Source organism: Pantoea sp. EKM20T, from assembly GCF_011800485.1.
Classification (GTDB): Bacteria; Pseudomonadota; Gammaproteobacteria; order Enterobacterales; family Enterobacteriaceae; genus Pantoea; species Pantoea agglomerans.
Window position 1 is genome coordinate 1 of record NZ_JAALFW010000016.1, and the last position, 84,818, is coordinate 84,818.

Consider the following 84,818-nt stretch of genomic DNA (forward strand, 5'->3'; position numbering starts at 1 on the left):
GAAAGGCGGGGCGGCACAGGATGTGCCATCCCCGGCGGTCCGTCAGGCAGAGGAATGACGTGAAGGAACCGCGTAGCGGCGCGAGGACCGCCAGCCCCTGAGCGGCACCAGACTGCGTTATCACCTGTCGCTTAACTGACTGGCATTACTGCGTAAAGGGAATAACCAGTTCGCCAGGTTTCACTTCCAGTCCTTTGGCAAATTTCTTCGCCAGCGACTCGCCTTTGCTGCGGTCGGCGCTGAGCACGTAAGCCGGCTTTTGATCAAAGTAGTTTTTCAGCGACTGATTCAGATAAGGCGTCAGCGTTTTCATAATGGAGGCCATTTTTTCCGGAGCAACCTGCGCATCAACAATTTCCAGATCGCGCAGATAGATTGCACCCTGCTGCTGGTCATAGACCGGCTGAGCACGCATCTTCAGTTGCATATCGGCCTGCTGGGGACCAAACAGTGACGTCACATTGATTTTAGCATTGCCAGAGAGCGTCACTTTACCTGGCTCTTCACGGCCAATCTGACTGGTCAGGTTGTTCAGGACGATGTGCGCATTAACCAGCCCGGAAACGCCAATATCTTTCTCATAGTTGTTGTGCTTCTGCAGCGCCTGGTTTACTTCCTGTTCGCTGATGGTGTATTGCGTCAGTTGATTACAGCCGCTCACCAGCAGCGCGATCAACAGGGCAGTCAGCCCGAAAAAAGCCTTTTTCATCGATCTTTATCCTGAATATCAGAGCCAATAAACAGGCCATAGCCTGCCTGAATGCGTAGCGGGTGTCATCAGGAAAGAGATGAGAAACGCCGCAGCGTCTCTCATCGGGAGGGGTTAGTGAGCTATCGAGGAGAGCAGATTCACCTGGGTCTGTTTAGCCATGTTATCGCGGTAGTCAGCGACCCGGCTCGGCCAGTCGATTCCGGCCACCAGCGTCAGAGAGCGCAGCAGCGGGAAGAGATTAAAATCATCTTCGGACAGCTCGCCATTCACCGCATTGGGCTGGACGATTAATTTGTCCAGCTTGCGCAGATCGTCGCTGACGTTCTTAATCAGGCCGGCAGAATGACTTTTCAGCGTGTCGAAATCACCGATGCTCGCCTGCTTTTTGTTGCGGAAATAGTCACGCGCCTCCGGCGTCGCGAATTCGGCAAACGCCGCCTCTGCAATACGCGGCAGCAGCAGTTTATTGACATAGCTGTTCATGTGACGCAGCCAGTCGCCGATCGCCGGATTCAGCGCGCCGATGATCAGCGGTTCGCCATCCTGCTGATCGACATAGTGTACGATCTCCATACTCTCAGGCATCGCGCTGCCATCCTGCTTCTGCAGAATGGGCGCCATTTTCTGTCCGATCAGTCGTTTCGGCGTCTCTTCATCGTCGTTGAGCATTACCACCAGCTCAACCGGTTTGTTTTTCAGGCCAAAAATCATTCGCGCTTTAACGCAGAAAGGGCAGTGGTCGTAGATATAGAGCTTCATCCTGATCTCCCGGATTTTACAGGTTTAGTGTTTAACAGAGTGAATCAATTCATCCTGCTTTCGGGCTCGTAAAAAGTATGGAAGAGATTACCCCACAGGGCAAACCTGCCTGTCAGGCACGCTGCAGGATCCGCTGCTGATGCCGCCTGCAGCAGGGGTTATCCGCGGTGCGACCCGAGCAAAATCAGCCTCTTTATCGCTAAACCGCTGTAACGTTTTACCGGAGCCCAGGCGGCGGTTATAGTGAAAGCCGGGTAATGACGGCTCATCTCTATCAGCCATTGATTTCAGGAGTCAGGATGTTTGGCTATCGTTCTGCCGCGCCCAGGGTGCGATTAACCACCGATCGGCTGGTGGTCCGTCTGGTTCACGAGCGTGATGCCTGGCGAATGGCAGATTACTACGCGGAAAACCGCCTGTTTTTAAAACCGTGGGAGCCGGTGCGTGATGACAGCCACTGCTACCCCTCGGGCTGGCAGGCGCGGCTTGGGCTGATTTCCGACATGCATAAGCAGGGTTCGGCCTTCTATTTCATTTTAATGGACAGCGATGAAACCGAAGTGAGGGGAGTGGCGAACTTCAGCAATGTGTTGCGCGGATCCTTTCATGCCTGTTATCTCGGCTATTCACTGGGTGAAAAGTGGCAGGGGCAGGGGTTCATGTTCGAAGCGTTGCAGGTGGCAATCCGCTATATGCAGCGCCAGCAGCATATTCACCGCATCATGGCTAATTACATGCCGCACAACCAGCGCAGCGGCGATCTGCTGGCGCGACTCGGTTTTGAGAAAGAGGGTTACGCGAAAGATTATCTGCTGATCGACGGACGCTGGCAGGATCACGTACTGACAGCCTTAACCCTGCGGGAATGGACGCCTGACCGGCGTGGATAATAATGAGGATGCGAGCATGAAGATGACTTTATCGGCGCAGGCGATGCGCGTGCTGGGCTGCCTGCTGGAGAAGCAGGTCACCACGCCGGAACAGTATCCGCTGTCGCTGAATGGCGTGGTGGTGGCCTGTAACCAGAAATCGAACCGCGAGCCGGTGATGGAGCTGAGCGAAAGTGAGGTGCAGGATCAGCTCGATCAGCTGGAAAAACGGCATCTGATTACCGCCAGCAGCGCCGCCGGGCAGCGGGTCGTGAAATATGAGCAGCGTTTCTGCAACTCCGCGTTTGGCACGCTAAAGCTTAATAGTGCAGAAGTCGCTCTGCTGACGCTGCTGTTACTGCGCGGGCCCCAGACGCCAGGCGAACTGCGTACCCGCAGCGGCCGTCTGCACGAGTTCAGTGATGTCAGCGAAGTTGAGCAAACGCTGGAAGGATTGATGCAGCGCGACGACAGTGCTCAGGTGATCCGTCTGTCGCGTGAACCTGGCAAGCGCGAAAGCCGCTTTATGCATCTGCTGGGCGATGAGCCTGACCAGCCGCAGGCCGCAGACGCGTCAGAAGAGCAGGGCGATCTGGCGGCGCGCGTCGCAACGCTGGAACAGCAGGTTGCAGCGCTTCAGGCACAACTCACCCAACTGCTGCAACCGGAGAGCTGAGATGACCTTACGTATTGGCGTAGTGGGATTAGGCGGTATCGCGCAGAAAGCCTGGCTGCCGGTGCTGTCGGCGGCGACGGACTGGACTCTGGCTGGAGCGTTTTCCCCGAACCAGGCCAAAGCCCGGCCGGTCTGTGACAGCTATCGCATGCCATGTTTTGGTTCGCTGAATGAATTAGCCGCTGCCTGCGACGCGGTCTTTGTCCACAGCAGCACCGCCACGCACTATGAAGTGGTCAGGGCGCTGCTGCTGGCAGGAAAGGATGTCTGCGTCGATAAGCCGCTGGCTGAAACCCTGGAACAGGCTGAGGCGCTGGTGGCGCTGGCGGAAAAACGGCAGCGTAAACTGATGGTGGCGTTTAACCGGCGGTTCGCCCCGCGCTATCAGCAGCTGCGGGCGGAGATGGCGGACGCCGCTTCTCTGCGGATTGAAAAGCACCGTAGCGACAGCGTCGGGCCACAGGATCTCCGCTTTACCCTGCTCGATGACTATCTGCATGTGGTGGACACCGCCCTCTGGCTGGGCGGGAAACCCTTTCGCCAGGTTCAGGGACGCATCGACACCAACGAACAGGGGCAGATGCTCTATGCTGAGCACCATTTCGCTGTTGAGGGCTTGTCGATTACCACCAGCATGCACCGGCGCGCAGGCAGTCAGCGCGAGCGGGTCAGCGCAGTATGTGACGGTAAGTGCATCGACATCAGTGAGATGCGCGACTGGCAGGAAGAACGGCGTGACGGGCTGCTGATTACGCCACCGCCCGCCTGGCAGAGTCATCTGACCCAGCGCGGTTTCAGCGGTGCGGCTCGCCATTTCATCGACTGCGTACAAAATCAGACGAAGCCTGAAACCAGCGGTGAGCAGGCGCTGATGGCGCAGCGTGTGGTGGAAAAATTGTGGCGTGAGGCGACGCAGGAATAACGCCTTGTAACACTCCGTGCTGGTCATTTCCCTCCGTGGCAGTAGACTGTCGCCGGGCATCTTCTGGGTGCCCGCGCTAATTCTCCTTTTTTGCCGATTCTTTTCAGGATGCGCCGTCAATTATGAATTTGTTGAAATCGCTGGCAGCGGTCAGTTCTATGACCCTGTTTTCCCGCGTACTGGGCTTTGCCCGTGATGCCATCGTGGCGCGGGTGTTTGGCGCCGGAATGGCGACTGATGCGTTCTTTGTTGCGTTTAAACTTCCCAATCTGCTGCGGCGTATTTTTGCTGAAGGCGCATTTTCTCAGGCCTTCGTGCCGATACTGGCTGAATATAAAAGCAAGCAGGGCGAAGAGGCGACCAAACTCTTCCTGGCTTACGTCTCCGGACTGCTGACGCTGGCGCTGGCGCTGGTCACCGTGGCGGGCATGATCGCTGCGCCCTGGGTCATCATGATCACGGCTCCCGGCTTTGCCGACAGTCCCGACAAGTTCGCGCTGACCAGCTCGCTGCTGCGGGTGACCTTCCCCTACATTATGCTGATTTCGCTGGCGTCGCTGGCGGGGGCGGTGCTGAACACCTGGAACCGCTTCTCGGTACCGGCCTTTGCACCGACCCTGCTGAACGTCAGCATGATTGGCTTTGCGCTGTTTGCCGCGCCGCACTTCCACCCACCGGTAATGGCGCTGGCCTGGGCCGTCGTGGCTGGCGGCGTGCTGCAACTCGGCTATCAGCTGCCACACCTGAAGAAACTCGGGATGCTGGTGCTGCCACGCCTGAATCTGCGTGATGCGGGCGTCTGGCGGGTCATGCGTCAGATGGGACCTGCCATTCTGGGCGTTTCTGTCAGTCAGATCTCGCTGATCATCAACACCATCTTCGCCTCGTTTCTGGTCTCAGGTTCGGTCTCCTGGATGTACTACGCGGACCGCCTGATGGAGTTCCCCTCGGGTGTGCTGGGCGTGGCGCTGGGCACCATTCTGCTGCCGTCGCTGGCCAAAAGTTTTGCCAGCGGCAACCATGATGAATATTCCCGGCTGATGGACTGGGGTCTGCGCCTCTGTTTCCTGCTGGCGCTTCCCAGCGCGGTGGCACTGGGCATGCTCTCCGGCCCGCTGACCGTGGCGCTGTTCCAGTACGGCAAATTCACTGCCTTTGATGCACTGATGACGCAGCGCGCTCTGATCGCCTACTCCGTCGGACTGATGGGGCTGATCGTGGTCAAGGTGCTGGCTCCGGGCTTCTATTCCCGTCAGGACATCAAAACGCCGGTTAAAATTGCGATTATCACGCTGATCATGACGCAGGTAATGAACCTGGCGTTTATTGGTCCGCTGAAACACGCCGGTCTGTCACTGTCGATTGGGCTGGCAGCCTGTCTGAATGCGTCGCTGCTCTACTGGCAGCTGCGTAAGAAGAATATCTTTATGCCGCAGCCGGGCTGGAGCAGCTTCCTGATCCGCCTGCTGATAGCTGTAGTGGTGATGGCAGGCGCGCTGTTTGCCATGCTGCAGTGGATGCCAGCCTGGGAGCAGGGATCGATGCTGTGGCGGCTGCTGCGTCTGGCCGCGGTCTGTGGTGTGGGCGGCGGGGCCTATTTCCTGGCGCTGGGGCTGCTGGGCTTCCGGCTTCGCGACTATGCGCGTCGCACCGCTGTGTAAAGCTTGCCGCAATAAATAAATTCAACGCGCAGGGAACAGGGGCAGAGGAGGAAAGCGTCCCGCGCCATGGACAAAAACGCCGGGAGCGTTTTTGAACAACGCAACGCGTTGGCCCGGCAACGGGCGCACCTCAGGGATGAGGTGCGTAATCGCGCGGGCCGAGCGGCCAGGGATTGGCTTTAGCGTCTTTCCGATCTGCCCCTGTTCCCTGTGCAGGCTCAATTTTAAAGCTCATCATGGTGAAGGAAAAAACGCACCAATAAAAAATCCCGCACCAGGCGGGATTTTTTTTCGCTACTTTCCGGTTCAGGCTTTGCGACTTAACGTCGCCTGGCCTTTACCCATCCCATCCGGGCCGTAAAAGGCCTGGGTCTGATGCGGCTTCAGCACGTCAAGCGCATCCTGGGTGTAGCGGATCTGGTGTTGCAGCAGCAGGCCGTTATGAACATTGGCATCCTGCAGACGACGGGAATGCTGCTGGATAGTGTCCCAGCGGCGCGCCATGTCGTTCTGACCACGATAAGGAGCCGAGGTCGCCTGGCTCTGTTCAGCGGTGCGGCGCATCTCGTCCAGATAGTTCAGCGTACTGAGCAGCGCGCTTTTATCTTCGGTGATACGCTGCAGCAGATTGCTGTTAATGTTTCCGGCTGCCAGCTGCTGCTGCTCTTCTTCCAGCACGGCTGACAGCGACGCCAGCACATCCTGCATCTTATCTAAGGTGGTCTGCAAATTACTCATGGGAATTAATTACCCTCTAAATACGCCTTGGTGTCGGCAATCAGCGCATCGGCGATTTTGCCGGTATCCATCTTCAGTTCGCCATTACGAATGGCGGTTTTCAGTTGTTCAACGCGCTCGACGTTAATATCTTTGCTGCTCGGCTGCATCAGCTGCGACTGCGCGCTGCTCAGTTTTACCTGGGCTGCAGCAGGGGTCGTGGCTGCTGCCACCGGGCTGGCGCTCTGGCGCACTTTGCTGTTACCGGACTCACTGCTATCGCGGCTCTGTACGGTGCTGGCGGGTTTCAGAGGTTGCGTTCTGTCAATGCTCATGTTCGGGCTCCTGTACGGTCAGGGGAAGTCTGCCACCTGAATCAGAATAGCGTTATCGCTTAGTTGATTCTTCTATCGGCAGCACTACTGGCTTCTTTAACACTTTACAGCGTTATAAGAATATTCCCATCCTCTCGTACCTTACCGCTGACAACCTGACCATTTCCCATCCTGACCCGGACCGACTGCGATCGGGCGGCGTTATTCAGTGCCTTGCCCTCACCGCTGGCATCAAATCCGTCGCCGCTGGCAATCACCATCACATTCTGACCCGCCTTGACCCGCCACGGCTGACGCAGTGTGGATGGGTTAATCGGCTGTCCTGGCGGGATATCGCGCAATACCACGGCATCTGCGACCGAGTCCGCATTCAGCAGGGCGCGGGCGGGCAGGGTATCCAGGCGACCAGTCTGCAGCGTGAAATCACTCTCGCTCACGCTACTGCCCTGGCTCAGCAGCCGGTTCGCCACCAGATAGGAACCGGTGACCTGCACCTGAACCTGAATATAACGGCGGTTCTCGCCACAGTTTGCCGCCACGCTCATATTGCCCCACAACCGGCTGTTGCCGGGCAGGGTGAACTGTGGCGCCTCACAGACTGGCCACTGTTCCTGTGGCGTGCGTACCACCACGACCATGCCATCAGCATGCTGGGCGTCACGCGCTTTAAAAAATTGATTCAGTTGTGCATTGAGATCCCCGGCGGAAACCGGCAGGGCGATCGCGACCAGCAGGCTGGTCAGCAGGGTCAGATATCGACGCATTGTGCATTTCCTCACTGATGATGGCGACGAGTGTAACCCTTAAGAAAAATCCTTAATTGTCAAAATAGCGGTCATTTGAGGCCTTATTCAGACGATGACCCCTTGCGTTTTCAAATTAAGCTGCGAGCTCGAAATTCTCATACGCGGAGGAAACATGCTCGACAAACTGGATGCGGCGCTGAAATTTGGTACGGAGGCCCTCAACCTGCGTGCTCAACGTCAGGAGATCCTGGCGTCAAATATTGCCAACGCCGATACCCCTGGTTATCAGGCCCGGGATATCGACTTTGCCAGCGAGCTGAGTCGGGTGATGTCCAATGGTCGTGCGGAAGGCAGCAGCATGGCGTTAAAAGTCACGTCAGCTCGCCACATTGAAGCACAGACAAACGGCGTGCCATCGATGGATATGCTTTATCGCATTCCTGACCAGCCTTCTGCCGACGGCAACACCGTAGATATGGACCGTGAGCGTACGCAGTTCGCGGATAACAGCCTGAAATATCAAACCGACCTCACCCTCATCAGTAGCCAGATCAAAGGCATGATGAGCGTGTTACAAGGACAATAATTATGGCCTTGCTGAATATTTTTGACATTGCCGGTTCAGCGATGACCGCGCAATCACAGCGATTAAACGTCAGTGCCAGTAACCTGGCGAACGCCGACAGCGTCACCGGCCCCGATGGAAAGCCTTACGTGGCAAAGCAGGTGGTTTTCCAGACCGATGCGGCGCCAGGCTCAGCCACCGGCGGCGTGAAAGTGGCAAGAGTCGTGGATGACCCTACACCTGCCAAGCTGGTCTATGACCCGGGCAATCCGATGGCAGATGCCAAAGGCTACGTGAAGATGCCGAACGTGGATGTGGTCTCTGAAAGCGTCAACACCATGTCGGCGTCACGCAGCTACCAGGCCAACGTCGAAGTGCTCAACACCGTGAAGTCGATGATGATGAAAACCCTGACGATCGGGCAATAACGGAGAAAAATTATGGCTATCGCGGTAGGCGTTAACGAAAGACTGGACCCCACGGTCCTTAGCTCCTCTAACACCAGTGGCACCGGCAACAATGCGCAGGATCTGCAGAATCAGTTCCTGACCATGCTGGTGACGCAGTTAAAGAACCAGGATCCCACCAATCCAATGGATAACAGCCAGCTCACCACGCAGCTGGCACAGATCAATACCCTGAGCGGCATTGAAAAACTGAATACCACGCTGGGATCGATCTCCGGCCAGATCAGCACCAGCCAGTCGCTGCAGAGCTCCACGCTGATTGGGCATGGCGTAATGGTCAATGGCGGACAGGTTCTGGTCGGCAAAGGCACCACAACACCATTTGGCGTTGAACTGGCCTCTGCCTCAACCGGCGCATCGGCCACGATTAAAGATGCCAGTGGCAACGTGATCGATACCGTCGATCTGGGCGCGCTCAGTGCTGGCGTGCACACCTTCTCGTGGGACGGCAAGCTGACCGATGGCTCTGAAGCACCGGATGGTAAATACAGCGTTGCGATTGCCGCAAGCAATGGCAACACACAACTGGTGGCACAACCGCTTAACTACGCCTACGTCAATGGGGTGAGTACTGCGAACAACACCACAAAACTGGATCTCGGCACCATGGGCTCCGCCACCCTTGACGACGTACGTCAGATTCTCTGATTAACCTGTAGACAGGAAACCTATAAATGTCATTTTCCCAAGCGGTCAGCGGCCTTGGTGCTGCTTCAAGTAACCTTGATGTCATCGGTAACAACATTGCTAACTCCGCAACAGCGGGCTTTAAATCGAGCACCATCGCGTTTGCCGATATGTTTGCCGGTTCTAACGTCGGTCTCGGCACCAAAGTCGCGGCGGTGATTCAGAACTTTAACGACGGTGCGACCACCACCACCAGCCGTGGCCTGGACGTTGCGCTGAGCGGTAACGGTTTCTTCCGTATGACCGACAGCAGCGGCGGCGTCTTCTATTCACGTAATGGCCAGTTAACGCTGGATGCTAACCGTAACCTGGTCAACACCCAGGGTCTGAACGTGACCGGCTATCCGGCCAGCGGTTCACCGGCCACCATTCAGGCCGGTGCTAACCCGGTAGCGTTGCGTATTCCTACCGAGCAGATGTCAGCCCGCGCCACCACCACCGCCGGTCTGGTTGCCAACCTGAACTCAACGGATACCACGCCATCCGTGCCTACCTTCTCGACGGCGAACGCAGACAGCTACAACAAGAAAACCACGGCAACCGTGTTCGACTCGCAGGGTAATGACCACGCGCTCGACATGTATTTCTCGAAAGACACCACCAGCAACAGCTGGACCGTGCGTACCATTGATGGCACCACCGGCACCTCCGCGGGTGACTTCCGAATGGCGTTTGACACCAGCGGTAAGCTGACCAGCGTTTCTAAGCTGGATGCCAGCGGCGCGGTTGTCAGCACCACGACGGATGGCACCGTCGGCCTGACGCTGAACGTGGGCGGCGCCAATGGCGCAGTAGCCAATCAGCCCATCAACCTGAGCATGCTGGGCAGCCTGCAGCAGAACACCGGCGCCACCAACTTTGGCAGCCCGACCCAGGATGGTTATGCACCTGGCGATCTGACCAGCTACGCGATCAATAATGACGGCACCATCACTGGCAGCTACTCAAACCAGAAAACCCAGCTGCTGGGTCAGATTGTCCTGTCGAGCTTCTCTAACCCGGAAGGCCTGCAGTCTAAAGGCGACAACGTCTGGCAGGCTTCGAGCGCATCCGGTCAGGCAGCAACTGGTCTGGCTAACACCGGTACCTTTGGTTCACTGACCGCCGGCGCACTGGAATCGTCCAACGTCGACATGAGTAAAGAGCTGGTGAATATGATCGTCGCGCAGCGTAACTATCAGGCGAATGCGCAGACCATCAAAACTCAGGACCAGATTCTCAACACGCTGGTTAACTTACGTTAATTCGCTAACAGGATTGCCATATGGATCACGCGATATATACCGCGATGGGCGCGGCCAGCCAGACGCTGGATCAGCAGGCGGTTACCGCCAGCAACCTCGCCAACGCCTCTACACCCGGTTTTCGTGCACAGCTGAATGCGCTGCGCGCAGTGCCGGTGAGTGGCTGGTCACTGCCAACCCGCACGCTGGTCGCCGCCTCAACACCGGGCGCCGACATGAGTCAGGGCGCGATGGATTACACCGAGCGTCCACTCGATGTGGCGGTGCAGCAGGATGGCTGGCTGGCGGTACGTACCGCTGACGGCAGCGAAGCCTATACCCGCAACGGCAATATGCAAATCAGTCCGACCGGTACGCTGACGGTTCAGGGCAATCCTGTGATGGGCGATGGCGGTCCGATTGTGATTCCGCAGGGCACGCAAATCACCATTGCAGCCGACGGCTCGATCACCGGGCTGAATGCCGGTGATTCACCGAATGCCACGGTTCAGCTGGGCAAGCTGAAGCTGGTCAGGGCAACAGGGCAGGAGCTGCAGCGCAGTGATGACGGCATGTTCCGTCCGACTGCGTCGACGCAGACAACCCGCGGTGCCGCGCTGCAGGCCGATCCCACCATGCAGGTGATGCCTGGCGTGCTGGAAGGCAGCAACGTCAAACCGGTAGAAACCATGGTCGATATGATCGCCAACGCCCGACGTTTTGAGATGCAGATGAAAGTCATCACCAACGTCGACGAAAATGAACAAAAAGCCAACCAGCTCCTGAGCATGGGCTAAGGCACGAGGATAACAACATGATTCGTTCTTTATGGATCGCTAAGACCGGTCTTGATGCGCAGCAGATGAACATGGACGTCATTGCCAACAACCTGGCAAACGTCAGCACCAACGGCTTTAAGCGTTCACGTGCCGTGTTCGAAGATCTGATGTACCAGACCATGCGCCAGCCGGGCACACAGTCATCAGAGCAGACAACGCTGCCATCCGGTTTGCAGATCGGTACCGGTGTTCGTCCGGTGACCACTGAGCGTCTGCATACGCAGGGCAACCTGTCGCAGACCAGTAACTCAAAAGATATCGCCATTAACGGCCAGGGCTATTTTCAGATTCAGATGCCGGATGGCACCTCTGCTTATACCCGTGACGGCGCGTTTCAGGTTGATCAGAACGGCCAGCTGGTGACCAACTCCGGTTTCCCGGTGCAGCCAGGCATCACCATTCCGGCCAACGCCACCAGCATTACCGTGTCGCGTGACGGTGTGGTCAGCGTGACGCAGCAGGGTCAGGCTCAGGCCGCGCAGGTGGGGCAGTTAACCCTGAGCACCTTTATGAATGACGCCGGTCTCGATAGCGTGGGTGAAAACCTCTACAAGGAAACTCAGGCATCGGGCGCACCGACAGACAGCACGCCAGGCCAGAACGGCGCAGGTCTGCTCTATCAGGGCTACACCGAAACCTCGAACGTTAACGTGGCGGAAGAGCTGGTCACCATGATCCAGACGCAGCGCGCCTACGAAATCAACAGCAAGGCGATCAGCACCTCTGATCAGATGCTGGCGAAATTAACACAGCTTTAATCCCGAACAGGGCCAGCCCGTGCTGGCCTGAATGACAGACATTAATAAGGTCGTGACGCCGTGGCGAAGCAACAGATTCTCAAGCCTGGACATTGGTTAGTTGCCTCGTTGCTGCTAACTCTTAACGGATGTGCCCTGGTCCCGCGTACCCCGCTGGTCGAAGGTGCAACCACAGCGCAACCCATGCCGTCTGCGCCACCGGTGGTCAACGGCTCTATATTCCAGGGCGTCGCGCCGCTTAACTACGGCTATCAGCCGCTGTTTGAAGATCGTCGTCCACGCAACATTGGCGATACCCTGACCATTACGCTGCAGGAAAACGTCAGCGCCAGCAAAAGCTCCTCAGCCAATGCCAGCCGCGATGGCAGCAGCAGCTTTGGCGTGAGCGCGGTGCCGACCGGACTGGCAGGCCTGGTGGGTGCAGGTGGTGAAAAAGCCAATATCGACGCGACAGGCAAAAACGATTTCGCAGGTAAAGGTGGCGCATCCGCCAATAACACCTTTACCGGCACCATTACCGTCACCGTGGATCAGGTGTTGTCAAACGGCAACCTGCACGTGGTCGGTGAAAAACAGATTGCCATTAATCAGGGCACGGAGTTCATTCGCTTCTCGGGCGTGGTCAACCCACGCACCATTAGCGCCAGCAACGCCGTGTTATCTACTGCTGTCGCCGATGCACGTATTGAGTACGTCGGAAATGGTTACATCAATGAGGCGCAGACCATGGGTTGGTTCCAGCGTTTCTTCCTGAACATCTCGCCGATGTAAGAGGTTTCAATGAAAAAGTTAACGCTGTTACGCGCCGGGCTGGCGCTGCTGCTGGGCGTCAGCCTGCTGGCAAAAGCCGATTTGATTCGTGATTTAACCACGGTACAGGGCGTACGTGATAACCAGCTGCTGGGCTACGGCCTGGTGGTGGGTCTGGATGGCACCGGTGACCAGACTACCCAGACGCCATTTACTACCCAGACAGTGAGCAACATGCTGTCACAGCTTGGTATTACCGTTCCCACCGGAACCAACATGCAGCTGAAGAACGTGGCGGCCGTCATGGTCACCGCTAAACTGCCCTCGTTTGCCCGTCAGGGACAGAACCTGGATGTGGTGGTCTCGTCGCTGGGTAACGCCAAAAGCCTGCGCGGCGGCACGCTGTTAATGACGCCGATGAAAGGGGTCGATAACCAGGTTTATGCGCTGGCGCAGGGTAATATCCTGGTCGGTGGCGCGGGTGCGTCAGCGGGCGGCAGCAGTGTTCAGGTTAACCAGCTGAACGGTGGCCGTATCACCGGCGGTGCAACCGTTGAGCGTGAACTGCAGAGCAACTTTGGTACGCAGAACACCATTAACCTGCAGCTTAACAGCGAAGATTTCTCAATGGCGCAGCGAATTGCTGATGCCATTAACGCCCGTGGCGGCTACGGCGCAGCGCAGCCGCTGGATGCCCGTACCGTGCAGATCCGCGTATCGCCTAATAATGGTGCGCAGGTGCGTCTGCTGGCTGAGATCCAGAACATTAATGTGTCTATCCCGGTTGAAGATGCCAAAGTCATCATCAACTCCCGTACCGGTTCGGTGGTAATGAACCGTGAAGTGACGCTGAATCAGTGTGCGGTCGCGCAGGGCAATCTGTCGGTGACGGTTAACCAGCAGCAGAACGTCAGTCAGCCTGATACTCCACTGGCCGGTGGTCAGACGGTGGCGACGACGCAGACTCAGATCGATCTGCGCCAGACCGGCGGTGCGCTGCAACGCGTCAACGCCAGCGCCAACCTGAACAACGTGGTGCGTGCGCTGAATGCGCTGGGTGCGTCACCTATCGAACTGATGTCAATTCTGCAGTCGATGCAAAGTGCCGGCTGTCTGCGTGCCAAACTGGAAATTATCTGATGGCTGATATGCAATCTCTGACGAGTTCGGCTTTCGACAGCCGTTCCCTGAATGAACTGAAACGCCAGGCCAGCAACGATCCGAAAGGACAAGCGTTGCAGGTGGCCCGTCAGGTCGAAGGGATGTTTGTACAGATGATGCTGAAGAGTATGCGCGAGGCGTTGCCGCAGGACGGCATTATGGGCAACGAGCAGACCAAACTCTTTACCTCTATGTATGACCAGCAGATTGCACAGGAGATGGGGAAACGTGGCCTCGGCCTGGCGGAAACCATCGTCAAACAGATGCAGCCCGCCACCGCGCCGGATGAAAAAGCCGGTACGGTGCCGATGAAGCTGGATAACAGCTTTATTCTCAGCACCAGCGGGGCAACACCACTGCCGGCGCAGCAGCTGGAGCAGATTGTGCGTAAGGCAATGCCGCGTCTGCCGCCGGTCGCTTCACCGACGGGTCTGCCCAGTGACAGCCGCGAGTTTATCGCCCAGCTGACGCAACCGGCGCAGGCTGCCAGCCAGCAGAGTGGCATTCCTCATCACCTGATTCTGGCGCAGGCTGCGCTGGAGTCGGGCTGGGGCCAGCGTCAGATCCTGACCCGCGACGGCAAACCGAGCTACAACGTGTTCGGGATTAAAGCCAGCGGCGACTGGAAAGGTGACACCACCGATATCATGACCACCGAATATGAGCAGGGCGAAGCGAAGAAAGTGCGTGCCAGCTTCCGCGTCTATAACTCCTATTTCGAGGCGCTGACCGACTACGTCAAACTCCTGACCAAAAACCCACGCTATGCGGCGGTGACGAACGCCTCAAGCGCAGAGCAGGGTGCGCAGGCCTTACAGGCGGCCGGTTATGCCACCGATCCAAAATATGCGCAAAAGCTGGTGGGAATGATTCAGCAATTCAAAAGTATGGGCGACAAAGTCGTCAAAGCTTACAGTCAGGATATGGGCGACCTGTTCTGATCATTGCGCCTCAAGTTTCACTTTAGCAAGCCGATAACATCCCTATAGCCAGAAGCGTTTTCGCCTGCTGGCGCCCACTTTGATGTCTGCCAGCCCGGTTGACGGGGAACGTAAGGAACCGAGATGTCCAGCATAATTAACTCCGCGATGAGCGGATTGAGTGCCGCGCAGGCCGCTCTGAGCACCACGAGTAACAACATTTCCAATTACACCGTGGCGGGCTATTCACGTCAGACCACGGTACTGGCGCAGGCGAACAGTACCCTGCAGGGCAATAGCTATTATGGTAACGGCGTGAATATCACCGGTGTACAACGTGAATATGATGCGTTTATTGCTACGCAGCTGCGCGGTTCCAGCGCGAACTACAGCGCGGTAAGCACCCAGCACAGCCAGATTTCTAACATTGACGATCTGCTGTCGACTTCGACTACCAGCCTGTCGACCTCGCTGCAGGGCTTCTTTACTAACCTGCAGAACGTGGTCAGCAACGCCAACGATCCGTCGGCGCGTCAGTCGATGCTCAGCAATGCGCAGGGGCTGGTCAGCCAGTTCCAGACATCAGCGCAATACCTGAACAATATGCAGAACAGCGTCAATGCCGATGTCGATTCCAGCATCAAGCAGGTCAATACCCTCACCAGCCAGATTGCCGATCTGAACAAACAGATTGGCAAACTGAGCACGGCAAACGGTGCCGCACCTAACGATCTGCTCGATAAGCGCGATCAGCTGGTGAATACCCTGAATAACGTGGTTGGTGTGACGGTATCGCAGCAGGATGGCGGCTACACGGTCGCGATGGCCAATGGCCTGACGCTGGTGAACGGCGACAAATCTCACGATCTGGTGGCGATGCCTTCCAGCAGCGATCCGACACGCACCACCATCGGCTATGTCGATAAGCAGGCGGGCAACGTCGAGATCCCGGAGAAGCTGATCACCACCGGTTCGCTGGGCGGTCTGCTGGCGTTCCGTACTCAGGATCTGGATCTGGCACAGAACCAGCTGGGTCAGTTAGCGGCGGCGTTTACCACCAGTTTCAACGATGTTCACAAGCAGGGCTTCGATAGCAAAGGCAATCAGGGCGTCGATTTCTTTAATATCGGCAGCCCGATCGTGGTGGGCAACAGTAAAAACAGCACCGCCGCGTCCGTCACCGCTGAGTGGACCGATACCAGTGCACTGAAAGCATCCAATTACACCGTGAGTTATGACGGCAATAACTGGACCGCAACCCGCGCCTCAGACAGTACGACCGTTACCATCACGCCAGGTACTGATGCCAGTGGCAACACCACGCTGAGCTTTGACGGTCTGAAACTGACCGTCGCCGGCACGCCTGCACCTGCTGCCAAAGACAGTTTCCTGGTGAAGCCGGTCCAGAACGCCATCAACGATATGTCAGTCGCGATCACCAGTGAATCGCAGGTGGCCGCCGCGGGTGCAGTAGGCGGTGAAAGTGATAACCGTAATGCGCAAAAACTGCTGAATCTGCAGGATGTGAAACTGGTCGGCGGCAATGCCACGCTGTCTCAGGCCTACGCCACCATCGTCAGTAGTGTGGGAAACAAAACCAGTTCACTGGAAACCACCAGCACCACTCAGAAAAGCGTGGTCAGTCAGCTGACCCAGCGCCAGCAATCGGTCTCTGGGGTAAACCTCGATGAGGAGTACGCCAACCTGACCAAATATCAGCAATATTACATGGCCAATGCGCAGGTGCTGCAGACTGCCAGCACCGTGTTTAATGCATTGATCAATATTCGCTAAGGGCAGGAGATAACATGCGAATCAGTACAAATATGATTTTTGAGCAGCAGGTGCGTGGCATCACTGACTCACAGGCCTCCTGGCTGAAATCAGGCCAGGAGCTCTCCAGCGGCCGCCGTGTGAATAATCCTTCGGACGATCCGATTGCCGCGTCTCGTGCTGTCGTGTTGTCACAAACCCAGCAGCAGGGCAAGCAGTATGCGCTGGCGCGTACCTTTGCCGAGCAGGGTCTGTCACTGGAAGAGAATACGCTGAAAGGCGTTACCGATGGGATCATTGCTGCGCAAGGGCTGATCGTCAACGGTTCAACCGGTACGCTGAGCGACGATGACCGTGGTTCGATTGCTACCCAGCTGGAGGGTATCCGTGCCCAGTTGCTGAACCAGGCAAACAGCCAGGATGCCAATGGCCGCTATATTTTTGCCGGTTATAAAACTGACAGTGCGCCATTTGTGGATGCGGCAGGCACCGGCGTCGGCTACGCAGGCGGCACCGAGGCGATCACTCAGAAGGTCGATACCAGCCGTACCATGACTGTGGGCCATACCGGTGACAATATCTTTATGGCGATCTCTGGCAATGCCACCAAAGAGCCGGATGGCAGCGCCAGCGAAACGAATGTGTTTAAGATGCTGGATAGCGCCATTGCTGCGCTGAAAGTGCCGCAGGATGATGCTGACGCCGCAACCAAACAGACCTTCCAGGCGGCGATGGATAAAACCAACCGTGGCCTGGGTAACTCGCTGAATAATGTCTTAACCGTGCGTTCTGAGATTGGTACCCAGCTTTCAGAGATCGACACGCTGAATGCCCAGGGCGATGACCGTAGTGTGATTTACAGCTCGCAGATGAGTGACCTGGTTAACGTGGATTTAACCGAAGCAGCTTCAAACTACACCATGCAGCAGACCGCATTACAGGCGTCCTATAAGACCTTTACGGACATGTCTAAGATGTCGCTGTTCCAGATGAACTCGTAGTCTGACCTGAAATTTTGAGCGTACTTTAACCGGATGCGCTTACTTTTTCCCACCCTCCCGCTAAAGGAGGGTGGGATTTTTTTGCCTGCGATTCAGCCGGTGGCGGGAACCATAGAAATTAAACCGGGTTGATTTACAGCGACAGTCAGCTCGCATGTCAGTCTTGCTTTCACGCTTTCACGCTTTCACGCTTTCACGCTTTCACGCTTTCACGCACACACGCACTTTCCTGATTCCTGATAAACGAGGAGGGGAGGTTAATTATCCTCTGTCCGCTGGCGGGCAGAATCGCAGGCATAAAAAAACCCCGGCTTGCAGGCCGGGGTTTAGTTCACAACAGCTTATGCGTTACGGCTTGGTCGCCGGGGCAGTGGCATGATGTGTGGCGCTATGACCACCCGCAGAACCGCGACCGTCGAACTCATACGGTGCACGCACCCAGTCACTGTGCGGTGCCGGTTCTGACTGCCAGACTGGCGCAGGCGCTTTAGTCATCGGCGCAGAGGCAAAATGCTTCCAGCGCGTACCATCATTTGGCACTGATGCCGTTGCAGGCTCGGATGCCGTTGCAGGTACTGATGCAACAGGTTCGGCCGCAGTCACCGGTGCTGCAGGGGCGACATCGCGTGCGGCCACCGGAGCATGAGGTTCACGAACTGGCGCTGTTTCAGCTTCAGCAGCGACCGGCGCATTCAGAACTTCTTCAACTTCTGCTGCGATCGCTTCACTGACGTCGGTAGCCGATTGCTCAGCAACCTCTGAAGGCTGTGCTTCTTCTGCAACCGCTGCAGGCTGTGCAGTCTCAACCGCAGGTGTCACAACCGGCGCTTCGGTGACAGGCTCAGCAGGCACGGCTTCGGCTGCTACCGCTTCCGCTTTTGCTTCATCTGCCGCCGGAACAACGGAAGGCTGCTCGTTAACCGGCGCGTCGATAGCACGGGTATCGTCAGTGTTCACGACCGGCACTGGCGTTTCTGCCTGCGGCTCGGCCTGTTGCACTGGCGCTTCCTGAGCAACAGATTCAACTGCGGCAGCAACGGGCAGCGCACTGGCGGCGTCTGCTGTCTCTTCGCGGTTGTACGCTGGCGTCTCGTGAGTCACATTCTGAACCTGCTCTTCGCTGGCCTGGCTCACCGGGTAACGGATCCAGACTTTACCGGATGCCATCTCTGGTGATGCAGCTGCAGCGGCCAGCGGCATTGCTGACTGAGTCGGATAACGCTCATCACGGTAACGACGACGACGCTGTCCGCTGACGCGCAGATGACGAGGCGAACGACGTGAACGACGCGGCATATTGGCGTTATCACGGTTGTCGTTGTCATCCTGCTCTTCACCCTGCGGTGCCTGGAACTCAGGCTGCGGCTGAGCCACGTCTGTCTGCTGAGGCTGACGCACTTCAGCCGGCTGGGCAAAGTCGCTGGCTTCGGCTGGCATAGGTGGACGGTTATCATCAACACGCACCTTCTGGTTCAGCTGACGCGGCTTGCGACGCGGCATAACCTGTACGCGCTCATCATCCTGCGGCTCGGTCACGTCCGGAACGTCGGCTACCACTACCGGCTGCTCAGCCACTTTGGCGGCTTCTTCACCGGCACGTTTCTCTTCCTGACGACGACGCTGACGCTCAGCACGCTGTTCACGGCGCTGTTGCTGCTGCTCATCACGCTGCTGGCGCGCTTCTTCGCTCAGTGCCGGACGCTCTTCACGCACTTCACCAGCCTGGGACTGACGCTTGTTACGGCGATTATCGTTACCCTCGCGTGGCTCGCGATTTTCACGTGGCTCGCGACTTTCGCGCGGTTCACGACTTTCACGAGGTTCGCGGTTTTCACGAGGCTCACGGTTTTCGCGTGGTTCACGGCCTTCACGCGACTGCGCGTTATCTCCGTTACGCGGCGTACGCTCACGACGATTATTGTTACGACGGTTGTTATTATTGCTCCGGCGCTCGCCACGGCCGTTGCCGTTTTCCTGCTCGCTTTCAGGCGCTTTCTGCGGTTCTGCAACCTCAGTGGCCACGGGTGCGGCGGCAGGGGCTTCTTCGCCTGCGAACATTTTTTTCAGGCCACCAAGCAGACGGCCAAAGAAGCCGGTGCTGACGGTAGCAGGCACAGCCACAGCAGGTGCTGATTTTGCGGCTGGCTGGGCTTCAGCGCGTTGCGCTTCTGGCTCAACTTCTACCGGTGCCGGAGGCGCATCAGGCATTACAAACGCGGCCAGAGCAGGCTGCTCAGGACGACGACGTTCAGCATGTTCCTCTTCCGACGGCATCGCCATTTCGGCTTCATGCAGCTTCGGCAGATGATAGCTCAGGGTCTGCGTCTCTTCGCCTTTGCGCACGCGCAGCACGGAGTAGTGTGGGGTCTGCATCTTGTCATCAGGAACGATGATAGCCCGCACGCCACCCTGGCGTGTTTCAATAGCGTTAACCGCTTCACGTTTTTCATTCAGCAGGTAAGAGGCCACCTGAACCGGAACAATGGCGTGAACTTCTTTGGTGTTGTCTTTCAGCGCTTCTTCTTCAATCAGACGCAGGATCGACAGCGCCAGTGACTCGTTATCACGGATGGTGCCGGTGCCGCTACAGCGTGGGCAGACGTGATGACTGGATTCACCTAATGACGGGCTCAGACGCTGACGGGACATCTCCAGCAGGCCGAAACGTGAAATGTGGCTGATCTGAATGCGGGCGCGGTCCTGACGGACAGCTTCACGCAGACGATTCTCAACCGCGCGCTGATGGCGTACTGGCGTCATATCGATGTAATCGATAACGATCAGGCCGCCCAGGTCACGCAGACGCAGCTGACGAGCAATCTCATCGGCCGCTTCAAGGTTGGTGTTGAACGCCGTCTCTTCGATGTCACCGCCGCGCGTTGCACGTGCTGAGTTGATATCGATAGCGGTCAGCGCTTCGGTACTGTCGATCACAATCGAGCCACCGGAAGGCAGGCGGACTTCACGCTGGAAAGCGGATTCGATTTGCGATTCGATCTGATAGTGGCTGAACAGCGGGATTTCACCGGTGTAGAGCTTAATTTTGCTGCTGAAGTCCGGACGGCCCAGCGCAGCGATATGCTGACGCGCCAGTTCCAGTACTTTCGGGTTATCGATAAGGATCTCACCGATGTCCTGACGCAGATAGTCGCGGAAGGCACGCACAATCACGTTACTTTCCTGATGGATCAGGAACGGAGCAGGGCGGTTTTCAGCGGCTTTCTTGATCGCTTCCCAGTGTTTTAGACGGAAGCTTAAATCCCACTGCAGCGATTCGGCTGATTTACCGACGCCCGCAGTACGGACAATCAGGCCCATGCCTTCCGGCAGTTCCAGCGCCGACAGGGCTTCTTTCAGCTCGGTACGATCGTCACCTTCGATACGGCGAGAGATACCGCCTGCACGTGGGTTGTTCGGCATCAGTACCAGATAGCTGCCCGCCAGAGAGATAAAGGTGGTCAGCGCAGCGCCTTTATTGCCGCGTTCTTCTTTATCGATCTGAACAATGACTTCCTGACCTTCACGCAGCACGTCTTTAATATTCGGACGACCATGCGCGTTATAGCTGGAGGGGAAGTATTCGCGGGAGATTTCTTTTAACGGGAGGAAACCGTGACGCTCTGCGCCGTAATCGACAAACGCAGCTTCAAGGCTGGGTTCAATGCGAGTGATTTTACCTTTGTAAATGTTGGCTTTTTTCTGCTCGTGTCCAGGACTTTCAATATCCAGATCGTACAGACGCTGACCGTCAACCAGGGCAACGCGCAACTCCTCCTGCTGAGTTGCGTTTATTAACATTCTTTTCATCGTGACTTACTCGTTATTCTTTCATGAGTGATTACAGCTGCGGGCATAGTTACCCTGGACGAGTATCAACCGATGGCCCCGTGACTTAGTGCAATGTCGTCAACCTCACGGCTGTCGACCGCGCGAGGGGCGCAAATAACGTCGGTGGCCTGTTTTTCATAAGGGAAAACAGCACCAGATAGTGGAAATGCCTGAGAGAATAAAGAAAACCCGTGCATCCCATACTGTTGTCCAGGCCGCAACCCGCAGCCCGCTAAGTGCCTGATTTCGCATTACGTCTTACGCCATTGCTGCGTGTCTGCTCAATCCGGCAAAATGACAATTTCGCTCTTTTTCTGCCCTGAAATGGTTCAGGTAAGAAACTCAAGCATTATTCCATTGCTAACCTTCATATAGCAAGGCGACTTTAGCCAGCTTGTGAAGTTTCTTTACATTTAAATCGCTAATGTGTCGGACAAAACAGCGCTTTGCTGAAAAAGCCAGCAGAGAGGCGACCTGCCGTCACATCAACTCCAGAGTTAAGCACAGAAAAAGGGGTGGCGCTATCAGGGGACACTATTTAGAATCGCCGCCATGAAAACAGAGAATCCCGGCGTACATTTTGTCGCCATCACGGCTGAAAATGCCGGACAACGCATTGATAACTTTTTGCGCACCCAGCTCAAGGGTGTGCCCAAAAGCATGATTTATCGCATCGTTCGCAAAGGCGAGGTGCGGGTGAATAAAAAGCGCGTCAAGCCAGAATATAAGCTGGAGGAGGGCGATGAGGTGCGCATTCCGCCGGTTCGGGTAGCGGAACGCGATGAAGATGCCGTTTCCCCCAAACTGGCGAAAGTGGCTTCACTGGCCGATGCCATCCTGTTTGAGGATGAGTCGCTGCTGGTGATGAATAAGCCTTCCGGCACAGCCGTGCATGGCGGTAGCGGACTCAGCTTCGGGGTGATTGAAGGGTTACGTGCCCTGCGACCGGAAGCGCGCTTTCTGGAGCTGGTGCATCGCCTGGATCGTGACACCTCCGGCATTCTGCTGGTCGCTAAAAAGCGTTCGGCGCTGCGTTCCCTCCATGAGCAACTGCGCGAAAAGGGGATGCAGAAAGACTATCTGGCCCTGGTGCGCGGCAACTGGCCGTCACACCTGAAGGTGGTTCAGGCGCCGCTGCTGAAAAACATCCTGCAAAGCGGTGAGCGCGTGGTGCGCGTCAGCAGCGAAGGCAAAGCCTCGGAAACCCGCTTTAAAGTAGAAGAGCGGTTCGAGTTTGCCACGCTGGTGAAAGCGAGCCCGGTCACCGGTCGTACCCATCAGATTCGCGTCCATACGCTGCATGCCGGGCATCCCATTGCCTTCGACGATCGCTACGGAGAACGTGAGTTTGACAGTCAGCTGGCGGCAACCGGTTTAAAACGCCTTTTCCTGCATGCTGCGGCGCTGACCTTTACGCATCCCGGCACTGGCGAAGTGATGCGGGTCGAAGCGCCACTGGATGATGGCCTGAAGCAATGCCTGCTTAAGCTGCGTCAGCGGAAAGCGTAATCTCTCCGGCATCAGTTCGTTAAAGGATTGATGCCGGCCTGCTGCAACATCTCATTGAGCGCGATCAACGGCAGCCCGACCAGCGTATTGGGATCGCGTCCCTCCAGCCGATCAAACAGACAAATCCCCAGACCTTCACTTTTAAAACTGCCCGCACACTGAAGCGGCTGCTCCTTTTCCACATAGCCGCTGATTTCAGCGTCAGTCAACGTGCGGAAATGAACCACAAAGGGCTCACAGCAGTGCAGCAGCGTGCCACTGACCGGATGAAATAGCGCCAGACCGGTATAAAAGGTAATGGCTTTTCCGCTGGCGGCACGCAGTTGCGCCCGCGCATTCTCAGCCGTGTGAGGCTTACCGGCGATAGCGCCATCCAGCACGCAAACCTGGTCGGAGCCGATTATCCAGTGGCTGGGATACGTTTTTGCCAGTGCCTGCGCTTTAGCCACGGCAAGACGGGTTACCAGCGCTTCAGCGGTTTCATCGGGCTGGGGTGACTCATCAACCTCAGGCGCGGCGGTAATAAAAGGCAGGCCGAGTTTATGCAGTAATGCCTGCCGAAAGGGCGAGGTTGAAGCTAAAAGAATCGATGGCGTCATTTTTTTTCAATAGTGATAGCGAATTGGTGACAGTCATTTTAAACTGTGCGCCGCACTGGATGCGAATAGTGGTTGAAAGATGCTGTTTAACGGCCTTTTTCTTTGACTCTATGACATTACAAAGTTAATATGCGCGCCCTATGCAAAAGGTAAAATTACCCCTAACGCTGGACCCTGTCCGCACTGCTCAGAAGCGCCTTGATTATCAGGGTGTCTACACATCTGTACAGGTGGAGCGTGTGGCCGAGTCGGTCGTTAGTGTGGACAGTGATGTGGATTGTGCCATGTCGTTTGCGGTTGATAACCAACGTCTGGCAGTACTGACGGGTACTGCTGAAGTACAAGTGACGTTGCGTTGCCAGCGCTGCAACCAGACCTTTCCTCATCACGTAAAAGTGAGTTACTGCTTCAGCCCTGTCTCTTCTGAAGAGCAGGCCGAGGCATTGCCGGAAGCGTACGAGCCGGTCGATGTCAACGAGTTTGGTGAGATCGATCTGCTGGCGGTTGTCGAGGATGAAATTATTCTCGCGCTGCCGGTCGTTCCGGTGCACGATTCTGAACACTGTGAAGTGTCCGAGGCGGACATGGTCTTTGGTAAACTGCCTGCAGAGGTGGAGAAACCAAATCCATTTGCCGTATTAGCCAGTTTAAAGCGTAAGTAATAGGAGTAAGGTCCATGGCCGTACAACAGAATAAACCCACCCGTTCTAAGCGTGGTATGCGTCGTTCGCACGATGCGCTGACCACTGCTGCTCTGTCAGTAGATAAAGTTTCTGGCGAAACTCATCTGCGTCACCACATCACTGCGGACGGTTACTACCGCGGTCGCAAGGTTATCGTTAAGTAAGTTTCTTGCTTAGCAAGGCGATACCTTGACACGTTTGACCCTGGCGATTGATGCCATGGGCGGGGACTTCGGTCCCTGCGTGACAGTGCCTGCAGCATTGCAGGCACTGGCCTCTCATTCGGAACTATTCCTTCTTCTGGTCGGACATCCCGACACCCTCATGCCATTGCTTGCCAAAGCGGATTCCTCCCTGATGGGGCGTTTGCAGGTCATCCCTGCCGAATCGGTTATTGCAAGTGATGCGCGGCCCGCTCAGGCCATCCGCAACAGTCGCGGCAGCTCAATGCGTGTGGCACTGGAGATGGTTAAAGAGGGACGTGCGCAGGCCTGCATCAGCGCCGGGAATACCGGTGCGCTGATGGGGCTGTCGACGCTCTTATTAAAACCGCTGGATGGCATTAAACGTCCGGCGCTGATGTCCGTTTTACCGCACCAGCAACAGGGTAAAACCGTGGTGCTGGATCTGGGCGCAAATGTGGGCTCAGACAGTGCGATGCTGGTGCAGTTTGCTGTAATGGGGTCGGTAATGGCTGAGCATGTGCTTGGTATTGCACGGCCCCGTGTCGCGTTGCTCAATATTGGTCATGAAGAGACCAAAGGGCTGGAAACGATCCGCGACGCCGCGGCAGTGCTGCGAGAATCACCGCAAATCAACTATATTGGTTACCTTGAAGGTAACGAACTGCTCACCGGTAAAACGGATGTGATGGTCTGTGACGGTTTTGTCGGAAACGTCACGCTGAAGACTATGGAAGGCGTGGTAAGAATGTTTCTTTCTCTGCTGAAGTCATCAGGGGAAGGTAAAAAACGGTCATGGTGGCTTCAGTTGCTGGGGCGCTGGATTCAGAAACGTCTGACGAAGCGCTTCGGGCATCTCCACCCTGACCAGTACAATGGCGCTTGTCTGTTAGGATTGCGCGGAACAGTGATCAAGAGTCACGGTGCGGCAAATCAACACGCCTTCGCTGTGGCGATAGAACAGGCAGAGCAGGCGGTGAGGCAGCAAATTCCCGAGCGAATTGCTGCGCGCCTTGATGCTGTATTAGCCAGGAGTGACAAAGCCTAGATGTATACCAAAATTATCGGTACGGGCAGTTATCTGCCAAGCCAGATCCGCACCAATGCCGATCTGGAAAAAATGGTGGAGACGTCGGACGAGTGGATTGTTACCCGTACCGGCATCCGCGAGCGTCGTATTGCTGCGCCTGACGAAACCGTCGCCACCATGGGATTCAGCGCGGCGCAACGCGCCCTTGAAATGGCAGGCATTGAAGCGAACGATGTTGGGCTGATTATTGTCGCCACAACCTCTTCCAGCCATGCCTTCCCCAGCTCTGCCTGCATGATCCAGCAAATGCTGGAAATCAAAGACTGCGCGGCGTTTGACCTCGCTGCCGCCTGTGCAGGTTTCACCTATGCACTGAGCGTGGCCGATCAATACATCAAAAATGGCGCGGTGAAACATGCGCTGGTGATTGGTGCTGATGTCCTGGCACGCGCACTTGATCCGGAAGATCGCGGCACCATCATCCTGTTTGGCGATGGTGCAGGCGCGGTCGTGCTGGGTCAGAGCGAAGAGCAGGGGATCATCTCTACCCATCTTCATGCTGATGGTCGCTATTCACAGCTGCTGACGCTGCCTTATCAGGATCGTGCGCATCAGGATCAGCCCGCTTATGTCACCATGTCAGGCAACGAAGTCTTCAAGGTTGCCGTCACCGAGCTGGCTCACATCGTTGATGAAACGCTGCAGGCCAATAATCTCGATCGTGAAATGCTGGACTGGCTGGTGCCGCATCAGGCGAACCTGCGCATTATCAGTGCCACCGCGAAAAAACTCGGCATGACCATGGATAAAGTGGTCGTCACACTGGATCGTCATGGCAATACCTCTGCCGCATCGGTGCCAAGCGCACTGGATGAAGCGGTCCGTGATGGCCGCATCAAACCCGGACACCTTATTCTGCTGGAAGCCTTTGGTGGTGGATTCACCTGGGGTTCTGCGCTGGTTCGCTTTTGATTGACAGGAACGAAAAATGACGCAATTTGCATTTGTTTTCCCCGGTCAGGGTTCACAGACCGTGGGCATGCTGACTGAATTAGCGGCAACGTATCCGCTGGTAGAAGAGACTTTCCGTGAAGCCTCTGACGTGCTGGGATATGATCTGTGGCAATTAGTGAGTCAGGGTCCGGCTGAAGAGCTGAACAAAACCTGGCAGACTCAGCCTGCACTGTTAGCCGCCTCCGTGGCAATCTACCGTGTCTGGCAGCAGCAGGGCGGTGAACAGCCAGCCCTGATGGCTGGTCACAGCCTGGGTGAATATTCAGCGCTGGTTTGCGCGGGTGTGCTTAACTTTGCGGATGCAGTGAAGCTGGTTGAACTGCGCGGCAAACTGATGCAGGAAGCGGTGCCTGAAGGCACTGGCGCGATGCAGGCGATTATTGGCCTGGATGACGCGGCTATCCGCAAAGCCTGTGAAGAGAGCGCGCAGGGTCAGGTCGTCTCACCGGTTAACTTTAACTCGCCGGGCCAGGTGGTTATTGCGGGTAACAAAGAAGCCGTTGAACGTGCGGGTGCCGCCTGTAAAGCAGCGGGCGCTAAGCGTGCCTTGCCACTGCCGGTCAGCGTTCCTTCTCACTGCGCACTGATGAAGCCTGCGGCCGATAAACTGGCGGTGGCGCTGGAGAGCATCACCTTTAACGCGCCTGCGGTACCGGTGATCAACAACGTTGATGTGAAAGCTGAAACCGACGCTGCGGCCATCCGCCATGCGCTGGTCCGTCAGCTCTACAGCCCGGTTCGCTGGACCGAGAGCGTGGAAGCGATGGCAGCACAGGGCGTGACGCAGCTCCTGGAGATGGGGCCAGGTAAAGTCCTGACCGGACTGACGAAACGTATTGCCGATAGCCTGACAGCGGCTGCCGTTAACGATACTGCATCCCTGACGGCTGCACTCGGTAAGGAATAAGAGGAATATCATGAGCTTTGAAGGTAAAGTTGCGCTGGTTACCGGCGCGAGTCGCGGCATTGGTCGTGCGATTGCAGAAACACTGGCGGCACGCGGTGCTAAAGTGGTAGGAACTGCAACCAGCCAGAGTGGCGCCGACGCCATCAGTGCTTACCTTGGCGACAAGGGCAAAGGCCTGTTACTGAATGTGACTGACGCTGACTCAATCAGCACTGTTTTAGAGAATATTCGTGCTGAATTTGGCGAAGTGGATATTTTAGTCAATAATGCAGGCATTACGCGTGATAATCTTCTCATGCGCATGAAGGACGATGAGTGGGAGGATATCCTGGATACCAACCTCACATCGGTATTCCGCCTTTCCAAGGCGGTCCTGCGTGCCATGATGAAAAAGCGCGTGGGCCGTATCATCACCATTGGTTCCGTTGTTGGAACCATGGGTAATGCGGGCCAGGCAAACTATGCGGCAGCAAAAGCGGGTTTGATTGGCTTTAGCAAATCACTGGCGCGCGAAATCGCGTCACGTGGCATTACCGTCAACGTCGTGGCTCCAGGCTTTATTGAGACTGACATGACGCGGGCACTGAACGAAGATCAACGTTCCGGTATTTTGGCGGAAGTTCCTGCGGGTCGCTTAGGCGAAGCTCAGGAAATCGCCAATGCTGTGGCATTTTTAGCCTCTGACGAAGCAGCCTACATCACAGGTGAAACGCTGCACGTCAACGGCGGAATGTACATGGTCTGATAAATCACGAAATGATTTGCTTTATTTGCGGTTAGAACCGCAAAATAACGCAAAATCGTGGTTCGACCAGCCGGGATTTTGTTGCATCTTTTTCACCATTTTATACACTACGAAAACCATCGCGAAAGCGAGTTTTGATAGGAAATTAAATAGTATGAGCGATATCGAACAACGCGTTAAGAAAATCATCAGTGAGCAGCTGGGTGTGAAAGAGGAAGAAGTCACCAACTCTGCATCTTTCGTAGAAGACCTGGGTGCCGATTCTCTTGATACCGTTGAGCTGGTGATGGCTCTGGAAGAAGAGTTTGATACTGAGATTCCAGACGAAGAAGCTGAGAAAATCACTACCGTTCAGGCAGCGATCGACTATATCAATAGCCATAAAGGCTAATGAATATCTTCAGGCGGTCGCTCGACCGCCTGATTTTTTTGTTTGTCCCACATAGTTCCCTATTTCCCCTCCCTGGAGGACGAACGTGTCTAAGCGTCGTGTAGTTGTGACTGGTCTTGGCATGTTGTCTCCTGTCGGCAATACCGTAGAGTCTACCTGGAGTGCTCTCCTTGCCGGTCAGAGCGGCATTACCCTGATCGACCATTTTGATACCAGTGCTTATGCAACACGTTTTGCAGGTCTGGTAAGAGATTTTAATTGTGATGACTACATCTCGCGCAAAGATCAGCGCAAGATGGATGCCTTCATCCAGTACGGCATTGTGGCCGGTATGCAGGCCATGCAGGACAGTGGTCTGGTTGTTACCGACGAAAATGCAAGCCGTATGGGCGCAGCAATTGGCTCCGGCATCGGTGGTTTAGGTCTGATTGAAGAGAATCATACTTCACTGGTCAACGGCGGCCCGCGCAAAATCAGCCCATTTTTTGTGCCTTCAACCATCGTTAACATGGTGGCGGGTCATCTCAGCATCATGTATGGCCTGAAAGGTCCAAGCATCTCTATCGCGACAGCCTGTACCTCTGGTGTGCATAACATCGGTCATGCCGCACGCATCATCGCCTATAACGATGCTGATGTGATGCTGGCGGGTGGCACAGAGAAAGCCAGTACGCCATTAGGCGTCGGTGGCTTTGGTGCAGCACGTGCTCTCTCAACCCGTAATGAAAACCCGCAAGCGGCCAGCCGCCCGTGGGATAAAGATCGTGACGGTTTTGTGCTGGGTGACGGCGCTGGCATTGTGGTACTCGAAGAGTATGAACATGCGAAGAAACGTGGTGCGAAAATCTACGCGGAAATCGTAGGTTTTGGTATGAGCAGCGATGCCTACCACATGACTTCACCACCAGAAGATGGATCAGGCGCCGCCGCGGCAATGATCAACGCATTGCGCGATGCTCAGCTTACGCCAGAGCAGATCGGCTATGTCAACGCGCACGGCACCTCCACGCCAGCGGGTGATAAAGCGGAAGCGCGGGCGGTGAAATCGGTCTTTGGGGCAGCAGCCAGCAGCGTGATGGTGAGCTCGACCAAATCAATGACCGGACACTTACTGGGTGCGGCAGGCGCGGTTGAATCGATCTACTCGATTCTGGCGCTGCGCGACCAGGCCGTTCCACCGACCATTAACCTCGACAATCCGGATGAGGGCTGCGATCTCGACTTCGTGCCCCACACCGCGCGTCAGGTTCCCGGTCTGGAGTACACCCTGTGTAACTCCTTCGGTTTCGGCGGAACCAACGGTTCGTTGATCTTCCGTAAAGTGTAATCGTTGTTGATTGCTAAAAAGGCCCGCGATGCGGGCCTTTTTTTATCCTGCAGAATGCGCTGAAATCACGAGTCACGCTCAGGAGAGAACCATGTGGATTAACGGGTTAAAACAATCGATGCTGGCCGCCAGCGACCGCGGCCTGCAGTTTGGGGATGGCTGTTTTACTACCGCCGCGGTGCGTCAGGGTAAAATCGTGCTGCTGGAGAGCCACATTCAGCGCCTTAAAGAGGGCTGTGAGCGGTTATGGATTGATGGCGTCGACTGGCTTCAGCTTGAGACTGAAATGCAACAGGCCGCGCAGCAACAAACCCAGGCGGTGCTGAAAGTGATTATCAGTGCCGGCAGCGGCGGACGGGGCTACAGCCGGTGCGGCTGTGGTGAATCCACGCGAATCGTCTCGCTGGCGCCCTGGCCGCAACACTACGCCGATTTACAGCACCGTGGCGCGTCACTCCGGCTCAGCCCGGTCCGTCTGGCACGTAATCCACAGTTTGCCGGTATCAAGCACCTTAATCGTCTGGAGCAGGTGATGATCAGAGCTCATCTTGACCAGACAGACGCCGACGAGGCACTGGTGCTTGACACTGAAGGTTGGGTGGTGGAATGCTGTGCGGCCAATTTATTCTGGCGTCAGGGCTCGCAAATTTTTACGCCTGATCTGTCAGCGTCGGGCGTGGATGGCATTATGCGGCGAAGTCTGATGGCGCAACTTGCGGCCGAAGGCCAGGCTTGCCAGGTAATAAAAAGCGAACCGGCGCAGTTGCTGGCCGCCGATGAAGTGGTGATATGTAACGCGCTGATGCCGGTCCTGCCGGTCCGACAGATAGAAGCGGTAGAGTTTACTGAGCGTTCGCTGTTTAATCAGTTGCGCGCAAGCTGTGAAAAGATAATGGATGCATCATGATTCGAAGCAAAAAAATCGTCGTCAGCCTGCTGGCGATCGTGGGTCTCGCGGCTGTGCTGAGTTACTGGCAGGTTAAGCGGTTTGCGGCCACCCCGTTAACCCTGCAGCAGGAAACGATCTACACGCTGCCTGCCGGCACGGGCCGGGTCGCACTTGAAGCGCAGCTGGAAGAGCAGAAGATTATTCCGCACAGTATCTGGTTTGGCGCGCTGCTGCGTCTGGAACCTGAACTGGCGACCTTCAAGGCGGGTACCTATCGCCTTGAGCCGACCATGACGGTGCGTTCGCTGTTACAGCTGCTGGCCAGCGGTAAAGAGGCGCAGTTCCCGGTGCGGTTCGTGGAAGGCCAGCGGCTGAAAGAGTGGCTGAGTGAGCTGCGCAAAGCGCCTTATATCCGGCATACCCTGAAAGATGATCAGTTCGCCACCCTTGCCAGCGCACTAAAAGTGGAGCCTGAGCAGCTGGAGGGCAACTTCTTCCCGGATACCTGGCTCTACACGGCTAATACCACCGATATGGCGCTGCTGCAGCGCGCTCATGAGCGGATGAAAAAAACCATTGCTGAGGTGTGGCAGGGACGGGCGGATAATCTGCCCTATAAAACCCCGCAGGATCTGGTGACCATGGCCTCAATCATTGAGAAAGAGACCGGCGTCAGCGAAGAGCGCGCGCGCGTAGCCTCGGTGTTTATCAATCGCCTGCGCACCGGTATGCGGTTACAGACCGATCCCACCGTCATCTATGGCATGGGCGACAGCTATAACGGGACGCTGACCCGCAAAGATCTTGAGACGGCCAGCGCTTACAATACCTATATCATTAACGGTCTGCCGCCGGGTCCGATCGCCATGCCGGGTAAAGCCTCTCTGCAGGCAGCGGCCCATCCCGAGAAAACCAACTATCTCTACTTTGTTGCGGACGGCAAGGGCGGCCATACCTTTACGACTAATCTTGCCAGCCATAACAAGGCGGTGCAGGTTTACCGGCAGACGCTAAAGGAAAAAAATGAACAGTAAGTTTATCGTCATTGAAGGCCTGGAAGGCGCCGGTAAAACCACCGCGCGTGACGCCATCGTCGCCACGCTGCGTGCCCGTGGCATTCACGATCTGGTCTTTACCCGTGAGCCAGGCGGTACGCCGCTGGCAGAACAGCTGCGGGTGCTGGTTAAGCAGGGTATTGAGGGCGAGCAGGTTACAGATAAAGCGGAACTGCTGATGCTCTATGCGGCGCGGGTTCAGCTGGTGGAAACGGTCATTAAACCGGCGCTGGCGCGCGGTGCCTGGGTGATCGGCGACCGTCATGATCTCTCTTCTCAGGCTTATCAGGGGGGCGGACGTGGACTTGACGCCGATCTGATGCAGACACTGCGTGATACCGTGTTAGGTGATTTCCGCCCCGATCTCACGCTCTATCTTGATGTGACACCCGATATCGGTCTGCAGCGCGCCCGTGCGCGCGGTGAGCTGGATCGCATTGAGCAGGAGTCATTGCGCTTCTTTGAACGCACCCGCGCGCGCTATCTGGCGCTGGCAGCGGAGGACCCCACCATCATCACCATCGATGCGACACAATCACTGGGTGATGTGACAGCGTCACTTCAGGCGGCGCTGGATGGCTGGCTGGCGGAGCAGGCGTGATGAACTGGTATCCGTGGCTGAATCAGCCTTATCGCCAGGTGATTGGCCAGCATCAGGAGAATCGCGCTCACCATGCGTTGTTGATCCAGGCGATGGCAGGTATGGGCGATGAGGCGCTGGTCTGGGGGATGAGCCGCTGGCTGATGTGCCAGCAGCGGGATGGCCTGAAAAGTTGCGGGCAGTGTCACGGTTGCCAGCTGATGCAGGCCAATACCCATCCTGACTGGTATCGGCTTGAGGCGGAGAAGGGCAAAAGTACCCTGGGCATCGACGCGGTGCGGCAGGTAACGGAAAAAATGTACCACTTTGGTCAGCAGGGCGGCGCGAAAGTGGTCTGGCTGCCGGATGCCGCGCAGCTTTCGGAAGCGGCGGCCAACGCCTTGCTGAAAACGCTGGAAGAGCCGCCAGCCAACAGCTGGTTCTTCCTCAGCAGCCGCGATCCCTCGCGCCTGCTGGCCACGCTGCGCAGCCGCTGCATGGCGCTGCATCTGACGCCGCCGGACGAAGGACAAAGCCTGCTCTGGCTGAAGAAGCACGCTGCGCACGACGAACAGATGCTGCTGGCGGCTCTGCGTCTGAGCGCAGGTGCACCCGGTGCGGCGCTGAGCCTGCTGGAAAACGGACCGTGGCAGGCCCGGCAGAAGCTCTGCGATGCGCTGTCCGCTGCGTTGCAGCAGGACATCCTGCAACTGCTGCCTGCGCTGAACGCCGACGACGCGGCAGCGCGTATCGGCTGGCTGCTCTCTTTGCTGCTGGATGCAATGAAGTGGCAGCAACATGCGGGTCAGTGGCTGAGTAATATCGATCGTCAGGATGTGGTGCAGTTGCTGGCCGGATACTTTTCAGCCAGCGCGCTCAACAGCAGCCTCCAGGAGTGGATGCGCTGTCGCGAGCAGCTACTGCATGTGGCATCGGTGAATCGCGAATTATTGCTGACCGATCAGCTTCTGAGCTGGGCGGACAAACAGAAGCCCGCGCTTGTCGGCTAAACCTATCTGAGAGTAATTATGTTTATTGTGGATTCCCATTGCCATCTTGATGGCCTGGACTATGAAAAAAACCATCGTGACCTGGATGATGTGATCGCCAAAGCGGCGGCGCGTGATGTGAAATTTATGCTGGCAATCGCCACTACGCTGCCGGGTTTTCATACCCTTAAAAGTCTGGTCGGCGAACGGAAAAATATAGCGCTCTCCTGCGGTGTGCATCCGCTGAATCAGGAAGAGGCCTATGATGTTGAGGAGTTTCGTCGGCTCTCTGCCGATCCTCAGGTGGTGGCCCTGGGTGAAACCGGGCTGGATTATCACTATCAGCCAGAAACGAAAGATCAGCAGCAGCGTTCGTTCCGGGAACATATCCGTACCGGTATTGCGCTGAACAAACCGATCATTGTTCACACCCGTGATGCCCGCGAAGATACACTGGCGATTCTGCGTGAAGAGCAGGTTGAACGTTGCGGCGGCGTGCTGCACTGCTTCACTGAGGATCAGCCCACCGCAGCAAAACTGCTGGATATGGGCTTCTACATCTCTTTTTCCGGCATCGTCACATTCCGCAATGCCGAGCAGTTACGTGAAGCCGCACGCTATGTGCCGCTGGATCGGATGCTGGTGGAAACGGATTCGCCTTATCTGGCCCCGGTGCCTTTGCGTGGTAAAGAGAATCAGCCCGCTTATACGCGCGATGTTGCCGAATATCTGGCTGTACTAAAAGGGGTGGATTTAGAAACGCTGGCAGCCACAACAACCCAAAACTTCTCAACGCTGTTTCATATCCCGATGAGCCAGCTGGGCGCCTGATCAGCTATTATTTCAGCCTCTGTAATTAATCTGTAACCTGCGTATATGACCCTGTTTTTTCAGACAGGGTCAGCTTTTTATCGCCGATTACTGGTGCGAATCAGTAAGAAATTTCGTAAAGTGCGCCCTTGTGATTGTCGAAACGTGATACCCGTCAAAGTAACAAATCGGGAATTATTTTACCCTTCGTAATAAATCAAAAGGCGGTCACCGCCAGCCCGGCAAAGAATCCTCCCTCTTTGCCACGCGCACTGCGCAAATATGCACTCTTACTCAGGAGCTTCACGCTATGTTCAAAAATGCTTTTGCCAACCTTCAAAAGGTCGGTAAATCGCTGATGCTGCCGGTATCGGTTCTGCCGATTGCCGGTATTTTGTTAGGGGTCGGTTCAGCCAATTTCAGCTGGTTACCTGCAGTGGTTTCGCATGTGATGGCAGAAGCGGGTGGATCGGTGTTCGCCAACATGCCGCTGATTTTCGCTATTGGTGTGGCGCTGGGCTTTACCAATAATGACGGCGTTTCGGCGCTGGCAGCGGTTGTTGCCTATGGCATCATGGTGAAAACCATGGCGGTGGTTGCCCCGCTGGTGCTGCATCTGCCTGCGGCGGAGATCGAGGCTAAACACCTCGCCGACACCGGGGTACTGGGCGGTATTATCGCCGGCTCTATTGCCGCGTACATGTTTAATCGCTTCTACCGCATCAAGCTGCCAGAATATCTGGGCTTCTTTGCCGGTAAGCGTTTTGTGCCGATTATTTCCGGTCTGGCAGCTATCATTCTCGGCGTACTGCTCTCCTTTATCTGGCCACCGATAGGTTCCGCGATTCAGAAGTTCTCACAGTGGGCTGCCTATCAAAACCCGGTTGTCGCCTTTGGTATTTATGGCGTAATTGAACGCGCGTTGGTGCCATTTGGTCTGCATCACATCTGGAACGTTCCTTTCCAGATGCAGATCGGTGAATACACCAATGCGGCAGGTCAGGTGTTCCACGGTGATATCCCGCGCTATATGGCGGGTGACCCGACCGCAGGTAAACTCTCTGGCGGCTTCCTGTTCAAAATGTACGGTCTGCCAGCGGCAGCGATTGCTATCTGGCATTCAGCGAAGCCTGAAAATCGCGCCAAAGTGGGCGGTATCATGATCTCCGCCGCGCTGACCGCATTCCTGACCGGTATCACCGAACCGATTGAATTCTCATTCATGTTCGTGGCACCAATCCTGTATGTGATCCATGCGCTGCTGGCGGGTCTGGCATTCCCAATCTGTATCCTGCTTGGGATGCGTGATGGCACCAGCTTCTCTCACGGTCTGATCGACTTTATCGTCCTGAGCGGCAACAGCAGTAAAATCTGGCTGTTCCCGATTGTTGGTATCATCTATGGTCTGGTTTACTACACCATATTCCGTGTACTGATCGCGAAGCTGGATCTGAAAACACCTGGCCGTGAAGAGAGCAGCAGCAGCGAGCAATCTACCGCGACCGGTACAGAGATGGCGGGCAAACTGGTGGCGGCGTTTGGTGGTAAAGAGAACATCACCAACCTGGATGCCTGTATCACCCGTTTACGTGTCAGCGTCGCCGATGTGGCGAAAGTGGATCAGACTGAACTGAAAAACCTCGGCGCCCGTGGCGTGGTGGTTGCCGGTTCCGGTGTGCAGGCGATTTTCGGGACTAAATCCGATAACCTGAAAACCGATATGGATGATTACATCCGCAGCATGTAATGATTTACAGCGATGAAAAAGCCCCGCTTAGCGGGGCTTTTTTTTGGCCGGGATTCAGAGGTAAACGCGCAGATACTCTGTCAGGCAGAGCAGGGCCATCGCCTGGCCGTAGGGCATAGAGGTCAGAGGAACCGTGCGGTAGTAATCCAGATCCTTGCCCATTGCGGTACCAAAGGAGACCTGTTTTAACTCGCCATCGTCATCAATATTGGCAATCACGCCGCGCAACGCTTTTTCTGCCACCTCGAGATATTCCGCGGGCAGATAACGCTTGCGAACCCCTTTCAGAATGCCATAGGCAAACCCGGCGGTGGCGGAGGCTTCCGGGTAGCTGTGCGGATCATCAAGCAGGGTGTGCCACAATCCGCTGCTGTGCTGACACTCCCTGAGCGCTTTAACCTGGGTCTCCAGCACCTGCTGCAGAAAACGGCGGGTAGCGTGATGCTCAGGCCAGTTCATCATCTCCAGGAAGTCGGGAATAACAATCGTCACCCAGCTGTTACCGCGCGCCCAGCGTGCATCAGCAAAGTTATGGCGACCGTCAAAGTTCCAGCCGTGGAACCATAAGCCGGTTTTGCGATCCATCAGATACTGGGTGTGCAGCAGGAACTGATAACTCGCTTCTTCAATCCACTCATCGCGCTTCAGCAACTGGCCAATTTTCGCCAGCGCCATTACGCTCATCATCAGCGTATCGTCCCAGAGCTGCTGCGGGTTTTCGTTGTTATAGACAATGTGCTGCAGGCCGCCCTGTTCGGTACGCGGCATCTCATACATGACCCATTCTGCCCAGCGCTCCAGCACCGGCACCCAGGCCGGGTTCCCGGTCTCTTCGTAACGGTAGGCCAGCGTCAGAAAAGGACAAACGGTATTCACATTTTTGGTCGGCGTGCCTTCCGCCAGACGCTGCGTAAACCACTCATCAATGATCGCCAGCGTCTGCTGGTCACCGGTCTGCTGATAGTAGTGCAGCATGCCATACAGACCGATGCCGTGTGTCCATTCCCAACCCGCCCAGCCTTTGGTATCAATCACCCGGCCATCGTCCAGCCGTAATAAAAATTCGCCTGTCTCATCGGTGATGTTAACCAGATTCTGTGTCAGCTTTTGAATCAGCTGTACCAGTTCGCTGCGTGGCAACAGATGTTCGGGCTGGCACAATAATTTGCTGTGTTTAACGGGAAATACAGTCATGGTTTATTCCTGTCGTTTTAAGGTCGGGTTTAAAGAAGGGTTTAAAGTGGGATGTGCGGACAATTTTTCCGGCGCTGGCTTATTACGATTAAGGAAGCCAATGTTGTTGTTGCCCCAAAGATTTTCGTAAGGCATGCCAGCCAGCGTTTCTACAATTCCGCGTGCTTCCGGCGTGATGCTTTCCGGCACGATGCGGCCCGCGTCGCGCATCTTCAGCGTCTCCTGGCGCAGCACAGTGTGGGTCTGCAGATTAAGCTTAAAGCGCAGTGACACGATAAAGCCGCAGGCCAGCACGGCCACAGTGCCTATGCTGAGAATCGCCAGGATAGTGTGGCTGACGCCGGGTACCTGGGTCGCCTGTCCAGAGACAAAGCCGGAGAGCTGCAGCACGATGCCGACCAGCATGACTGCGCCAGCCTGCGACGCTTTACGCGTCAGGGTCATGATGCCGGCAAAAATTCCTTCACGGCGCTGTCCGGTGATCACCTCATCCACATCGGCGATATAGGTATAGGTGTTCCACGGCACATAGTTGATGCCGCCACGTCCCAGGCCTGCCAGGGCAGAGATCACCAACAGCAGCGACATGTTGTCGTTCATTCCGGCATACCACAATCCAGCGTAAGAGAGCGCCGCCAGGCCAAACAGCACAGCCACCAGACGGTAGGCGGGCGCGGGTCCCATGCGGATGCAGAGCGGAATCATCGCCATCACGGCAATAAACTGCAGCACCGCCATGGTGCCCATCAGGCTGGAGGCGACCTGAGCGCTCTGCATCAGCACAAATACCACATACCAGGTAAAGACGGCGTTAAACACATCCTGGGCGATATAGCCGCCGAGGTACATGCCAAGGTGCTGGCGGAAGATGCGGATGCGTAAGGTTGAAGCCAGCTCGACATAGAGCCGTTTGAGATTCTGCATCAGCGTCAGCTGCTGCTTTTCCTGTTCTGCACGGCGTGACTCGGCGGAAAAGTCATCGGGGTGACGCTCCCAGGTAAAACACCACACCAGCGTCAGCACCAGCGCGCAGATTACCGAAAACACCAGGCTGGCGTAGAAGAAGGAGAGAGGATTATCTTTGCCCAGCATACCCAGCAAAATACCGGGTAAAAAGGCAGCCAGAATGGCCGACAGCTGTGCCAGGCCGATGCGGGCACCGGAGAAGCGGGTTTTCTGTTTGAAATCGTCGGTCATTTCCGGCACCAGCGTTTCATACGGCACCAGGATCATGGTGTAGACGATATCAAACAACAGATACGTGCAGAGATACCACCAGAAACTCATGTCGCTGAGCCACATCAGGCTATAACTGAATACACAGGGTATGCCGAGCAGGATAAAGAATTTGCGGCGGCCAAAGCGTTTGCCCAGCCAGGTCGAACCGAAGTTATCGGTCAGAAAGCCCATCAGCGGACTGACTATCGCATCCAGCACGCGGGCAGCGGCAAAGATCAGCGTGGCCTGAATCGGGGTTAACCCACAAAAGGTGGTGTAAAAATAGAGCAACCAGGCGGCGGTCAGCGCCGTGGTGCCTGCTCCAAGAAAATCTCCGGAACCGTAGGCCAGATAGTGGCCAAGACCAATTTTACGTGAGCGCATGTCTGATGCTCCTTGATGTTTATGGCGGTTTATCCCTGGTGACGCCGGTCATCTCACCCGGACTGGTTAGCAAAGTAGAACTGACGGGTCGGCTAAACCTTCGCAATTTGGCAAGTGCTGGCTCTGAAGTGGCAGTCATACAAAGAAAAGGGTGGCGAAATTCTAATTTATAAAACAGCGTTTCATTTTCTGGTGTGGCAGGGGCGTTGTTAGCATTCTGAACAGCGTGCGAGTCACGGAGAGAGGGTGCTGCTGCAAAGGCAGGCGAACAATGCAAGAAAAGTGGTCCTGAGGTTGAAAGAAAACAAATTTCTCCCGCATACTGATTGATTAAGACTCAGGCTAAAGCTAAAGGAATTGCACCATGGCAGAAGAAACCATTTTTAGTAAAATTATCCGCCGCGAAATCCCCGCTGATGTGGTTTATCAGGATGAGCTGGTCACTGCCTTCCGCGACATTTCGCCCAAAGCGCCGACCCATATTTTAATCGTGCCGAATGTGCTGATCCCAACGGTCAACGAGGCGGAAGCGGCGCATGAGCATGCGCTGGGACGTATGTTTACTACCGCGGCGAAAATCGCCCGTCAGGAAGGTATCGATCAAAATGGTTATCGTCTGATTGTGAACTGCAATCAACATGGTGGTCAGGAGGTTTATCACATTCATATGCATCTGCTGGGCGGTGAACCGCTGGGACCGATGCTCTCTAACTGACCTGATAACGGAAGCGTGCTATGCGATCCTGGCTGACTGGCCTGCCGATCCTGCTCTGCCTGACGGCCTGCAGCAGTGATAAACCGATGATCAATACGTCACAGTCGCTGGTGATGGAGTCCTCTGTGTTGTCGGCAGGGATCATTACCGATGAACCGACGCTGGATGAGAACGATGGACTGAAGCGTGCCACCAGCGTGCTCTATAATCAGCGCGAAACACCGGTTGTTGTGCACTATCGTTACTACTGGTATGACGACAAAGGGCTGGAAATCACCCCGCAGGAACCGGCGCAGACCGTTACCGTTCCGGCGCAGGGCAGCATTATCGCCACTTCGCAACTGGGTAACCTGACGGCCAGCAAGGTTCGTCTTTATCTCTATCTTTAAGGATTTTCTACGTGATACGCAGTGTTAATCGTACCGGAGCGCTACTGATGGCGCTCATTCTGACCGGCTGTGTCGTGAAACAGCAGCAGCCTGCACCGGTTGAACCGACCCAGCCTGTGGAGCCGGTGCAGCCCGTTCCACAACCTGAACCGGTGCCGCAACCGCAGCCTGTGCCGCAGCCACCGAAACTGGTTACTATCAACTGGGATGCCAGCGTTCAGCCGCTGGTGGCGCAGATGTTACAGGCCGCCAGCGCCGAGCCGGGCAGCGTGTTGCTGGTGGATCGGGTTAAAAACAGCACCAACGGTGCGCTGCAAAGCGAGAAAGCGACGGCAGCTATCCAGAATGCGCTGAATAACAACGGCAAATTCACCCTGGTTTCTGCTGACCAACTGGCGCAGGCCAAGCAGACGCTGGGATTATCGCCGGATGACAGCCTGAACTCGCGCAGTAAAGCGATTGGCCTGGCGCGTAACGTTAATGCTCAGTATGTGCTCTACAGCAACGCGCGTGGCGATGTCAAAGCGCCGACGCTGCAAATGCAACTAATGCTGGTCCAGACCGGCGAGATCATCTGGTCCGGCAACGGCATTGCACAGAATTAATCCCGCTTTCCAGCGGATGATTCAGCAGGTCACCGGCGAACCAGAAAAGACATCCTTTATCCCGCTTGCCGGTCTGACCGGGCACAGCCAGAAGATTGTCAGCCCGCGCGGAACTTTTATCGCGCGGGCGGCACCGCAACCGGTTATTCCGTTTGTGGATCGGCAGCGTGAATTCCGTCTGTTACGCAAACTGCAAGCCAGCGGAGTGGCACCGCAGCCCGTGGCGGGCCATCATCAGGGGATTATCCTGACCTGGTGCGCAGGCGAAGCGCTGGATGAACACCGTTTCAGCCAGCAGCGTCCACAGATCGTGGCACTGCTACAGCAGCTGCATCAGCAGCCGCTGACCGGCTATCGTGTGCAGTTGTTGCCGCTGTTATGGCGCTACTGGCAGCTCACTCCACAGCGGCATCACCGCTGGTTGCGGGCGCTCAGGCGTCTGACGCAGCAGGGTGAACCTCACCCGCTGAGGCTGGCTCCGCTGCACATGGATCTGCATGCCGGAAATGTCATACAAGGTCCCGAAGGTCTGCGTCTGATCGACTGGGAGTATGCCGCCGATGGCGACGTGGCGCTGGAGCTGGCGGCTGTCTGTGCCAGCGATCCGCAGCACCAGGCCGAGTGGCTGGCTGAGTATGCCGCGGCGATGCAGTTGCCGCTTACCGCGCTGGTGCAGCAGGTCAGACGCTGGCAGCCCTGGCTGCAGTTGCTGATGGCCAGCTGGTATCAGCTCCGTGCCAGTCAGCGTGATGACGACACATTACAACAGCTGGCTCGACAGAGCTGGGAACAGATTTAATCGCGTTACGCAGGTGCGTTTCGCTACAGGATTCATGATATGAGATCAGATTTACCCGGCCCCCTGATGCTTGACGTCGAGGGTTATGAACTGGATGGCGAAGAGCGCGACATCCTGCAGCATCCGCTGGTGGGCGGTTTAATTTTATTTGCCCGAAATTATCATGATCCCGCACAGCTGGCTGAGCTGGTGCGGCAGATCCGCGCCGCCTCTCACACCCGGCTGGTAGTGGCGGTGGATCAGGAGGGCGGTCGCGTGCAGCGTTTCCGTGACGGCTTCACCCAACTGCCTGCCATGCAATCTTTTGCTGCGTTGCACGACCTGGATACCGCCGGTGAACTGGCGCAACAGGCGGGATGGCAAATGGCGACCGAGATGATCGCCATGGATATTGATATCAGCTTTGCGCCGGTACTCGATATTGGTCATATCAGCGCCGCGATTGGCGACCGTTCTTTCCATGCCGATCCGGCCATCGCCCTTGACGTCGCCCGCCGCTTTATTGCCGGGATGCACGAGGCGGGCATGAAGACTACGGGCAAACATTTTCCGGGTCACGGTGCGGTGAGTGCGGATTCGCATAAAGAGACCCCACGCGATCCGCGGGACGAAAAGACGCTGCGTGAGCATGACATGGCAATCTTCAGCAAGCTGATTACCGAACAGGCACTGGACGCCATCATGCCCGCACACGTCATCTACTCCGAAGTTGATCCGCTGCCCGCCAGTGGTTCGCCATACTGGCTTAAAACCGTGCTGCGTAAGCAACTGGGCTTTGACGGTATTATTTTCTCCGACGATCTGTCGATGGAGGGCGCAGCGGTGATGGGCAGCTATCCTGAGCGGGCGCAGCAGTCCCTTTCCGCGGGCTGTGACATGATTCTGGTCTGCAATCAGCGTCAGGGCGCCATCAGTGTACTGGATAACCTGATCCCGGTCGGGTCAGAGCGGGTTACACAGCTGTATCATCAGGGCAGGTTTACCCGCGATGAACTGCGGGGAACGCATCGCTGGAAAAATAATGCTCAGCAACTGAGTGCGCTTCAGGAACGCTGGCTGGCTCATAAGGCGTCGTGGTAAGCAGTGACTGCCCGGCGCTATCACTACCTTGAGGATTATCATGATCATCTATCTGCACGGTTTTGATTCCAACAGTCCGGGCAATCACGAAAAAGTGCTGCAACTGCAATTTATCGATCCTGATGTCAGGTTGATCAGTTACAGCACCCGCCATCCCAAACATGACATGCAGTTTCTGCTAAAAGAGACCGATAAGATGCTGACGCTTTCTGACGACGACCGGCCGCTGATTTGCGGCGTCGGACTGGGCGGCTTCTGGTCAGAGCGCATTGGATTTCTGTGCGGCATCCGGCAGGTGATTTTTAATCCCAACCTCTCGCCGCAGGCGAACATGGAAGGGAAGATCGACCGGCCGGAGGAGTATCAGGATATCGCAACGAAGTGCGTCAGCGATTTTCGCGAGCGTAATCGTGACCGCTGCCTGGCCATTCTCTCCCGTCACGATGAGGCGCTCGACAGCCAGCACATTGCTGACCAGCTGCATCCGTTTTATGAAATTGTCTGGGATGAGACGGAAGGGCACAAATTCAAAAATATATCCCCACATCTTAAGCGGATAAAAGCTTTTAAAACATTAGGTTAAGCAGCAAAGGCACCGCAAGGTGCCTGTTTTTATTACGTAATTATCTGAGTTTTATTTTCCCGCTTTGATGTATATCAATATTCTTATGTTCTCCTCTTCCCGCCATGCTATTCTCCCAGCAGATTGCGATTTTAACTTCGCCAACCCTATGTTTCTTAAGGTTTAATTTAACCTTTGGTTAACTTTTGGTTCACAATTTGAGGGGGTCTTTGTTGACTACGTCTGTTAAGAAAATTGTTATTGTCGGAGGGGGAGCGGGCGGCCTGGAAATGGCCACGCAGCTGGGCCATAAACTGGGTCGTAAAAAGAAGGCCGAGATTATCCTGGTTGATCGTAACCACAGTCACTTGTGGAAGCCGCTGCTGCACGAAGTGGCGACCGGCTCAATGGACGAAGGCATTGATGCATTGAGCTATCTGGCTCATGCCCGCAATCACGGTTTTGAGTTCCAGCTGGGTTCGCTTACCGATATCGATCGCACCCGAAAAGTGATCCGCCTGGCCGAAGTGCTGAATGCGCAGGGCGAAGTGCTGGTGCCACAGCGTGAAGTGGCCTACGACCAGCTGGTGATGGCGCTGGGCAGCACCTCGAATGATTTCGGTACGCCGGGCGTCAAAGATCACTGCATCTTCCTGGATAATCCGCATCAGGCGCGTCGTTTCCATAACGAAATGCTCAACCTGTTCCTGAAATTCTCCGCCAGCGAAGGCCGGGTCGAGAAAGTTAACATCGCCATCGTGGGCGGCGGGGCAACAGGCGTTGAGCTGTCAGCTGAATTGCATAACGCGGTGAAACAGCTGCACAGCTACGGCTTCAAAGGCCTGGGGCGCGAAGCGCTGAATGTGACGCTGGTGGAAGCGGGTGAACGTATCCTGCCTGCACTGCCACCACGCATCTCTGCTGCGGCACATCAGGAGCTGACCAAGCTGGGCGTGCGCGTGCTGACGCAGACCATGGTCACCAGCGCCGAGCGTAATGGCCTGAATACCAAAGGCGGTGAGTTTATCGAAGCCGATCTGATGGTCTGGGCGGCTGGGATTAAAGCACCCGACTTCCTGAAAGAGATTGGCGGACTGGAAACCAACCGCATCAATCAGCTGGTGGTCAAAGAGACGCTGCAAACCACGCTGGACGATGACATCTACGCGATTGGCGACTGCGCCTCCTGCGCCTTGCCGGGCGGCGGTTTTGTACCACCGCGCGCCCAGTCAGCGCATCAGATGGCCTCACGCGCCATGGACAACATTCTGGCGCAGCGTGACGGTAAACCGCTAAAAGCCTATGTCTATAAAGATCATGGCTCGCTGGTATCGCTCTCCCGCTTCAGTACGGTCGGCAGCCTGATGGGCAACCTGATGCGCGGCTCAATGATGGTGGAAGGGCGCATCGCGCGCTTTGTCTACATCTCGCTCTATCGTATGCACCAGATCGCGCTGCACGGCTACTTTAAAACCGGTCTGATGATGCTGGTCGGCAGTATTAACCGGGTTATTCGTCCCCGGCTGAAGCTGCACTAAGCAACAGCAATAACGCTGGCTAAATAATGGTAAGCCTCCTCGGTTCTGAGGGGGCTTTTTTATGCCCTGGAGAAGCCCCTGAAACAGACGCTGGCGCAGGAGAGTGCGATATCGACTAAAGCAAAATGCATTCATAATTTTGACTAAAGTAAAATTTTATGAACATGGCAGGGTAGTATGTTGGTGATGCCTGAAATGCGTACCATTAATAACAAGAGAGTAACCGTAAGAATATTTGCTATAGCCAGAAAACTTTTCAGGTAACGAGTTGGGCTACTTCAGTTCCGTCGTTAGCCCTGCTACAAAGCTGGTCTCTGACGCGCTGAACGAATTGCTAATCCCTTGTTATTCATTGGCTAAAAATATCCGTCTCTGAGCCTTTAGCTAATCCCGGCGATTCGCCAGACTCAGCAATCCCTGAGTTACGGGTAATTACTGGTACTTTTTTAAATGGCCTGTCTCACTAACTTTTGTAAGTTTAGTGTAAGTTTTTCTGCAATTTTTCTTGTGGTTTTTGATTCCAGCGGCATAATGTGCGCAGGAAAGCAGTAATATACATTTTGTTACAACTTAACCACATGGATCGGTTATGCAGCCCCAAAAAAATGGAGTTTTAACAACGCTGGCACCTCTGCTTTGCGCTCTGCTGATTAACACCCTGCCAGTTTGCACTGTGCAGGCGGCACCGGGTGATGAGCAATTACAGCATCAGCAGGAGCAACAAAAAGCGCGTCAGCAGCGGCTGATGCCACAGGTGCCTGATGTGCGTCTCTCAGAAACGGTTCCGGCACCTTCCCACCTGACGTTCCCGCAGGAAACACCCTGTTTTGTTATTCAGCAGGTCAGTCTGTCCGGGCAGGAGGCGCTGCCGCACTGGGTGCCTCTGCAACGTCTGGCCAGTCAGGCCAATGGTCATTGTCTCGGCGTAAAAGGCATCAGCCAGTTAATGAGCACGCTGCAAAACCGGCTGATTAATCATGGCTGGGTCACTACGCGCGTGCTGGCTCCGCAGCAGGATCTGCGCCAGGGCGTGCTGCAACTTCTGATAGTGCCTGGCAAAATCCGCAGTGTGGAATTGTCACCCTCATCATCCCGCTATGTCAGCCTGTGGCCGACATTACCCGCCCATGCAGGCAATCTGCTGGATTTACGGGATATTGAACAGGGGCTGGAAAACCTGCAGCGTCTGCCGACGGTGGAGGCGCATATGGCGCTCCGTCCTGGCCTCAATCCGGGTGAAAGTGACATCGTGATTGAACGCACGCAGCGCCGTTTCTGGCGACTCGGCGCATGGCTGGATGATTCCGGCACCGAAAGTACCGGGCGCTATCAGAGCGGGATTATGCTGGCGCTGGATAACCCGACCTCCCTCAGCGATCTCTTCTACCTGACCGCCAGTCGCGACCTGGGATTTGCTGGCAGAAAAAGCAGCAAAAGCCTGTCGGGACATTACTCGGTGCCTGTGGGCTACTGGCTGTTTGGCCTTACCGCCAGCGACTACGACTACCATCAGACAGTCGCCGGTTACAGCCGCGATTTTCTCTACGCCGGAAAGAGCCGCTCGCTGGATGTGCAGGCCAGCCGGGTGATCTACCGCAATGCCGCCGCCAAAACCACCGTCAGCGCCGATGTGCTGGTTAAAGAGTCGCGCAACTTCATCAACGACACCGAAATCAGCAGCCAGCAGCGCCGTACCAGCGCATGGCGACTCGGCCTGTCGCACCGGCACTACATCGGTCCGGCGACGCTGGACGCCGGTGTCAGCTATCAGCGTGGTACACGCTGGTTCGGTGCGCTGCCCGCCTGGGAGGAGTCATATCAGGACTCTACCTATGCCACCGCGCTCTCTAAAATCCTGACCTGGCAGGCGGGACTCACCACGCCATTCGCGCTGGGGAATCAGCGTTTAAGTTACAACATTCAATATCGTCGCCAGATGAGCAACACCCCGCTGACACCGCAGGATGAGTTCGCGATTGGCAACCGCTGGACCGTGCGCGGTTTTGATGGTGAGCGCACCCTCAGCGCCAGCCGGGGCTGGACCGTTCAGAACACGCTGGCCTGGCAGACGCCGCTGCCCACTCAGGAGCTTTATCTGGGTGCCGACTATGGCGAGGTGGGCGGCAACAGTGCCTCCCAGGGTGGACCTCTGGGACGACATCTGGCGGGCGGCGTCATCGGATTGCGCGGCGCGATCACGCCCGCCAGCCTGAGCTACGACTTTTTTGCCGGGATTCCTCTGTCGAAACCGGACGGCTTCAAAACCGATCCTGTCACCTATGGTTTCAGCGTGAACTGGAACTACTAAACCTTTTATCGATATTGCTGACAATGGACTGTGCGCATTATGAATAAACTCTGCTATCGCCTTATCTTCAACCGGGTTCGCGGCATGCTAATGGTGGTGTCTGACATCACTCGTAGCGGCTATTCACGTGTTGCCCGAAGCCCGAAGCGCACCTCATATGCAGAGGCGAGGGTGCGGATCTCACCGCTCAGCTTTGCACTCTGGCTGGCAGCGGGTGTGGTCAGTCTGCCGGTGCAGGCCAACATTGTGGCAGACAGCAGCGCGCCGGGCAGCCAGCAGCCTACCGTCATGGCCACCGCAAATGGTCTGCCGCAAATCAACATTCAGACGCCCAATAGCCAGGGTGTTTCCCGCAATCAGTACAGCCAGCTTGACGTTGACGCGCGCGGCGCAATCCTGAACAACAGCCATCAGAACACGGCTACTCAACTGGGTGGCATGGTGGCAGCTAACCCCTGGCTGTCAAAGCAGGAAGCGACGGTCATTCTCAACGAAGTCAACAGCCGTAATCCCAGCCAGCTTAACGGGTTTATCGAAGTAGCCGGTAAACGGGCTGCGGTAGTCATTGCAAACCCGTCAGGCATTACCTGTAACGGCTGCGGATTTATCAACGCCAGCCGCAATACGCTGACCACCGGACAGGCGCTGATTGAAAACGGCCAGCTCAAAGGCTTCGATGTTAATGGCGGCCGAATCAATATCGAAGGTCAGGGCCTGAATGACAGCGATGCTGACTACACCCAGATCATTGCGCAGTCGGTAGCGGTTAACGCAAAAGTTCATGCCCGCGAACTCAATGTGGTCACAGGCAGGAACCAGGTTGCGACCGAAGGTACCGTCACTACGGTGAAAGCGGATAATGGGACGACACGGCCTGAGTTTGCGCTCGACGTCGCAGCTATTGGCGGCATGTATGCCCATAAAATCACCCTGACCGGTACTGAAAAGGGCGTTGGCGTGCGTAATGCCGGTGAGCTGGGTGCAAGCGCCGGTGAGCTGCACCTGACAGTGGATGGCAGACTGGAGAACAGCGGCACGCTGCAAAGTCAGGCCGCGCTGCAGATCGCCAGCAATGGCGACCAGGAGAACCGTGGCAACATCGTGTCACAGCAGGATGTCACGCTGGCCTCCAGCGGCACGCTGCGCAACAGCGGGCTGGTGAGCGCAGGCCGTAACGCGACACTCTCCGCCAGCACCATTGAGAGCACCGCTGAGAGTTCGCTGGCGGCAGGCGTTGGCGGCAATGAGACGCTGAGCCAGCCCGGTAATTTGCTGCTGACCAGCCAGGGTGAGCTTAAGGCGCGGGGTAAAAACCTGGCACACGACCAGATTCAGGCGCGGGGCAGCCGGGTCGATCTCGCCGGGAGCCAGACCTCAGCCGATGCTATCGCGCTGACCTCTACGCAGGCGGATATCAGCACCCAGGGCGCCACGGTGGCGGGCCGTACACTCGGGATTCAGGCTGCGACAGCACTTAACAATGATGACGGCAAACTGGCGGCAGGCAGCCTCGCTGTCGCGGCACAAAACATCAGTAACAATCGCGGTCTGCTGCGCCAGCAAAACCGCGAAGCCCTGACGATCTCCACGGGGTCGTTGCTTAACAATCAGGGCACGCTGAGCAATGAAGGCGATACCTGGCTGCAGGCAGAGCATATTGAAAACCGCAGCGGGCTCATCGCAGGTAACGGTGACTTACTGCAGCTGGATACGCCATGGCTGGATAATCAGGGCGGCACCGTGCAGCTGGCGGGTAATAACAGCGCGCTGAACCTTAATGCGACCCGGCTGGAGGGCAATCAGGGCAATCTGCTGTCAGCGGGTGCGTTAACGCTCAGCGGCGACAGGCTCGATCTCTCACAGGCACACACCCAGGCAGAGGCGCTGACGCTGACGGCGGGCACGCTGGATCACCGTCAGGGTCTGCTGTCGCAGCGTGGCGCTGGCGAGATGGCGATCGCGGTTTCGGGTGACACAGACAACCGCGATGGGCGGATTGAGAGCGGCGGTAATCTGCATTTTGCCTCAGGTAGCCTGGATAACAGCGGTGGCACGCTGCTGGCTGCGGGCAGCGGCGATCTGCAACTGGATGTTCAGGAGACCCTGACGAACGCGCAGGGTGCGCTGCAGGCCAGTCGCAATCTGCAACTCACCAGCGCAAGCCTGAATAATCAGCAGGGCCTGATTGCTTCAACTGGCGGTGACGCTACGCTGAAGACCCGCGAGGCTATTGATAACACCCAGGGTCGCATCGAAGCGGGTCAGCAGGTCACTTTGCGCAGTCAGGCGCTGGATAATCAGCGTGGAACCCTGCTTGGCCACGGCGTGACCATCGACACGCAGCAGGGTGAACTGAACAATACTGGAGGCAACCTGGTCGCCCGTACCGATCTCAGCATTTCCAGCGGGACAACGGACAATCACAGCGGTCTGATCCAGTCAGGTGGCGATCTGACACTTGATACCCACGGACAGGCGCTGATTAACCGTGACAGCGGTAAAGCAGGGATAATCAGCGGTGGCGCACTTGCCCTTAACAGTGGCGACCTGGATAACCAGAACGGCGTTATCGCCGCTGCCTCGGCGGCCAACATCACCAGCGGCCTGCTGACCAACATTGACGGCACACTGATGTCTGATGGGGCGCTGACGCTGAAGACCGGCGCGCTCGACAATCAGCGAGGCTTATTACAATCGGGTCAGGCGCTCTCACTGGATACGCACGGCGCGCAGCTGAACAACAACGCCAGCGGCGATCGCGGCGGCATTGTGGCGCGCGGTGATCTGCAACTCTCAACCGGAAAGTTAGCCGGTGATCACGGCGTCATTCAGGGACAAAACCTGGTGATCGATACGCAGGGCCAGGCCGCTGATTTCAGGTCTGCTCTGCTCAGCGCCAGCGGCGAACTATTGCTGAGCAGTGGCGCGCTGGATAACAGCGGCGGGCGACTGCAGTCCGGCGGTGATATGCAGCTTAATACGCACGGAGAGGCGCTGAATAATGCGGCATCAGGCGGCGTTATTGCGGGGGCTAATCTGCATATCAGCAGTAGTGATCTTGATAACAGCACGGGCTCGCTGGTCTCGGCGGGCGCTATGCGGCTCACCAGCGGTGGACTGAACAACGTCGATGGGATTATTAATGCCGATCATGGATTAACGCTGGAAAGCAGCAGCGTGCATAACCAGCGCGGCCTGCTTCAGTCGGGTGAGGCGCTGTCCGTCAACACCCAGGGCGGCGAACTAAATAACCGCGACAGTGGCGAACGCGGTGGCATTGTTGCAGGCGGCGATCTGCTGCTCTCCAGCGGCCAGATTGATGGCCGTAGCGGGGTGATGCTGGGACAGAATATTCGCATCGATACTCATCAGCAGACCTTCGACCACCAACAGGGTCAACTGGGTGCTAAAGGCATCCTGCAACTGGATAGCGGACTCCTCAACAACCGGGCAGGCAGGATTGAGTCGGGTGGCGATCTGCAACTGGACACCCACGGCAACAGCCTGATCAATCGTGAGAGCGGAGCCGCAGGCGGCCTGTTCAGTGCGGGCATGCTGAAGCTCTACAGCGGCGCATTGGATAATCTGCGCGGCTTCATCACCGGTCATAGCGGCGCGCAGGTTGTGACGGGCGATATCAACAATCAGTCCGGCACGCTGACGGGCGGCAAAGGGCGGCTCGATCTCACCAGCGGGGAGCTGCAAAACCAGGGTGGCCTGTTACAGGCTGGCAGCGACATGACGCTGAACACCCAGGGGCACGCCCTGATCAATCGCGACAGTGGTGACCAGCGCGGTATCGTTGCCCTCAACAGTCTGGATCTGCGCAGCGGGGCAATTGATAACCAGGCGGGTTTCATTGCTGCAGGACAGCAGGCATCACTCAGCGCCAGTGAACTGAACAATAGCCAGGGGCAGGTCGCAGGCAATGGCGGGCTGACTTTCAACGGTCAGGCGCTGAACAACAGTGACGGTAAACTGCAGTCGGCGGGGGATATCACCCTCACCACGGCAGGTCAGACATTGACTAACCAGCGCGGACTTATTGCCGGTGCCGGTAACCTCAATATTGAAAGTGGTGCGCTGGATAACCAGCAGGGACAGATCCAGGGTGGCACCGATCTGACGCTCAATGCGGGACAAAATGCGCTGCTTAATCAGGCGGGCAAACTCCTTTCGGCAGGCACGCTATCGCTGACGGCGGGTCAGTTGAACAACAATGACGGCCTGGTGCAAAGCGTCGGCAATGGCACCCTGTTGCTGAGCCAGCAGCTGGATAACCGTAGCGGGATGATTCAGGGCGGCCAGCAGATGACGATCACCACGCCATCGCTGATTAACCGCGATACACGACAGAGCGGTAAAGGCATTGAAGCGGGCAGTTTAACCATCGAAACCGGCACGCTGGACAACAGTCAGGGTGCTCTGCGCGCAAAACAGAGGCTGGCGCTTACCGTGCAACAGGCACTGGATAACGTCAGCGGGCTGATCTCGTCAGCGGATACGCTGACTATTCAGGACGCAGCTCAGGGGCAGGCGCTCGCCATCAACAATCAGCAGGGCACGCTGATTGCTGATAAAGAGGCGCAGATCAACGCAGCTTCCCTGAGTGGCGACGGACAGGAGTTGTCGCAGGGGAATCTCGGCATCACGCTGGCAGGTGATTTCCATAACCTCTCAGAGGTCAAAGCCAACGGTACGCTGCGCCTGACGGCGGGCGGAAACGTGACCAACGATGGCACCCTCGCTGCTCAGCAGGCGCTATTCCTTAACGCGCAAAATATCAGTAATCAGGCAAATGGCGAGATAAGCGGTGGGCAGACCGAAATTACGGCAGCCGACACCCTGAACAATCGTGGTCTGATTGACGGCGGACTGACACACCTGGTGGCAGGCATCCTGAATAACAGCGGCACCGGCCGTATCTATGGCGATCACATTGCCATTGCGGCCACGCTGCTCAACAACCTCAGCGAAGCGGGCAAAGCGGCGGTGATTGCGGCGCGGCAGCGACTGGATATTGCGGCTGGCACGCTGAACAACCGCGACCATGCACTGATCTACAGTGATGGCGATCTGCACATTGGCGGCCAGCTGGATGCGAATAATCAGGCTACCGGACAGGGGCAGCAGCTCAACAATGACGGGGCAACAATTGAGGCCGGGCAGGATGCCACGATCAGCATGGCGGAAATCAACAATACCAACCGCCACCTGACCACTCAGGTCGTTACGACCGAAGATAGCCAGCATCACGACGCGGTGCTAAAAGGCCACACCGATCGTTTTGACTGGGCCGACGTGGACACCAGCAAAAAAGATAAATATGGCGTGCACACGGCAAACATGCCGGATGGCACCAGCGGCAGCGAATTCTATGATTATGACTATCGGCGGATAGTGAAGGAAACCCAGATCAAGGAGAGCGATCCGGGCAAGATTCTGTCGGGCGGTAACATGACCTTTAGCGCCGGCCGTCTTAACAACCACGACAGCCAGATTGTCGCGGGTGCTGTGCTCGGCGGTCAGATAGGCGAGCTGAATAATCAGGCGACAAAAGGAACGCGCGTTACCACGGACGACGGGAAATCGGTTCGCTGGTATGCGAAGAAGAAGAAAAAGAAACTGGGTGGAACCAAAACGTCGCAGGGCAAAGATAAGAAAAACTACCGCCCGGCGCCCGTGACGGAAACCATCGATCTGCAGACGCTGAGCTGGCAGGCGAATGCCGCGCCGCAGGGAAATGGCTATCAGACCGGCAACCGCCAGCAGCAGGGCGTCACAGCGCAGGCTGACCGCATCGGCACACCTGCTCTCCAGCAGACGGTTGCGGCCGTGGCGCTGAGTACCACGGATAGCGGCAGTGCGTTACTGCCAGCCGGATTACGCTATGACAGTGCGCTGACGCTGGACAAGCTCGGCAGCCTCAAAGACCGGCCACTGCTGTTACCTGCCGGGCAACAATTCTCGCTGACACTGCCAGCAACGGTCGTCGACGGACAGACGATTACGCCGGTGATCCGCGCCGTCTCACCGGATATCCGGCTGCCGGACAACAGCCTGTACCAGCTGCAACCTGGCAGTGACAGCCATTACCTGGTCGAGACCGATCCGCGCTTTGTGAATCAGAAGCAGTGGCTCAGCAGCGACTATATGCAGAACGCGCTGACCACCGACAGCAGCCGGATCCTGAAGCGGCTGGGCGATGGTTATTACGAGCAGCGACTGGTGCGCGATCAGATTATCCAGCTGACCGGCAACCGCTATATCAGCGGCTACGGCAGCGATGAAGATCAGTATCGCGGACTGATGAATAATGGGGTAGCCTTTGGCAAAACGTACCAGCTGGAGCTGGGCGTGGCGCTGACCCCGGCGCAGATGGCGCTCCTCACCAGCGATATCGTCTGGCTGGTGAATCAGACCGTGACGCTGCCGGATGGCACACAGCAGACCGTGCTGGTGCCGCAGGTCTATGCGAAGGTGAAAGAGGGTGACTTAACCGGCGACGGCGCGTTGATCGGGGGCGGTAGCGTGGTGCTGAATGCCCGCAACGACATCACTAATAGCGGGACCATTAAGGGCCGCGACGTGACGCAGCTGACGGCGCGGTCGCTGACCAACAGCGGCTACATCAGCGGCAACACGGTCAGTCTCACCGCCCGTCAGGATATCACTAACCTGGGCGGCGTCATCAGCGGTGATAAGCAGGTGTCGCTGCTGGCCGGACGGGATATTACCAGCCAGTCAACGCTGCGCGGCGACGGCACCGACCGCTGGATAGATCGTCCGGCCGGTATCTACGTGCAGGGCACCGACGGTGCGCTGACGCTGAGCGCGCTGAACAACATCACCCTGGCCGCCAGCGACATCGGCAACGCCGGAGAGAAGAGCACCACGAAGATTCAGGCGGGCAATGACCTGACGCTCGGCACCCTCAGCACGCAGCACACTGAAAATGACAGCTGGAACAGCAGCAACTACCGTCGCCTGTCACAGCAGAGCGATGCCGGGTCACGCATCACCGCCGGCGGCGCGCTGCAGCTGAGTGCCGGACAGGATATCCGCGCTACGGCAGCGGACGTCACGGCGGGCGGGGCACTGACCGCCAGCGCCGGACGCGACATCGTGCTCAGCGCGGGCAACAGCCGTACCGATCTCACCGAACACAGCAGGCAGTCAAGCAAAGGGCTGCTGTCGGGCAGCAGTCTGGAAACCCACGACGAACTGCACAGCAGCGAGGCGCTCAGTACCACGCTGAGCGGCGACAGCGTCCGGCTTCAGGCGGGCCGCGACATTGCCGTGACCGGCAGCAACGTCGCCGGTACGCAGGATGTTGCGCTGACCGCGGGTAACGATCTTAATCTCAATAGCGCGACCACCAGCCTGAATGATCTGAAGGGTAAACGTGAAACCCATTCAACCGGGCTGGATCGCACGACGCTGACCAGTGGCGGCGACGTAGCACTTCAGGCCGGACGCGATCTCAATAGCCAGGCGGCAGGCATTGCCGCAGACAAAGACGTGACCTTGCAGGCGGGGCGTGATGTCAATCTGCTGGCGGCTGAAACCGGTTCTGGTAATAGCTACAAATCCGGCAAGAAGGTTGAGATTAATGAGTCGGTACGCCAGCAGGGCACTGAAATTGCCAGTGGTGAGAGTACGACGGTTAAAGCGGGTCAGGATGTTAACAGTGAAGCGGCTCAGGTTACGGCCAGCGGTAATATCGCAGTGGGTGCCGGACGCGACATCAACCTGACCACCGCCACTGAAAGCGATTATGCCTACAAAGAAGAGACCAAAACCAAAAAAGGATTGTTGAGTAAAAAGACCACGCATACCATCAGCGAAGACAGTGACACCCGTGAAAATGGCACCTTACTGAGTGGCGACAATGTCACGCTTAATGCGGGCAACAATTTACTTGTCCAGGGTTCTCAGGTCGTGGGCGATGGTACCGTAGCGCTCAGGGCCGGTAACAACGTGAATATCATTGCTGCGACCAACACGGACTCAACCTGGCGTTTCACGGAAACTAAGAAAAGCGGCCTGATGGGAACCGGTGGCATCGGCATCACGGTAGGCAGCAGTAAATCGGTCCATGACTTACGTGATAAGGGCACCACCCAGAGCCAGAGCGCCAGCATTGTGGGTAGCACAGGCGGTAATGTCAGCATTGTTGCGGGCGGACAGGCTCATGTCAGCGGCTCAGATCTGGTGGCGGGACGTGACCTCGCCATTACCGGCGACAGCGTGATCATCGATACGGGTCATGATAAACGGACTCATGATGAACTGTTTGAGCAGAAGAAGAGCGGGCTGACACTGGCGCTCTCCGGGATGGTGGGTGAAGCCATTAATAACGCGGTTGCCGCGGCGCAGACATCGAAAAAAGAGAGTGACGGTCGCCTTGCTGCCCTGCAGGCTACCAAAGCCGCGCTTTCAGGCGTGCAGGCTGTGCTGGGCGGGCAGCTGGCGGAAGCGAGCGCCGATCCCAACAACGGCCTGGGCGTCAGCCTTTCCCTGACCACACAGAAATCAAAATCGCAGCAGCATCAGGCGTCCGACAGCGTCGCCGGATCCACACTCAATGCCGGTAAGAACCTCTCCATTACCTCTGCCGGTAAGGGCAGTGGCGAGCACAGCGGCGACATTCTTATCGCCGGCAGCCAGCTGAAAGCCGCAGGTGACAGCAGCCTCAATGCTGCCAGGGACATTGTGCTGAGCGGGGCGGCCAACACTCAGGAAAGCAGCGGTAAAAACAGCAGCGGCGGCGGTGGCGTGGGCATCAGTTTTGGTGCCGGACAGGGCAGCGCGGGTATCAGCATTTTTGCCAGCGTTAACGGCGCCAAAGGTAAGGAGAGCGGCAACGGTACGCGCTGGTCTGAAACCACCCTGGACAGCGGCGGCAGGGTAAGCCTGAACAGTGGAAGAGATACCACGCTCAACGGCGCGCAGGTCAGCGGTAATCAGGTAACGGCCGATGTGGGCCGGGATCTGACCATCACCAGCCAGCAGGACAGCGACCGTTACGATTCAAAACAGACCAGCTACGGCGCGGGCGGCAGCTTTACCTTTGGCTCAATGTCGGTGTCCGGCTATGCCAGCGTCAACCAGGACAAAATGCACAGCAACTTTGACAGCGTGCAGGAGCAGAGCGGTATCTATGCCGGTAACGGCGGCTTTGACATCACCGTCGGCAATCATACCCAGCTGAACGGTGCAGTGATTGCCAGCCAGGGCGATGCGGCAGACAACCGTCTGGATACCGGTACGCTCGGCTTCACCGATATCGGCAATGCGGCGGACTACAGGGTCAGCCACAGCGGCGGCAGCATCGCGCTGTCCAGCGGCGGCGGCATGGGTGCGCAGATGCTGTCCAGCGTGGCGTCCAATGCCGCCAGCACGCTGCTGTCGGGCCTGAACAACAACGGCCATGCCGAAGGCACCACGCAGTCGGCGGTGGCAAACGGCACCGTGATCATTCGCGACCGGGTCAACCAGAAGCAGGATGTGGCAGACCTCAGCCGTGACACAGAACATGCCAACGACAGCATCAGTGCGATCTTTGACAAAGAGAAAGAGCAGAAGCGGCTTCAGACTGCTCAGTTAGCCGGTGAAATCAGCGGTCAGATGACAAATATCGTCACGACCATGGGCGATATCAAAGGGCTTGAGAAGGCGCGGAGTGCGAAGAACGCCGAGACGCTGCCCGCCGGAGCAACGGAAAAACAGCGGGGAGAGTGGCTGGAGAAAATGCGTGATTCGCCAGAGTATCAGGCGGAGATGAAGCAGTGGGGTATTGGCAGTACATCTCAGAAGGTCGCACAGACGGTCGGCAGTATTCTGACGGGGCTGGTGACCGGCAATGCAGGTCAGGCGGTCGCAGGCGGCCTTAATCCGTGGGCAGCTCAGCTGATTAAGAAGGAAACGACTGACGCTTCCGGCAACGTTGATGTGGCAACCAATGCCATGGCCCATGCCGTGTGGGGTGCAGTATCATCGCAGATGTCCGGGGGAAGTGCGGCGGCCGGTGCGGCGGGCGCGTTCAGCGGCGAGCTTGCCACACGCTATATTGCAGAGAAGTACTGGGGCGCGGACACGCCAGAGAAGATAGCGGCGCTGGGACAGGAAGACCGCGAGCAGCTGAGCCTGCTCGGCACGCTGGCGGCAGGACTGGCGGGCGGCATGGTGGGCAACAGCAGTGCTGCGGCGACGAGCGGCGCGATTGCGGGTAAAAATGCAGTTAATAACAACCTGTTTGGCGGAACTGAAGACGGTCAAGAGAAGTTCGTGCGTGAGCAGGGCAAAGATATCCTGTCCTGTGCCGATGATCCGACGTCAGCCAGTTGTCAGCGTGGTCAGGCGATGAAGGATGCGTTGACGGTAGCACTTCCTGTGGGGCTTGGTGGCGGTGTATTGATTGCGGCTACTCCTGAAATTGCCGCTATTCTGAAGGCTGGAATTGAATCCTGTTCCGGAGCACTAGCTTTATGTATTAATAATCTTGGTCTTCAGACTTCTGAGATTATCGTCCCGGGCGGAGTGGGAGCCGGTGGGGCAGTTGGGATAGGGAAGACAGCGGCGGAAGCTGCTGCTGCGAAAGCAGAAACTGTGGCGAATAATACGGCGAAGAATAATCCATCATGGAAAGCAGGTGACTATCTTAATGACTTTAAACCCTCCCCTACACCTCTGGAGCTAGTTAAAGAGCAGGCTGGCAAGGGTTCACAAACTGCATATATCAGGATGGATCATATCCTTAACGGGGAAGTGAAAACACTTAAGGATGGGACAAAAGTTGGGTCTGGTGGCCACTATATTCGTGATTCAAATATTAAAATAGATAAGGTAACGGGTACACCTGATACCAATGGCGTTTCGACAGGATATATATCAGTGAGAGATCCAGCAACAGGACAATGGATAAATAAGAAAGCTGAAACTACATTCTTCCCTGAGCAGTGGTCAAAAAGACAGACGGCTCAGGAGATTGAGAGTGCGTTCAAAAATTCTGAAAGAATACCTAATACAGAAATGTGGAGCGGGAAATCATCTAGCGGTGTGAAGATTCAAGGCTATTATGGCAAACCTGATGGAACAGGTGCGACTGCATGGCCTGTTTATACAGGGAGGAATAAGTAATGTTGAATGATAAAATTATTTTCTGGTGGGATGAAAATAGTAATTTATTTGTTCCTATAGGAGGTGGAATACGTAAATCCTCTGATGGAGCGGTATTGGGATATGGAGCGCGTGAGATTTCAGGATGGTTATCCAATGACATTCAATATGGTATTCATTCTGTTGATATCTGGGTGAAAAACCTCACTGATCTTGCATCAGGCAAAACAACTGAAGGCAACTTCGGCATAGGTAATGCCCACTGGGTGATGGTTACGCATGATAAGGTATTTATTGGGTGTGAGTACGTTGAAGAGCAACAGGTGCTTTTAACCATAGAACAAACATTATATGTACTGGAGCAGTATCGATTATTCCTGGAAGGATCTTATACAAAAGACTTCCCGCCAGAACCAATCGATGTTGAGTATTTAGCAGAAGGTAGAGATGCTATAACACAGTATGAATCTTTAGACGGAGCATATTGTTTACCTTATTAATAATTAATAATCAATCCCGCCATTAGCTGACGGGATTTTCTCACAACCAGAAAATTGAGAATAACTTCCTGGGGCCACATCCTCAGACGGAAACGTTGATGTGGCCCCCAATGCCATGGCACATGCCGTATGGGATAAAGTTTCCGCTCATATGTCTGGCGGAAATGGCGCTGCCGGTACTTTCAGTGGAGAACTGGCCACACGCTACATCGCGGAGAAATACTGGGGCGCAGATACCCCGGAGAAGATAGCGGCGCTATCGGCCTGACCGCCGGGTCGGGCGGCTACGGCATCAGCGTTTCAGCCAGCGTCAACGCGGGCAAAGGCCGAGAGAACGGCAACGGGCTGACCCATACCGAGACTACGCTCACGGCGGGCAACGGGCTGAGCCTGAACGCCGGGCGCGACACCACGCTGACCGGCGCACAGGTGCGCGGGGACAGCGTGAAGGTGGATACCGGCCGCAACCTGACGCTGACCTCAGAACAGGACAGCGACCGCTACGACAGCAAGCAGCAGAACGCCAGCGCGGGCGGCAGCTTCACCTTCGGCTCGATGACCGGCTCCGCGAGCGTCAACCTCAGCCAGGATAAGATGCACAGCAACTGGCAGAGCGTGGCCGAGCAGACCGGCATCTTTGCCGGGAAGGGCGGCTTTGACGTGACGGCGGGTGAGCACACCCAACTGAACGGCGCGGTCATCAGTTCCACCGCCACCGCCGATAAAAACCGTCTCGACACCGGCACGCTGGGCTTCAGCAACATAGAGAACCACGCGGACTATAAAACCGAGCACCAGAGCGTGGGCATGAGCACCGGCGGCAGCATCGGCAGCCAGTTCGAAGGCAACATGGCGAACGGTCTGCTGGCGGGGCTGAACGGCAGCGGCAGCGCGTCGTCGGTGACGAAGGCGGCGGTGAGCGACGGCACCCTCATTATCCGGGATAAGGCGAAGCAGACGCAGGACGTGGCGGACCTGAGCCGCGACGCGGCGGGTGCGAATCCGGGGCTGGATAAAATCTTCGATAAGGAGAAAGAGCAGCGGCGGATGGAGACGGCGCAGCTGCTGGCGGAAATCGGCAGCCAGGCGGGCGACATTGCGCGGACGCAGGGCGAGATTGCGGCGACGAAAGCGGCCACGGAGAAGATGAAGAACATCTCGCCGGACCAGAAGAAGGACGCCGAAGCGCAGTGGCGGAAAGCGAACCCGGGTCAGGAGCCGACCGCGGCCGACATCACCGGACAGGTCTATCAGACGCTGTACAACCGGGAGATGCTGGCCGGCGGAATGGGAACCGGCGGGTCGGTGCAGCAGGGTATCAGCGCGGCGACGGCGGCGATACAGGGGCTGGCGGGTGGCAACATTGCACAGGCGGTGAGCGGGGCGGCCACGCCGTACCTGGCGGAGCAGATACACAAGCTGACGACCACAAAAGGCCCGGACGGCAAAGAGGTGGTGAACGTTCAGGCGAACCTGATTGCGCACGCGGTGGTGGGCGCGGTGACGTCATACGCGTCGGGTAATCCTGCACTTGCGGGTGCTTCTGGCGCGGCGATGGGCGAGTACATCGCGCAGCAGATGTATCCGGGGGTTAAGCGCGAAGACCTGAGTGAGGAGCAGCGGCAGACCATCAGCGCGCTGGGGACGCTGGCGGCGGGCCTTGCGGGCGGTGTGGCCGGAGACAGCACGGGCGGTGCGGTGGCGGGCGCGCAGGCGGGTAAAAATGCATTGGAAAATAATAATCTTCTCTTGCACAAGGCCTGTGCTGGTACCCGTTCCGGGATTACCATTGAGTCCGGGTGACAAGGTAGTTCAGGATGCGAATAACAAAATTGCATCGGAGCTGGATAAGACTCTGAAAGGGTCAGGAACTGAGGCGGATACGCCGCCGATCACTGACGGTCGTGCAATCGTTGAAGCGCGTGATGAGGCTGCAAAATCCCGCGATCCGCATGTGGCGCATAATCAGCAGTATCAGGATGGCAGTAGTAACAAAACGGAAACTGTGCCGGTGAATGATGATCTGACCGGCGGAAAACTGGTTAATCCTTTTCATGATGAAAATAAAGGAACGTCACTGGTTACGCCGGATCGGTCTGGTGAGCAGGCACCAGGCAATACCGGGAATACTGATGGTATGCGCGATACGGGAGGCAATACAACGGTTACGCCGATTCCTGAGTATAATAAAGATGATTTAGCTTATTCGTCAGAAACACAATTAGGCCGTGGTTCAACTGGTAGAACGGAACCTAATTCTTAGCAAGAAAAACTGGCTATTGAACAAGCACTGTCGAATCCAGAATCTGGACGTCAACTGCCAATACCAATGACAGATAAACGATGGCCTAGAGAAGATGGTTGGGTCAAAATGGCTCAAAATATTAATGGTGTTGAAGTTCACTATGTTCGGAATACCAAAACTGGCCAAGTAGACGATTTCAAATTTAAGTAGGGTGTGATAAATGTTAGTTATATGCAATTCAATATCCGGAAAAAGCTTACCCGATGATGCAAGAATCATGGGGGAAACTGACGAAACATTATTTGAGCCGCTAAAAACTGGTATGGAGTATAAAGTCTACGGTATTATGTTTTATACGACTCGAATAGATTTTTTGCTATGCCCTGAAGGTGAGAATCCACTATGGGTACCTTCAAATATCTTTAATGTATTGGATGATAAGTTGCCGCCTGACTGGGGATGTATCATTACCGAGAAAACAATAGATTATTCTGACTTGTATGACGCATTTGGGATTATCTCAATTTTAGGTTATTTTGAGTTAATTAGGTCATACCAGCATTACATTGGTATTCTTGAAAGAGATGCAGGCGAATTACAAAAGTTTCATTCACATAGGCTAAGCTGCTAGGTTGTCCCGGCGCATGTTCACCGAGGTTTTTATTACGGATAGCATGCCAAAAGACCTAGTGTCTGATAAACGACCTGCCTGAGAATGACATCATTAGTGATAAGAAAGTTATGGATGCCTGTAGTAATGGCAGGGTTACCAGCCCCGGATGCTTACGGGCAGATCGTCAGCTTGCTGAATATCACCAGTGTTGATGTGCAGAATCAGTCACAGGTAAAGGATGGGCATGAGCACCGGCGGCGGCATTGGCAGTCAGCTTGAGGGTGACGCTTTTTGGGAAAATACAGGTGTTATCTTTCCGAATATTTTCATTGTATTCAGGAGGAGTTAAATAGAACTGTAACTTAGTCTTTTAATGGGTTGTGGATATACAGGTCAGTTAATAATCTGCGTTAATGGATTGTATAACGCAGTGTGGTTTTCTGGATGTATGTGCCGAAATGGTTTTCAGGGATTTTTGCTTTTTTATGGCAACTCGGTCTTGATACCTATAATTCTTTTTGGTCTAATAGTGCCATTAAGAATTGATTGATAACTAACCGCCAGGATGAATCCTGTGGTTAAATTCTTTACTTAACCTAAATTAAATGGCCGAAGTGCCATTTAATAAGGCTGGCGTTTAAGTTTCACATTGACTCAGGCCAGCCTGTTTTAAAAAATCCGGGTATGAATAGATGCTCTTCGACCGATCTGAACATCAGGCGCGGAGCGCTACATGAAATTCCTGTCCGATACAGGCGGATTGATAAAAACTCTATCCTGTCCGTCGGGTATTGGTGATTCAGGGAGCGAAGTCCTGCATTAAGCGCAGGGAAATAATGTTAAATTATGAAAAGGAATTAATTACATGACCTCTAAAATGACAATGCTGGCATTACTGTGTGGCGGTCTGCTCGTGGGCAGCAATGCGCTGGCTGATAATCACACCGTCTCGGTTGGATATGCACAAAGCAAAGTTGAAGACTTTAAAAATATTCGTGGCGTCAACGTTCAGTATCGTTATGAATGGGAGTCTCCTCTCAGTGTGATTGGCTCATTCAGCTACATGAAAGGCGATGAAAGTTTTTCTGAGCGAGAAGATATTTATAGCGATGTTAGCGGATATGATGGAAAAACCAAAGTGAAATATTACTCACTGATGGCAGGTCCTGCATATCGCATCAATGACTACATCAGCTTCTATGGATTAATTGGTGTTGCCCATACCAAAGTGGATGAGAACGTGACTTTTCCCGGAGTCTACTCCGAAGAATATAGCGAAAATAAAACCTCTTTTGCCTATGGCGCTGGCGTTGTCGTGAATCCTATCAGCAATCTCTCTGTGAGTGTTGGCTATGAAGGTACTCGCGTAAAATATAACGAAGATGTTGGCATTAATGGTTTTAACATCGGCATCGGATACCGTTTCTGATTCAACGCTAAAAACCGCAACCCTGGTCATCTGGTCAGGGTTGTTTTTTTGCACTCTGGAAAGGACCGTTTTTTATAAAGGTCGAATCAGGCAGTTCTTCGATACATTTAAAATAGTACCTGATCCTGTCTGACCAAAGACGTCGATGTTCTGAATTAACCGGTTTGAATTTTGTTAAAACAAAGAAAAAAAATTACAGCTTCAGGGGGCGAGAATGTTATGCATTAAATGTCAGGAAGCAGAAGAGAATAAAGAATCAGGATTTTGTGATAATTGTGAAAAAAAAGAAGATGGCAGGATTAATGGCTTATTATATCTGCCAGCTTTAGGCTTGATTATTGGTTTTTTTACGATGCTGTATAATGATTTTTGTATTGTTTCGTTGATTGCCAACACTTATCAGAAACAAGGTGTGGTTAATAGTTTTAGTATTTTATTATTAGCGCTGTCCATTATTAATGCTCCCGTAACAGTGCTGGCTTGCTGGTTCTTCTTTAGGAAGAAAGTAAAAACCAGATACGTGATGATAACGTACTATTTATACGGTCTTATCTTTGCGAGTTTTTGCACGCTTTATCCTGCTTTGGTTTTTCACGTAAACATTACGCAGCCTGCTATCAATATGCTGGCTCGGGCCTTAATCAGTTGTCTGATATGGGTACCATATTTTATTTTTTCCAGCAGGATTAATAAAGTCTTTGTGCATTAATACGGTCAATATTTTTTGTCACAAAATAAACGATGGGTAACGCAACACCCGCCTCGTTATAGTACCAATAAAATAACCAGTTCCAGTCTGTGTCAGTTAAATTAAGGATAATAAAGAATGGCTGCAAAAATTTTAATCACCGGATTGATAGCACTATTATTGAGCGGTTGCACGGCAGGTTTCAGACCTTCACTGGATGATTATAAAGGGCAGGATGCGGCCCGAATCCGGGTGGGTTCAGAGGGCAATACGGCACTTCAGTTCTATGAAAAACAGAGTTCAGGTTGCTATAAAAAAATGCTGGAACGCCGTATCACTTCTGGTTTCGCCATTCTGGGCATCCCCGTTACAGGTAATAAACGGATAGGTATGCCAGCGTCGTCTGAAAACAAGGGTGCTTTCATCAATGAATTTACCCTGAAGCCAGGACAGATGATTCGTGTCATTCACTACTGGACACAGGCTGGATACCATCAGAACACTCAAAAATCGGCCACTGTTGAATTTATTCCTCAGGCTAACCATGACTACGATATTGTAGTCAGAGGGTCCGAATATTCAGGCGATAGCGTTTCCATCAAAGACCTTACCCCCAATGGCACCATTGTGGGCTGGGGCGAGATAAAGGTATGCCCATCCGAGAGCATTTTTGATTAGTTTCCTTTTTCTTCATTCCTGAAGCCTGAGTGCTTCAGGAATGAATGTTCCCGATAACGGTACATAAAGACGATACTTTTGGGTGACGATGGAAAGGCCGTTGCCATAACGGGCAGTCAGGCTTTGCTTAAAGCATATAAAATTATATGCCTTTGATTTAATTGGTTTAATTTCCTTAGCGAAAAAGCATCATTAATAACGTTCCCCACCTCAGAACTCTCCTAAAAACTGGTCCTGATAGCAAAGTGACCAATTTCCTCCATTTATCTGATGTTGCATTTTCGGTCCATCTGTAAAACTTCATCTCAACAAACACGGCGCGTCGCGCACGCCGGTTATACCTCAGTTAACGAGGATGCTTTAGCAGCAGGATTGCGCGGTAACACTTTTCAGGAGGAACTTCCTGTGAATAAATCAATGTTAGCGGGTATCGGTATTGGTGTGGCAGCAGCACTGGGTGTTGCAGCCGTAGCAGGCATGAACGTGTTTGATCGCGGTCCTCAATATGCTCAGGTACTGTCTGCAACGCCAATCAAAGAGAGCATTAAACAGCCTCGTCAGGAGTGCCGTAATGTCACTCTGACTCACCGTCGGGCCGTGCAGGATGAAAACCGTCTTGCCGGGTCTGTATTAGGTGCAGTGGCAGGTGGAGTGCTGGGTCACCAGTTTGGTGGCGGTCGCGGCAGAGATGTGGCGACAGTAGCAGGTGCGGTAGCGGGGGGTTATGCCGGTAATCAGGTCCAGGGCGGACTGCAGGATCGGGATACCTACACCACAACCGAACAGCGCTGCAAAACCGTTTACGACAAACAAGAGAAAAAACTGGGATATGATGTGACCTATAAAATAGGCGATCAGCAGGGTAAAATCCGTATGGAAAATGACCCCGGCACGCGTATTCCACTGGATCGCAATGGTCAGCTGGTTCTCAACGGCGATCAGGCGTAATTGGGCAAAGCTTTGCCGCTCACGCGGCCACACAGCACAACGTAATACAGCAGTAATGAAAAAGGCGCATCTCAGGATGCGCCTTTTTTTGCGGCAAACTAACCGGCGCTTTACCGGTTAGATCACCAACGCACGGGCAGGGTGTTACGCCTGCCGTTGAGCCAGTTGCGAAACGAATCCCTGCACCCACTCAAGTCGTACCTTTCTTTCCGATAGCTCACGGGTAAACCGCAGTCGTGTCGGACCGTCCAGCTTCCACTGCTGAGGCTCTTTCTGCAGCAGGCCTATCAGCCATGCCGGATCCACGTTGTTCTTCGGCGCAAAATCGAAATAACCGCCTTTGTCGCTGGCTTCGATCTTACGCAGACCGACAGCGCGGGCTTTCAGCCGGATAATCGCCACATCCAGCAGGTTACGCGCCGGATCGGGCAGCAGGCCAAAGCGGTCGATCATCTCAACCTTCAGCTCCTGCAGCTCCTCTTCAGCCTCCGCGCTGGCGATGCGTTTATAGAGTGAAAGACGGGTACTGACATCCGGGATAAAGGTCTCGGGCAGCAGGGCGGGCATCCGCAGCTCCACCTCGGTCTGGTTGCTGGTGAGATCTTCCAGTGACGGCTCGCGACCCGCTTTCAGCGCCTCGACCGCATTCTCCAGCAGCTCCATATAAAGCGTGAAGCCCAGCGTCTCCATCTGTCCGCTCTGCTCATCACCCAGCAGTTCGCCAGCACCGCGAATCTCCAGGTCATGCGTTGCCAGGGCAAAACCGGCTCCCAGATCTTCCAGTGAAGCGATCGCCTCCAGCCGCTTATGTGCATCGGCGGTCATTGACTTCGGATGCGGCGTTAACAGCCAGGCATAAGCCTGATGATGCGAACGCCCGACGCGACCACGCAGCTGATGCAGCTGCGCCAGGCCAAAGTGATCGGCTCGCTCAATGATGATGGTATTGGCGGTCGGAATGTCGATACCGGTTTCGATAATGGTGGTACAGACCAGCACGTTAAAACGCTGATGGTGGAAATCGTTCATCACCCGTTCCAGATCACGCTCACGCATCTGACCATGGCCAATAGCGACACGCGCTTCCGGCACCAGTTCGCTGAGACGCTGCGCCGCTTTCTCGATATTTTCAACGTCATTGTAGAGGTAGTAGACCTGTCCGCCACGCAGAACCTCACGCAGGATCGCTTCGCGGATAACCAGATCGTCAAATTCACGGACAAAGGTTTTCACCGCTAAACGGCGGGCAGGTGGCGTGGCGATGATCGAGAGATCGCGCATGCCGCTCATGGCCATATTCAGGGTGCGAGGGATTGGCGTTGCGGTCAGCGTCAGAATGTCCACATCGGCGCGCATCGCCTTGATGCGCTCTTTGTGACGCACCCCGAAACGGTGCTCTTCATCGACAATCAGCAGACCGAGATCGTGCCATTTGAGATCGCTCATCAGCAGCTTATGGGTGCCGATTAAGATGTCGATCTTGCCATCGCTGGCCTGTTCCAGCACCTGCGTCTGCTCTTTGGCAGTACGGAAACGGGAAAGCATCTCAATGCGAACCGGCCAGTTGGCGAAGCGATCGCGGAAGTTATCGTAATGCTGCTGTGCCAGCAGGGTGGTCGGCACCAGCACGGCCACCTGTTTATGGTTCTCAATCGCCAGAAATGCCGCGCGCATGGCCACTTCGGTTTTACCGAAACCAACGTCGCCGCACACCAGACGGTCCATCGCCAGCGGCTCGCACATATCACTCAGCACCGCGTTGATCGCCTGCGCCTGGTCCGGGGTGGTTTCAAACGGGAAGCTTTCGCAGAACAGCTGATACTGCTCGTGATTATGCTTAAAGGCAAAGCCGGTTTTGGCGGCGCGCTGAGCATAGATATCCAGCAGTTCAGCCGCCACATCACGCACTTTCTCAGCCGCTTTCTGTCGTGCGCGTGACCAGGCATCGCTGCCCAGTTTGTGCAGTGGTGCATTATCGTCAGCACCGCCCGCGTAGCGGCTGATCAGGTGCAGCGATGAAACCGGCACATAAAGTTTGGCGTCGTTGGCGTAAGAGAGCATCAGGTATTCCGCCTCAATGCCGCCGGCTTCCAGCGTGGTGAGGCCGATATAACGACCCACACCGTGTTCCAGATGCACCACTGGCTGGCCGGGATGCAGCTCCGCCAGGTTACGGATCAGAATGTCCGGATTGATAGTGCGACGGGTATCCTGACGGCGACGGCTGACGCGTTCGCCCAGCAAATCGCTTTCGCAAATCAGCGCCCGGTTGCCCTGGGTATCAATAAAACCGCGCTCGCTGGCGCCGATCATCAGTCGGAAACGCTCTTCACCGGTCTCATCGAAGCGGTGCACCGGCTGAGGACGCAGTTTAATCCGGGCCAGCAGATCCTGCAGGCTTTCACGGCGGCCTTCACTTTCGACCGAGAAGACCACGGTGCCGCTGAAGGTTTCAATAAACTGACGCAGATGATCGAGCGGCGCTTTTGCCTGCGCCTGAACGGTCAGGTCAGGCAGCGGGGTATAACCGAGGTTGGTATTCGCGGCTTTGGCGGGCAGCACCTCATTGGTCATCTGGATGCGCGGCCAGGCTTTCAGCTCTCCCATTAATGCATCCGGACGCAGCCACAGGGTGACCGGCTCCAGCAGTGGACGCATCGGATCAACGCGGCGATTTTCATAGCGCGCCTCGGCATCCTGCCAGAAGCGGCTGGCGCTGCCTTCAAGATCGCCGCAGTTCACAATCAGGGTATTATCCGGCAGATAGCTGAACAGGCTGGGTAACGGCTGCTCAAAAAACAACGGCTGCCAGTATTCGATGCCCGCTGGCAACGTGCCTTTGCTGACCTGCTGATAGACATGCTCCGACTCACGGCGCACATCAAACGTTTCACGCCAGCGGCTGCGGAACAGCTCAATGGCGGCTTTGTCGCTGGGAAACTCATGCGCAGGCAGCAGGTTAATTTCGGGGACCGCTTCCAGCGTGCGCTGACTGTCGACGTCGAACAGGCGCAGGCTGTCGATCTCATCATCGAAAAAGTCGATGCGGTAGGGCTGATCGCTGCCCATCGGGAACAGATCGAGCAGGGCGCCGCGCGTGGCGTATTCACCGTGCTCCATCACCTGATCGACATGGCGATAACCGGCCTGCTCAAGCTGGTCGCGCAGCCGGTCGCGTGACAGTTTTTGTCCCTGCTTCATCACCAGCGCATGGCCGTGCAGGAAACTGTGCGGGCAGACGCGCTGCATCAGGGTGTTGACCGGCATGATCAGCATACCGCGCTGCATCACCGGCAGCTGGTAGAGGGTCGACAGGCGGGCGGAGATAATATCCTGATGCGGCGAAAAGCTGTCGTAGGGCAGCGTTTCCCAGTCGGCAAGGTGCGCCACCGGCAGATCGGTAAACTGGCGGATTTCATCCAGCAGACGCAGAGCGGTTTGGGTATCGGGTGTAATCATTAACACCGGACCAGCATGTCGTTCGGTAATGCTGGCACACTCCACCGCGTGCGCCGCGCCTATGAGCTGGCCGAGCTGACGGTGATCGCCGGATTTAACGGGCAGGGTATAACGAGTCTGTTCGGGCATGGGATCTCGGGGTTGCTCCATTTTTCCAGGACGTAATCATTCCATATTATGTCAGGGGGATCACCTCTGCGGCACAATTTTCCTGCCGCGCCGCGCTGAACCAGGGGATCGGTCAGCCATTACCGGGCGTCAGCGGTAATCGTGCGGATAAAGAGAGGATAGACGGAGTCTGGCAAGGGATCAGAAAAAACCGCCGTCGCCATGCAGCGACGGGGTTAAACGGGCATTTTATTTTATGGATTGCTGTGTGTAATGCATGCGTGGGCGGTCGATATTCGCCCAGGATAACTCCTGCTCAGGATGATAGCTGAGGTTACCGTCGTCCCACTTAACGTAGTAGCCGGCTGGTGCGTTTCCCTGCTCAAAGACGTTGATGATTTCGCCTCTGATCTCCCCGGATTTATGTTTAACGATGCTGCCTTTGGGAAATTTCAACATGGTCGCTACCTCATACTGCCCGGCAATAAATCACCCGTGATCATGGTACTGATTGTAGTCTACCCCCCTGAGCGTTGAATAATCAGCCAATAAGCGGCGGCTTTATCGGCTATTCCGCTGCTTTGGCGCGGAATGTGACGCATCCGGATGCAACTTTGCTGCCGACTCAGAGGGTTAGAGGTTTCATAAAGCCAGCCGCTCCTTTATCATCCCACTACCTATTTTCAGGCAACGGCTTACTGGATTCCATGTATCAACCTGTCGCGCTATTTATCGGTCTGCGTTATATGCGCGGACGAGCATCGGATCGCTTCGGTCGCTTTGTCTCCTGGCTCTCAACGATTGGCATTACGCTCGGCGTGCTGGCGATGGTCACCGTGTTATCGGTGATGAACGGTTTTGAGCGTGAACTCGAAGGCAATATTCTTGGCCTGATGCCTCAGGCGCTGATCACCAGCGACAAAGGCAGTCTCAATCCACAACAGCAACCCGCCACTTCGCTGAATCTGCAGGGTGTCAGCCGTATTGCGCCGCTGACCACCGCCAATGTGGTGCTGCAAAGCCCGCACAGCGTCTCCGTTGGCGTGATGCTGGGCATTGAGCCGGCTGAAAAAGATCCGCTTACCCCTTTCCTGGTCAATACCCGGCAAAGCGTGCTGCAGGCCGGGCAGTATAATGTCATCCTTGGCGAACAGCTGGCATCCCAGCTTGGCGTAAAACGTGGCGATCAGCTGCGTCTGATGGTGCCGTCGGTCAGCCAGTTCACCCCGATGGGACGTGTGCCAAGTCAGCGTCTGTTTACCGTAGCGGGCACCTATGCCGCTAACAGCGAAGTCGATGGTTATCAGATTCTGGTCAATCTTCAGGATGCGTCGCGCGTGATGCGCTATCCGGCCGGTAACATTACCGGCTGGCGACTGTGGCTGGATAAACCGCTGTCGGTCGACAGTCTGAGTCAGCAGACACTGCCTGCGGGCCTGGTCTGGAAAGACTGGCGTGAGCGTAAAGGCGATCTCTTCCAGGCAGTGCGTATGGAGAAGAACATGATGGGCCTGCTGCTGAGCCTGATCATCGCCGTGGCTGCCTTTAACATCATCACCTCGTTAGGCCTGCTGATCATGGAGAAGCAGGGCGAAGTGGCGATCCTGCAAACCCAGGGCCTGACGCGCCGGCAAATAGTGGCGGTGTTTATGGTGCAGGGTGCCAGCGCCGGTATTATCGGCACGCTGCTCGGCATGCTGCTCGGTGTCTTGCTGGCCAGCCAGCTCAACAACTTAATGCCGGTGATTGGCCTGTTCCTTGATGGTGCCGCATTGCCGGTTGATATTAATGTGTGGCAGGTGGTCACCATCGCCCTCAGCGCCATGATTGTGGCGCTGTTGTCTACGCTCTATCCTTCGTGGCGCGCTGCCGCCGTTCAACCTGCTGAGGCTTTACGTTATGAGTAACACTCCTTTGTTGCAGTGCCGCGACCTGTGCAAACGCTATCAGGAAGGCAGCGTGCAGACCGATGTGCTGCGCAATGTGGCTTTCAGCCTCCAGCCCGGTGAACTGACAGCGATTGTCGGCAGCTCCGGTTCCGGTAAAAGTACGCTGCTGCATCTGCTCGGCGGCCTGGATGCACCGACATCGGGCGACGTGGTGTTTGATGGCCAGTCACTGAATGCCATGTCCTCGTCGGCCAAAGCGGAGCTGCGTAACCGCGAGCTGGGCTTTATCTATCAGTTCCACCATCTGCTGCCGGACTTCAGCGCGCTGGAGAACGTGGCGATGCCGCTGCTGATTGGCAAAACGGCTAAAACGGAAGCACAGGATCGCGCCCGTGAGATGCTGGCCGCGGTCGGGCTGGACCATCGCGCCGCGCACCGGCCTTCTGAACTGTCAGGCGGCGAACGCCAGCGCGTGGCGATTGCCCGGGCGCTGGTTAACCGCCCACGGCTGGTGATGGCGGATGAGCCAACCGGTAACCTCGATGCACGCAACGCCGACGCCATTTTTGAATTACTGGGCGAACTGAATGTGCGTCAGGGCACCGCGTTTCTGGTGGTGACCCACGATCTGATGCTGGCAAAACGGATGACGCGTCAGATGGAGATGCGTGATGGTCAGTTAAGCGATCAGCTCACCATGGCAGGAGCGGTGTAATGGGTTCGTCGTTATCCCTGTTGCTGGGCCTGCGCTTTAGCCGTGGCCGCCGTCGTGGCGGCATGGTGTCGCTGATTTCGGTGATCTCCACCATCGGTATTGCGCTGGGCGTGGCGGTGCTGATTATCGGTCTGAGCGCCATGAATGGTTTTGAGCGTGAGCTGAACAACCGCATTCTGGCGGTGGTGCCGCACGGCGAGATCGAGGCGGTCAATCAGCCGTTCCAGCACTGGCAGTCGATGATTGCCCCGATTGAAAAGGTGCCCGGCATTGCGGCGGCAGCGCCTTATGTGAACTTCACCGGCCTGATTGAGAGCGGCGCCCGGCTGGAAGCGCTGCAGGTAAAGGGCGTTGATCCGGCACAGGAGCCGCGTCTCAGTGCCCTGCCACAGTTTGTGGCAGATAACGGCTGGTCCTCTTTTGCCGCCGGTAAGCAGCAGATCATTCTGGGCGGCGGCATTGCTAAATCGCTGAACGTGAAGCAGGGCGACTGGATCACCATCATGATCCCCAACAACGATGGTGATAACAAACTGCTTCAGCCTAAACGTATCCGGCTTCAGGTCAGCGGTATTCTGCAACTGAGCGGCATGCTCGATCACAGCCTGGCGCTGGTGCCACTCGCCGATGCACAGCACTATCTGGAGATGGGTGACAGCGTGTCCGGCATCGCCCTGAAGATGACCGACCCGTTCCAGGCGGTCAAACTGGTGCGGGATGCCGGTGAAGCGACCCGTTCCTACGTCTACATCAAGAGCTGGATTGGCACCTACGGCTATATGTACCGCGATATTCAGATGATCCGCGCCATCATGTATCTGGCGATGGTGCTGGTGATTGGCGTCGCCTGCTTTAACATTGTCTCAACGCTGGTGATGGCGGTGAAGGATAAGAGCAGTGACATTGCGGTGCTTCGTACCCTCGGTGCTAAAGACCGGCTGATCCGCGCCATCTTCATCTGGTACGGTTTGCTGGCAGGCCTGCTGGGCAGCGTCAGCGGCGTGATCGCGGGCGTGCTGGTGGCGCTGAATCTGACCTCACTGGTGCGCGGGCTGGAGTCGGTTACCGGTCATCATCTGCTGGCGGGTGATATCTACTTCATTGATTTCCTGCCGTCGGAACTGCACTGGATTGATGTGTTCTCAGTATTGATTACCGCGATTCTGCTGAGCCTGCTGGCGAGCTGGTATCCCGCCAGACGCGCCAGCCGCATTGACCCGGCTCGGGTATTAAGCGGTCAGTGAAAAAATGCGGCGCGAATCCTTTCGCGCCGCATCTGTTTAAGACCTTTGCTGTTGGGCGCGGCCCTCAGCAACCGTTACTATCGGGTGATGTTAACCCGGAATCTGTTTAGAGCGGCTCGCCGCAGCTGCTACGCCAGGAGATTTTATGCGTACACCACGTCGCCGCATACGACTTGCCCGCCTGAAGAAAACCCGGAGAAAAGTGCATCAGCGCTTTCGCCAGCGCATATTTGAGCGCGATCGTCAGGCCGAACTGGCCGCCCATCCTCAGCCGCATGTTGTTGTGCTGACCGGCGCAGGCATCTCAGCGGAGTCCGGCATCCGGACCTTCCGCGCCGCTGACGGCCTGTGGGAAGAGCACCACGTTGAAGATGTTGCGACGCCCGAAGGATTTCAGCGCGATCCCGCGCTGGTGCAGCGCTTTTACAATGCGCGCCGCCAGCAATTGCAGGAGGCAGAGATTCAGCCTAACGCGGCCCATCTGGCGCTGGCGGAGCTGGAACAGGTATTAGGCGATAACTTTTTGCTGGTCACGCAAAACATCGACAATCTGCATGAGCGTGCCGGAAACAGCCGGGTGCTGCATATGCACGGTGAGCTGCTAAAAGTGCGCTGTGTCACCAGCGGTCAGGTCATTGAGTGGACCGGTGATATCACGCCGGACGATCGCTGCACCTGCTGCCAGTTCCCCTCGGCGCTGCGGCCGCACGTAGTGTGGTTTGGTGAGATGCCGCTGGGCATGGAGCAGATTTATCAGGCGCTGGAACAGGCCGATTACTTTATCGCTATCGGCACCTCAGGCCATGTCTATCCGGCCGCGGGTTTTGTCCATGAAGCCAAACTGCAGGGCGCGCATACTGTTGAGCTGAACCTGGAGCCAAGCCAGGTGGGCAACGAATTTGCCGAGCGACATTACGGCCTGGCGAGCGAAGTGGTGCCGGAGTTTGTGCATAAGCTGCTGCGCGCGCTTTATAAGTAAGCAGGGGCGGCTATGGCCGCCTCGCCGTTTTTTTGCCCATCATGCTGATTCCAGCCGCCCGGTGTTTATCAACATTGCGAGGTTTGCCGCAACAATCTCGTAATCAGCCGTTTTTTTCGGGCTTATTGCTTTCCCAAAGGTTATCGACAGCGCTAACCTGTCTGCGAATGATTTTACGCAACGTTGTAACCGGCTGGTCTGTTAATAATACCGGATGGCACTTTTAAAGGATGGGATATGGAACAGTTACTTGAGCGCTTTTTAAGTTATGTGGCCGTTGAGACCCAGGCTAAGCCGCAGGCGCGCCAGGTGCCCAGCAGTGAAGGGCAGTGGACGCTGGCGCGTCAGCTGCAGGAGGAGTTGCTGGCACTGGGTTTTGTCGATGTCTCCTTAAGCGATCACTGTTGCGTCATGGGCACGCTGCCCGCCAATGTTGACTGGCCGACACCAGTCATCGGTTTCATCTCTCACATGGATACCTCGCCAGACTTTACGGCGAAACATGTGAATCCGCAGATCATTGAAAATTATCGCGGCGGAGACATTGCGCTGGGCAACGGCAACGAAATTCTCTCGCCGGTGATGTTCCCGGTGCTGCACAAGCTGATTGGGCATACGCTGATTACTACCGATGGCAAAACCCTGCTGGGCGCGGATGATAAAGCGGGTATCGCTGAGATCATGACGGCGATGGCGCAACTGGCTGCGAGCGATACGCCGCACGGTGCGATCCGTGTTGCCTTTACGCCCGATGAAGAGATTGGTCGCGGCACTTCTCACTTTGATGTGGAAGGCTTTGCCGCTGACTGGGCCTACACCATTGATGGCAGTGATTTAGGGGAGTTCGAGTATGAGAACTTCAACGCTGCTTCGGCCACCGTCAAAATCGTCGGTAACAACGTGCACCCTGGCTCCGCCAAAGGGGTGATGGTCAATGCGCTGGATCTGGCAAACCAGTTTCATGCCGCGGTCCCGGCCAGTGAAAAACCGCAATATACTGACGGCTATCAGGGCTTCTATCATCTGCATCAGATCAAAGGCAGCGTCGAACACGCCGAGATGCTCTATATCATTCGTGACTTCGAAACGGAGAGTTTTGAACAGCGTAAACAGACGCTGCTGCAGATTGCCGCAGAGATCAACAAAACCCTGCACCCGGACTGTTCGGTCACCGTCGAGATCACCAACAGCTATCGCAACATGCGTGAAAAGGTTGAGCCGTTCCCGCACATCATCGAACTGGCTTTACAGGCGATGCGTGACTGCGGCATTGAGCCGGTAGTGAAACCGATTCGCGGCGGTACGGATGGATCGGCGCTGTCCTGGAAAGGGCTGCCTTGCCCGAACATCTTCACCGGTGGCTATAACTATCACGGCAAGCATGAGTTTGCTTCGCTGAATATCATGGCGAAATCGGTGGAAGTGATTGTGCGGCTGTCAGAGCTGGCGGCGCAGAAGAAGAATTAAACCCGCAGACACAAAAAAGGCTCTCTGCCACGGTGGCAAGAGAGCCTGATTCATTATCAGCTCAGATTATTCGTCGCCGAAGTACCAGTAACCGGCATTGACCAGATCAGCGATCTGCGCCAGTACCGACGGGTCATCCAGCGCATCCCCCAGATCGTCCAGTGTGATGCGATAGTGGCGCGCCAGTACCGCCATCACATCGGGATGTGAACACTCAACACGCTCACCGTTGACATAGACCGCATCGCCAATCGTCAGGACACGCAGGCCACCTAACCGGCTCAGGGTATCGCCCTGTTGCAGCGCATCATAAATTTCATCAGGCTGGTAAGGCGGTTCCGGCGGCGCGACATCGAGTTCGTGGCGTGACTGGGAAATGAATTCGCCAAACCACTGAGCGAACTGCTCCGGCTGATTGACCACATCCAGCATCAACTGACGTACGCCTTCAATCTCCTGCGGCAGAATCTGCGACGGGCAATCACGTGCAGGGACATCCGGATCGCTGAAGCGCAGGCTGCCCAGCTCATTAGCCAGCGCGTAATCTGCAAAGCCGCTGATTAACTCGCGTCCGCTGGGGGCACGGAAACCCACGGAGTAGTTCAGGGCGTTTTCCAGCGAGTAGCCTTCATGCGGGAACCCTGGCGGAATATAGAGAATATCACCCGGCTCCATCTCTTCATCGATGATGGCGTCGAATGGCTCAACCTGCAGCAGATCCGGGTGCGGGCAGTGCTGCTTCAGCGGCACCTTTTCACCGACGCGCCAGCGACGGCGACCGGCACCCTGAATAATAAAGACATCATACTGATCAAAATGAGGACCGACGCCGCCGCCAGGCACGGCAAACGACACCATCAGGTCATCAACACGCCAGTCAGGCAGGAAACGGAAAGGGCGCATCAGTGCGGCAGAGGCTTCATGCCAGTGATTGACCGCCTGTACCAGCAGCGACCAGTTGTTTTCACCCAGATGATCATAGCTCTCGAACGGGCCGTGGCTGACCTGCCATTTGCCATCCTGATGGCTTACCAGGCGGCTATCCACCTCGTTTTCCATCGCCAGACCGGCCAGTTCATCCGGTGAAAGAGGATCGACAAAGTTTTTAAAACCACGCTTCAGCACTACCGGGCGTTTCTGCCAGTAACGCTGAATAAAATCGGGCCAGTTAATATCGAGCTGATAGTCCATAAAAGGGTTCCGCTTAGGGCTGTAAATGCCAGCAAGTATAACAGCCCTGAGGGTTTTCTACTCGCGGCGATGTTCGACTTCCTGGCGCTGAAAGACCACTTCCATGCGTGTTCCGCCGAGTGCACTGCTGGAGGCGATGACGTTGCCCTCATATTGCTCAAGGATATCACGCACCACCGCCAGACCCAGTCCCTGACCGGGACGCAGGGTATCGGCGCGCTGACCCCGGACAAACACTAAATCGCGCTTGCTCTCGGGAATGCCCGGACCATCATCGTCAATATAGAGATGGAGTGCATTTTCGCTCTGAAATGCGCTGATTTCGATAAATTCCAGGCAATACTTGCAGGCGTTATCGAGCACGTTGCCGAGTACTTCCATAAAGTCATTCTGGTCGCCAACAAAGGTCAGCTCCGGTGAGATATCCAGCGAAATCGCCACACCTTTACGCTGATAGACTTTATTCAGGGCCGAGCAGAGCTTGTCGAGCAGACCGGAAACGGAATGCAGATCGCGCTGCAGCGGATTGTGATCGGCCTGCATACTGGCGCGATGAAGATAATAACCGACCTGCTGCGAGATTCGACTAATCTGCTCCAGCATCACCGGCTCAGCCTGTTCCACCGTCAGTTCCTTGCCGTTGCGCAGCGAGCGCAGGGTGCTCTGCAACACGGCCAGCGGCGTTTTCAGGCTGTGGGTCAGGTCTGAAAGCGTGGTGCGATAGCGGGTATAGCGTTGCCGCTCATTGGTCAGCAACAGATTGAGGTTACGCACCAGACTGCGCAGTTCCTGCGGCGGATTATCCGCCAGATTTTCGCGCTGACTGGTCTCCAGTTCGCGCACCTGCTGTGTCAGCGCGCCAATCGGCCGCAGACTCCAGTGCGCCGCCAGCCACAGCAACGGAATGATCAGTATCAGGTTGGCTGCCAGCACATAGCTGAACCACGACCAGACTACATCAGAATGCTGCAACTCCTGCGGGATAGAGTCGACCACCACAATGGTGAGCGCGGGCAGATTCGTGGTGGCATCGTAACGGTTAACGGCGACCGAGTGGGTAAAGGTATCGTTGCTGTCATTGTCCCAGTCGTTGAGTCGTTGCTGAGCATTCAGGTTATTGCCCATCGCCACCATGCTGGTACGGTTACTGGTATCAATCTCGTAGAAGTCAGGCTTCAGCAACCATTCACGGCGGATCTTCTTGCGGATCTCTGGCACGTCGCGTTGCTGCCACAACAGCTTGCCGTGCTCATCGTAAATAAACACCAGCGTCGGGAAGTTGAGCGTCATCCGTTCCGGCTGGGCGATGGTGAGTTTGTTGTCATGCCATTGCGCCAGCGTAAAGAACAGGTTGCTCTCGCCGCGCATTACGCGATAGGTGTTTTTATCGAAACTGACCACATAGCCAATCACCGCCACCATGCCGTAGGAGAGTGAGAGGAAGAGGACGATCGCTGCGGAGGCCAGCAGAAAGCGGGCGCGCAGCGAAATAGGGCGATAACGATTAAACCAGGACATGGTCAGAGATCAAAGCGGTAGCCCTGGCCACGCACGGTGGCGATCACGTCAGTAGGATGCAACGCCAGAATTTTTTTGCGCAGACGGCCCATAAGAACGTCGATGGTGTGGCTTTCACGCAGTTCAGCGTCAGGATAGAGCTGCAGCATCAGCGAGTCTTTGCTCACCACTTTGCCCGCGTTACGGATCAGCGTTTCGACAATGGTGTACTCAAAGGCCGTGAGCTTCACCGGCTGTTCATTGACCGTCAGTTCACGGCGGGAGAGATCAACCTGAAACGGGGCCATATCGATGATTTGCGAGGCATGTCCGCTGTTACGACGCATCAGCGCCTGCAGGCGTGCCGCGACTTCTTCAATGTGAAACGGTTTGGTGACGTAGTCATCCGCACCGGCTTCCAGCGCCTCAACTTTGGCCTGCCAGCCTTCACGGGCGGTCAGCACCAGAATCGGCTGGCGCACGGCATCGCTGCGCCAGCGGCGAATCAGAGACATACCATCTTCATCCGGCAGGCCGAGATCCACCAGCGCGATATCTGGCAGATGTTCCCGAAGAAAATAGTCAGCTTCTTTGGCGTCTTCGGCGGCATCGACCTGATGGCCCATGTCACGTAACTGGACGGCGAGATGATGGCGCAGCAGGGCATTGTCTTCAACAACCAGAACACGCATAGGAATTCCTTACACTCTGTTTGAGTCAACCTGCAGAAAGTATACGCGAAATGTATTAAACAAGATGTTAACGCAGACCGGACTGGGCCGGTCTGCGGCGGGCATTATTTCAGATCGTCAACCATCTGGATAGCGCGGCCAATATAGTTTGCAGGCGTCATCTGCTTCAGACGGACTTTTTCCTCTTCCGGCAGTGCCAGGCTGTCGATAAAGGCCTGCATGCCGGCGGCATCGACGCGTTTACCGCGCGTCAGCTCCTTCAGCTTCTCATAAGGCTTCTCAATGCCGTAACGGCGCATTACCGTCTGGATCGGTTCTGCCAGCACTTCCCAGTTGTGATCCAGTTCATCCAGCAGACGATCGCGGTTCACTTCCAGTTTCGAGATGCCTTTCAGCGTCGCCTGATAGGCGATCAGCGCATAACCGACGCCCACACCGAGGTTACGCAGCACGGTGGAGTCGGTCAGATCGCGCTGCCAGCGTGAGACCGGCAGTTTGCTGGCCAGATGCTGCATTACCGCGTTCGCCAGGCCCAGATTGCCTTCGGAGTTTTCGAAGTCAATTGGGTTCACTTTGTGCGGCATGGTCGACGAGCCAATCTCGCCCGCAATGGTCTTCTGTTTGAAATGGTTCAGCGCCACATAACCCCAGATATCGCGATCGAAATCGATCAGGATGGTGTTAAAGCGGGCGATGCAGTCGAACATTTCGGCAATATAGTCGTGCGGCTCAATCTGGGTGGTGTAAGGGTTCCAGGTGATCCCCAGCGAGGTGACGAAGTTCTCGCTCAGCGCATGCCAGTCCACTTCGGGATAGGCGGCAATGTGGGCGTTGTAATTCCCTACAGCGCCGTTGATTTTGCCCAGCACCTCAATCTGCTTCAGCTGACGTAACTGACGCTCCAGACGGTAAGCGACGTTCGCCATCTCTTTACCCATCGTCGACGGTGTAGCCGGCTGGCCGTGGGTGCGGGAGAGCAGCGGAATGTCACGATATTCGCTGGCAAGATCCTTCACAGCGGTAATCAGCTGCTGCCAGTAAGGCAGGATCACGTCACGACGGGCTGTTTCCAGCATCAGGGCGTGCGACAGGTTGTTGATATCTTCAGAAGTACAGGCGAAGTGGATAAATTCAGAAACGGCATGCAGGGCAGGGACGTCTGCAACTTTCTCTTTCAGGAAATACTCAACCGCTTTGACGTCGTGGTTGGTGGTGCGCTCAATGGTTTTGATACGCGCTGCATCTTCTTCGGAAAAACCGGCGACAATCGCATCAAGGAAAGCGTTTGCGTCGACATCAAATGCAGGAACTTCCTTGATCTCTGCGGTCGCGGCCAGTTTTTGTAACCAGCGAACTTCAACCTCAACGCGGAATTTCAGCAAACCGAATTCGCTGAAAATCGCACGCAGCGGGCTGACTTTATCGCCGTAACGACCATCGACAGGTGAGACGGCGGTCAGAGAGGATAATTCCATCAGTGCAACTCCTGAATCATTTAGCAGTGTTTTGCCGCACCGACTTAGTAAGTCAGTGGCAGCCGGGATAAGAGGGTTTTCGCTTCACGCAGCAAACGCTGACGCGAGAACATCAGTTGCAGTCGGCCACCACCGACCTGCTGCCACAATACGGCAGCACGGATACCGGCTAACAGGGTGGCGCGCACTTTACTCTGTACCTGCGTATTCTGCAGTACCGCAGGCGAACCGGTGACCTGAATACGCGGGCCAAGCGGGCTGATCACATCCACATAGATGGCAGCCATCGCGCTGAGAATGGTGTCTGATTCCAGTTCATAATGCGCCAGCTGGCGATCCAGCTGAGTGATGCGCTGGGCCAGCGTCGCCATGGCAGTTTTACTGGCGCTGAGCTTGCGCTCCAGCACCATCATGCTCAGGGTGTAACGCGTCAGCTCTGCACCTGCACCCTGACGACTGCTGCTGTTCAGCACCGCCATCAGGGTTTCAAGTCCGAGGCGCAGGTTGGCTTCATTGTTGCCAAACACCGCCAGCGTTGAGCCAGGGTTAAGGTCCAGCACGCTGCGCAGCGATACGGTCAGCGCCTCCGGCTGGCAGTGACCCTGCTGAGCCAGCTGCTGCACCAGATGGGCCGACTGACAGATGCCCGCCAGCGCCAGCGTAATTTCCTGATAATTTTTCGCCACGGTTACTCCTGTTTACGCGTCATCAATGCGGGCTGAGCCCGCTTACTCCGCCACTAACGGCAGACGCTGTTCGATAATACCGCCACCGAGGCAGACCTCGCCAAGGTAAAACACCGCAGACTGGCCCGGCGTCACCGCTGCAACCGGCTCGTCGAAACGCACCTCAATCCGATCGTCGCCGTGTGGGATAATCTCACAGGGAATATCGGTCTGACGATAGCGGGTTTTCACGGTGCAGCGAAGCGGGGCGGTAATCGGCTGGCGATCAACCCAGTGCAGCTGCTGCGCAATCAGGCCGACGGACATCAGACGCGGATGATCGCCGCCCTGGGCGACAATCAGGCGGTTACGCGCCACATCTTTGTCGACCACATACCAGGGATCATCTTTGCTCTCTTTCAGGCCGCCAATACCCAGGCCTTTACGCTGTCCCAGAGTATGGTACATCAGCCCCTGATGTTCACCGACGATCTGGCCTTCGGTGGTTTCGATTTCGCCAGGCTGAGCCGGGAGATAGCGCGCCAGGAAGTCGCGGAATTTGCGCTCACCGATAAAGCAGATGCCGGTCGAATCTTTCTTCTTCGCGGTGATAAGGTCGAGCTGTTCGGCAATGCGGCGCACTTCCGGTTTTTCCAGCTCGCCAACCGGGAACAGACTTTGGGCGATCTGCTGGTGGCTCAGGGTATAGAGGAAGTAGCTCTGATCTTTGTTGCCATCCAGACCGCGCAACAGCTGGCTCTGGCCAGCCACGTCCTGACGACGCACGTAGTGACCGGTGGCGATAAAATCTGCGCCGAGATCCTCAGCCGCGAACTCCAGGAACGCTTTGAATTTGATCTCTTTGTTGCAGAGGATATCGGGGTTGGGCGTGCGGCCTGCTTTGTACTCTTCGAGGAAATGCTCAAAGACGTTATCCCAGTATTCAGCGGCAAAGTTAACTTTGTGCAGCTTCATACCCAGCTTGTCGCACACCGCTTGCGCATCCGCCAGATCGTCCGCGGCGGTACAATACTCCTCGCCATCGTCCTCCTCCCAGTTCTTCATGAACAGGCCTTCAACCTGGTAACCCTGCTGTTGCAGTAACCAGGCGGAAACGGAAGAATCGACGCCGCCGGACATACCGACGATCACTTTTTTCTGGCTGTTGTCAGACATGACACGCTCGCATTACGATAAAAAAACAGGCGGCGCATTCTATCATGCGGAAGGCGCGCACGCACCCTCGTGAAACGGCCACCGGAACGGGCTGACCAGATGTAGCGGGTAGCGCGTGCCCTGTTGCCACAGGCGAACGCTTTCCGCGACCAGCGGCGAACGCAGGTTAGAGGCAGTGAGAATCTGCGCTGGCGGCAACCACCAGCAGCAATCGATGTCGCTGTCCTGCGGCTGGGTTGGCGCTTTTTCCGCCAGATCCACGCCAAACAGAAAACGCACAAAAGGCGTACTGTCGGGCGCGATCCACTGGTTTATCGCGATGAAATAGTGCATCGGCGTGGCGATGCCGGTCTCTTCATAGAGTTCGCGCTCTGCGGCTTCCAGCAGAGTTTCATCCGCTTCAAGATGCCCGGCGGGCTGGTTCCAGGTGGGGCGACCGTTAATCGTCTCTTCCACCACCAGTAATTCACCTTCGGCCTGAACCAGACAGGCGACAGTAACATGAGGTTTAAACATCACTTCTCCGCAATTGTTAACCTGAGGTTATAAAAAACCGGTTTTCAGAGCGCATTTTCGCTGAGTTCACGCCACGCGCCCGGAGCCAGATCGTCGAGCGAATAACTCCCCATCGCGTACCGGATCAATCGCAATGTGGGAAAGCCAATGTGAGCGGTCATCCGGCGAACCTGACGATTACGGCCTTCATACAGCGTGATTTTCAGCCACTGCGTCGGGATGTTTTTACGCTCGCGGATGGGTGGCTGACGTGGCCAGAGCCACTCAGGCTCAGCCACTTTTTCTACCCCAGCGGGCAGCGTCAACCCATCTTTCAGATTAACCCCATCCCGCAAAGGCTGCAGATCCGTCTCCCGTGGCTCGCCTTCCACCTGCACATAATAGATCTTACCTGTGCGTTTGCCGGGCTGAGTCAGCGCAGCCTGCAGCGCGCCGTCGTTGGTCAGCACCATCAATCCTTCGCTGTCGCGATCGAGGCGACCTGCGGCATAAACCTCTGCGACGCTGACAAAATCCTTCAGGGTACGTCGGCCCGCTTCATCGGTGAACTGCGGTAACACGTCGAACGGTTTGTTAAAAAGAATCACGCGGCGCGGAGCCGCAGGGCGGGCAGGGGAACGCCGCGCATCACGCGTCGGGCGGCTGAATCGTTTATCCTGGTGAATTCGTTGAGAAGTTTTTCGCATGGGCTTTGCAGTCAGAAACATTCGGCGCATTATAACGTGAAATTGCGGTGATTGGCGTGGCGGAAATATTCAAGTAGTATTGACGCGCATCTTACAAATCATTAACAAACGCCCAGGAGAGGTTAATGGAAAGCAAAGTAGTTGTTCCGGCGGAAGGTCAGAAAATCACCCTGAATCAGGGCAAGCTCACAGTGCCAAACAATCCGGTCATTCCTTACATTGAGGGTGACGGTATCGGTGTTGATGTTTCCCCGGTAATGCTGAAAGTCGTCGATGCGGCGGTGAAGAAAGCCTACAACGGCGAGCGTAAGATCTCCTGGATGGAGATTTACACCGGTGAGAAGTCAGTTGAACTCTACGGCCAGGATGTCTGGCTGCCACAGGAAACTCTCGACTTAATCAAAGAATATCGCGTGGCCATTAAAGGCCCACTGACCACCCCGGTCGGCGGCGGTATTCGTTCACTGAACGTGGCCCTGCGTCAGGAGCTTGACCTCTACGTCTGCCTGCGTCCGGTACGTTACTACAAAGGCACGCCAAGCCCGGTTAAACGTCCTGAAGAGACCGACATGGTGATCTTCCGTGAAAACTCCGAAGATATCTATGCCGGTATCGAGTGGAAAGCGGGCTCTGCCGAAGCGGACAAAGTGATCAAGTTCCTGCGCGAAGAGATGGGCGTGAAGAAAATTCGCTTCCCTGAGCAGTGCGGTATCGGCGTTAAGCCGTGTTCAGAAGCGGGTACCAAACGTCTGGTGCGCGCGGCAGTGGAATACACCATCACTAACGATCGTGATTCACTGACCCTGGTTCACAAAGGCAACATCATGAAGTTCACCGAAGGCTCTTTCAAAGACTGGGGATACCAGTTAGTGAAAGAAGAGTTCGGCGGCGAACTGATCGACGGCGGCCCGTGGATGAAGTTCAAAAACCCGAACACCGGCAAAGAGATCATCGTTAAAGATGTGATTGCTGATGCGTTCCTGCAACAGATCCTGCTGCGTCCGGCTGAGTATGACGTTATTGCCTGTATGAACCTGAACGGTGACTACATCTCTGACGCTCTGGCAGCGCAGGTTGGCGGTATTGGTATCGCACCAGGCGCCAACATCGGTGACGAGTGTGCGCTGTTCGAAGCGACCCACGGTACAGCACCTAAGTATGCAGGTCAGGATAAAGTGAACCCAGGTTCAATTATTCTGTCCGCAGAAATGATGCTGCGTCACATGGAGTGGTTCGAAGCGGCTGACCTGATTGTTAAAGGTGTTGAAGGCGCTATCGCTAACAAGACCGTGACTTACGATTTCGAACGCCTGATGGATGGCGCTAAACTGCTGAAATGTTCAGAGTTTGGTGACGCGATCATCGAAAATATGTAATCCGCATTACATAACATATAGCCAACACGGATGTAAAAATCGTGTTGGCTTTTTACTTCCCGCTTTCTTTCCCCAAAACTCTTCATAAAATCACCTTCACGCAGCAACCACAATCCAGGCTTTGCCGCGATCATCGTTATAGCGGTTACTCATCTAAGCGCTTATTGCTCTCGCACCGTACTGTTTAAGACATTTTCTCAGTGAGAGTGCTGCTAAATCATTTCCCGCTGCATGGCATTTTACTCTCTCTGCAAATTGAATTGTCTGATGCCACGGTAAAAGAGTGAGTGAACGCATATCTGTCATCCACCCTGTCATGCCTGATTTGTTAAACGCTACCCTCTGTTAATCTCTTTCAGTACCAGTTAAGCGCCCGGCATTAAATGTGTCGGGCCACGTTATTTGATCCTTACAGCTGATTCATTTTTGTAACCTGTACCACAAAAAAATAGAGTTACGCATGATCCGGTTGCCGCAGACGTGTACGCTTCTGCCGATACAGAGGGAGAGCATTATGGATGATGAAGCGGTAAGTGATGCTATTGGGGCATGTCGCCTGCTATTTGGACAGGCGGTGATGGAAATCGTGGCTGAAAATAAGCCTGTGACTGGTGAAGCCATTTCTGAAAAAATTCATCAAATGTTTACCGGAATCAACCCGGAACCCGTGATGACGCTGGCTATCAGCCTGCTGACAACCCGCGCCGACTGACCGATCCCGGTCATCAAGCCAGACACCTCAGGCCGCCATGGGCGTAATGCCAGTCAGTTAAGCGACAGGTGATAACGCAGTCTGGTGCCGCTCAGGGGCTGGCGGTCCTCGCGCCGCTGCGCGGTTCCTTC

General features: G+C 55.7%; 73 protein-coding genes and 1 pseudogene. 55 read left to right on the plus strand and 19 right to left on the minus strand.

Annotation, left to right across the window (positions count from 1 at the left end; all coding sequences use genetic code 11):
- Nucleotides 1-145 precede the first annotated feature (145 nt).
- Both HFD94_RS20400 and grxB read right to left on the minus strand, forming a co-directional pair.
- Entirely contained in the window at nucleotides 146-709 is a 564-nt protein-coding gene (locus HFD94_RS20400) for a lipoprotein (RefSeq protein WP_010246390.1), read from the minus strand.
- Nucleotides 710-823: 114 nt separating this feature from the next.
- Entirely contained in the window at nucleotides 824-1,471 is a 648-nt protein-coding gene (gene grxB, locus HFD94_RS20405; RefSeq protein ID WP_010246388.1) for a glutaredoxin 2, read from the minus strand.
- A gap of 299 nt (nucleotides 1,472-1,770) precedes the next feature.
- On the opposite strand from grxB, the gene rimJ reads away from it, so the two are divergent.
- The 4 genes from rimJ to murJ all read left to right on the plus strand — a co-directional run bounded on the left by rimJ (nucleotide 1,771) and on the right by murJ (nucleotide 5,599).
- On the plus strand, nucleotides 1,771-2,361 hold the full coding sequence (gene rimJ / locus HFD94_RS20410) for a ribosomal protein S5-alanine N-acetyltransferase (protein ID WP_010246386.1): 591 nt from the start codon (nucleotides 1,771-1,773) through the stop codon (nucleotides 2,359-2,361).
- A gap of 16 nt (nucleotides 2,362-2,377) precedes the next feature.
- On the plus strand, nucleotides 2,378-3,016 hold the full coding sequence (locus HFD94_RS20415; protein ID WP_045140519.1) for a YceH family protein: 639 nt from the start codon (nucleotides 2,378-2,380) through the stop codon (nucleotides 3,014-3,016).
- A gap of 1 nt (nucleotide 3,017) precedes the next feature.
- Nucleotides 3,018-3,938, plus strand: a complete 921-nt coding sequence (locus HFD94_RS20420) for a Gfo/Idh/MocA family protein (RefSeq protein WP_031593646.1) — start codon at nucleotides 3,018-3,020, stop codon at nucleotides 3,936-3,938.
- Between the two features lie 122 nt (nucleotides 3,939-4,060).
- On the plus strand, nucleotides 4,061-5,599 hold the full coding sequence (murJ, locus tag HFD94_RS20425; RefSeq protein WP_045140517.1) for a murein biosynthesis integral membrane protein MurJ: 1,539 nt from the start codon (nucleotides 4,061-4,063) through the stop codon (nucleotides 5,597-5,599).
- 306 nt (nucleotides 5,600-5,905) lie between these two features.
- On the opposite strand, the gene flgN is transcribed toward murJ, so the two are convergent.
- From flgN to flgA, 3 genes are all read right to left on the minus strand, one after another.
- Nucleotides 5,906-6,337 (minus strand): flagellar export chaperone FlgN, encoded by a 432-nt coding sequence (gene flgN, locus HFD94_RS20430; RefSeq protein ID WP_010246377.1) that lies wholly within the window; start codon nucleotides 6,335-6,337, stop codon nucleotides 5,906-5,908.
- 5 nt (nucleotides 6,338-6,342) lie between these two features.
- A complete protein-coding gene (gene flgM / locus HFD94_RS20435) occupies nucleotides 6,343-6,651 on the minus strand; it encodes a flagellar biosynthesis anti-sigma factor FlgM (protein ID WP_010669838.1) in 309 nt (102 codons plus the stop codon).
- Between the two features lie 104 nt (nucleotides 6,652-6,755).
- On the minus strand, nucleotides 6,756-7,415 hold the full coding sequence (flgA, locus tag HFD94_RS20440) for a flagellar basal body P-ring formation chaperone FlgA (RefSeq protein ID WP_167433501.1): 660 nt from the start codon (nucleotides 7,413-7,415) through the stop codon (nucleotides 6,756-6,758).
- 154 nt (nucleotides 7,416-7,569) lie between these two features.
- On the opposite strand from flgA, the gene flgB reads away from it, so the two are divergent.
- The 11 genes from flgB (at nucleotide 7,570) to flgL (ending at nucleotide 17,541) form a co-directional block, all read left to right on the plus strand.
- Nucleotides 7,570-7,983 carry a flagellar basal body rod protein FlgB gene (gene flgB / locus HFD94_RS20445; RefSeq protein WP_009090882.1) on the plus strand — a complete coding sequence of 138 codons (414 nt, stop codon included), beginning with the start codon at nucleotides 7,570-7,572 and terminating at the stop codon, nucleotides 7,981-7,983.
- 2 nt (nucleotides 7,984-7,985) lie between these two features.
- The gene (gene flgC / locus HFD94_RS20450) at nucleotides 7,986-8,390 is read left to right on the plus strand and encodes a flagellar basal body rod protein FlgC (RefSeq protein ID WP_013357440.1); all 405 of its coding nucleotides are present in this window, start codon (nucleotides 7,986-7,988) and stop codon (nucleotides 8,388-8,390) included.
- Nucleotides 8,391-8,402: 12 nt separating this feature from the next.
- The gene (gene flgD, locus HFD94_RS20455) at nucleotides 8,403-9,077 is read left to right on the plus strand and encodes a flagellar hook assembly protein FlgD (RefSeq protein ID WP_167433502.1); all 675 of its coding nucleotides are present in this window, start codon (nucleotides 8,403-8,405) and stop codon (nucleotides 9,075-9,077) included.
- 26 nt (nucleotides 9,078-9,103) lie between these two features.
- Nucleotides 9,104-10,360, plus strand: coding sequence for a flagellar hook protein FlgE (gene flgE / locus HFD94_RS20460; RefSeq protein ID WP_010246367.1), 1,257 nt, complete (start codon nucleotides 9,104-9,106; stop codon nucleotides 10,358-10,360).
- 20 nt (nucleotides 10,361-10,380) lie between these two features.
- Nucleotides 10,381-11,136, plus strand: coding sequence for a flagellar basal body rod protein FlgF (locus HFD94_RS20465; RefSeq protein ID WP_010246364.1), 756 nt, complete (start codon nucleotides 10,381-10,383; stop codon nucleotides 11,134-11,136).
- 17 nt (nucleotides 11,137-11,153) lie between these two features.
- Nucleotides 11,154-11,936, plus strand: a complete 783-nt coding sequence (gene flgG, locus HFD94_RS20470) for a flagellar basal-body rod protein FlgG (RefSeq protein WP_003849881.1) — start codon at nucleotides 11,154-11,156, stop codon at nucleotides 11,934-11,936.
- Nucleotides 11,937-11,996: 60 nt separating this feature from the next.
- The gene (locus HFD94_RS20475; RefSeq protein WP_029519565.1) at nucleotides 11,997-12,707 is read left to right on the plus strand and encodes a flagellar basal body L-ring protein FlgH; all 711 of its coding nucleotides are present in this window, start codon (nucleotides 11,997-11,999) and stop codon (nucleotides 12,705-12,707) included.
- Nucleotides 12,708-12,716: 9 nt separating this feature from the next.
- A complete protein-coding gene (locus HFD94_RS20480) occupies nucleotides 12,717-13,826 on the plus strand; it encodes a flagellar basal body P-ring protein FlgI (RefSeq protein ID WP_010669845.1) in 1,110 nt (369 codons plus the stop codon).
- Nucleotides 13,826-14,788 (plus strand): flagellar assembly peptidoglycan hydrolase FlgJ, encoded by a 963-nt coding sequence (gene flgJ / locus HFD94_RS20485; RefSeq protein ID WP_010246357.1) that lies wholly within the window; start codon nucleotides 13,826-13,828, stop codon nucleotides 14,786-14,788. The genes HFD94_RS20480 and flgJ overlap by 1 nt, the downstream gene beginning before the upstream one ends.
- A 123-nt stretch (nucleotides 14,789-14,911) precedes the next feature.
- Nucleotides 14,912-16,561, plus strand: coding sequence for a flagellar hook-associated protein FlgK (gene flgK / locus HFD94_RS20490; RefSeq protein ID WP_167433503.1), 1,650 nt, complete (start codon nucleotides 14,912-14,914; stop codon nucleotides 16,559-16,561).
- 14 nt (nucleotides 16,562-16,575) lie between these two features.
- Complete coding sequence (flgL, locus tag HFD94_RS20495) at nucleotides 16,576-17,541, plus strand: flagellar hook-associated protein FlgL (protein ID WP_033766930.1); 966 nt, start codon at nucleotides 16,576-16,578, stop codon at nucleotides 17,539-17,541.
- 348 nt (nucleotides 17,542-17,889) lie between these two features.
- Here flgL and rne read toward each other — a convergent pair whose 3' ends face one another.
- Nucleotides 17,890-21,348 (minus strand): ribonuclease E, encoded by a 3,459-nt coding sequence (gene rne / locus HFD94_RS20500; protein WP_167433504.1) that lies wholly within the window; start codon nucleotides 21,346-21,348, stop codon nucleotides 17,890-17,892.
- Between the two features lie 573 nt (nucleotides 21,349-21,921).
- Here rne and rluC point away from each other — a divergent pair.
- Complete coding sequence (gene rluC / locus HFD94_RS20505; protein WP_010669849.1) at nucleotides 21,922-22,878, plus strand: 23S rRNA pseudouridine(955/2504/2580) synthase RluC; 957 nt, start codon at nucleotides 21,922-21,924, stop codon at nucleotides 22,876-22,878.
- An 11-nt stretch (nucleotides 22,879-22,889) separates the two neighbouring features.
- Here rluC and HFD94_RS20510 read toward each other — a convergent pair whose 3' ends face one another.
- Nucleotides 22,890-23,477 carry a nucleoside triphosphate pyrophosphatase gene (locus HFD94_RS20510; protein WP_010246348.1) on the minus strand — a complete coding sequence of 196 codons (588 nt, stop codon included), beginning with the start codon at nucleotides 23,475-23,477 and terminating at the stop codon, nucleotides 22,890-22,892.
- 140 nt (nucleotides 23,478-23,617) lie between these two features.
- On the opposite strand from HFD94_RS20510, the gene yceD reads away from it, so the two are divergent.
- The 14 genes from yceD to ptsG all read left to right on the plus strand — a co-directional run bounded on the left by yceD (nucleotide 23,618) and on the right by ptsG (nucleotide 35,826).
- The gene (yceD, locus tag HFD94_RS20515) at nucleotides 23,618-24,139 is read left to right on the plus strand and encodes a 23S rRNA accumulation protein YceD (protein WP_010246346.1); all 522 of its coding nucleotides are present in this window, start codon (nucleotides 23,618-23,620) and stop codon (nucleotides 24,137-24,139) included.
- A gap of 14 nt (nucleotides 24,140-24,153) precedes the next feature.
- The gene (gene rpmF, locus HFD94_RS20520) at nucleotides 24,154-24,324 is read left to right on the plus strand and encodes a 50S ribosomal protein L32 (protein ID WP_003849870.1); all 171 of its coding nucleotides are present in this window, start codon (nucleotides 24,154-24,156) and stop codon (nucleotides 24,322-24,324) included.
- Nucleotides 24,325-24,349: 25 nt separating this feature from the next.
- Nucleotides 24,350-25,390, plus strand: a complete 1,041-nt coding sequence (gene plsX / locus HFD94_RS20525; protein ID WP_022625870.1) for a phosphate acyltransferase PlsX — start codon at nucleotides 24,350-24,352, stop codon at nucleotides 25,388-25,390.
- Nucleotides 25,391-26,344: a beta-ketoacyl-ACP synthase III gene (locus HFD94_RS20530; protein WP_010246341.1), complete on the plus strand. Its 954-nt coding sequence runs from the start codon at nucleotides 25,391-25,393 to the stop codon at nucleotides 26,342-26,344. It abuts the gene before it with no gap.
- A gap of 16 nt (nucleotides 26,345-26,360) precedes the next feature.
- Nucleotides 26,361-27,293: an ACP S-malonyltransferase gene (gene fabD / locus HFD94_RS20535; protein WP_122889011.1), complete on the plus strand. Its 933-nt coding sequence runs from the start codon at nucleotides 26,361-26,363 to the stop codon at nucleotides 27,291-27,293.
- A gap of 10 nt (nucleotides 27,294-27,303) precedes the next feature.
- Nucleotides 27,304-28,038, plus strand: coding sequence for a 3-oxoacyl-ACP reductase FabG (gene fabG / locus HFD94_RS20540; RefSeq protein WP_111533672.1), 735 nt, complete (start codon nucleotides 27,304-27,306; stop codon nucleotides 28,036-28,038).
- Between the two features lie 154 nt (nucleotides 28,039-28,192).
- Entirely contained in the window at nucleotides 28,193-28,429 is a 237-nt protein-coding gene (gene acpP, locus HFD94_RS20545) for an acyl carrier protein (protein ID WP_003849865.1), read from the plus strand.
- An 85-nt stretch (nucleotides 28,430-28,514) separates the two neighbouring features.
- Nucleotides 28,515-29,756: a beta-ketoacyl-ACP synthase II gene (gene fabF, locus HFD94_RS20550; protein WP_022625869.1), complete on the plus strand. Its 1,242-nt coding sequence runs from the start codon at nucleotides 28,515-28,517 to the stop codon at nucleotides 29,754-29,756.
- A 91-nt stretch (nucleotides 29,757-29,847) separates the two neighbouring features.
- Nucleotides 29,848-30,663: an aminodeoxychorismate lyase gene (gene pabC / locus HFD94_RS20555; RefSeq protein WP_167433505.1), complete on the plus strand. Its 816-nt coding sequence runs from the start codon at nucleotides 29,848-29,850 to the stop codon at nucleotides 30,661-30,663.
- Nucleotides 30,660-31,679, plus strand: a complete 1,020-nt coding sequence (yceG, locus tag HFD94_RS20560; RefSeq protein WP_010246324.1) for a cell division protein YceG — start codon at nucleotides 30,660-30,662, stop codon at nucleotides 31,677-31,679. Before pabC ends, yceG begins: the two co-directional genes overlap by 4 nt.
- Nucleotides 31,669-32,301, plus strand: a complete 633-nt coding sequence (gene tmk, locus HFD94_RS20565; protein WP_163639602.1) for a dTMP kinase — start codon at nucleotides 31,669-31,671, stop codon at nucleotides 32,299-32,301. The genes yceG and tmk overlap by 11 nt, the downstream gene beginning before the upstream one ends.
- A complete protein-coding gene (gene holB / locus HFD94_RS20570; RefSeq protein ID WP_052270910.1) occupies nucleotides 32,301-33,290 on the plus strand; it encodes a DNA polymerase III subunit delta' in 990 nt (329 codons plus the stop codon). Before tmk ends, holB begins: the two co-directional genes overlap by 1 nt.
- Before the next feature lie 18 nt (nucleotides 33,291-33,308).
- The gene (locus HFD94_RS20575) at nucleotides 33,309-34,100 is read left to right on the plus strand and encodes a metal-dependent hydrolase (RefSeq protein ID WP_167433506.1); all 792 of its coding nucleotides are present in this window, start codon (nucleotides 33,309-33,311) and stop codon (nucleotides 34,098-34,100) included.
- 289 nt (nucleotides 34,101-34,389) lie between these two features.
- Nucleotides 34,390-35,826, plus strand: coding sequence for a PTS glucose transporter subunit IIBC (ptsG, locus tag HFD94_RS20580; RefSeq protein ID WP_167433507.1), 1,437 nt, complete (start codon nucleotides 34,390-34,392; stop codon nucleotides 35,824-35,826).
- A gap of 54 nt (nucleotides 35,827-35,880) precedes the next feature.
- Here the strand turns inward: ptsG and HFD94_RS20585 are convergent, their stop codons facing one another.
- Both HFD94_RS20585 and HFD94_RS20590 read right to left on the minus strand, forming a co-directional pair.
- Complete coding sequence (locus tag HFD94_RS20585) at nucleotides 35,881-37,020, minus strand: glycoside hydrolase family 105 protein (protein WP_061901573.1); 1,140 nt, start codon at nucleotides 37,018-37,020, stop codon at nucleotides 35,881-35,883.
- A 3-nt stretch (nucleotides 37,021-37,023) separates the two neighbouring features.
- Nucleotides 37,024-38,622 carry an MFS transporter gene (locus HFD94_RS20590; RefSeq protein ID WP_167433508.1) on the minus strand — a complete coding sequence of 533 codons (1,599 nt, stop codon included), beginning with the start codon at nucleotides 38,620-38,622 and terminating at the stop codon, nucleotides 37,024-37,026.
- A 364-nt stretch (nucleotides 38,623-38,986) separates the two neighbouring features.
- Between HFD94_RS20590 and hinT the strand changes: the two genes are divergently transcribed.
- From hinT to HFD94_RS20680, 18 genes and pseudogenes are all read left to right on the plus strand, one after another.
- Nucleotides 38,987-39,337, plus strand: coding sequence for a purine nucleoside phosphoramidase (hinT, locus tag HFD94_RS20595; protein ID WP_009090851.1), 351 nt, complete (start codon nucleotides 38,987-38,989; stop codon nucleotides 39,335-39,337).
- Between the two features lie 20 nt (nucleotides 39,338-39,357).
- Nucleotides 39,358-39,726, plus strand: a complete 369-nt coding sequence (locus tag HFD94_RS20600; protein ID WP_010669861.1) for a YcfL family protein — start codon at nucleotides 39,358-39,360, stop codon at nucleotides 39,724-39,726.
- Nucleotides 39,727-39,737: 11 nt separating this feature from the next.
- Nucleotides 39,738-40,331: a penicillin-binding protein activator LpoB gene (lpoB, locus tag HFD94_RS20605; protein ID WP_022625861.1), complete on the plus strand. Its 594-nt coding sequence runs from the start codon at nucleotides 39,738-39,740 to the stop codon at nucleotides 40,329-40,331.
- Nucleotides 40,332-40,347: 16 nt separating this feature from the next.
- Nucleotides 40,348-41,130, plus strand: coding sequence for a thiamine kinase (gene thiK / locus HFD94_RS20610; RefSeq protein WP_167433511.1), 783 nt, complete (start codon nucleotides 40,348-40,350; stop codon nucleotides 41,128-41,130).
- 39 nt (nucleotides 41,131-41,169) lie between these two features.
- Nucleotides 41,170-42,210 carry a beta-N-acetylhexosaminidase gene (gene nagZ / locus HFD94_RS20615; RefSeq protein ID WP_033786532.1) on the plus strand — a complete coding sequence of 347 codons (1,041 nt, stop codon included), beginning with the start codon at nucleotides 41,170-41,172 and terminating at the stop codon, nucleotides 42,208-42,210.
- A gap of 40 nt (nucleotides 42,211-42,250) precedes the next feature.
- The gene (gene ycfP, locus HFD94_RS20620; protein WP_010246299.1) at nucleotides 42,251-42,793 is read left to right on the plus strand and encodes an alpha/beta hydrolase YcfP; all 543 of its coding nucleotides are present in this window, start codon (nucleotides 42,251-42,253) and stop codon (nucleotides 42,791-42,793) included.
- 212 nt (nucleotides 42,794-43,005) lie between these two features.
- A complete protein-coding gene (locus HFD94_RS20625; RefSeq protein ID WP_010246297.1) occupies nucleotides 43,006-44,310 on the plus strand; it encodes an NAD(P)/FAD-dependent oxidoreductase in 1,305 nt (434 codons plus the stop codon).
- Nucleotides 44,311-44,899: 589 nt separating this feature from the next.
- Nucleotides 44,900-46,618, plus strand: coding sequence for a ShlB/FhaC/HecB family hemolysin secretion/activation protein (locus tag HFD94_RS20630; RefSeq protein WP_061901572.1), 1,719 nt, complete (start codon nucleotides 44,900-44,902; stop codon nucleotides 46,616-46,618).
- 39 nt (nucleotides 46,619-46,657) lie between these two features.
- On the plus strand, nucleotides 46,658-57,760 hold the full coding sequence (locus HFD94_RS20635; protein ID WP_073970584.1) for a hemagglutinin repeat-containing protein: 11,103 nt from the start codon (nucleotides 46,658-46,660) through the stop codon (nucleotides 57,758-57,760).
- Nucleotides 57,760-58,239, plus strand: a complete 480-nt coding sequence (locus HFD94_RS20640; protein ID WP_181955369.1) for a hypothetical protein — start codon at nucleotides 57,760-57,762, stop codon at nucleotides 58,237-58,239. The genes HFD94_RS20635 and HFD94_RS20640 overlap by 1 nt, the downstream gene beginning before the upstream one ends.
- 100 nt (nucleotides 58,240-58,339) lie before the next feature.
- Complete coding sequence (locus tag HFD94_RS20645; RefSeq protein WP_158001812.1) at nucleotides 58,340-58,507, plus strand: hypothetical protein; 168 nt, start codon at nucleotides 58,340-58,342, stop codon at nucleotides 58,505-58,507.
- Nucleotides 58,498-59,985 (plus strand): annotated as a pseudogene (locus HFD94_RS20650) (hemagglutinin repeat-containing protein); the annotation flags it as partial. The gene HFD94_RS20645 and the pseudogene HFD94_RS20650, both read left to right, overlap by 10 nt.
- 43 nt (nucleotides 59,986-60,028) lie before the next feature.
- Nucleotides 60,029-60,502 (plus strand): hypothetical protein, encoded by a 474-nt coding sequence (locus tag HFD94_RS22930; protein WP_207712423.1) that lies wholly within the window; start codon nucleotides 60,029-60,031, stop codon nucleotides 60,500-60,502.
- Between the two features lie 202 nt (nucleotides 60,503-60,704).
- The gene (locus HFD94_RS20660; RefSeq protein ID WP_148037977.1) at nucleotides 60,705-61,115 is read left to right on the plus strand and encodes a hypothetical protein; all 411 of its coding nucleotides are present in this window, start codon (nucleotides 60,705-60,707) and stop codon (nucleotides 61,113-61,115) included.
- A gap of 847 nt (nucleotides 61,116-61,962) precedes the next feature.
- On the plus strand, nucleotides 61,963-62,526 hold the full coding sequence (locus tag HFD94_RS20665) for an Ail/Lom family outer membrane beta-barrel protein (RefSeq protein WP_061901567.1): 564 nt from the start codon (nucleotides 61,963-61,965) through the stop codon (nucleotides 62,524-62,526).
- 214 nt (nucleotides 62,527-62,740) lie between these two features.
- On the plus strand, nucleotides 62,741-63,235 hold the full coding sequence (locus HFD94_RS20670) for a DUF2569 domain-containing protein (RefSeq protein ID WP_061901566.1): 495 nt from the start codon (nucleotides 62,741-62,743) through the stop codon (nucleotides 63,233-63,235).
- A 117-nt stretch (nucleotides 63,236-63,352) separates the two neighbouring features.
- The gene (locus HFD94_RS20675; RefSeq protein ID WP_052270915.1) at nucleotides 63,353-63,892 is read left to right on the plus strand and encodes a hypothetical protein; all 540 of its coding nucleotides are present in this window, start codon (nucleotides 63,353-63,355) and stop codon (nucleotides 63,890-63,892) included.
- Nucleotides 63,893-64,297: 405 nt separating this feature from the next.
- Nucleotides 64,298-64,840, plus strand: coding sequence for a glycine zipper 2TM domain-containing protein (locus HFD94_RS20680; protein WP_003849847.1), 543 nt, complete (start codon nucleotides 64,298-64,300; stop codon nucleotides 64,838-64,840).
- Nucleotides 64,841-64,984: 144 nt separating this feature from the next.
- On the opposite strand, the gene mfd is transcribed toward HFD94_RS20680, so the two are convergent.
- Both mfd and HFD94_RS20690 read right to left on the minus strand, forming a co-directional pair.
- Nucleotides 64,985-68,428, minus strand: a complete 3,444-nt coding sequence (mfd, locus tag HFD94_RS20685) for a transcription-repair coupling factor (protein WP_167433509.1) — start codon at nucleotides 68,426-68,428, stop codon at nucleotides 64,985-64,987.
- A 228-nt stretch (nucleotides 68,429-68,656) separates the two neighbouring features.
- Nucleotides 68,657-68,866, minus strand: coding sequence for a hypothetical protein (locus HFD94_RS20690; RefSeq protein ID WP_003849845.1), 210 nt, complete (start codon nucleotides 68,864-68,866; stop codon nucleotides 68,657-68,659).
- 248 nt (nucleotides 68,867-69,114) lie between these two features.
- Between HFD94_RS20690 and lolC the strand changes: the two genes are divergently transcribed.
- From lolC to pepT, 5 genes are all read left to right on the plus strand, one after another.
- Complete coding sequence (gene lolC, locus HFD94_RS20695; protein WP_167433510.1) at nucleotides 69,115-70,314, plus strand: lipoprotein-releasing ABC transporter permease subunit LolC; 1,200 nt, start codon at nucleotides 69,115-69,117, stop codon at nucleotides 70,312-70,314.
- Entirely contained in the window at nucleotides 70,307-71,011 is a 705-nt protein-coding gene (gene lolD / locus HFD94_RS20700; RefSeq protein ID WP_010246282.1) for a lipoprotein-releasing ABC transporter ATP-binding protein LolD, read from the plus strand. The genes lolC and lolD overlap by 8 nt, the downstream gene beginning before the upstream one ends.
- Nucleotides 71,011-72,255, plus strand: coding sequence for a lipoprotein-releasing ABC transporter permease subunit LolE (lolE, locus tag HFD94_RS20705; protein ID WP_022625849.1), 1,245 nt, complete (start codon nucleotides 71,011-71,013; stop codon nucleotides 72,253-72,255). The genes lolD and lolE overlap by 1 nt, the downstream gene beginning before the upstream one ends.
- A gap of 145 nt (nucleotides 72,256-72,400) precedes the next feature.
- Nucleotides 72,401-73,234 (plus strand): Sir2 family NAD+-dependent deacetylase, encoded by an 834-nt coding sequence (gene cobB / locus HFD94_RS20710; protein ID WP_010246278.1) that lies wholly within the window; start codon nucleotides 72,401-72,403, stop codon nucleotides 73,232-73,234.
- A gap of 237 nt (nucleotides 73,235-73,471) precedes the next feature.
- Entirely contained in the window at nucleotides 73,472-74,701 is a 1,230-nt protein-coding gene (gene pepT / locus HFD94_RS20715) for a peptidase T (RefSeq protein ID WP_010246276.1), read from the plus strand.
- Between the two features lie 66 nt (nucleotides 74,702-74,767).
- Here pepT and HFD94_RS20720 read toward each other — a convergent pair whose 3' ends face one another.
- The 8 genes from HFD94_RS20720 to rluE all read right to left on the minus strand — a co-directional run bounded on the left by HFD94_RS20720 (nucleotide 74,768) and on the right by rluE (nucleotide 82,620).
- Nucleotides 74,768-75,892, minus strand: a complete 1,125-nt coding sequence (locus tag HFD94_RS20720) for a cupin domain-containing protein (RefSeq protein ID WP_010246274.1) — start codon at nucleotides 75,890-75,892, stop codon at nucleotides 74,768-74,770.
- 57 nt (nucleotides 75,893-75,949) lie between these two features.
- A complete protein-coding gene (gene phoQ, locus HFD94_RS20725; RefSeq protein ID WP_010669868.1) occupies nucleotides 75,950-77,410 on the minus strand; it encodes a two-component system sensor histidine kinase PhoQ in 1,461 nt (486 codons plus the stop codon).
- A 2-nt stretch (nucleotides 77,411-77,412) separates the two neighbouring features.
- A complete protein-coding gene (gene phoP / locus HFD94_RS20730; protein WP_010246270.1) occupies nucleotides 77,413-78,081 on the minus strand; it encodes a two-component system response regulator PhoP in 669 nt (222 codons plus the stop codon).
- 104 nt (nucleotides 78,082-78,185) lie between these two features.
- Nucleotides 78,186-79,556 carry an adenylosuccinate lyase gene (purB, locus tag HFD94_RS20735; protein ID WP_061901564.1) on the minus strand — a complete coding sequence of 457 codons (1,371 nt, stop codon included), beginning with the start codon at nucleotides 79,554-79,556 and terminating at the stop codon, nucleotides 78,186-78,188.
- Between the two features lie 44 nt (nucleotides 79,557-79,600).
- On the minus strand, nucleotides 79,601-80,242 hold the full coding sequence (gene hflD, locus HFD94_RS20740; protein WP_010246266.1) for a high frequency lysogenization protein HflD: 642 nt from the start codon (nucleotides 80,240-80,242) through the stop codon (nucleotides 79,601-79,603).
- A gap of 42 nt (nucleotides 80,243-80,284) precedes the next feature.
- Entirely contained in the window at nucleotides 80,285-81,397 is a 1,113-nt protein-coding gene (mnmA, locus tag HFD94_RS20745) for a tRNA 2-thiouridine(34) synthase MnmA (protein WP_010669869.1), read from the minus strand.
- A 42-nt stretch (nucleotides 81,398-81,439) separates the two neighbouring features.
- Nucleotides 81,440-81,913, minus strand: a complete 474-nt coding sequence (locus HFD94_RS20750) for an NUDIX domain-containing protein (protein ID WP_022625845.1) — start codon at nucleotides 81,911-81,913, stop codon at nucleotides 81,440-81,442.
- 44 nt (nucleotides 81,914-81,957) lie between these two features.
- Nucleotides 81,958-82,620 carry a 23S rRNA pseudouridine(2457) synthase RluE gene (rluE, locus tag HFD94_RS20755; RefSeq protein WP_061901563.1) on the minus strand — a complete coding sequence of 221 codons (663 nt, stop codon included), beginning with the start codon at nucleotides 82,618-82,620 and terminating at the stop codon, nucleotides 81,958-81,960.
- A 104-nt stretch (nucleotides 82,621-82,724) separates the two neighbouring features.
- On the opposite strand from rluE, the gene icd reads away from it, so the two are divergent.
- Both icd and HFD94_RS20765 read left to right on the plus strand, forming a co-directional pair.
- The gene (gene icd / locus HFD94_RS20760) at nucleotides 82,725-83,975 is read left to right on the plus strand and encodes an NADP-dependent isocitrate dehydrogenase (protein ID WP_010246256.1); all 1,251 of its coding nucleotides are present in this window, start codon (nucleotides 82,725-82,727) and stop codon (nucleotides 83,973-83,975) included.
- Nucleotides 83,976-84,489: 514 nt separating this feature from the next.
- Entirely contained in the window at nucleotides 84,490-84,687 is a 198-nt protein-coding gene (locus HFD94_RS20765; protein WP_061901562.1) for a hypothetical protein, read from the plus strand.
- The last annotated feature ends 131 nt before the right edge of the window (nucleotides 84,688-84,818 follow it).

Excerpts from the sequence above, each read along its gene's own strand:
- HFD94_RS20400 (WP_010246390.1), bottom strand. The coding sequence starts at position 709 with ATGAAAAAGGCTTTTTTCGGGCTGACTGCCCTGTTGATCGCGCTGCTG.
- grxB (WP_010246388.1), bottom strand. The coding sequence starts at position 1,471 with ATGAAGCTCTATATCTACGACCACTGCCCTTTCTGCGTTAAAGCGCGA.
- rimJ (WP_010246386.1), top strand. The coding sequence starts at position 1,771 with ATGTTTGGCTATCGTTCTGCCGCGCCCAGGGTGCGATTAACCACCGAT.
- HFD94_RS20415 (WP_045140519.1), top strand. The coding sequence starts at position 2,378 with ATGAAGATGACTTTATCGGCGCAGGCGATGCGCGTGCTGGGCTGCCTG.
- HFD94_RS20420 (WP_031593646.1), top strand. The coding sequence starts at position 3,018 with ATGACCTTACGTATTGGCGTAGTGGGATTAGGCGGTATCGCGCAGAAA.
- murJ (WP_045140517.1), top strand. The coding sequence starts at position 4,061 with ATGAATTTGTTGAAATCGCTGGCAGCGGTCAGTTCTATGACCCTGTTT.
- flgN (WP_010246377.1), bottom strand. The coding sequence starts at position 6,337 with ATGAGTAATTTGCAGACCACCTTAGATAAGATGCAGGATGTGCTGGCG.
- flgM (WP_010669838.1), bottom strand. The coding sequence starts at position 6,651 with ATGAGCATTGACAGAACGCAACCTCTGAAACCCGCCAGCACCGTACAG.
- flgA (WP_167433501.1), bottom strand. The coding sequence starts at position 7,415 with ATGCGTCGATATCTGACCCTGCTGACCAGCCTGCTGGTCGCGATCGCC.
- flgB (WP_009090882.1), top strand. The coding sequence starts at position 7,570 with ATGCTCGACAAACTGGATGCGGCGCTGAAATTTGGTACGGAGGCCCTC.
- flgC (WP_013357440.1), top strand. The coding sequence starts at position 7,986 with ATGGCCTTGCTGAATATTTTTGACATTGCCGGTTCAGCGATGACCGCG.
- flgD (WP_167433502.1), top strand. The coding sequence starts at position 8,403 with ATGGCTATCGCGGTAGGCGTTAACGAAAGACTGGACCCCACGGTCCTT.
- flgE (WP_010246367.1), top strand. The coding sequence starts at position 9,104 with ATGTCATTTTCCCAAGCGGTCAGCGGCCTTGGTGCTGCTTCAAGTAAC.
- HFD94_RS20465 (WP_010246364.1), top strand. The coding sequence starts at position 10,381 with ATGGATCACGCGATATATACCGCGATGGGCGCGGCCAGCCAGACGCTG.
- flgG (WP_003849881.1), top strand. The coding sequence starts at position 11,154 with ATGATTCGTTCTTTATGGATCGCTAAGACCGGTCTTGATGCGCAGCAG.
- HFD94_RS20480 (WP_010669845.1), top strand. The coding sequence starts at position 12,717 with ATGAAAAAGTTAACGCTGTTACGCGCCGGGCTGGCGCTGCTGCTGGGC.
- flgJ (WP_010246357.1), top strand. The coding sequence starts at position 13,826 with ATGGCTGATATGCAATCTCTGACGAGTTCGGCTTTCGACAGCCGTTCC.
- flgK (WP_167433503.1), top strand. The coding sequence starts at position 14,912 with ATGTCCAGCATAATTAACTCCGCGATGAGCGGATTGAGTGCCGCGCAG.
- flgL (WP_033766930.1), top strand. The coding sequence starts at position 16,576 with ATGCGAATCAGTACAAATATGATTTTTGAGCAGCAGGTGCGTGGCATC.
- rne (WP_167433504.1), bottom strand. The coding sequence starts at position 21,348 with ATGAAAAGAATGTTAATAAACGCAACTCAGCAGGAGGAGTTGCGCGTT.
- rluC (WP_010669849.1), top strand. The coding sequence starts at position 21,922 with ATGAAAACAGAGAATCCCGGCGTACATTTTGTCGCCATCACGGCTGAA.
- HFD94_RS20510 (WP_010246348.1), bottom strand. The coding sequence starts at position 23,477 with ATGACGCCATCGATTCTTTTAGCTTCAACCTCGCCCTTTCGGCAGGCA.
- yceD (WP_010246346.1), top strand. The coding sequence starts at position 23,618 with ATGCAAAAGGTAAAATTACCCCTAACGCTGGACCCTGTCCGCACTGCT.
- rpmF (WP_003849870.1), top strand. The coding sequence starts at position 24,154 with ATGGCCGTACAACAGAATAAACCCACCCGTTCTAAGCGTGGTATGCGT.
- HFD94_RS20530 (WP_010246341.1), top strand. The coding sequence starts at position 25,391 with ATGTATACCAAAATTATCGGTACGGGCAGTTATCTGCCAAGCCAGATC.
- fabD (WP_122889011.1), top strand. The coding sequence starts at position 26,361 with ATGACGCAATTTGCATTTGTTTTCCCCGGTCAGGGTTCACAGACCGTG.
- fabG (WP_111533672.1), top strand. The coding sequence starts at position 27,304 with ATGAGCTTTGAAGGTAAAGTTGCGCTGGTTACCGGCGCGAGTCGCGGC.
- acpP (WP_003849865.1), top strand. The coding sequence starts at position 28,193 with ATGAGCGATATCGAACAACGCGTTAAGAAAATCATCAGTGAGCAGCTG.
- pabC (WP_167433505.1), top strand. The coding sequence starts at position 29,848 with ATGTGGATTAACGGGTTAAAACAATCGATGCTGGCCGCCAGCGACCGC.
- yceG (WP_010246324.1), top strand. The coding sequence starts at position 30,660 with ATGATTCGAAGCAAAAAAATCGTCGTCAGCCTGCTGGCGATCGTGGGT.
- tmk (WP_163639602.1), top strand. The coding sequence starts at position 31,669 with ATGAACAGTAAGTTTATCGTCATTGAAGGCCTGGAAGGCGCCGGTAAA.
- holB (WP_052270910.1), top strand. The coding sequence starts at position 32,301 with ATGAACTGGTATCCGTGGCTGAATCAGCCTTATCGCCAGGTGATTGGC.
- HFD94_RS20575 (WP_167433506.1), top strand. The coding sequence starts at position 33,309 with ATGTTTATTGTGGATTCCCATTGCCATCTTGATGGCCTGGACTATGAA.
- ptsG (WP_167433507.1), top strand. The coding sequence starts at position 34,390 with ATGTTCAAAAATGCTTTTGCCAACCTTCAAAAGGTCGGTAAATCGCTG.
- HFD94_RS20585 (WP_061901573.1), bottom strand. The coding sequence starts at position 37,020 with ATGACTGTATTTCCCGTTAAACACAGCAAATTATTGTGCCAGCCCGAA.
- HFD94_RS20590 (WP_167433508.1), bottom strand. The coding sequence starts at position 38,622 with ATGCGCTCACGTAAAATTGGTCTTGGCCACTATCTGGCCTACGGTTCC.
- hinT (WP_009090851.1), top strand. The coding sequence starts at position 38,987 with ATGGCAGAAGAAACCATTTTTAGTAAAATTATCCGCCGCGAAATCCCC.
- HFD94_RS20600 (WP_010669861.1), top strand. The coding sequence starts at position 39,358 with ATGCGATCCTGGCTGACTGGCCTGCCGATCCTGCTCTGCCTGACGGCC.
- thiK (WP_167433511.1), top strand. The coding sequence starts at position 40,348 with ATGATTCAGCAGGTCACCGGCGAACCAGAAAAGACATCCTTTATCCCG.
- nagZ (WP_033786532.1), top strand. The coding sequence starts at position 41,170 with ATGAGATCAGATTTACCCGGCCCCCTGATGCTTGACGTCGAGGGTTAT.
- ycfP (WP_010246299.1), top strand. The coding sequence starts at position 42,251 with ATGATCATCTATCTGCACGGTTTTGATTCCAACAGTCCGGGCAATCAC.
- HFD94_RS20630 (WP_061901572.1), top strand. The coding sequence starts at position 44,900 with ATGCAGCCCCAAAAAAATGGAGTTTTAACAACGCTGGCACCTCTGCTT.
- HFD94_RS20635 (WP_073970584.1), top strand. The coding sequence starts at position 46,658 with ATGAATAAACTCTGCTATCGCCTTATCTTCAACCGGGTTCGCGGCATG.
- HFD94_RS20640 (WP_181955369.1), top strand. The coding sequence starts at position 57,760 with ATGTTGAATGATAAAATTATTTTCTGGTGGGATGAAAATAGTAATTTA.
- HFD94_RS20660 (WP_148037977.1), top strand. The coding sequence starts at position 60,705 with ATGTTAGTTATATGCAATTCAATATCCGGAAAAAGCTTACCCGATGAT.
- HFD94_RS20665 (WP_061901567.1), top strand. The coding sequence starts at position 61,963 with ATGACCTCTAAAATGACAATGCTGGCATTACTGTGTGGCGGTCTGCTC.
- HFD94_RS20670 (WP_061901566.1), top strand. The coding sequence starts at position 62,741 with ATGTTATGCATTAAATGTCAGGAAGCAGAAGAGAATAAAGAATCAGGA.
- HFD94_RS20675 (WP_052270915.1), top strand. The coding sequence starts at position 63,353 with ATGGCTGCAAAAATTTTAATCACCGGATTGATAGCACTATTATTGAGC.
- mfd (WP_167433509.1), bottom strand. The coding sequence starts at position 68,428 with ATGCCCGAACAGACTCGTTATACCCTGCCCGTTAAATCCGGCGATCAC.
- HFD94_RS20690 (WP_003849845.1), bottom strand. The coding sequence starts at position 68,866 with ATGTTGAAATTTCCCAAAGGCAGCATCGTTAAACATAAATCCGGGGAG.
- lolC (WP_167433510.1), top strand. The coding sequence starts at position 69,115 with ATGTATCAACCTGTCGCGCTATTTATCGGTCTGCGTTATATGCGCGGA.
- lolD (WP_010246282.1), top strand. The coding sequence starts at position 70,307 with ATGAGTAACACTCCTTTGTTGCAGTGCCGCGACCTGTGCAAACGCTAT.
- lolE (WP_022625849.1), top strand. The coding sequence starts at position 71,011 with ATGGGTTCGTCGTTATCCCTGTTGCTGGGCCTGCGCTTTAGCCGTGGC.
- cobB (WP_010246278.1), top strand. The coding sequence starts at position 72,401 with ATGCGTACACCACGTCGCCGCATACGACTTGCCCGCCTGAAGAAAACC.
- pepT (WP_010246276.1), top strand. The coding sequence starts at position 73,472 with ATGGAACAGTTACTTGAGCGCTTTTTAAGTTATGTGGCCGTTGAGACC.
- HFD94_RS20720 (WP_010246274.1), bottom strand. The coding sequence starts at position 75,892 with ATGGACTATCAGCTCGATATTAACTGGCCCGATTTTATTCAGCGTTAC.
- phoQ (WP_010669868.1), bottom strand. The coding sequence starts at position 77,410 with ATGTCCTGGTTTAATCGTTATCGCCCTATTTCGCTGCGCGCCCGCTTT.
- phoP (WP_010246270.1), bottom strand. The coding sequence starts at position 78,081 with ATGCGTGTTCTGGTTGTTGAAGACAATGCCCTGCTGCGCCATCATCTC.
- purB (WP_061901564.1), bottom strand. The coding sequence starts at position 79,556 with ATGGAATTATCCTCTCTGACCGCCGTCTCACCTGTCGATGGTCGTTAC.
- mnmA (WP_010669869.1), bottom strand. The coding sequence starts at position 81,397 with ATGTCTGACAACAGCCAGAAAAAAGTGATCGTCGGTATGTCCGGCGGC.
- HFD94_RS20750 (WP_022625845.1), bottom strand. The coding sequence starts at position 81,913 with ATGTTTAAACCTCATGTTACTGTCGCCTGTCTGGTTCAGGCCGAAGGT.
- rluE (WP_061901563.1), bottom strand. The coding sequence starts at position 82,620 with ATGTTTCTGACTGCAAAGCCCATGCGAAAAACTTCTCAACGAATTCAC.
- icd (WP_010246256.1), top strand. The coding sequence starts at position 82,725 with ATGGAAAGCAAAGTAGTTGTTCCGGCGGAAGGTCAGAAAATCACCCTG.
- HFD94_RS20765 (WP_061901562.1), top strand. The coding sequence starts at position 84,490 with ATGGATGATGAAGCGGTAAGTGATGCTATTGGGGCATGTCGCCTGCTA.